The 93,495-nt window shown below is 50.0% G+C and carries 77 protein-coding genes, 2 tRNA genes and 2 rRNA genes; 36 read left to right on the top strand and 45 right to left on the bottom strand.

The window, feature by feature from the left end; all coding sequences use genetic code 11:
• Positions 1-793: 793 nt before the first annotated feature.
• Positions 794-1,321 (bottom strand): GNAT family N-acetyltransferase, encoded by a 528-nt coding sequence (locus EOE67_RS16000; RefSeq protein WP_127700339.1) that lies wholly within the window; start codon positions 1,319-1,321, stop codon positions 794-796.
• A 110-nt stretch (positions 1,322-1,431) separates the two neighbouring features.
• Complete coding sequence (locus EOE67_RS15995) at positions 1,432-3,516, bottom strand: TonB-dependent receptor family protein (protein WP_127700338.1); 2,085 nt, start codon at positions 3,514-3,516, stop codon at positions 1,432-1,434.
• Positions 3,517-3,854: 338 nt separating this feature from the next.
• Between EOE67_RS15995 and EOE67_RS15990 the strand changes: the two genes are divergently transcribed.
• Positions 3,855-4,658, top strand: coding sequence for a hypothetical protein (locus EOE67_RS15990; RefSeq protein WP_127700337.1), 804 nt, complete (start codon positions 3,855-3,857; stop codon positions 4,656-4,658).
• Between the two features lie 100 nt (positions 4,659-4,758).
• On the opposite strand, the gene EOE67_RS15985 is transcribed toward EOE67_RS15990, so the two are convergent.
• The 3 genes from EOE67_RS15985 to EOE67_RS15975 all read right to left on the bottom strand — a co-directional run bounded on the left by EOE67_RS15985 (position 4,759) and on the right by EOE67_RS15975 (position 7,528).
• Positions 4,759-6,144, bottom strand: a complete 1,386-nt coding sequence (locus EOE67_RS15985) for a class II fumarate hydratase (protein WP_127700336.1) — start codon at positions 6,142-6,144, stop codon at positions 4,759-4,761.
• Positions 6,145-6,240: 96 nt separating this feature from the next.
• Complete coding sequence (locus EOE67_RS15980) at positions 6,241-6,873, bottom strand: superoxide dismutase (RefSeq protein ID WP_127700335.1); 633 nt, start codon at positions 6,871-6,873, stop codon at positions 6,241-6,243.
• Between the two features lie 121 nt (positions 6,874-6,994).
• A complete protein-coding gene (locus EOE67_RS15975) occupies positions 6,995-7,528 on the bottom strand; it encodes a hypothetical protein (RefSeq protein ID WP_127700334.1) in 534 nt (177 codons plus the stop codon).
• 245 nt (positions 7,529-7,773) lie between these two features.
• Between EOE67_RS15975 and EOE67_RS15970 the strand changes: the two genes are divergently transcribed.
• The 4 genes from EOE67_RS15970 to EOE67_RS15955 all read left to right on the top strand — a co-directional run bounded on the left by EOE67_RS15970 (position 7,774) and on the right by EOE67_RS15955 (position 12,443).
• Positions 7,774-9,996 (top strand): TonB-dependent siderophore receptor, encoded by a 2,223-nt coding sequence (locus EOE67_RS15970; RefSeq protein ID WP_206099627.1) that lies wholly within the window; start codon positions 7,774-7,776, stop codon positions 9,994-9,996.
• A gap of 148 nt (positions 9,997-10,144) precedes the next feature.
• On the top strand, positions 10,145-11,776 hold the full coding sequence (locus EOE67_RS15965; protein ID WP_164852389.1) for a PepSY-associated TM helix domain-containing protein: 1,632 nt from the start codon (positions 10,145-10,147) through the stop codon (positions 11,774-11,776).
• Positions 11,773-12,153 carry a hypothetical protein gene (locus EOE67_RS15960; RefSeq protein ID WP_127700332.1) on the top strand — a complete coding sequence of 127 codons (381 nt, stop codon included), beginning with the start codon at positions 11,773-11,775 and terminating at the stop codon, positions 12,151-12,153. Before EOE67_RS15965 ends, EOE67_RS15960 begins: the two co-directional genes overlap by 4 nt.
• Positions 12,153-12,443, top strand: a complete 291-nt coding sequence (locus EOE67_RS15955; protein WP_127700331.1) for a DUF3325 family protein — start codon at positions 12,153-12,155, stop codon at positions 12,441-12,443. The genes EOE67_RS15960 and EOE67_RS15955 overlap by 1 nt, the downstream gene beginning before the upstream one ends.
• 18 nt (positions 12,444-12,461) lie before the next feature.
• Here EOE67_RS15955 and EOE67_RS15950 read toward each other — a convergent pair whose 3' ends face one another.
• The 11 genes from EOE67_RS15950 to EOE67_RS15900 all read right to left on the bottom strand — a co-directional run bounded on the left by EOE67_RS15950 (position 12,462) and on the right by EOE67_RS15900 (position 28,784).
• The gene (locus EOE67_RS15950) at positions 12,462-13,271 is read right to left on the bottom strand and encodes a 3-keto-disaccharide hydrolase (RefSeq protein ID WP_127700330.1); all 810 of its coding nucleotides are present in this window, start codon (positions 13,269-13,271) and stop codon (positions 12,462-12,464) included.
• 28 nt (positions 13,272-13,299) lie between these two features.
• Positions 13,300-14,307, bottom strand: coding sequence for a LacI family DNA-binding transcriptional regulator (locus EOE67_RS15945; protein ID WP_127700329.1), 1,008 nt, complete (start codon positions 14,305-14,307; stop codon positions 13,300-13,302).
• 52 nt (positions 14,308-14,359) lie between these two features.
• Positions 14,360-15,691, bottom strand: coding sequence for a glycoside-pentoside-hexuronide (GPH):cation symporter (locus EOE67_RS15940; RefSeq protein ID WP_240652844.1), 1,332 nt, complete (start codon positions 15,689-15,691; stop codon positions 14,360-14,362).
• 74 nt (positions 15,692-15,765) lie between these two features.
• Positions 15,766-17,097, bottom strand: a complete 1,332-nt coding sequence (locus tag EOE67_RS15935; RefSeq protein ID WP_127700328.1) for a GH1 family beta-glucosidase — start codon at positions 17,095-17,097, stop codon at positions 15,766-15,768.
• A 160-nt stretch (positions 17,098-17,257) separates the two neighbouring features.
• Positions 17,258-17,989 carry a DUF6445 family protein gene (locus EOE67_RS15930; RefSeq protein ID WP_127700327.1) on the bottom strand — a complete coding sequence of 244 codons (732 nt, stop codon included), beginning with the start codon at positions 17,987-17,989 and terminating at the stop codon, positions 17,258-17,260.
• A 3-nt stretch (positions 17,990-17,992) separates the two neighbouring features.
• Entirely contained in the window at positions 17,993-19,528 is a 1,536-nt protein-coding gene (locus EOE67_RS15925) for a tryptophan halogenase family protein (protein WP_127700326.1), read from the bottom strand.
• Positions 19,529-19,578: 50 nt separating this feature from the next.
• Complete coding sequence (locus EOE67_RS15920) at positions 19,579-20,637, bottom strand: cupin-like domain-containing protein (protein ID WP_127700325.1); 1,059 nt, start codon at positions 20,635-20,637, stop codon at positions 19,579-19,581.
• 3 nt (positions 20,638-20,640) lie between these two features.
• The gene (locus EOE67_RS15915) at positions 20,641-21,378 is read right to left on the bottom strand and encodes a SapC family protein (RefSeq protein ID WP_127700324.1); all 738 of its coding nucleotides are present in this window, start codon (positions 21,376-21,378) and stop codon (positions 20,641-20,643) included.
• A gap of 56 nt (positions 21,379-21,434) precedes the next feature.
• Entirely contained in the window at positions 21,435-23,021 is a 1,587-nt protein-coding gene (locus EOE67_RS15910; RefSeq protein WP_127700323.1) for a tryptophan halogenase family protein, read from the bottom strand.
• 202 nt (positions 23,022-23,223) lie between these two features.
• Complete coding sequence (locus EOE67_RS15905) at positions 23,224-26,202, bottom strand: TonB-dependent receptor (RefSeq protein ID WP_127700322.1); 2,979 nt, start codon at positions 26,200-26,202, stop codon at positions 23,224-23,226.
• Positions 26,203-26,546: 344 nt separating this feature from the next.
• Positions 26,547-28,784: a putative bifunctional diguanylate cyclase/phosphodiesterase gene (locus EOE67_RS15900; RefSeq protein ID WP_127700321.1), complete on the bottom strand. Its 2,238-nt coding sequence runs from the start codon at positions 28,782-28,784 to the stop codon at positions 26,547-26,549.
• Positions 28,785-28,977: 193 nt separating this feature from the next.
• Here EOE67_RS15900 and EOE67_RS15895 point away from each other — a divergent pair, with 193 nt between their 5' ends.
• The 5 genes from EOE67_RS15895 to EOE67_RS15875 all read left to right on the top strand — a co-directional run bounded on the left by EOE67_RS15895 (position 28,978) and on the right by EOE67_RS15875 (position 34,420).
• Positions 28,978-30,432 carry a protein adenylyltransferase SelO gene (locus EOE67_RS15895; protein ID WP_127700320.1) on the top strand — a complete coding sequence of 485 codons (1,455 nt, stop codon included), beginning with the start codon at positions 28,978-28,980 and terminating at the stop codon, positions 30,430-30,432.
• 122 nt (positions 30,433-30,554) lie between these two features.
• Positions 30,555-31,490, top strand: a complete 936-nt coding sequence (locus EOE67_RS15890; protein WP_127700319.1) for a GGDEF domain-containing protein — start codon at positions 30,555-30,557, stop codon at positions 31,488-31,490.
• A 283-nt stretch (positions 31,491-31,773) separates the two neighbouring features.
• Entirely contained in the window at positions 31,774-32,190 is a 417-nt protein-coding gene (locus tag EOE67_RS15885; RefSeq protein ID WP_127700318.1) for an organic hydroperoxide resistance protein, read from the top strand.
• A 135-nt stretch (positions 32,191-32,325) separates the two neighbouring features.
• On the top strand, positions 32,326-33,378 hold the full coding sequence (locus tag EOE67_RS15880; protein WP_127700317.1) for an alpha/beta hydrolase: 1,053 nt from the start codon (positions 32,326-32,328) through the stop codon (positions 33,376-33,378).
• A 187-nt stretch (positions 33,379-33,565) separates the two neighbouring features.
• Complete coding sequence (locus EOE67_RS15875) at positions 33,566-34,420, top strand: SMP-30/gluconolactonase/LRE family protein (RefSeq protein WP_127700316.1); 855 nt, start codon at positions 33,566-33,568, stop codon at positions 34,418-34,420.
• A 79-nt stretch (positions 34,421-34,499) separates the two neighbouring features.
• Here the strand turns inward: EOE67_RS15875 and ahr are convergent, their stop codons facing one another.
• The 3 genes from ahr to EOE67_RS15860 form a co-directional block, all read right to left on the bottom strand.
• Positions 34,500-35,501: an NADPH-dependent aldehyde reductase Ahr gene (ahr, locus tag EOE67_RS15870; protein WP_127700315.1), complete on the bottom strand. Its 1,002-nt coding sequence runs from the start codon at positions 35,499-35,501 to the stop codon at positions 34,500-34,502.
• An 83-nt stretch (positions 35,502-35,584) separates the two neighbouring features.
• Positions 35,585-37,789, bottom strand: coding sequence for a plasmid pRiA4b ORF-3 family protein (locus EOE67_RS15865; RefSeq protein WP_127700314.1), 2,205 nt, complete (start codon positions 37,787-37,789; stop codon positions 35,585-35,587).
• Positions 37,790-37,899: 110 nt separating this feature from the next.
• Entirely contained in the window at positions 37,900-38,817 is a 918-nt protein-coding gene (locus tag EOE67_RS15860) for a DUF1186 domain-containing protein (RefSeq protein ID WP_127700313.1), read from the bottom strand.
• On the opposite strand from EOE67_RS15860, the gene EOE67_RS20545 reads away from it, so the two are divergent.
• The 9 genes from EOE67_RS20545 (at position 38,728) to EOE67_RS15820 (ending at position 48,791) form a co-directional block, all read left to right on the top strand.
• Positions 38,728-38,916, top strand: a complete 189-nt coding sequence (locus tag EOE67_RS20545; protein WP_164852378.1) for a hypothetical protein — start codon at positions 38,728-38,730, stop codon at positions 38,914-38,916. The two genes, EOE67_RS15860 and EOE67_RS20545, sit on opposite strands and share 90 nt — an antisense overlap.
• A 107-nt stretch (positions 38,917-39,023) precedes the next feature.
• Complete coding sequence (locus EOE67_RS15855; RefSeq protein WP_127700312.1) at positions 39,024-39,926, top strand: WYL domain-containing protein; 903 nt, start codon at positions 39,024-39,026, stop codon at positions 39,924-39,926.
• Positions 39,923-41,476, top strand: a complete 1,554-nt coding sequence (locus EOE67_RS15850; RefSeq protein WP_127700311.1) for a DUF3375 domain-containing protein — start codon at positions 39,923-39,925, stop codon at positions 41,474-41,476. Before EOE67_RS15855 ends, EOE67_RS15850 begins: the two co-directional genes overlap by 4 nt.
• The gene (locus EOE67_RS15845; RefSeq protein ID WP_127700310.1) at positions 41,476-42,156 is read left to right on the top strand and encodes a DUF4194 domain-containing protein; all 681 of its coding nucleotides are present in this window, start codon (positions 41,476-41,478) and stop codon (positions 42,154-42,156) included. Before EOE67_RS15850 ends, EOE67_RS15845 begins: the two co-directional genes overlap by 1 nt.
• Positions 42,149-45,577 (top strand): ATP-binding protein, encoded by a 3,429-nt coding sequence (locus EOE67_RS15840; RefSeq protein ID WP_127700309.1) that lies wholly within the window; start codon positions 42,149-42,151, stop codon positions 45,575-45,577. Before EOE67_RS15845 ends, EOE67_RS15840 begins: the two co-directional genes overlap by 8 nt.
• A gap of 85 nt (positions 45,578-45,662) precedes the next feature.
• The gene (locus EOE67_RS15835; RefSeq protein WP_127700308.1) at positions 45,663-46,886 is read left to right on the top strand and encodes a Wadjet anti-phage system protein JetD domain-containing protein; all 1,224 of its coding nucleotides are present in this window, start codon (positions 45,663-45,665) and stop codon (positions 46,884-46,886) included.
• Between the two features lie 165 nt (positions 46,887-47,051).
• Positions 47,052-47,993, top strand: a complete 942-nt coding sequence (locus EOE67_RS21015; RefSeq protein WP_164852386.1) for a HipA domain-containing protein — start codon at positions 47,052-47,054, stop codon at positions 47,991-47,993.
• Complete coding sequence (locus EOE67_RS21010; RefSeq protein ID WP_164852384.1) at positions 47,969-48,436, top strand: HipA domain-containing protein; 468 nt, start codon at positions 47,969-47,971, stop codon at positions 48,434-48,436. Before EOE67_RS21015 ends, EOE67_RS21010 begins: the two co-directional genes overlap by 25 nt.
• A 22-nt stretch (positions 48,437-48,458) precedes the next feature.
• Positions 48,459-48,791, top strand: a complete 333-nt coding sequence (locus EOE67_RS15820; protein ID WP_127700305.1) for a helix-turn-helix transcriptional regulator — start codon at positions 48,459-48,461, stop codon at positions 48,789-48,791.
• A 105-nt stretch (positions 48,792-48,896) separates the two neighbouring features.
• Here EOE67_RS15820 and EOE67_RS15815 read toward each other — a convergent pair.
• From EOE67_RS15815 to dnaQ, 4 genes are all read right to left on the bottom strand, one after another.
• Positions 48,897-48,973, bottom strand: a tRNA-Asp gene (locus EOE67_RS15815).
• 69 nt (positions 48,974-49,042) lie between these two features.
• A tRNA-Asp gene (locus tag EOE67_RS15810) sits at positions 49,043-49,119 on the bottom strand.
• A gap of 107 nt (positions 49,120-49,226) precedes the next feature.
• Positions 49,227-50,753: a TIGR03503 family protein gene (locus EOE67_RS15805; protein WP_164852383.1), complete on the bottom strand. Its 1,527-nt coding sequence runs from the start codon at positions 50,751-50,753 to the stop codon at positions 49,227-49,229.
• Positions 50,741-51,448 carry a DNA polymerase III subunit epsilon gene (dnaQ, locus tag EOE67_RS15800; protein ID WP_127700303.1) on the bottom strand — a complete coding sequence of 236 codons (708 nt, stop codon included), beginning with the start codon at positions 51,446-51,448 and terminating at the stop codon, positions 50,741-50,743. Before dnaQ ends, EOE67_RS15805 begins: the two co-directional genes overlap by 13 nt.
• 77 nt (positions 51,449-51,525) lie before the next feature.
• On the opposite strand from dnaQ, the gene rnhA reads away from it, so the two are divergent.
• Positions 51,526-51,993, top strand: coding sequence for a ribonuclease HI (gene rnhA / locus EOE67_RS15795; protein WP_127700302.1), 468 nt, complete (start codon positions 51,526-51,528; stop codon positions 51,991-51,993).
• A gap of 76 nt (positions 51,994-52,069) precedes the next feature.
• Here the strand turns inward: rnhA and EOE67_RS15790 are convergent, their stop codons facing one another.
• On the bottom strand, positions 52,070-52,819 hold the full coding sequence (locus EOE67_RS15790; protein WP_127700301.1) for a sulfite exporter TauE/SafE family protein: 750 nt from the start codon (positions 52,817-52,819) through the stop codon (positions 52,070-52,072).
• Between the two features lie 246 nt (positions 52,820-53,065).
• Between EOE67_RS15790 and EOE67_RS15785 the strand changes: the two genes are divergently transcribed.
• A complete protein-coding gene (locus EOE67_RS15785; RefSeq protein WP_127700300.1) occupies positions 53,066-54,223 on the top strand; it encodes a glycosyltransferase family 4 protein in 1,158 nt (385 codons plus the stop codon).
• Between the two features lie 55 nt (positions 54,224-54,278).
• Here the strand turns inward: EOE67_RS15785 and EOE67_RS15780 are convergent, their stop codons facing one another.
• The 3 genes from EOE67_RS15780 to EOE67_RS15770 form a co-directional block, all read right to left on the bottom strand.
• Positions 54,279-55,292 carry a glycosyltransferase family 9 protein gene (locus tag EOE67_RS15780; RefSeq protein WP_127700299.1) on the bottom strand — a complete coding sequence of 338 codons (1,014 nt, stop codon included), beginning with the start codon at positions 55,290-55,292 and terminating at the stop codon, positions 54,279-54,281.
• Between the two features lie 263 nt (positions 55,293-55,555).
• A complete protein-coding gene (locus EOE67_RS15775; protein ID WP_127700298.1) occupies positions 55,556-56,131 on the bottom strand; it encodes a hypothetical protein in 576 nt (191 codons plus the stop codon).
• A 138-nt stretch (positions 56,132-56,269) separates the two neighbouring features.
• Positions 56,270-56,818, bottom strand: coding sequence for a glutathione peroxidase (locus tag EOE67_RS15770; RefSeq protein WP_127700297.1), 549 nt, complete (start codon positions 56,816-56,818; stop codon positions 56,270-56,272).
• Positions 56,819-57,245: 427 nt separating this feature from the next.
• On the opposite strand from EOE67_RS15770, the gene EOE67_RS15765 reads away from it, so the two are divergent.
• Positions 57,246-57,443 (top strand): PA3496 family putative envelope integrity protein, encoded by a 198-nt coding sequence (locus EOE67_RS15765; RefSeq protein ID WP_127700296.1) that lies wholly within the window; start codon positions 57,246-57,248, stop codon positions 57,441-57,443.
• Positions 57,444-57,739: 296 nt separating this feature from the next.
• Here the strand turns inward: EOE67_RS15765 and EOE67_RS15760 are convergent, their stop codons facing one another.
• The 4 genes from EOE67_RS15760 to EOE67_RS15745 form a co-directional block, all read right to left on the bottom strand.
• On the bottom strand, positions 57,740-58,564 hold the full coding sequence (locus tag EOE67_RS15760) for a DUF4198 domain-containing protein (RefSeq protein ID WP_127700295.1): 825 nt from the start codon (positions 58,562-58,564) through the stop codon (positions 57,740-57,742).
• Between the two features lies 1 nt (position 58,565).
• The gene (locus tag EOE67_RS15755; RefSeq protein ID WP_240652843.1) at positions 58,566-59,072 is read right to left on the bottom strand and encodes a DUF2271 domain-containing protein; all 507 of its coding nucleotides are present in this window, start codon (positions 59,070-59,072) and stop codon (positions 58,566-58,568) included.
• A 91-nt stretch (positions 59,073-59,163) separates the two neighbouring features.
• Complete coding sequence (locus EOE67_RS15750; RefSeq protein ID WP_240652842.1) at positions 59,164-59,796, bottom strand: PepSY-associated TM helix domain-containing protein; 633 nt, start codon at positions 59,794-59,796, stop codon at positions 59,164-59,166.
• A gap of 393 nt (positions 59,797-60,189) precedes the next feature.
• On the bottom strand, positions 60,190-60,543 hold the full coding sequence (locus EOE67_RS15745) for a DUF2750 domain-containing protein (protein ID WP_068064624.1): 354 nt from the start codon (positions 60,541-60,543) through the stop codon (positions 60,190-60,192).
• Positions 60,544-60,745: 202 nt separating this feature from the next.
• On the opposite strand from EOE67_RS15745, the gene ettA reads away from it, so the two are divergent.
• The 3 genes from ettA to EOE67_RS15730 all read left to right on the top strand — a co-directional run bounded on the left by ettA (position 60,746) and on the right by EOE67_RS15730 (position 63,137).
• Complete coding sequence (gene ettA, locus EOE67_RS15740; protein WP_127700294.1) at positions 60,746-62,407, top strand: energy-dependent translational throttle protein EttA; 1,662 nt, start codon at positions 60,746-60,748, stop codon at positions 62,405-62,407.
• A gap of 167 nt (positions 62,408-62,574) precedes the next feature.
• Positions 62,575-62,820, top strand: a complete 246-nt coding sequence (locus EOE67_RS15735; protein WP_127700293.1) for a type II toxin-antitoxin system CcdA family antitoxin — start codon at positions 62,575-62,577, stop codon at positions 62,818-62,820.
• Positions 62,820-63,137 (top strand): CcdB family protein, encoded by a 318-nt coding sequence (locus EOE67_RS15730; protein ID WP_127700292.1) that lies wholly within the window; start codon positions 62,820-62,822, stop codon positions 63,135-63,137. Before EOE67_RS15735 ends, EOE67_RS15730 begins: the two co-directional genes overlap by 1 nt.
• A 75-nt stretch (positions 63,138-63,212) precedes the next feature.
• Here EOE67_RS15730 and EOE67_RS15725 read toward each other — a convergent pair whose 3' ends face one another.
• The 3 genes from EOE67_RS15725 to EOE67_RS15715 all read right to left on the bottom strand — a co-directional run bounded on the left by EOE67_RS15725 (position 63,213) and on the right by EOE67_RS15715 (position 66,164).
• Complete coding sequence (locus EOE67_RS15725; RefSeq protein ID WP_127700291.1) at positions 63,213-63,995, bottom strand: substrate-binding periplasmic protein; 783 nt, start codon at positions 63,993-63,995, stop codon at positions 63,213-63,215.
• Positions 63,996-64,146: 151 nt separating this feature from the next.
• Positions 64,147-65,337, bottom strand: coding sequence for an amino acid aminotransferase (locus EOE67_RS15720; RefSeq protein WP_127700290.1), 1,191 nt, complete (start codon positions 65,335-65,337; stop codon positions 64,147-64,149).
• Positions 65,338-65,402: 65 nt separating this feature from the next.
• Entirely contained in the window at positions 65,403-66,164 is a 762-nt protein-coding gene (locus tag EOE67_RS15715; RefSeq protein ID WP_127700289.1) for a GAF domain-containing protein, read from the bottom strand.
• Positions 66,165-66,359: 195 nt separating this feature from the next.
• Here EOE67_RS15715 and EOE67_RS15710 point away from each other — a divergent pair, with 195 nt between their 5' ends.
• Positions 66,360-66,722, top strand: coding sequence for a translation initiation factor (locus EOE67_RS15710; RefSeq protein WP_127700288.1), 363 nt, complete (start codon positions 66,360-66,362; stop codon positions 66,720-66,722).
• 233 nt (positions 66,723-66,955) lie between these two features.
• On the opposite strand, the gene EOE67_RS15705 is transcribed toward EOE67_RS15710, so the two are convergent.
• The 3 genes from EOE67_RS15705 to EOE67_RS15695 all read right to left on the bottom strand — a co-directional run bounded on the left by EOE67_RS15705 (position 66,956) and on the right by EOE67_RS15695 (position 74,463).
• Positions 66,956-68,251: an amidohydrolase family protein gene (locus EOE67_RS15705; RefSeq protein WP_127700287.1), complete on the bottom strand. Its 1,296-nt coding sequence runs from the start codon at positions 68,249-68,251 to the stop codon at positions 66,956-66,958.
• Positions 68,252-68,261: 10 nt separating this feature from the next.
• Positions 68,262-71,381 carry an amidohydrolase family protein gene (locus tag EOE67_RS15700; protein WP_127700286.1) on the bottom strand — a complete coding sequence of 1,040 codons (3,120 nt, stop codon included), beginning with the start codon at positions 71,379-71,381 and terminating at the stop codon, positions 68,262-68,264.
• A gap of 115 nt (positions 71,382-71,496) precedes the next feature.
• A complete protein-coding gene (locus EOE67_RS15695) occupies positions 71,497-74,463 on the bottom strand; it encodes a bifunctional diguanylate cyclase/phosphodiesterase (protein WP_206099626.1) in 2,967 nt (988 codons plus the stop codon).
• 190 nt (positions 74,464-74,653) lie between these two features.
• Here EOE67_RS15695 and EOE67_RS15690 point away from each other — a divergent pair, with 190 nt between their 5' ends.
• The gene (locus tag EOE67_RS15690) at positions 74,654-75,109 is read left to right on the top strand and encodes a c-type cytochrome (RefSeq protein ID WP_127700285.1); all 456 of its coding nucleotides are present in this window, start codon (positions 74,654-74,656) and stop codon (positions 75,107-75,109) included.
• 95 nt (positions 75,110-75,204) lie between these two features.
• Here the strand turns inward: EOE67_RS15690 and EOE67_RS15685 are convergent, their stop codons facing one another.
• Positions 75,205-75,870: a cytochrome b/b6 domain-containing protein gene (locus tag EOE67_RS15685; RefSeq protein WP_127700284.1), complete on the bottom strand. Its 666-nt coding sequence runs from the start codon at positions 75,868-75,870 to the stop codon at positions 75,205-75,207.
• Positions 75,871-75,945: 75 nt separating this feature from the next.
• Here EOE67_RS15685 and EOE67_RS15680 point away from each other — a divergent pair, with 75 nt between their 5' ends.
• The 4 genes from EOE67_RS15680 to EOE67_RS15665 all read left to right on the top strand — a co-directional run bounded on the left by EOE67_RS15680 (position 75,946) and on the right by EOE67_RS15665 (position 81,107).
• Positions 75,946-78,297: a penicillin acylase family protein gene (locus EOE67_RS15680; protein ID WP_127700283.1), complete on the top strand. Its 2,352-nt coding sequence runs from the start codon at positions 75,946-75,948 to the stop codon at positions 78,295-78,297.
• A 167-nt stretch (positions 78,298-78,464) separates the two neighbouring features.
• Positions 78,465-79,634 carry a chorismate mutase gene (locus EOE67_RS15675; RefSeq protein WP_240652841.1) on the top strand — a complete coding sequence of 390 codons (1,170 nt, stop codon included), beginning with the start codon at positions 78,465-78,467 and terminating at the stop codon, positions 79,632-79,634.
• A gap of 297 nt (positions 79,635-79,931) precedes the next feature.
• A complete protein-coding gene (locus EOE67_RS15670; RefSeq protein ID WP_127700282.1) occupies positions 79,932-80,816 on the top strand; it encodes an LOG family protein in 885 nt (294 codons plus the stop codon).
• A gap of 78 nt (positions 80,817-80,894) precedes the next feature.
• Positions 80,895-81,107, top strand: a complete 213-nt coding sequence (locus tag EOE67_RS15665) for a hypothetical protein (protein ID WP_127700281.1) — start codon at positions 80,895-80,897, stop codon at positions 81,105-81,107.
• Positions 81,108-81,123: 16 nt separating this feature from the next.
• Here EOE67_RS15665 and EOE67_RS15660 read toward each other — a convergent pair whose 3' ends face one another.
• From EOE67_RS15660 to EOE67_RS15645, 4 genes are all read right to left on the bottom strand, one after another.
• Positions 81,124-81,681, bottom strand: coding sequence for a cytochrome b (locus tag EOE67_RS15660; RefSeq protein WP_127700280.1), 558 nt, complete (start codon positions 81,679-81,681; stop codon positions 81,124-81,126).
• 175 nt (positions 81,682-81,856) lie between these two features.
• Positions 81,857-82,690 carry a LytR/AlgR family response regulator transcription factor gene (locus tag EOE67_RS15655; RefSeq protein ID WP_164852381.1) on the bottom strand — a complete coding sequence of 278 codons (834 nt, stop codon included), beginning with the start codon at positions 82,688-82,690 and terminating at the stop codon, positions 81,857-81,859.
• A gap of 80 nt (positions 82,691-82,770) precedes the next feature.
• Positions 82,771-84,081: an erythromycin esterase family protein gene (locus tag EOE67_RS15650; RefSeq protein ID WP_164852380.1), complete on the bottom strand. Its 1,311-nt coding sequence runs from the start codon at positions 84,079-84,081 to the stop codon at positions 82,771-82,773.
• A gap of 367 nt (positions 84,082-84,448) precedes the next feature.
• On the bottom strand, positions 84,449-86,044 hold the full coding sequence (locus EOE67_RS15645) for an isocitrate lyase (protein WP_127700277.1): 1,596 nt from the start codon (positions 86,042-86,044) through the stop codon (positions 84,449-84,451).
• A 175-nt stretch (positions 86,045-86,219) separates the two neighbouring features.
• On the opposite strand from EOE67_RS15645, the gene EOE67_RS15640 reads away from it, so the two are divergent.
• On the top strand, positions 86,220-87,161 hold the full coding sequence (locus tag EOE67_RS15640; RefSeq protein ID WP_127700276.1) for a LysR family transcriptional regulator: 942 nt from the start codon (positions 86,220-86,222) through the stop codon (positions 87,159-87,161).
• 67 nt (positions 87,162-87,228) lie between these two features.
• Here EOE67_RS15640 and aceB read toward each other — a convergent pair whose 3' ends face one another.
• Positions 87,229-88,824 carry a malate synthase A gene (aceB, locus tag EOE67_RS15635; RefSeq protein ID WP_127700275.1) on the bottom strand — a complete coding sequence of 532 codons (1,596 nt, stop codon included), beginning with the start codon at positions 88,822-88,824 and terminating at the stop codon, positions 87,229-87,231.
• Between the two features lie 290 nt (positions 88,825-89,114).
• Between aceB and EOE67_RS15630 the strand changes: the two genes are divergently transcribed.
• From EOE67_RS15630 to EOE67_RS15615, 4 genes are all read left to right on the top strand, one after another.
• Complete coding sequence (locus tag EOE67_RS15630; protein ID WP_127700274.1) at positions 89,115-89,735, top strand: DUF2726 domain-containing protein; 621 nt, start codon at positions 89,115-89,117, stop codon at positions 89,733-89,735.
• A gap of 548 nt (positions 89,736-90,283) precedes the next feature.
• A complete protein-coding gene (gene ltrA, locus EOE67_RS15625; protein ID WP_127700273.1) occupies positions 90,284-91,672 on the top strand; it encodes a group II intron reverse transcriptase/maturase in 1,389 nt (462 codons plus the stop codon).
• Between the two features lie 179 nt (positions 91,673-91,851).
• Positions 91,852-92,037, top strand: a complete 186-nt coding sequence (locus tag EOE67_RS15620) for a hypothetical protein (protein ID WP_068064695.1) — start codon at positions 91,852-91,854, stop codon at positions 92,035-92,037.
• A gap of 212 nt (positions 92,038-92,249) precedes the next feature.
• Positions 92,250-92,960, top strand: coding sequence for an SIMPL domain-containing protein (locus EOE67_RS15615; RefSeq protein WP_127700272.1), 711 nt, complete (start codon positions 92,250-92,252; stop codon positions 92,958-92,960).
• Between the two features lie 200 nt (positions 92,961-93,160).
• Here EOE67_RS15615 and rrf read toward each other — a convergent pair.
• A 5S ribosomal RNA gene (gene rrf, locus EOE67_RS15610) occupies positions 93,161-93,275 on the bottom strand.
• 114 nt (positions 93,276-93,389) lie between these two features.
• Positions 93,390-93,495, bottom strand: a 23S ribosomal RNA gene (locus EOE67_RS15605); the annotation flags it as partial.

The following is a 93,495-nucleotide window of genomic DNA, read 5'->3' as shown; positions in this document are numbered from 1 at the left end:
ACCGTAGGGCGCTACTCGCCGCGGCAGCGGCAGTACGCCGGATGGTGATTTGATCCGGGTCGGCTTCATGGCGGACTAGCCTGCGGCTGAGTCGCGCCCTACGCTTGGTATAGGTTTCATTTATTGTGTTAAAAACAAAAAAAACCGTAGGGCGCTACTCGCCGCGGCAGCGGCAGTACGCCGGATGGTGATTTGATACGGGTCGGCTTCATGGCGGACTAGCCTGCGGCTGAGTCGCGCCCTACGCTTGGTATAGGTTTCATTTATTGTTTTAAAAACAAAAAAAACCGTAGGGCGCTACTCGACGCGGCAGCGGCAGTACGCCGGATGGTGATTTGATACGGGTCGGCTTTACGGCGGACTAGCCTGCGGCTGAGTCGCGCCCTACGCTTGGTATAGGTTTCATTTATTGTGTTAAAAACAAAAAAAACCGTAGGGCGCTACTCGCCGCGGCAGCGGCAGTACGCCGGATGGTGATTTGATACGGGTCGGCTTCATGGCGGACTAGCCTGCGGCTGAGTCGCGCCCTACGCTTGGTATAGGTTTCATTTATTGCGTTAAAAACAAAAAAACAAGGGCGCTACTCGCCGCGGCAGCGGCAGTACGCCGGATGGTGATTTGATACGGGTCAGCTTTACGGCGGACTAGCCTGCGGCTGAGTCGCGCCCTACGCTTGGTATAGGTTTCATTTATTGTGTTAAAAACAAAAAAAACCGTAGGGCGCTACTCGCCGCGGCAGCGGCAGTACGCCATTTGCCACAAACTCAAATGCTAAAACCAACCAAGCCAGCAATCAAAGCAACTTCTTACTCATCAACACCACATCCCGCACGCCGTGCGATTCCAAGCGCTCCATCACATACCAGCCCAATCGCAAGTAAAAACCTTCGGCGGTGTCGGCCGACAAGTACAAAGCGCTAACACCAAGCTCGCGGGCTTTATCTTCAAGTGCAGTGACAATGAGCGCGCCGAGCCCGAGGCCGCGTTGCTGTTCTTTGATGTAAATACCACCAAGCCAAGGCGATAATCCTGGTTTAGTGCCGGGTTCGTCCAGTTTGATGCTGCCAGCACCGAGCAATTGGCCGCCTACGTCGACGGCGACCAGCGTGAGCGGTAATTGGTTGGTGGCACAGCGCAGCTCTAATGCCGTCGTCAAATCTTGTTTGGTCAGACCTGCCGCCTGATATAAATCAGCCCATTCGTTGTATAACAAGGTGCTGAGTTCGGGGATCAGCTTGCTGTGATTGGCCAGATAATCGATGCGGATGCCATTGCTGTTGTCAGGTGAGATGGTTGTATTCGCGCCGCGGTGTTGAGTCATACCAATATCCTTATCCAATAAAAAAAAGCCGGAACTCAGTAGGTTAACCCTGAGTTCCAGCCTTATCTTAGCCAGATATTTCGTGAAAAAGCTATTCGCTTCTAAGGCAATCAGAACCGGTAACGGGCACCAATCTCAAAAGAACGCTCTGGGCCGACATAAATCCCTTCACGCAGACCGCTGATATAACGTTTGTCAGCCAGGTTTTTCACTGAACCCGACACACTGAAGTTTTCCGTCACCTGATACTGACTCAGCAAATCAACCACGGTATAAGCTGGGATCAAGCCACCCCAAATACCGCTGGCGGCATTGGTTGGGATCGCAACGATGTTGGTCGGGTCGCCAAACTGCTCGCCACGATGGTGCAGATTCAGCGACAGATCCAGTTTTTCCAACTGATAACTGAAACCAAGGTTCGCCAATATTTTTGGTGCATAGGACAAACGTTTACCGGCATTGGTACCAGTTTCAAATTCCGACTCTGGCACCCAGGTCGCATTGGTATCTAAGCGCAGTCCTGGCGTCAGGGGCTGGCTGAAACTAAATTCCATCCCATGATGACTGGTGGCACCGGCATTGGACAAAGACAAGGCCGGGTTACTATTGCCGGTCACCACCTGATTGCTGAAATCCATCACAAAGGCGGCCACTTCATAATTGGCAGTACCGGCCACGCCACGCACGCCAATTTCGTAGTTCACTGAACGCTCACCGTCCAGTTGCTGATCGGTGAGGCCCGTCAGCGCCACAGCGTTGGTGGCCGGTGAAAATGCCCGGTACACACCGCCGTAAAGCTGGGCAGTGTCGGTCAGGTCATAAGTCAGACCCACACCTGGCAACACTTCGGTATTTGAGGTTTTGGCCAGCGCATTGGTTTGCAGATTTAACCGCTCTTGTTCGTAAGATTCAATCCGCAGACCTGGCGTCACGGCCAGCTTGTCATTCAGTTCCAACCGGCTTTGCACATAACCAGCCACGCTGTCGGCGCTGTCTTGTAAATGACCCGCAATAGTGCCGGTGCGATCCGCAGCGCGGGTGGCCGTGATGCGTAAATCATTCGATTTTTCATGCATCAGGCGCAGGCCAAATTCGGTGCTGGCATCCAATCCAAATAATGGTTGCTCCAGCGTTAAGCGGCTTTCCGCGCCCGCCCGTTCAAAAGAACGGTTGTTGCCGGTCAGACTGTTGGTATAAACCCAACGGCCAGCAGCATTCGACGCTGCAGTGTTGACCGCATAACGCCAATAATCACGGGTCACATCGCTCCAGTACAGCAGCGTTTTTAAGGTGGTGCTATCACTTAATAACCATTCATGGTTGAGATCAAAAGCCACCCGATCGGTCAGGTAATCGTCATCCGGTGCCGGGTTGTAGTCAGCTCCGGCCTGATAATCACCCAGCAGTAATCCACGGTACGACATATTGACGTCGTTTTCATGCCACGACAGTTTGACGCCTACTTTCTGATTGTTGCCAAATTCGACACCAGCTTTGGCCATCACGTCGTTCATGGTATAGCCTTTGTCCATAAAACCATCGCTGGTGGCATGGGTGGCAACGATCCCGGCAAAAGCATCACCGGCGGCGTTTTTATTACCGGCTTCGATGCCCACTTCTTTCATATTAAATGAACCTGCACGGGCGGACAGCTCCACGCCATCATCCGGCGTTTTGGTCTGATAGTTCACCACACCGCCGATCGTTGACGGGCCGTAACGTAATGAAGATGAACCTTTTAAAACTTCAACCCGCTCCACCCGCTGAATACGTGGGTTGTAATAACGGTCATTACCGATAAACAAACCAGGCGCGACCGGCACGCCGTCTTCCAGCATCAATGATTTTGACTCGCTCGCCGACAGGCCACGGATGCCGAAGTTGGCGACTACGGACGTCTCTTCTTCGCTTTTAATATTGATCCCGGGAATACGGCGCAACACGTCTTCGGTTGATAACGGCTGTACCCGTTGAATGTCTTTCAGCTCGACCAGATTGACTGACCCCGTCGCTTCGAAGCGATGATCTTCTTTTTGTCCAACGACTTTCACCACTTCCATACCGGTATAACGTGACTTTTTGTCGGCGGCCGCTTCCTCTGCTACGGCATGGCTGACCAGGGAACTGGCGGCAAGAGCCACTGCCAGTGCTAACGGTGACGGGCGAAAGTTGCGATTGATTGGGTTCGGAGTCATCTCAAAGTCCTTAACTAAAGTTGTTTTCACAGCGAATTTCAGGTCGCGAATGACCGGCCGCCAATTTTCGCGCGAGTCTAACGGTGAATAGCAATCATAGTCAATTCGCATTGCTATCAGCAATCATTCTTATTTTTATCACGATACGTGTTAATTGCGGATTCGGATTAGACAACTGCCTGGTTGTTTTTTGTACCCCGGCAGCAGTTCAGGCTTTATTTACGACTATGCTTGCTCAGGTCTGGCAACTGATATAGCTGGCAACATCACCGATCGATAACGGAGGTACGATCGACACATACTGCAACTCATTCCGCGCAAAGCAACAGGAAACGACCATGCCAAAGATTGTGCTCACAGCCGCACTTCGGGCGGACTATCAAAGATTGTTTGATCAATGCCAAATTAACGCCGCCAAAGCCCCCTTTGTTGAACAGACCATCCTGAAAATAATGAACAACAAACCGCGCTACCAGGCCGTCAGTGCGCTCAGCGGCGCCCCTTGGTACGTGATTGCGGTGATCCATCTGCTGGAAGCATCCCTGAATTTTAAGAGCCATCTGCATAACGGCGATCCGCTGACCGCCCGCACCGTGCAAGTACCGGCCGGTCACCCGAAAAAAGGCAATCCACCCTTTACCTGGGAAGAAAGTGCGTTGGATGCACTGAGTCTAAAAGGGGCAAACAAGGTAAAAGACTGGAGCTTGCCAGCACTGCTGTATACGCTGGAAACCTACAATGGCATGGGTTATCGGATGTACCACCCGCATGTGCCCTCACCTTATTTGTGGGGGTTCAGCAATCATTATGTCAGCGGTAAATATACCCACGACGGCCGTTGGTCTGATACTGCAGTGTCACAACAATGTGGTTGTGCGGTGATTTTGCGCCGGATGGCCGAGCTGGATTTAATCGAATTTGCCGACCAACCATTAGCAGAAGCCAGTCAATGGCAGGTGCATTATAATGAACGCGCTTTTGCCGATCCGGCGCAGCATGCCAAAGCGGTCGCCTTACAGGAATGGCTGAACACCCATCCGGGGATTTTTGTCAAACCTGATGGTATTCCCGGCAGACGCACCTCGGATGCAAATTTTCGGATCAGCGGGCATTATTTGCCGGCTGATCCATTACATCCTTGAGCTGGCAGCGGCATCGGCATCGGCATCGGCATCGGCATCGGCATCGTGCGGTGTAGTACAACGCACGGCTTGGCACAACGGGCGGCTTTGTATCAAATATTTAGCTGCCCGGATCCGCCAGCCTGGCCGGATCCAGCAGTACCCGCAGTTCCGCTTCCGACAAACTGGTTTGCTCCAGTGCCACATCCAGCACCGGTCGTTGCTGGCTGTACGCCATTTTGGCGATTTTCGCCGCCTGTTCGTAGCCGATAATTGGGTTCAGCGCAGTCACCAAAATCGGATTGCGTGCCAGCGCAGCAGCGGCGGTATCCTGGCGAATTTTCAGACCGGTGATGGCCTGCATCGCCAAAGACGAACAACTACCGGCCAGCAAACTGATGCTATCCAGCAGATTATTCGCCACCAGCGGCAACATTACATTAAGCTCAAAATTACCGGACTGCCCGGCAATGGTGATGGCGGTATCGTGGCCAATCACCTGGGCGCAGGCCATCGCCACTGCTTCCGGGATCACCGGATTAACTTTGCCCGGCATAATCGACGAGCCTGGCTGCAATGCCGGCAGCTCAATTTCGGCAAGGCCAGCCAATGGGCCGGAATTCATCCAGCGCAAATCGTTGGCGATTTTCAATAGCGCCACCGCCAAAGTTTTTAACGCCCCCGAGCAAGCTACCGCCACATCCTGGCTGCTCAAGCTGAAAAAGAAATTGTCTGACGGCGTGAAACTAAGGCCAGTGGTTTTACTGAGTTCAGCGCAGCACAAAGCGGCAAATTGTGGATGAGCATTGACGCCGGTTCCCACAGCGGTGCCGCCTTGCGCCAACTGTTGTAAACCCGTTAACTGCTGGCGAAGATGGTTTTCAGCATGCGATAGCTGCGCAAGCCAACCGCCAAATACCTGGCTAAACCGTACCGGCATCGCATCCATCAAATGGGTGCGGCCGGTTTTCAAAATAGCACCCTGCTCAGCACTTAACCGGGCAATGGCATGTTGGAGTTGGGTCAGCGCGGGCAGCAACTCGAGCACAATTGCCAGGCTGGCACTAACATGGATGGCAGTTGGAATGGTGTCATTGCTGCTTTGGCCAAGATTCACATGATCGTTGGGGTGGATTTTCTCGTTGCTGTTTTGGCTGAGGATATGCGTGGCCAGCGTCGCCAACACTTCGTTGGCATTCATATTGGAACTGGTGCCAGAGCCGGTCTGATACAGACTGACCGGAAATTGTTTTAAATCAAGGTTCTGCAATTGCTGATCGACAGCTGTGGCAATCGCGTTGGCCTGGGGTGCGCTTAATAAACCCAGCTGCTGATTGGCACGGGCGGCCGCTTGTTTAATCAACAATAACGCGCGGATAAATGGCGCGGGCATGGTGGCCGGATGCAGCTGAAAATTCTGTACCGCACGTTGTGTTTGCGCCTGATACAGCGCATCGGCCGGTACTTGCAACGGGCCCATCGAGTCTTGTTCAATCCGGGAATTCATCTTGGCTTCCTTTAAATGTGAACTGATAAAAACTATCGGCAATGGCATATCAAGCGACTTCCTGCAACAGGACGTCGGCCTACCAATACCCGGTGTCTACGACTCGGAAGCCGGCAGACAGGCCAACGCCTGCTGATAACGCCGGCTCACTTCCGGCCAGTTAAATACTTGATACACCGCTGCAATATAGTCCGCTCTTTTGTTCTGGTACTGTAGGTAATACGCATGCTCCCACACATCCAGCCCTAAAATCGGCGTATGTCCGTGCATCAGCGGGCTATCCTGATTGGCGGAACTTTCTACCACTAATTGCCCTTGTGGAGTCACGCAAAGCCAGGCCCAGCCACTGCCAAACCGCGACAATGCCGCTTTGGTAAAGGCCTGTTGAAATTCAACAAGGCTACCAAAGCATAGCTGGATTGCCGCAGCAAGCGCGCCGGATGGCTCTCCACCGCCGGTTGGCGATAACACAGTCCAGAACAGGCTGTGATTGGCATGGCCGCCGCCATGATCACGTACCGCTGGCTGTAACTTTTCCGGCAGTTGATTGATTTCAAGCAATAACCGCTCGACCGGCCAATCCTGATATGGGCTGTCAGCCACCGCCAGATTCAGATTGTTGATATAAGTCTGATGATGCCGACCATGGTGAATTTGCATCGTCAGGCTGTCGAGATAAGGTTCCAGTGCATCAAAGGCATAGGGCAAGGCGGGTAGTGAAAATGGCATGGTCAATCTCCGGGTTCGGTCAAGGTTAATGCAGCGCCGCTGCTGTAACAGCTACTTAAAAAATCTTCCAAAATGCTTAAAAACTGCCGGCAACAATCAGCACTCACTTGCGCCTGCACCATTAGTGCGACGCCTCTGGCCATGGCAATTGCAACAATTTGGTACTGACCGCATCCGGGCCAAAATGGTGACAAAACAACGCCAGCTCACGGCGGCACAATTGCAGGTGCGGCAGAATGATTTGTAGTACTGCAGGCGCGCGCATCGCAGTAGAAATTGCACTGCACAGCTCCCACAACTCACGATAAGCGCGCCCCAGCAAAGAGCGGGCTTCTGCCGGTTTTTCTTCCAGCATCGCCAGATCGGCTAAATTGTGCAGACTGATCACAAAGGCCGCCAGATGCGGATCTTGCAGCGGGGGTTGTGCCTGCAATTGAATGGCCGCCTGCAAAGCCTGCTGATAACCAACACGGGCTGCCGGTAGCTGTTGTTGCAATAACGCCAGATTGGCCTGACGGGTCAGCTGCTGCCAGTGGCCAAATAAAGTTGTCACTGCAGACCTGTCGTCTGCAAAAAAGTCGGAGGACATTGCCGATCCGTTGTCATCATCGGCTGGAACTAACGGGGTTTTAACCTTGATCGGAATTGTATTCACATCGCCCTCCTGTAGCTTGTATCAATACATTAATGATAATAATTCTCATTTGCAAGAATTTAATTACCTTGCTGAACGACCTGCCTGGCTCGATCCTTCTGCCTGCTTTCATCTCCTTTCGTTCCCCTTCGCTACCGGAAAACGACAAGCCTGTTGCATCAAGTTACCTTTTCATTTAACATTAATGCGAATCATTATCATTTAAATCTAATGTAAATCCAGGCTCAGGAGTCGTCAGTTCAGTTATGGGTACTTTTCAAATTCGTCAGTGTCACCACCAATCAGCATCAGCCTTTGCTCACACCAACTCAGCAGCAAAATTCCGCCAACTACCGTTAGCGCTCGCGATGAGCCTGGTTTTAGGAAGTCCACAGCTGCTGGCAGAAACGCTGGATGATGCTTCAACGCAGCGTAAAAACAGTGAAACGACCATCGAAAAAATCACCGTCAACGGCAAAAAAATGACCGCCAGCACCCCGACCCGGCTGCCACTAACGGCCCGTGAAATTCCGCAATCGATTAGCGAAGTCTCGGCTGAACTGATGAGCGCCACCAACATGCTGGATATCAACGATGTGATGATGCATGTGCCTGGTGTGAATGTGACTTTGTACGATACGCAGCGGCCGCTGTATTTTGCCCGCGGTTTTCAGATCACCGATTTTCAGGTCGACAGCATTCCAACATATAGCGGCAGTACCAATCAGGAATACGACACCGCGCTCTATAAACGGGTTGAAGTGATCCGCGGTGCCAATGGTTTGTTTTCCGGGGTCGGCTCGCCTTCGGCCACGGTGAACCTCATTCGGAAAAGACCGGGTAACGAATTTGCGGCATCGGTGTCGGCCACGGTCGGCTCCTGGCAAATGCGCCGTGGTGTGCTGGATGTCTCCAGTCCGTTTGACAACGAAGGCGCAGTGCGCGGCCGGGTGGTCGTGGCGACATTGGACTCCGACAGTTTTCGTGATCGCTACCATGAAAAGAAACTGGCTGGCCTTGCGATCATTGAAGCTGACTTAACCGACCAAACCACAGTTGCATTTGGGTTGCAGGATCAGGATAACCAACCGGAAGGCACCATTTGGGGCACGGTACCGATTTATGCTGCTGACGGCAGCTTAGCAAAATTGCCGGTCAACAGCAGTTTCGCGCCCCAATGGACCCACTGGCAGCGCAAATCCGGCACTTTGTTTGCCGATGTGACCCATCAATTTAATGCAACATGGCAGCTCAAAGCTGCGGTCAATCAAACCGAAGGCGAGGTGTCCAGCTTACGGGTTTACGCCACTGGTTTTCCGGATAAAACCACCGGCAAAGGCTTAAAACTGCTGGCCGGTGTCGGTGCTGGTGAAGATACCCGCAGCAGCTTCGATCTGTACTTAACCGGCAGTTATCAGGCCTTTGGTCTGGAGCATGACGTCATCGCCGGTGCCAGTGTGTCAAAGCTGGAGTCCACCACCGATCTATTCAGTTCAGTCGCCGGTTGGTCGTACACCGTACCGGATGCCTGGAATTATGATGGCAAAGCGCCGATGCCGGTGTATAACCAAACCGGCGCTTACCGCATTGCCAGCACCGATCAGCAGGGCATTTATCTGGCCAATCGCTTCCGGCTGAGTCAGGACTGGTCGCTGGTCGGCGGCGCGCGTTTCAGTAACTGGGAAACCGCCACCGCTAATTTCAACACCACCGGCAAATACACCACCACCACCGGCGCTTATAAAGTTAACGATGAAGTCACGCCTTATGTCGGTCTGGTGTGGGATCTGACCGAGCAGCATGCGTTGTATCTGAGTTACACCGATATTTTTACCCCGCAAAACTACAAGGACAAAGACAATAATCTGTTGGCGCCGGTGCTTGGCAACAACTTGGAACTGGGTCTGAAAAGCAGTCTGCTGGATGGCGCGCTGGCGCTGAACGCGGCCATTTTCAAAACCGCCCAGGACAATTACGCCGTACGTGATCTGACCCAGCCGGAAAACTCGTTACCGGACGGCAGCTCGGCTTACAAAGGTATTGATGGCACTGAAAGTCAGGGTTTTGAAATCAGCGCCAGCGGTCAACTGACAGACGGCTGGCTGGTCAACGCCGGGTACAGTTATGTCGATACCAAACGTCACACTAACGACAAGATCTGGACCAACTTGCCGGAGCATTCGGCGCAGTTATCCAGCCACTATGATCTTAGTGGCGCCCTGGCTGGCCTGACGCTGGGTGGTGGTTTTAACTGGCAAAGCGAAACCATTGGTTATGGCATTGTCCATCCGCTGGAAAAAGCTGGCGCTACTTATACCCAAAAAGCCTACGTACTGGCGAACCTTTACGCCAGCTGGCATTTCGCCGAAAACCTCAGCAGCACGGTCAGTGTCACCAATCTGTTTGATGAGCTGTATTGGGCCAATATCGACTACGCCAACTACGGGAAACCACGTCAAGTGACACTGAGCGTGAAATGGCAATATTGATTACCCTTCATCCTTGAAGGTGCAGGGGTGTTGGCCGCCTTCACCCACCCCAGTCACATAGGACAACTATGCTCCTGGGAATGGGTTCAGTTGCCGCCTACCTGCACCTCCAATGCTTTTGGGTATAAAAAAAGACAGGAGAGTCAAGGTGAAAGCCAGATTCAGAGACAGTATGAACTGGCTGCACACCTGGGCCGGGTTGGTGGTTGGTTGGGTGTTGTTTGCAGTTTTCCTGACCGGCACCCTGGCTTATTTTCAGCATGAGATCAGCCGCTGGATGCAGCCTGAACTGCCCGCCGCCGCCTCACCAGAGCAGGCAGTCGCGCAGGCGCAGCAGTATTTACAGCAACATGCGGCGGGATCCGATCGCTGGACCATTGTGCTGCCAGGCGATCGTGGTTTCACCACCGATTTGTTCTGGCGGCCGGCGCCGGTGGCTGAAACCGCATCTGCAACTTCGGTAACGCAACCTGAAAAACGGCCAACTGAAAAGCGTCCAGCCAATCGGCGGTTTGAGCGGGCAAGTTTAGCTGGCGATGGCACTGCCGCAACGGCGCGCGAGACGCGTGGCGGGCAGTTTTTCTATCGTTTTCATTTTGATTTGTACCATCTGCCGGTGGTGTGGGCGCGCTGGATTGTTGGTGTCTGCAGCATGCTGATGCTGCTGGCACTCTTCACCGGCATTGTGATCCACAAAAAAATCTTCAAAGATTTCTTCACGCTGCAGTGGCGCAAAGGCCATAAAAGCTGGCTGGACGGCCATACCCTGACCTCGGTGCTGGCGGTGCCGTTCCATCTGATGATTACCTATACCGGTTTGATTACCTTGATGTTTATGTATATGGCGCTGGCGGTGTCGGCCAACTTTCCGAGCAGCCAGCAATTTTTTGCGCAGCTGCAAGGTGACGCGCCTCCCGTCGTCGCCAGCGGCCAGCCTGTTGCATTGGTGCCGCTGGAGCAGATTTTTCGGCAGGCCCAAACCGAGTTGCAGGGCGCGGATATTAGCCTGATCACCGTGCATCAGCCGGGTGATGCGGCCGCGGTGATTGAACTGCGCGAAGCATCCACCAATAGCCTGGGATCCGGTGGCCGCGAGCTGCGTTATGCTGGCAGTAGCGGGTTATTACTGAACGCCGCGACCGCCGCGCCTTACCCTGAGCAGATCCGGCATCTGCTGATCAACCTGCACTCGGGCCGGTTTGCCGATCCACTGCTGCGTTGGTTGTACTTTTTATCCGGTTTGGCCGGGACTGCGATGATTGGTAGCGGGCTGATTTTATGGTCGGCGCGCCGTGCCAGCCAGCCGGGTGCGGCGCATATTGGTCATAAATTGGTGCACTGTTTAAACGGCGGCACTGTGCTTGGTTTACCGCTGGCGGTGGCCTGCTTTTTTTGGGCGAACCGGTTGTTACCGCTGCAATGGCCAAACCGGCCGGAATGGGAAATCCATGGCTTTTTTGCTGGCTGGTTGTTGATGTTGCTATTTAGTCTGCTGCGAAACCCCAAACTGCTGTGGCGTGATGGGCTGCGGTTATTGGCGGCGGTGTATCTGTGCTTGCCACTGTTGAATTTTTTCAGCAGCGACCGTCATCTCGGTTATAGCCTGTGGCACGCCGATTGGGTGTTTGCCGGTATTGATCTGGTATTTTTAGTCACCGGACTGTGCTGCCTGCAAACGGCCAGAGTATTACAACGACGCCTTGCAAGCGGCAGCCAAAGCGCAATTGGCGGTGCTGCAACGGCAAATTTAGCCGAAACCGCAGGAGCATCCAACCGATGAAACTGGATCTATCACCGATGGCCAGCGCGCCACCTGCTACCGCCAAACGACCTTGGTGGCAAGTGGCGAGCTTAGTGTGGCGGATTTTGCTGGCGACTGTTGGCGGTTATGTTTGTACCGTTGCACTCACTAGCCTGAGCGCCCGCTTGTGCGCGGTCGTCTTTGGCCTACCGCTGGCCAGTAGTTTGCTCAGCATGATGCTGCTGAGTTTTCTGCTGTACAGCATCACCATTATGGCGGTGTTTGCCAGCCAGCGACTTGGCCGCACCAGCCTTTGGTTACTGGGAACTACTGCGGCGGCGATGCTGCTTTGTCAGTTGCCAGCACTCTCCGGTGTGGCTGAGACACTGATGACAACAGGAGCGAAAGTAAGCTGATGGGCTATGTCATTTGTTTTTTCAGCATGCTGTGGGCATTGGTCTGGCTGGCGCAAAGCATGGCCAGACACGGCAAACAAATTTGGGGCAAAGCACTGCCGGACTCAGCAGAGCGAAAGCGCAGAAGCTGCGGCTGGCTCCTGCTGGGGCTTAATTTTTTACTGCTGTGGTATCTGCTTGGCCTCGCCTTGGCGCTGCTGATCTGGCTGGGATATGCAACTATCGCCAGCCTGATCATCGCGTTAGTATTGAGCTACCAGCCACGCTGGTTAAGATTGCCCGGGCTATAATCCCGCAGCCAAACAAAGCTAATACTCGGCCGCCGGTTTCGTTAAACTACGCACCCGGATATTGCGGAAAAAGGTTTCGGCACCTTCGGACTGAATTTGCAATTTTCCGCGCGTGAGTGGCGCAAAACCTCCGGCAACCGGCTGGCGGGAATTAAACCCCCTGAACACTTCGTGGCCATTCACTTTATGGATCAAGGTTTTACCATCGGTGATCACTTCCAGCAGATCCCATTCGCCGACCGGTTTTTCATGTAGACCCAGCTTCAAAACCCGGTCGGCGATGTTGGTGCGAAGCGGCGCTTTGGGATCGTATTTATAAAATTTCCAATCGCCGATATGGGTGTCCGTGGCATGCACATCAATGATCACGCCATCCAGACTATGGTAATCACCATGATCGCCTTGCTGAATTTGAAATTCGTGGCTGCGCATCCAGTGGCCACTTTGCGCGCCTTGTGGCCCCACCGCAAAATACAACAAGCCGCTGTCCATCGGCGCTTCCAGCCGTGGATACCATTTTTGCTTGCCCCACTTCACTTCCAGCTGCAGGTGGAAATTTTCAAATTCGTCGATGCTGGTCAGGCCGCCCCACTCGGCACCCGATACGCGCAGCAAGCCATCGACCACCGAAAAAATCCGGTTTGGATCGTTATTCAGGCCTTGTGGTTGCTGTTTTGAAATTAAATTGTGGACGTTGGTTTCAGGTTGATAACTGACATAAGGCTGCCAGCCTGTGAGGTCTTTGCCGTTAAATAATGACCGCCATTCGCTGGCGAGTAACGGCTGACTGAGGATAAGACATAACGATACAAGCGTAACAGCTTTCATCTGAACTCCGTTTGGTATCTCTGCTGGATTATTTATTACCCGGTCGGCGCGCCGATCCACGCACTACCAGCTCTGGTACAAAGACGTTGGTCACTTCCAACTGGTCGTTTTTATAAATATTTTTCAGTAGCCACAGCGCCGCCATTTTGCCCATTTCGTGGATGGGGTTGTTAACTGTGGTGAGTTTTGGCGAAATGTAACGGGCAAACGGAATATTATCGTACCCAACAAACGACAAATCACCCGGCACTTTCAGCCCCCGTTCCAGACAGACCGAAATCGCGCCTGACACCATCTGGTCGTTGGCGCAAACCACGGCAGTGAAACGCTGCGCGCTATCCAGCAGTTGCTCCATCGCAACCACACCGCCGTCTTCTTTATAATCACCTTCCACACACAACGAAGCTTTGTATGGCACATCAAACTCAGCCAGCGCTTTTTTGTGGCCTTCCAACCGTTCAACGGCGTCGTGTTTACGTTTTGGGCCTGAAACATAAGCAATATCGCGATGCCCCAGCTCCAGCACATGGCGGGTTGCCAGATAACCACCGAGTTCGTTATCCAGATAAATACAGCGGTCGCTGATGTCGCTGATATAACGGTTAATCAGCACAATAGGTGTCGCGCCCTGGCTCAGTTCAATCAGATATTCGTCAGAAACTGCTTCGACGTCGAGGATCAGCGCGTCACAGCCACGGCCAAGCAGAAACTCGACACTGTCAATTTCTTGCTCGGCGACACTATGGCCGACCGCAATAATCACGTGTTTGTTGGTGGCGCGTAGTGCCGATTCAATTTCCGCCATCATCGGACCGTAATAGGGACCATCCAGTTGTGATACCAACACACCAATGCTGTTCGAGCTATTCGACGCCAGCGACTGGGCAAAGGTATTAGGGCGATAATCCAGCTCGGCCATCGCCGCCAACACTTTTTGTTTGGTCTTTTCACCGACATTGGTGTTTTTATTCATCACCCGCGACACCGTCGCCAATGAAACACCTGCCCGCTCTGCAACGTCGTAAATGGTAGCCATAAGTCCTTGATCACATAATCGTCACGAAAAGTTGGCGTTAGCTTATCAGCTTTTAAACGGCCACTCTTCTCAAATCCAGACTGATCTGGTCAATTTTTTCGTTGGTCAGAATGTACCAGCGCATCACAAAGGCCACGACAATGGAACCAATGGCCGGATACAGGCTAAACGAAATTAAAATGCCTTGTTTCGCTTCGTCAGTTTGAGTGACATCAGCCTGATAACCGTAACCCGCCAGTAACCAACCCGCCGACGCGCCGCCAATGGCGAGGCCAAGTTTGATAAAAAATACAATCGACGAATACACCATACCGGTACTGCGCACGCCGGTTTTCCATTGACCGTAGTCCACAGTGTCGGCCATTTTTGCCCACAACAGCGGCGTGCCAGCGTTAAAAAACAGGTTCCACAAAATAAACAGCGCAAACGCCAGTTCCACTTGATCGGCTGCCACAAAATAACTGGCAATACAAAGCGCTGCGGCAACAAGCTGAATACCAATGTACAGCTTCACTTTGCAGAATTTTTTCGAAAGCGGCTGCGCCACAATACAACCGACAATACTACCGACCATGCCAAGGGTAATAAACAAACTGATGCTGTCCGGTAATTCCAGGTAGTACTTCACATAATAAATCGCCAAGGTGTTACGCAGCACCGAGCCGGACAGTAAAAACAGCGCGGCAACCGACAGCACCCGCCATTGGTCGTTTTGCCACAACATCTTAAAATCATTTTTCATACTGCCTTGCGCTGCAGCAGGCGGTTGTACCCGTTCTTTCGTGCCGTAAAAACACGCCAGAAACATCCCAACGCCTAAAATACTCATCGCCAAAATCGTCAGCTGATAACCTTTGGCTTTATCACCGGCACCAAAATATTCCACCAACGGCAAGGTACAGGCCGACACCAATACTCCACCCAACATCGCAAACACAAAGCGATACGACTGTACCGATACCCGTTCTTTTGGATCGGCAGTCAATACCCCACCCAACGCACAATAAGGGATGTTTATTGCGGTATAGACCAGCATCAACAGGGTATACGTGATAAAGGCATACCACATTTTACCGGTTTCAGAAAAATCCGGGGTGGTAAACGCCAGCACACTCATCAGGCCAAAGGGTAAGGCAAACCACAGCAAATAAGGCCGGAATTTGCCGTGTTTACTGGTGGTGCGATCGGCAATCGCGCCCATCAGCGGATCGGTAATCGCATCAATCACCCGCACCGCTAAAAACATGGTGCCGACAAAAGCCGGCGAAATGCCGAAGATATCAGTGTAAAAAAATGTCAGAAACAACATCACGGTTTGAAACACTATATTGCTGGCAGTATCACCCAGCCCATAAGCAATTTTTTCTTTTACACTGACCATCATCTTCCCCTGCTTTAACGCCATTTATCATTGTTGTTTTTAGTTTTTTAAGTATTTTTTATTATTATTTTCGCCGCTTAGGTACGCCTGTTAATCAAATCCCGATACGCCAGACCACTTTGTTTAATCAAGCGTTGCTGACTTTGGTAATCAACATACACGATGCCAAAACGTTTTAAATACCCTTCGGCCCATTCAAAGTTGTCCATCAGACTCCAGGCGAAATAGCCATCAACCTTCACCCCCTGACGGATGGCCGAATCCAGTGCTACCAGATGTTGCTGGTAATAGCTGACCCGGTCACCATCTTGTACCTGACCTTGCAGCAGTTTGTCATCCATTGCCGCACCATTTTCGGTGATATAAAGCGGTGGCAAGGTATACAGCTGGTGCAATGAGACCAGTAAATCAGTGAACGCCTGCGGATAAATTTCCCAGCCAATATCGGTTTTTGGCACATCAACCATGTCGACCGGGGCAAAACCGTTTTCAGCACAAGCCTGATAGACGGTACGGGTATAAAAATTCACCCCCATAAAATCCATCGGTGTGCTGATAATGTCAAAATCGCCCGCATGAATAGTCGGTTTATCACTGTCCGCCAGCAAGGCAAAACTATCCGGGTAACATCCGTCCATCACCGGTTTGATATACCACTGATTAAAATAGTCATCGGCCAGCTGCGCTGCGGCAACATCGGCCGGATCATCAGATTGCGCGTAACAAGGGGTGAAGTTCAGCACCAGCCCATTCATGGTGTGCGGGCTATTTTGCTGCAGTACACGTAGCGCCAGGCCGTGCGCTAATAACAAATGATGGGCTGATTGGCGACCACCAGCTTTGCTGCGCAGGCCAGGTGCATGAATACCGGCTTCGTAACCTAAATACGAGCTACAAAATGGCTCGTTTAAGGTGGCGTAGGAATAGACCCGATCGCCAAAAGCACGGCTGATTTTGTCAGCATAATCGGCAAACAAATAAGCCGTTTCGCGATTGAGCCAACCGCCGTTATCTTCCAGATGCTGTGGTAAATCCCAATGATACAAAGTGACAAAAGCCTTGATTTGATTGGCTTTGAGCTCATCCAATAATTGAATATAAAAAGCCACCCCTTCAGGGTTTAAGCTGCCGTCCTTTCGCATCACCCGCGGCCAGGAAATCGATAACCGGTAAGCGTCGACACCGAGTGATTTAATCAGCTGCACATCTTCGCGCCATAAGCGCAGATGATCGCAGGCCACCAGGCCATCTGAACCATCGCGGATCTTGCCGGGCGTGGCGCAAAAAGTATCCCAGATACAAGGCAAACGACTGTCCGCGCCGCCTTCAATCTGAAAGGACGCTGTCGCCACTCCAAACAAAAACTGGCGGGTGTTTAGCTTTGAATCTATTGGTAATTCAATTTTCATATGTTCACTTCGGCTCGTTTAAAAATCTGCACTGATCAATTATTTGTATTGAAATTGACACTTAAACTTGTTCTTTTTTAACACAACTGTAAGCGCTTTCAAAGCGTTTCAGCAGTGTAGTTTGCATGCAGTTGATGTTCAATCATCTGCTACCCCTGATTCAGGCTAAAAAGTTGATAAAGATATTGGCGGTCAACCGACCTTCGCTGATGGAAGCTGCAATATCGGTCGCCGGATTGACCAAACTGGAATGCAGTAAATTTCCGGGATAAATCACCAACCGGTTTTGCCGGTATTCGAGCTTTTGGTACAACTCAAAATGATCGTTGGTTTCGACACAATAACGCTGTGGCGGCGCACCAAAGTGCGCTAAATGCTGCTCGGCCGCCTGGAAATATCTTGCTTGCGTGGCAGCAGATATTTTCTCCAGGCCAGTCGGCCGATGCCGGAACAAGCCGGTGCCGCCGTGAGGCTCCGGGCTTAAATAATGCAGCAGCGCAAAATAATAGCGATCGGTGCTGTCAAAATGCGGCAAACACTGCAGCGGTTTTAAATCTTGTTCGGCGCTGGTGATCAACGAATAATAAATGTCCTGCGGCTTGAGTCGTCGCTCAGATGGCACCTGATAGACCTGATAAATCAGCTGATAGACCGCATCCAGTACCGCAATGACATAAGGCCGCGGCAACAACGCCCGCACGCCGGGGTAATAAGAATACGCATCGGCCTGAAAATCGGCGCTTGCCGCATCCGCCAGCAATGCCGGCAGATCCAAGGCCAGATCGTCAATGATCAATACCGGCGTTTGCTGCGTGCCGACATAAATCAGCTGCGGTTTTAGTATGGTATTGATCACAAAAGCGCTCGCTGCATCACTCGCAACATCAGTCATCGCTCAGACAATCGCCGACTTGCAGTAGTACTGCAAAAAGTCTTGATGCGTCGGGAAATTCTGCACGGTTTTTTGCACATTAGCGGCAATGGTGCCAAGGAAATCAGTCAGTTCACCATCGCTCATCGCATCGACAATCGGGTGATATTGCGCCGGCAAAATCCCCTGTCCCATCATCACCTGGATCCAGGAGCTTTCACCAAACAGCTCTTGCGCGAACTTATACACCTTGCCCGATTGCGCGAATAACTCCATCCGGTGCGTCAACGATTCAGGCACTGCCATATCGCGGCAATAGCGCCAGAATTTGCTGTCATCGCGCTGGGTGGCTTTGTAATGCAGGATGATAAAGTCGCGGATATTGTGCATTTCAATCTGCGTTTGTTTATTAAATTCATCGACTTCGGCAGTTTGAATGCCGTTGGATGGGAACATCTGCAGCAAACGCACAATACTGCGTTGAATCAGGTGAATACTGGTCGATTCCAGCGGTTCTAAAAAGCCACTGGATAAACCAATGGCGATACAGTTTTTATTCCAGTGCTGGTGGCGGGTGCCGGTGCGAAACTTAATCACTCGCGGTTCAATCAGCCGCTCGCCTTCAATGTTGGCCAGCAACAAAGCTTTGGCTTCATCGTCGGACATAAACTTGCTGCAAAACACCATGCCGTTACCAACGCGGCTTTGCAGCGGAATTTTCCACTGCCAGCCCGACGGATGGGCGATTGCGCGGGTATAAGCGACTGGCGATTCAGTGGTTTTAGTTTGCACGGCAATGGCGCTGTCGCAGGGTAAAAAGTGGCTCCAGTCTTCATAACCAGTATTGAGCGTTTGTTCGATCAATAAGGCCCGAAAGCCGGTGCAATCGATAAATAAATCGCCTTCAATCAGCTCGCCTGACATCAGCCTCAGCGCACTGATGTGGCCGTCAGCATGTTGTTGTACTTCGGCAATTTTACCTTCAACCCGCTTCAGACCATGTTGCTCGGCTAACTTGCGCAGATATTTGGCGTAAATGGTCGCATCCATATGGTAAGCATGATTCAGATCCTGATTCGGCAACACCGCAAAACGGCCTTGGCGCGCCGCCAGATGTTCGACGCAATAATCTCCGATTTCACGGGCGATACCACGCTGCTGTGCTTTGCTCCAAAAATGCTGAAAACCACAGGCCCAACAATCTTTCCCCAGAAAACCAAAGGAGTGCAGATACTTTTGGTCTTGCTGCAGCCAGTTTTCGAACATGATGCCCAGCTTAAAAGTCGCGTTGGTGGCGGCCATAAATTCCTGCTCGTTGATGCCGAGCAAACGATGGAAAATATGTAAAGTCGGAATGGTCGCTTCGCCCACACCGACAGTGCCAATTTCATCCGATTCCACCAACACCACGTCCAGGTTTTTTCCCAGTAATTTGCTGATGGCCGCGCCTGTCATCCAGCCTGCCGTGCCGCCGCCAGCGATCACTACTTTTTTAATCGGTCGGTTTTTGATCGAGCTGTAGGCGTCGCTTGCTGCGGCGCCAAATTGTACCTGTTGCATCGTTATCCCCTTGTGCTATCGCTGGCGCTCGAGTGGCGCGGCTATTTCGGCTAGCGCTTTAATTTATTCTGTAAATCGGCCCGCAGTTGCCGGGCATTTAGCTCATCCAGTGGCTTTTGCAGCATGCCTTTGGCGGCAGCTGGCATGTCAGGCTCTGGTGCATTATCGTGTTCGAAAATGTAATAGTTAAACAGTGCTTGCCAGGCTTGGCGCTGTGCTTTAGGTAAACTGCGCAGGCTTAACATACTGTGCAACAAGGCATTGGTTGGCCGCCCCAAATAAGCCGGACTATCGCGCCACCAATGACTCACCAGAATATTCAGCGCGTCGTGCCCCTGCACGTGGTGCCACCACATACTCGGGATAAACAGCACATCGCCCGGTTCTAATGCAGCAATCGACGCCGCTTGTTGCGCCTTGGCAAAGCGTGGAAATTGGTCTAAATCAGGGTTCAAAAAATCGACCAGACTGATGTCCTGGCCACCAGGCGCAAATTCCATCGGCCCTGGGTATAAATTCTCAATTTGTTCTGGCGGCAATAAAGTAAAAGTGCGATGTCCGACGGCGTTACAAGCCAGGTTTTGTGGAAAATCAAAATGCGCAGGGATCCGCGCCTGATTGCCAAGCCAGACGCTGGTCAGCGGCTGCAACAACAAGTGCGCCAAACTATTGTGCGCGGCGAGCCCGCTAAACCAGCGCTCAATTTCGGTCGAGCCCATATACCAGATAGACGCAGGCTTCCCGGCCGCTTGCAGCGCTGCGCTTTGCTGTAACTGCTTGAGCAACAGCGGCAACGGCATCTTGCCGGCCTGATAGTTAAAGCTGGAAAAATCAGCGTTATAGAACACCCGCCCCTGCGTTTCCGGCGCCAGTTGGCAGACGCTGACCGGCTCGCCCTGCTCAAATTGCAACAAATAATCGGCAGCAGCGGCGTCAGAAACCAGCCCGGCTTGCACCAGCGGCCAGTTCAGACATAAACCTTTTAAAATCAGTGGTGTAGTGCGGTTTTGCAGCAGGTTTTGCAATTCAGGTAACAGCGCCGCACTATCGGTTGCATCAATAGTTTCAACTGCAAGCGCCTGCTGTTGCCATAAAGCCAGTCCTTGCATGGTTTAACCCGCAGCTTGTTGCAGCAGCTGATTTTTCAGCTTGAGTAAGTTGCGGATATTCGACTGCGACGCCAGCGCCATATAAATCGCCTGCAAGTAACCGCGCTGATGTAAAGCGGTCAAAGCTTCAGCGGACAGCGCCTTTAACTTGTCTTCGTTGATGGTATAAAACCCAATCATCTGATGTTTGGTACCATCGTCCAGCTGCACATCCAGCGCAAAAGCTTCCAGCAACTCTAGCGCCAACAACTGTTCAACAAATTGCTGACTGTCCTGCAAGCCAAAATGCAACGTTTCCAACATCCCGGCCACTTGTTCCAGATATGGACTGTTGCCACCAAAGGGCAAAAACAACGCTTCGCCTTGCGCTTTGCTCACGCGCGGATGCTCGACATCAATATGAATCACTCTTTGCTGATGCTCGACACCATCTTCGCGCACTGTTTGCTGGCCAATCAAAAATGGCAACCGCAATACCGATAACGGGATATAACTGTGTTGCCAGTTGTTGCTTTGTAAAAACAGATTTTCCTGATGACTAAAGCCAAACAACGCCACTGGATACAATTTGCCGGTCTGTTGATCTTTATGGAAAAAAATCGGGTACTGCGCCTGCACGCTGCGAAACTCCAGCGGAAAAGTGGGCGTAAACCATAAATTGTCACCATAAGCCGCACCACGCTCGGTGATCACTTTGAGTGGCTGATGTTCAACACTGTTTAGTAAGGCAATTTTTGTCATTTCAGATCCCTATCACTGTCATTTTTAGTTGTAGTTATGTCGTCACAATTTGATTGTTAAATCGTCGGTAAGCCATGTTGGCGGATCTTCTGCAACAAGCTGCGATTGTCGTCCAACACTTGTTTTAACGTCTGAATTCGTTGAATATTTTCATTAAACAGCTGTTGTGCTTTGCGCTGTAACGACGGTTTCTGGCTGCCGGATAACTGCGTCTGAAACCCCATACCATACAATACATACTGATAACTGGCTGCCGGAAATAACACATCACTGTGGCTAATGTCCATGGCTGAAGGTACCTGATATCGCCACAGTTGCAAGGCGTCTTGCAGCGACGTGGGTATCGACGACGATTCGCGATGCTCATACCAATAATCATCATCTGCGCGCTGACTCAGCACATAATGTAATTTTAAAAATTCAACAATCTGCTGCCAATGCTGCAGAAATACTTTATTGACCCGCGCCGCAACTATGTCCATCACCGCGCGATTAGCCGGTAACTGGCTGCTCAGCGCTTTGGCGGTCCATTCCACTAATGCCAGCGCCGACGCTTCTAAGGGTTCAATAAAGCCCGCCGCCATGCCAATCGCGATACAGTTATTTTTCCAGCACAAAGCGCGATGACCTGGCGCGAAACTGAGTTTTCGAAATTCGGCGCTACTGGCTGCGGACGCGCCAAAATCGGCGGTTAAATAACGACGAAGTTGTTGCTCGGCCGCATCATCGGACAGATGTGCAGACGAATAAACATGGCCAATGCCGCGACGTGTCGGCAAGCCGATATCCCAAATCCAGCCACAAGATTGCGCAGTAGCATGGGTGCAGGAGGCTATGGCGGCATCGGCTGTTGGATAAGGCATTTGCACCGCCAACGCACTGTCGTTAAACAGCACCTGCTGTTGGCTAATCATTGGCACCTGCAGATGTTCGCCTAATAACATCGAACGGGAACCAGAACAATCGATAAACAAATCACCACTGATCTCGCCGTGCGACTTGGTCGAGAGACTGGCAATATCACCATTTTGCTGACTATGAATGGCCGTCACATGATCGGCAATATAACGAACGCCTAATTTTTCAGTGACATGTTTTTGCAGTAACTGACTGAATTTACCGGCATTTAGGTGGTAGCCATAATTATTGATAAAGCTGTATTCAGCGGTGGAAATTTGTTTGGGGGCTAAACCCAGCTCAGCGAGCTGAAATTGCTGACACACCGCATCGGCGAATGCCACGTCCTGCTGATGGGGTAACCAGAACGGACAGAGGTTTAATTCCTGCTGGCCAATCGGCAAACTAAAAGGATGTATGTAGCTGTCGGGGAAAGAACGATTGGCCGCAGTCTGGCCACGCCAATGGATAAATTTTGAACCTTGTTTAAAGCTGGCATCACAACAGAGCAAAAATTCAGTTTCGCCGATACCGATTTTTTGTAACGTCAGCCGCATTGACGGCCAGGTGCCTTCACCAACGCCGATAATAGGCACATCGGGTGACTCGATCAAACTAATGGTTAGCTTGGGAATGGCCGCCAATACCCCCTGATCAGCATTATGTTCCGCGGCCAATAAACCAGCGGTAATCCAGCCGGCAGCGCCACCGCCGACAATCACGAGACTACGGATTGGGTTGTCCATCGGATGACCTGCTGTCATTGATAAAATGCATCAAAATAATCTACCGCATCTGTGTGCAAAGCAACATCCGGGCTGCAGATTAAAGTCATGGCCAGCACCGGCTGACCATGGGCTTTTGCAGTAAGTCAGGTCTGAACAGAGCCGCACAATCAACGGCTAAAGCATTGATTATCCGATCCATTCAGACCTTGCACGCTAATGCTTAGAAGCTGTAGCGAGCACCGATACTATAACGGGCACCCGTTTCGACCAGGCTTAACACCTGTTCTTTGGCGCGCCCATGCACCCGGACATACTCGTCCGTCACGTTCAGACCTTCCAGGTAAATGGTCAGGCCTTCCACTTGTGGCAAGTCGTAGCTGACCGACACGTCAATCTGCGAATAGGCTTCGGTGTATTTCGGGTTCGCGCCGGTATCCTGACCGCGGGAGTTTAAGAACTCGTCACGCCAGTTGTAAGCAATCCGCGCCTGGAAGCCATAGTTTTCATAAAACACAATGGCGTTGGCGGTATCACTTAAACCGATGAGGGCTGGTTGGTCTTTGAGTAGGAAGTTGTCATACGTCTGACCACTATCCACGATGGTGTAGTTACCGATCACGCCAAAACCACTTTCACCAAAGGCATGCTGGACTGCCAATTCCCAACCGGTGATCGCTTCAGAGGTATCGCCATTTGAAGGCGTATTGATCTTGAAGTTCATCAGGTTGTCTTCACCGGATTTACCGCTGATTTTCTTGCCGGTGACATCCACTGTTGGATCGTTTGGATAGTTGGCGAAAATCCAGTTGCGGATTGCCGCGGCATCAGCGCCGACTGCAGCTAAAGCTTCACGGTATTTCTTACCATCAGCTGGATTGAAAATACCGGCAATAGTCGTGTCTACCACAATGTTACTAATGAAGTTACTGGTGTCTTTACGGAAATAACCAACCGACGCATAACTGGTGGGTGAATAGTACCATTCCACCGACAAATCGATGTTTTCCGATTCCAGCGGCAACAGATTCGGGTTACCGGCAGAACCACCGCCACCCGCACGGTTGGCCAATGTACCTAAAATTGTACCACCTTGAATGGAGGTATAATCCGGCCGGCCAATCGTTTCACTGTAAGCCGCCCGCACCATCACATCGTCAATCACTTCGATGTTAAAGTTCAGATTTGGCAATACATAATCATAATCGCCTTGTTGATTCTGATACTCACGCTGGCCGCTGGCGACCAGAGCAATTTCGGTATCCGCAATCCAGTTGGCGCCGTTGTAACCAGCAACCGCAGCGGTGGAAGATACGTCAGTACTTTCAACCCGCACACCCACATGCACATCATAAGGACGGCCTTTGAATTCAGACGCAAAGTTATACTGCACGTACGCCGCTTGGGACTCTTCTAAGGTGTAACGGTCGGTATCACGTGCGTAATCCGTCGATGGGCAGAAGTCAGTACCACAATCGCCAAAACCTTGGTAACCCGCCGGGGTATACAGTTGTTCGGCACGGTCACGCACGGCATGGAAATCCCAGAAGAAGATCCGGTTTAACAGCTCGTAAGTTTTACCTGGCGCTGCTGAGAAATCGCCTTTGTTGGCAGAGAATTTGTCGTGAATAGTACCAGCCGGGAACCAGCTGTCATCAAAGTCACCGGCTTTACCAACGCCACCCCAGTCATTGCGCTGCACGTTCACCGATTTTGAGTGGTTGTCGACATCGGTCAACGAAATACCAAAATCGATACTTCCGGCTTCTTCTAAATCGTAACTTGCTTTGACCTGATACTGGTCGATTTCCGAGCGATTGGTAGAGTTACCAAACACACTACCGGTGACCCGCATATCGGAAGGCTTGACGGCGTTGCCACCGCCCACCGCCAGTGCCGGTAAATCACCGCTGAAATCAGTCGCAGCATAAGTCCGGACAAAACCGGCAGTACTTAAGGTGTTGTTAGAACCAAAGATATTGTTTGGTTTAATTTCGGCGTCCGATTGATGCGCGTCAAAATTAACTTTTAACCGATCAGTTGGCTGCCATTCCAGATTTAAGCCTAAAGAGCCACTTTCATTGCGCACGCCAAAATCACCTGCCCCCATCGATAAGTCGGCAGGCGTAGCGTAATTTTCAGCGTAAATCAGCGGTGACGAAATTGGACCATCAGTCCAAACGTTTTGCGAAGGCGCAAAAGTAAACCAGGCCGAAACGTCGTTATATTGGGTGTCCACGTCGTTACGCATATAAGTGTAATCAAGCGTGGCCTTGATGGAATCGTTTGGACTGTATTGCAACACCAACTGACCGTTGGTCCGAACCCGCTGCTGTTCTTCAAATTTATAGATGGTGGTTTGTGGTACTGAATAAATATCCGCTGGGCCTGGACGATTGACCTGGCCAGTTTGTGGCACACCGCCCCACTCGCCGGTACCTGCGCCATAGTTGTCATCAGCTTTGCCTAAAAAGCTGCGCCAGCCGGTACCAACGTTCGCCTGTTGGTTACCACTTTCACGCTCCTGATAACTACCGGAAACCATCACACCGAATTTATTGTCATCAAAAGTGTTTGAATATAAACCAGAAAATTCCGGTGTCGCCGAACCGGTTTCAGTTGATTTATCGTCAACCATCGCCACGTTGGCAATTGCTTTCATGCCTGGCGAATTTAACGGCCGTAAGGTTTCAACATTGATAGTAGAACCGATACCACCGGTTGGATTGGCGGCGTAAGCTGTTTTGTGAACCTGGACACCGCTGATCGAATCAGAAGCGATGTTGGCAAAATCAAAAGAACGCGAGCCTGTCGTGACCGGCATCTGGCGACCATTTAACGTAACCAGGTTAAAATCCGGGCCAAAACCCCGCACCGACACTTTACTACCTTCACCGTTGACCCGGTCAATCGACACACCGGCAATCCGCTGCAACGATTCGGCTAAGTTAGTATCCGGGAATTTACCAATATCTTCGGCGGAAATCGCATCGACCACACCATCGGATGAACGTTTGATATCCATGGCTTTAATTAAACTGCCACGAATACCGGTGACGGCAATCACTTCAATTTTGTCGGACTTTTTCGCTGGCTCCGCGGCTACAGCATCCTGCGCCTGTGCTGGCAACATCGTTCCCACACCCAACACCAAGGACAAACTGGTGGCGAGTCTGGTCTTTCTAAATGTTATCGGTTTCATTCTGTAATCCCTGTCGACTGTGTTATGGCTACTATTTTTATAAGTGCGTTTTTTTGAGCGCCGACCAGGTTGTAAACAGACTACAAACAACTAACTGTAAGCGCTTACACAACTTAGGTGATTTTGTTTCAGCCGTCAATACACCATCAGGGGAAAGTTCCATTTGCACCGAAAAAAAGCAGGGTTACGAATGAGGGAAAATCATAATTCAGGGGATAGGACTGTTATTTATGTATATGATTTATATAAATTTAATATAAGTTAAAAAATTTCATCAACGCTGATGAAAAATCTGTCATTTGCCACAAAAAGCAGCAACACCACAAGAGATGCGCCAGAATGGTTCAACGGTTGCGCTGCCAACTGGCAGGCGGTTGCCACTGTTGCACCCAGTCAAACACCGCTGCAGCGGGCATTGGTTTTGCGATTGCGTACCCTTGTGCAAGCTGATAACCAAGCTGCAGTAATTTCACCCCGTGATGCTCGGTTTCGACACCTTCAGCGATGATTTCCAGCGCAAAAGCCTGGGCCAAAGCCAGAATGCCTTGCAGGATCGGCAGATCGTCATCGTCGATGGTGATATCACGAACAAAACTCTGATCGACCTTCAACAAATGCAGCGGCAGTTTTTTCAGATAGGACAACGACGAATAACCGGTCCCAAAATCATCCAGCGCAAAGGTCACGCCCAGTTCACTGCACTGCTGCATGATGGTGCTCACCAGGCTGATATCTTCCAGCGCGCTGGATTCGAGAATTTCCAGCTCCACCAGCCCGCGAATGTGTGGCTGTGGCAGTAATAACGCCGACAACTGCTCAACAAAACCAATACTTTGTAAGTGGTTGGCGGCAATATTGATACTCAGCGGTAAGGTTAAACCTTGTTGCTGCCAGAGCACCAACTGCGAAATGGCGTTGGTCACGACCCACTGCCCCAGTAAAATGCCAACCGGATGTTGTTCCAGCTGCGGTAAAAACAATGCCGGCGGCAATAACCCACGCTGCGGATGTTGCCAGCGCACCAGTGCTTCATAGCCAATCACCTGGCCGGTGTACATATTGACTTTCGGCTGGTAATACAGCACAAACTGTTGCAACGAAATGCCAAGCCGGATTTCTTCAATTTGCTGATGATGACCACGCAACAACTCTTCCTGCGCCGCATCAAAACACTGATAGCGGTTTTTACCACCTTGTTTGGCCAGATACATCGCCTGATCGGCTTGTCGTAGCAACTGATCCGCTTCCAGCGGTTGTCGTTGTGGGTAAAAAGTAACGCCGATACTGCCGGATAATTGCAGTGTATATTCATCGAGTTGCAGCGGCTGTTGTAGCTGTTGTAGCAGCTGCGACAATAACCCGGTGCCTTCATCCTGACTTTTCAAACCGTTTAGCAGCACCACAAATTCATCACCACCAAACCTCGCCAGCATGTCTTGCGGCCGCATCAATTGTTGCAACCGCGTCGCCAGCAACTGCAACACCTGATCGCCAAGCGCATGGCCATACCGGTCGTTAATCACTTTAAAACCATCCAGATCCAGATAGGCCAAACCTATTAACGCCGCCGGTTTGCGCTGGATCGCCTGTTCCAGTGTTTGCAACAATAACAAGCGATTGGCCAGACCGGTGAGTGCATCATAATGCGCCAGATGTTCCAACCGGTGCTGCACTAACGCCCGTTTTTCATCCATCTGCATCAATCGCTGTTCGGTTTTTGCCAGCCAGCCCAACACGGTATCTTGGCGGCTGCTGTCAACTGCAATCGGTTTGCCTTGCAAATCTGAACCTAAAGCACTGATATATTGATATAAAACCGGCAGTGAAGTACCTAGCACCGCGCTGAAATAGCGGCGGATTTGCCACAATAAATACAGCAGCCAACAACCAATGGCGACAAACAAATAGCGAGCGGCATCGGCCACAATCATGGCTTGCTGCAAGTCATTGGTGCTTCGAATATCAATCATCTGATAAAACTGATCGATGGGCTGCATAATACCGGCTTTGGCCTGGTGATAACGTTGGTCAAACAACATCGCCACCGCTTGGCGATTCAGCTCCAACGCTTGTGGCGCGGGCATCCTGCGGGCTTGCTCGTGCAACTGCATGGCTTTAAATTCAATTTGGGTTAAATCGTCCGAATAACCTTTGGCTTCCGCCAATTTTGCAAACTCAGCAGCGGTAAAACCGGCTTGCTGCATCAACACCAATAATGGCATCGCCGGTTCGGAAGGCCGTGGCCGCATCGCATCTTCAGTGACTAAATCCCAATACACCCGCTGATAAAACCGCGGCCGTGGCGCTTTGCCATCGCGAATGGCCATAATTTCCTGAAAATGTGCTTTATACCGTGGCTCGCCTGTGACCACGTAACTGCGAACCATCCGGGTTAAATCGTCAGAGGATTGGCGCAAAATATCCGCCAGTACAAAGGAGTTCAGTCGTTGCTGATTTGCCGCATCAATGGCGCGCTCGGTGCTGACATACCAGAAAAAACTGGTGACAAAACCGGCTAGTACCACCAGCGTCAGTCGAAACAAAAATTGCAAACGCGACAACTGTTGACTGGCAGCAGACAAAGCAGGTTCTCCAACTCAATGTCAAAAAATGGTTCAGTTTCCAGTGTAGCCGTTTCAGGCAAAAACTACATGGCTGGATAATTTGAAAACTGCGGGTCGGCAAGCGGCGTCAGGCAAGGTACAATCCGGCTAGCTTCAGTTTTCTGAGTTTTTCCAGATGTCCAACGCCAACAGCCCACAACCAGCAGCAACCATGCAAATTGAGCATAGCTATGCAGGTTTACCCGAAACTTTATTTGAACTCTGTGCGCCGACGCCGGTTGCTGCACCACGCTGGCTGGCATTTAACCATAAGTTAGCCGCCGAACTTGGTTTTGATCCGGCTTTGGCCGAAACCGCCGCCGGTTTGCAACTGCTCGCTGGTAACCAACTGCCGGATTGGACCAAACCACTGGCGCAAGCCTATAGCGGCCACCAGTTTGGCCATTTATCGCCGAGACTCGGTGACGGCCGGGCCTTGTTACTGGCTGAAATCATTGATAAAAAACAACAGCGGCGCGATATTCAGCTCAAAGGCGCGGGTCCGACACCTTATTCCCGCCGTGGCGATGGCCGCTCCGCGCTCGGTCCGGTGATCCGCGAATATCTGGTCAGCGAAGCAATGCACGCACTCGGTGTGCCAACCAGTCGCGCTTTGGCGGCGGTGATCACCGGTGAAACTGTGTACCGCGACCAACCGAAGCCGGGCGGCATTCTGACCCGCGTTGCTGCCAGCCATATCCGGATCGGCACTTTTCAGTTTGCCAGTATGTTACAGGACGGCAGTTCCCTCAAAAGCCTGGCCGACTATGTGATCAATCGCCATTATCCGGCATGTACAGATACGCCACAGCCATATCTGGCCTTGTTGAACCAGGTGATCCGCGCTCAAGCCGTACTGGTCGCACAGTGGATGAGCCTTGGTTTTATTCACGGAGTGATGAACACCGACAATATGTCGGTCAGCGGTGAAACCATTGATTACGGCCCTTGCGCTTTTATCGACCAGTTTGACCCTAATACGGTGTTTAGCTCGATTGATCAGCAAGGCCGCTACGCCTATCGCAATCAACCGATGATTGCGCAGTGGAACCTGGCACGGCTGGCGGAAGCCCTGTTGCCGTTGCTGGCGGAGTCCGAAGCCAAGGCGGTAGAAGTTGCGACCGCGGCACTTAATGATTTCCCTGATTTATATCACCAAGCCTGGCAAGACCGGATGAGCGCCAAGTTGGGTTTAGCATCCACCGCAGCGGCGAAAACGCTGGCTGAACAATTGCTGCAGCTGATGGCCGCCAATAAGGTCGACTTTACGATATGTTTCAGAACCTTAGCTTTTGCCGTCAGCGATGCTGCTGCAGCACAAGGGCCTGCGTCATTGTTTGCGGATCAACAAGGCTGGCTGGTTTGGGCGGCGCAATGGCAACAGCAATTGCAAGGTGAACCGGCGGCAATGCAACAGGCAATGAACGCAGTGAATCCATTTTTTATTCCACGAAATCATCAGATTGAACTCATGATTAGTCAGGTAACTGAGCAGAACGATTTCACTTTATTTCAACAATTTGCCCGCGATTTAAGCATGCCTTTTACTGAAACTGCCAACAATCAACGCTGGGCGGCAGCGGCGCCGGAATCAGACATGCCGTACCGGACTTTTTGCGGCACTTAATGGTCGATCCATAAAGATTTAACCAAGTTTAACTTTTGCCAGCCGCGAACTGGCCGATCGGTGTTTTCATCTGCTAACTTTGATCCAATCAATGGATCAAAGCCGGCATGGCTGAGCACTTCATGAGCACAAATCACACGGCATTTTCGCAAAAACTGCTTGAGTTTATTGATGTTTGCAATGATGGTTATGCCATTTTAACCGCCGATGACAAACTGCTTGGTTGCAATCAGGCGTTTGCTGATATTTTTTATCAGGAACACCGCACGATGCAGGGCATTCATTTTGATGAGCTGATGCGCCGCTCCTTTGTCGAGCGCAAAGGCATTCGGATTGAAGCGGAAAATATCGACCTTTGGTTACATGCAGCGCATCAACGGCGTCGGCAAAATCCATTTCGGTTGTTCGAAGTCGACCTGGTGGATGGCCGCTGGTTTTTAATGTCCGAACAACTATTGCCAACCGGCGAAATGTTGCTGCAAGCCAAAGAAATTACCAAACAAAAAGTCCTTGAAGATCAACTGCATTCCCGGGTAGCAACCCTGAGCGAACTGGCGTTGACCGATGAACTGACCAAAGTTGCCAACCGGCGCTGTTTTGTCGAATCCACCAATACTGAACTCGGGCGTTGCCAGCGGCAGGATCTGCCTTCAGCGCTGTTATTACTGGATTTGGATTTTTTTAAATCAGTCAACGACTTATACGGCCATCAGGCGGGCGATGAAGTGTTAAAAGCCGCCGCCAACCGCATCAAAAAAGCGCTGCGGGAATACGATATCTTTGGTCGGATCGGCGGTGAAGAATTTGCCGTTTTTTTGTCGGAAACCAGTCCACAAACCGCACTGCAAGTCGCAGAACGGGTGCGATCTTTATTAGCCAGTTTCCCAATTAAAGCCGGACAGGTCGAGCTCTGCATTACCGTGTCGATTGGTATTGCTTTGTGCAAAGGCGATAGCACTTTTGAAGACCTGTATACCCAGGCGGATTCAGCTTTATACGCCGCCAAACGCAACGGTCGTAATCGCGCTGAATTATACAAATTACTGGGTGAGGATTAATACATCGGGCACGACGCTCGTGACATCAACGGCTTAACTTGAAAAGTTGAAACTTTAATTTCTTTAAATTCAAAATCTTACCTATAAGTTCGAAAAAACATCAAAATAAAACTTGCACAATAACAGTTATCGCAATAATATTATCGCACAACCTGATGACAGCGACAGTAAGCAACCAGCCGCACTGTGCTGAAATAGGGTGAACGAAGCAGGATGTAGCAATTTTTTTAACCACTAAATTATCGCGATAACAGTTATCGCTAATAAATTCAGGAGATTTACCATGCAAGTTATTTATAAAGCAACCGTAACCAGTACTTCAGGCCGTGATGGTCGCGCTGTTTCTAGCGACAACTTTTTAGATGTCAAACTGTCGACGCCACGTGAATTAGGCGGTGCCGGTGGTGAAGCAACCAACCCAGAGCAGTTGTTTGCCGCAGGTTATTCAGCTTGTTTTTTAAGTGCGATTAAATATGTCGCTGGCCAAAGCAAAATTGCCCTGACCGCCGACAGCAGCGTCCGGGCAGAAGTCGGCATCGGCCAAATTCCTGGTGGTTTTGGTTTAGATGTTGAACTCTTTATCAATTTACCGGGCATCGCTGACGAAGTGGCCGATGACTTAATCGCTAAAGCCCATCAGGTGTGTCCTTACTCAAACGCCACCCGCAACTCGTTACAAGTTCGGCTGACGCTGGTGTAAGCACCTTTTGACCTAAATTTTTTAACCATTAACTTATCGCGATAATAGTAACTGCAAATGTGATTCAGGCACTGTGTTTTGACAGCTGCCCGGCACAAATTCGCGACAGCAACCATTTTCACCGAGGAGCATAGAATGAAACTTTTAAACCGTACTTTCCGCCGCAGCATGTTGGCTTTCACTCTGGTGTCAGCTGTCGCCAGCCAGGTCATATTTGCCGCAGAAACAGTCACTTCCGCTGCAGAATTTCCAAGAGTTGAACAAACCACCGCCACTTTTTTAAATGCCTTGGCACAAGGCGGTGGCACGCCACTGGAACAACTGAGTCCAAAAGACGCCCGCGCTGTATTAAGCGGTGCCCAAGCTGGCGCAAAATTACCGGCAGCCGATGTCAGTGAAAAATGGCTTACGCTCAATGGCGAAAAGCTGAAGCTGGTGATAGTCCGGCCTGCCGGTAGCACAGGTACCCTGCCCGCTTTTATGTTTTTCCACGGCGGTGGCTGGGTGTTAGGTGATTTTCCAACCCACGAACGCTTAATCCGCGATTTAGTCAGCCGCTCCGGCGCTGCCGCTGTGTATGTGGATTACACACCTTCGCCGGAAGCCAAATACCCAACGGCGATTAACCAGGCCTATGCCGCAACCAAATGGGTGGCAGAACATGGCGCCGAAATTCAGGTTGATGGTCAGCGCCTGGCGGTGGCCGGTAACAGCGTCGGCGGTAATATGGCGGCAGTGGTTGCACTGAAAGCCAAAGCTGCTGGCACACCAAACCTGAAATTCCAGCTGTTATTATGGCCGGTGACCGACGCCAACTTTGACAATGCGTCGTACCAACATTTTCAACAAGGTTATTTCTTAAGCCGTAACATGATGCGTTGGTTCTGGGATAGTTACACCACCAATCCAGCCGAGCGTGCCGAGATTTACGCTTCACCACTGCGTGCCAGTGTCGAGCAACTGAAAGGGTTACCGCCTGCATTAGTGCAAACCGCCGAACTGGATGTGCTGCGTGATGAAGGTGAAGCTTACGCGGTGAAACTGAATCAGGCTGGCGTAAAAGTGACGTCGGTACGCTACAACGGCATGATCCATGACTTTGGCTTGCTCAATGTGCTGAGCGAAGTCCCGGCGGTACAAATGCAGCTGGATCAAGCTGGCCAGGCATTAAAGGTGCATTTGCAATAACTGTTGCAATAACTGTTGCAATCACTTTGTTGCCAGGCAATCAGTTCCCTTCTTAACCACCGCAGCCGCCGATTTTCAGCGGCTGCTTTTCCATTTTTGATACACATCGCTTTTTTCAGCATTATTGGTTACCTTGGTTATTTCGGGGTTCACTCCATCAAGCAGCTACATCACAAGAAGGTCGACGATGTCAATCAAGTCAATGTCACTCACATCATTCGTTTTACTAAGCTGCGCTTTGGCGCTGCCAGTTACCGCAACACCTCAACTTGAACCGCTTTGGCATACCAAAGATTTGCGGATCCCGGAATCGGTATTGCTGGGCACTGCCGCAAAATCACCAACGCTGTTTGTGTCAGAAATTGACGGCCAGGGCAATGCGGCGGATGGTCAGGGCGGCATTGCTTTACTCAATGTCGATGGCAGTATCCGCCAGCACGACTGGCTGCGTGGTCTTAATGCACCCAAAGGCTTAGCCAGTTTTCAGGGCAAATTGTATGTCGCCGATCTCACCGAACTGGTGGTGATCGATATCGAAACTGCCAAAGTGCTGGAAAAAATCAGCGCGCCGGACTCGGTATTTCTGAACGATGTGGCCGTTGATCCACAGGGGACGGTTTATGTGTCCGATACCCGCAAAAACCGGCTGTACCGGTTGCAGCAGAACAAACTCAGTCCCTGGCTGGAAAACGTTGAAGCGGCCAATGGCCTGACTTTTGTTGGTGAGCAGCTTTTTATCGGGGCTGGCGATAAGCTGTTTAAAGCTGACGCTCAAGGCAATTTAACTATTGTTGCCCAAGGATTTGCTGAGCGTGCCGATGGTGTAGAACATGTCGGCAATGGTGATTTTATTGTCAGTTGCTGGGCAGGCTTAATCTACTATGTGCATGCCGACGGCAAGCTCGACTTATTGCTGGATAACCGGCCGCACAAACTCAATACCGCCGATATTGGCTGGGATAGCGCCAAACAAATTCTGTATGTACCGACTTTCCTGGGGAATTCGGTGCAGGCTTATCAGCTGAAACAGCCAAAAGGCTAAGTCGTTTTGCTGGCTGTTCTAGACGTTTTTACTATTTAGGCTGACAACGCAAATTCCAAAGCGTTGTCAGCCGTAAATGTTACCTTTCTAAGACTATCCGATATCTTGCCTTACCACTTTTTAAATGCGCCATTGCTTCGTTAATTTGCGCAAATTTAAAAGTCTCAACCACCGGTTTAATCTCGTGTTGCAGCGCAAAATCCAGCATTTTCTTGATGGTTGCCGGGCTACCAACCGGCGATCCCGATACCGATCGCTGCGCCATAATCAGGCTGAACACGTTGAGATCCAAAGGCTCCAGCGTTGCCCCGACAAAATGCAAACGGCCTTTGGGTTTTAACGTCGAAAGATACAGGTTCCAATCAAGCTTCACGTTGACCGTGGTCAGGATAAAATCAAAACGTCCGGCGGCGGCGGCAATTTCTTCGGCATTTCTGGAATTGATGCAGTGATGCGCACCCAACTCTTTTGCCTCCAAAGTTTTGCTATCGCTGGAGCTAAAGGCTGTCACTTCACAGCCCCAGGCTCGTAAAAATTGCAAAGCAAGATGACCCAACCCACCGATGCCAATCACTGCGACTTTGTCGGTCGCTTTCACCTCAAACTGCACCATTGGATTAAACACCGTGATGCCACCACAAAATAATGGCCCGGCGGTTTTAGCATCCATCCCGGCCGGTAACGGCACCACACTTGATGCGTGAGCGCGGACTTTGTCAGCAAAACCACCATGGCGCCCGACAATAGTGCCTTGTGCCCCGGCGCATAAATTCTGATCACCACTGCCGCAACTGGCACAGACCTGACAATAACCACTATGCCAGCCAAGCCCAACCACTTGCCCAAGTGTCAGATGGCTGACATCCGCCCCCACGGCAGCAATACGCCCAACCACTTCATGCCCGGCAACCAAAGGATAACTCGACATGCCCCATTCGTTATCGATCATCGACAAGTCTGAATGACAAATACCGCAATAATCGACATCAATTTCAACATCTTGCCGACCCAGCGGACCAGGATCGTACTCTATCAGCGTCAAGTCCGCTGCCGGCGCCAATGCGGCATAAGCTTTAATCATCATTCCTCCAAAATTCCATTGTTTTGCGACCACGACAGCAACAGTATTGTTGAGAATTCAGCAAGTGCCGCCTTGCGCCAAATTTATTCCGACTGCAACCACTGATTAATTTCTTCGATATCAACAAAATCGGCATCCCAGGTGCCGGATTTAATCTTATATTTGCGGCAGAATTTTTTATGGTCCTGATGGGTTGGATCGGTTAACACAGCCCGAATATGATTGTAAAAAGCGATGCCACCAATATCTTCCGGCGGACATTCACCTTTGGCTTTTAATAGCTGTGTCGGCGTATTGCTACGCCCGGCCGGCAGTACTTTTTCCAAAGTGATCTGATGTTCCCACCAATCGCCAAAATCATAGACATAAGTCATCTTATCGCCCTGATTTTTCAGCAAATCGCGTAGTTGACCATAGCTACTGTAAAAAGACCCATCGGCGAATTCGAACCAGGGCGGCACAAAACTGAGCTCGGCATTTTTGAATTCATAACTGTGCTCCATCTCCCAGCCCAGCGCAATTTGCAGAATTTCGTGCAAAGATTCCAGACTCACCGTATTCATCACCTGCAAAGTTCGGCTGATCACCGGTTTACTGCCTTTGAGCTGAATTTTCAGCTGATATACCGCGCGTTTTATCCGCTTGGTCGGATCAAGCTCCGGTAAACCCAGGTCAAAAATATCTGAAAGGTCGTCCAATTCGGCAGCCATATCCTGCTTCAAATCGTCAATATCCAAGCCGTTTATAGCCAACAATTGTTGCAACAGGTCATCGGCTTGATGTAACTGACCAAGGCTATGGATGGCAATCTCTTTGATGGCGTCGATGCCAATCAATGGCAGTCCAACGGCGATATCCATCGCGGCCTGAAACAGTTGCTGCATATCATTGGCTGTTTTTGCAAACACTAACGCAGTCACTAAAAAACGTTCACGCCAGACTTCCCGCATCGGCTCCATCTGGGTATTGATAAAGGTGGCAAGGTCCTGTTTGGACTGGTTTGATGGTTTTGCCCAGCCAGCCAGAAACTCGATCAGCGCCAATTTGTTTTTGCGGTTTTTCTGGCCGATCAAGGCACTTCTGACTTGTGCTTCAGTGATGGCATGTGGAACACCCCAGACGTCTGCGGTTAATTCTCTGAATAAAAACAGCGCCAGCGGCAACCGATGTTGTTCGCGACTGGTCAGCAGGAAATGCTCAAGCAACGCCACCATCACCTCGTGATCAATGGCCACCACCGGCATTTCACCTTGGATATTCGACTTCATCTCATTCAGGTTTTTGCGGGTTAAAGGTGGTGTAATAAACGCATCTTTGATGCCATCACCTTGTTTAAGCATAAATGAAAACAGCAAAAAATGACGGTCTTGCTTCAACTCGACAATCAGCATCATGGCACCGCTGTTATCCATTGGCGTCGCTGTAACTGCAGTAATTGTCACTTTTTCGGCAACTGGCGCCGCGGGCAACTGTTGGCGCTGCAACAACTTGATACAACGGTCGAGTGTTGGATGGGCATCTTGTTGCAGCCAGTTTCGTAACCAAACCAGCCGCTGTAAATCTGTCGAGCGCAGTAATTTTTTTTGCGCCAATGACGGTAATGCATCCAACATCGCTTTTCGGAACAACGGATGGGGGTGGAGTAAAAATAAGGTGGCGCTGCTACGCAGTTTTTCATCGGTGGCTTGCAACATCATCATCGCAATCATCGGTGCCACTTCGGGTGGTAACTGACTGAATTGTTCAAATAAAAAATCTGTCAGCTCATACAGACTGGCATCCTGGCATTCAGCGGCAATATCGGCCAAAAGGTGGTGTAGCACCTCTTCGCTAAACTCGGCCGAATCACCAGGTTGTGGGTATTCCGCCTGATTAATCTGCGCCAGCAGCGCGTCACTGATCAAAATTTCTGCCCGGAACAGAATGTTTATCAGCGCCCGCAGTACCGGAAAGTCTGGTTTTAGCTGCGTGTGAAGGTACTGACGAAGCTGCTGCTCAATCATCTGCTGAAATTCAGCAATAGCTGCCGCACTAAGTTCATCATTCGTCAGGCACATCTTTAAACTGTACTGCAACAACATGCCGCGATGTTCCTGTTGCTGCTCATTCAACAGACCACTGCTGGTGAGCAACACTGCAATCAAATGCAACGCCACAGCGGGCTGTTCCAAGAACGACTCATGCCCCGTTGGGCTAAACTTATCCGCCTTATTCGCCTTGGCTGACTTATCAAGCTGGGTCAATAAAGTTGTTAATGCCTGCTGGTCTTTTGGTTGTAGTTCGTTCATTTCAGATTTTACCCGTAATTTTTGTCGCCGACCGATATTCGCAGTGGATGGTGTTGAAGCGAGCGACAACACACTGGCAGCTCGCGGCCGCTACATCACAGTAAACAATATCACTGCAAACAACATTTTTTGTATTTTTTGCCACTACCACATGGGCAGGGATCATTGCGACCGACCAGCGCCTTCGTGACAAGTTTTGCTGGTGGGAACATAGCAGCAGTAGCCTCCCGTAAGCGTAACCTCCTTTGTTCCAGCTCCTCCGGAGTTTGAAACCCAGCCCATTTTTTTAACACCATCAGATCAAAGGATGTTGTTACTTGTTCTGATGCCAGCGGTTTCCTGATCGTGCTCAATTCCCACCGACTCACTTCACGACTGGTCGAGCCAAATAAGTCCAGTTTATTCTGCATCAGTAACTGCTGAAATTGAGTTTTGAACTGATCCAAGCCAAAGGCAATGCAAAAATATGCCAACCGACCCAAAGCAAAATATTGTTTCTGCTTTTCCATCTGCTGGATCATCAACGGAATGGCGTCAGCAATGATGGCTTGTAATGGTTGAGCCGTTTCTGCATCTGCCGTTGATTGCAACATTCCAAGTTGCGCAAACAATGCCTGCATTGCTCCAGTTTTGACATACAAGCCCGCTTTATCGCTGTGCAGCAACTGGATCAGCGGTTGCGACGCACCTTTGGCCATGACATAAAAAAATGTCGGTAAATATTCAGTAAGCGCATCGCCCAGTAATAAATCCAAGTCTGAATCGTCGTCATCATCCACATCACATAGCTGAAAAAACTTATCGGCGGCCGGATAAAAAGGCAGATCAGCCATCAGCATCAGCCCAAAAAACAGCTGTTGGGACTGGGCCTCACGCAGCCCGTTCCCTGCTATAAATTGGTCCATCAGCGCGTCAATAGCGGGCCAGAATTGCGGCCATTGCGCTTTCGCTTCTTGTATCGCAGCTTCTGGAAAAAAAGATTGTTCGGCGGTATCAGCGAATTGTTGCAGGATGTCATTGATATTCATGGTGGTCCGATGATTGTCAAAAAGAGGATTGCAAAACTACAGCTGAGTTTATCAACCTTGCAGGTCATTCGCAGCCGAAAAAGCCGCCAACAGCCGTAGAAACAGCACAACAGTAAAAGTGAGCTGATATGCAATCAAATTGATTGCATCATTATGATTTCATGTTATGCTGATTTTCGTCTTCTCATGGGTAAGGCTCCTCGATAATGCAAAGCGCAACGACAACTCTGGAACTGCTAACACAAGCACAGCTCACACAAGCTCAACAGCAAAGGCTACTTTTTATTGATTTTTGTCTGAATTATTTTGGCGAAATTGCCCGCGCCGATTTAATTGCCCAGTTTCAGACTGGCCTGGCTTCCTGCACCAGAGATCTTGCACTTTACAAAGAACTGGCCCCCGCTAACCTCGAACTCAAACACCACACCAAGCTGTACTACCGCACGGCAGCATTTAGCCCCTTATTCAGCCACAATGATGCAGTGCTGCTGAGTCGCCTGAGCGACAGCGCCAGCGACTGCCTGCCCGCACGTTTACAACACCACAGCTACAGTCTGGACGCGATCCGGCTGCTACGGCCACGCTGTGGATTAGTGCCGGTGGTGCTGCAAGCTATTTATCTGCAACAAGCCGTGCATTGCCGGTATGTTTCTTTAAGCTCGGGTGAGCAGGAGCGCGAACTGGTGCCGCATACGCTGGTGAATAACGGTCATCGCTGGCACTTGCGGGCTTTTGACCGCAAACATGGCGAATTTCGCGATTTTGTGCTGAACCGGCTGCTGCAAGTGCGTCGCATCGAAAGTGAAATTCTGCCGCAACAACAACGCGGCGCCGATGCCGTCTGGCAACAAATTTGTCAGATCACACTGCAACCCCACCCAGGCCACCAATACCCGCAAGCGATTGCCTTGGATTACAACATGCAGCAAGGCCGCTTGGTGCTCGAAGTGCGCGCCGCAGTGCTAGGTTATCTGCTGCAACAATGGCAGGTCGATTGTTCGCCGGACGCCAGTCTTGATTGCCGACAATATCCACTGGCGTTGGCAGATCACCAGATACTTACACAAGTAGCTGATTTGACTTTGTTTCCGGGAGCAAACTTGCGATGACCGCGCTCAATTACGACTATTTCGACCAGTTTAAAGAGCAAAGTCTGGCGCTCAAGCTGCTACGCTCGCCGCATTTTTCGTTGCTGGCCAGTTTTTTCCACCGGGCTTTTATTCAGTCCAATCAGCGCAGTGTGCCCTACCAGCAGCTCGTCGCTTTACTTGATCAGCACCTGTTTGAAATCGCCGAACTGCATGGCGACGAGCGCTACCCCAAAAGTGCCAAAGCTTATCTGGATGACTGGGTCAACAGCCGTGGCGGCTATTTACGCAAATATCTGCCACAACACAATGATGAACCTGAATGCGATTTATTGCCGGACGTCGAAAAAGCCCTGCGCTATCTGGAAGAGATGCAAGGCCGCCAGTTTGTCGGCACTGAATCACGGTTAAAACTGCTGCTTGAGATGATCAACAGCCTGGTGGAAGGCAGCAGTACCGATCAAAGCAGTCGATTACTGGCATTACAGCAACGCAAAACAGAACTGGAGCAGCAAATTATTGCGGTCGAACTGGGGCAAGATGCCGGTTTTAGTAACACGCAAATCCGCGAACGGCTGTTTTTACTGGCCGATGTATCACGGCAGTTATTGGGCGATTTCCGGCAGGTGGAAGCAAACTTTCGTAGTCTGGACAAACAAACCCGTAAAACCATCAGCTTAAATGGCGGCCACAAAGGAGAAGTGCTTGACCAGGTGTTCAGCCACCAGGATGTGATTGAAGCTTCAGATGAAGGCCAATCATTCAGCAGCTTTTTTGAACTGCTGATGACACCACAACTACGGGATGGTATGCGTAAAAACCTGCAGGCGTTGCTGACGCAAGATCAGGCCAAAGAGTTGTTACAGCGCGATAGCTTGCTCAGCCATCTGTATAAATATTTACTCGAGGCTGGCAACAAAGTGAATCAAACCCGCCAGCAAATTACGGATCAACTGCGCCGGTACATTCAGGAACAATCACAGGACAACCGGCGTATTCTGGAGCTGATTCGTGAGTTCGAAGCCAAGGCGCACGCTTATCAAGCGCGGGTACACCAGAGCAACATCAAAACAGCACAGACGCCTTTTTGCAGTATTGCTGGTTGGCATGCCGACATCGAACCGGTGTTCAGCAGGCAACTGTATCAACCTAATCAAAGCGAAAGTTTTAGTCAGACCGATGTGAACCCGAATGGAGCGGCAGATGTGGATTTAACCGCGCTGTTTGCGTTAAGTCATATTGACGAGCGGCAGCTGGAACGCAACATCTTGACCTGCCTGCAACAGAGCTGCGGACAAGTCACCTTGGCCGAAATCGTCGGGCAGTATCCACTGCAATATGGGTTGGAGGAGTTGGTTACCTACCTGAAAATTGCTTGTGAGGGTGACGTCCATGCCGATATTAACGAGCAACAATTGCAAACGATTGCCTGGCTGGCAGCAAGCGAGTCTGGAGATGAAATAGGTGCGGTGGGCGACGAGACAACACCAACACGAACCATAAAAACAACAACTGCATTGTGGCGGCGGGTGCAACTGCCAACAGTGACCTTTTTACGGAGCAACAACTGATGCAACAGCCAACAACAACCACTGCGCGGTTCCCGGCAGAACATGCAGCCAGCCCAAACATCACGAATCCAAACATCACGAACCAGAGCCCCGAAGCCCTGCGCTCAGAGGTGCTGATCCGGTTATTAAAAGGCCCGCTGTATCGGTCGCGTCATCGCCCTTGCTGGGAGTTTTTGCAAAAGGAGCAACACACAGTCCGCGATTACCTGGCAACGATTGGCCTGAGCCTGCTGCTCGATGACAGCGAAGGTTATGCTTTTTTACGCCAGCAACAAAACGACGAGGACGACCAAGACAAACAGGACAAACCAAAGTTACTAAGCCGCCGGCAACTAACGTTTTCCCAATCGCTGTTGTTAGTGGCACTGCGTAAACGTCTGGCCGAACACGACAGCGAAGAAAGTGCGCCCCGACTGATAGTGCAACGTCAAGAGATGCAGCAGTGGCTGAGCAGTTACGCTGAAGAAGTCAGCAACGAAGTCAAACAACTGCGTGACTTTGATGCATTAATCAAAAAAATCGCTGAAATGGGATTTATCACCGCCCTGCCCAACCACCCGGATGAATTTGAAGTACAACGAATTTTAAAAGCCTTTATCAGCGCCGAACAAATCATTACTTTTCAGCAACTGTTAACTTCAAAACAACAGCTTATCGACCAGGAGAGTCAGGATGAATAATCCGTTCCCGCAAGCCGCCAACATTGCCACAACATTTCCGCCAACTGCTGAACACACAGCGCTCGCCGGTTTTCGCCTACAGCGGCTGGAAGTACTGAACTGGGGCACTTTTGATCAGCAAATCTGGCAGATTAGCCCAGGCGGCGACAACTGCTTGCTCACCGGCAATATTGGCAGTGGCAAATCGACGTTAATTGACGGCCTGACCACCTTATTGGTGCCAACCCGCAAACTGGCCTTTAACAAAGCAGCTGGTGCTGAAGATAAAGAACGGTCGCTGGAATCTTATTTCCACGGTTTTTATACCTCGCAACAAGATGAAACCTCAGGCCGCGCCCGCTCGGTTGGCCTGCGTAAAGATCAGCATTATTCGGTGTTGCTCGGGGTCTTTTATGCCAAAGGCATTCAACAATGGGTCAGTCTGGCGCAGGTGCTTTGGCTCAAACCCGGCGAGCGCAAAGTGCGGCGGTTGTTTATTGTCACCGAACGCGCTTTGACCATTAGCGGCGATTTTTCTGGTTTTGGCAGCAAAGTCGCCGATCTTCGAAAATCCCTGAAGAAAAAGGCTGTGGAAACTTTTGAAGGTTTTGGTGCTTACCAACAAGCTTTTAGTAAATTGCTTGGTCTTGGCAGTGACGGCCGTGCCCTGGAGCTATTTAACCAGACTATTTCGATGAAATCGGTCGGTTCTGTCACCGATTTTGTGCGGCAAAACATGCTGGAAACGCCTGATTTGGAGAGCCATATTGTCGAACTGGAACGCAATTACGACGATTTAAAACGCCTGCATGATGCAGTGGTCGATGCCCGAAAAAAGGTAGATTTACTGACACCCATAGATAAATTTGGTGAAGAAGCCTTACAAGCCGCCCGCGAGAAACAACATTTTAATGACTGCCGCGAACTGGCCGAGCCTTATATCGCCAGTTTAGCCGTGCCGTTGTATCAGACTCGTTTGGCACAACGACAGCAGGATGCTGTAAAACTGGCACAAGAACTGGAAAAACTTAGCAGTCTGCAACAACAACAAGACAGCAAAGCCGGCGAGTTACAACAAGCATTGCAGCAACAAGGCGGCGGCCGTTTACAACAACTGCAACAGGACATTGACCGCGCCGGTAAAGAGCGGGATTTAAAACAAACCCAGTATCAGCGGTATCAGCAGTTGGCGCAGGCGCTGGGTCTTGCCGATACCTTGTCGGCCACCATCTTTTCCCAGAATATAGCCGCCGCCAAGCTGCAGGTTGATAACTTCAGCGCCGGTCTCACCGCTTTGGAAACGCAAACTGACGAGCTGAAGCAGCAGTTGCGAACGCAGCAACTCGAGCAGCAACAGCTGGCAACGGAGCTTAGCGCGTTAAACAAACGTCAATCCAACATTCCGTCCAGACAACTGCAAATTCGCGAACAACTGTGTCAGGCGCTGGATATTGCCGAAAGTACCTTGCCATTTGTTGGCGAATTGCTGCAGGTCAAACCGAACGAAGTTCGCTGGCAAGGTGCAGTCGAGCGGGTGCTGCATAATTTTGCGCTGAGTTTGTTGGTGCCGGATGAGCTTTACAGCAAAGTATCTGAATTTATTGAGCAAACCCACTTAGGCGCCCGCTTGGTCTATTACCGGATCCGCCCGCAAAAATTGGCGTTACCGGCCCAGGCGGCCGCGGGCTTGTTGCCGGCGAAACTGGAAATCAAAGCCGACAGCCATTTTTACCCTTGGTTGAGTCAGGAATTAACTCAGCGTTTTTTGTATCAGTGTTGTGATGATTTAGCCAGTTTTCGCCGAGCGGATAAAGCCATCACGCTGGCCGGCCAACTGAAATCTGGCCCGGAGCGGCATGAAAAAGACGACCGCCATCAGCTACAGGATAAAAGCCGTTATGTACTCGGCTGGAGCAATAAAGAAAAAATTCAACTGCTGGCCAGTCAGTACAGCCATAACCAGCAGCAAGCTAGCCGCTGGCAACAGGCGCTGGATAAGTTAACAGCCAAAAAACAGCAGCAGGAACAACTGCGCTATCAGGCGCTGACGTTGTCCAATTTTGAACTGAGCTTTGAGCAAATCAACTATCCGGCACAAATTCAGCGCATTGCTGAACTACAACAGGAAAAACAACAATTTGCCGAAAGTTCGACCCAGTTAACATTGCTGCAAAGTGCGATCACTGAACTTGCAGCGCAGCAGCGCGACACCCGGGTGCAGCGTGACGATACAATGCTCGCCACAGGCAAGCTGCAGGAAGAAATCAGCACAGTGCAAAGTTTACTGGTCGCTCAGCAACAGTTGCTGGGCGACATCAGCGCAGCAGCACCACAGCTGTACTTCCCGACCTTAGCAGAGATGTTTCAGCAGTATGGTGCCGCCGATAAACTACAGATCACTATGTTGGCCAATCAGTTGTCACTACTTCGCACCAAGCTGAATGAGAAAATTCAGCATTTGGAAGAAAAGCGCAATAAAAAACAACAACAAATGATCAGAGCTATGGCTGAATTTGGCCACCAGTTCCCAAATGACGTCACTGAACTGGATCAGTCCATTCAAGCTTTACCTGAATACCAGGCGATGCTGCATAGCCTCAGACAAGAAGATTTACCGCGGCACGAAGCGCGTTTTAAAGAAATGCTGAATCGTGACACCATCCAGGCGATGGCGCTGTTTCGCAGTAAACTGGATACCGCTGAAGAAGAAATCAACGCGCGGATCCGGCTGATTAATCAGTCGCTTCATGGCCTCGATTATCAGCCCGGCACTTTTATCGAAGTCGATAACGTGCCGTCAACCGATGTCGAAATTCGCGAGTTTAAACTGCGGTTAAAACAATGTGTTGAAAACAGCACCGACGACAGCCTGTACTCCGAACAAAAGTTTGAGCAGGTAAAATCGTTGATTGAACAAATGCGGCAGGAGCCGAAATGGACGCAAAAAGTGATGGATGTGCGCTTTTGGCATTTGTTTAACGTCAACGAGCGGTATCGCGAAGATGGCAGCGTCAAAGAATGTTATTCCGATTCCGGTGGCAAATCTGGCGGGCAAAAGGAAAAACTGGCCTATTCGATCCTGGCGGCAGCAATTTTACTGCAATACCGGCTGGTGGGTGATGACGGTGGCCAACATCCGCAACAACGCCGGTTTAATCTGGTGGTGATTGACGAAGCCTTTGCCCGCGGCTCAAAAGACAGTACCCGCTTTGGCCTGGAGCTGTTTAAAAAACTCGGTCTGCAATTGTTATTGGTGACACCGCTGCAAAAGCTCGATGTGATTGAACATTATGTGCAGCACGTGCATTTTGTCGATCAGAAAAATAACCGGTCGATGGTGCTGAATATGACTATCGATGAATACCGCAGTCAGTTAGCCGCGCAGCAGCAACGGCAAAGCTACGCCGCGATGTTAAAACCTGTCGCCGAGCCAATGCAGTGAACGATACCGTTCAAGTGAGCAGCATCGTTACAGTGAAAGGCGTCTTTAATATGCGCGCGGTCATGATCAGCAGCAAGGAACGAGGATGTTTTCGCTAAAAGCACTGCAACAAAAAGTGCAGAAAAAATGGCAAAGTGGCTGGTTTCATCAAGCCTGGCTATTGCAGCTACTGGCCGATCCAAACCCAGTTCAACCTGCGGCACTGCCGTTTCGGCTGCCCTTTGGCCGCCTAAGCGATAAGCAATTGCTGCATGATTTTGCAATGTTACAGGACGAGTTGCGTCAATTGCGCGCGGCTATCAGTGCGATGAATGACGTGCAGCTTGAAGAGCAGGACTTTCAGTTTGCCAAAATGGGCAGCCAACGGTTACCGGTGGCGCTGGTGTTTGCAAGCTATGACAGCATTGCCCGCTTTGTGGCTGAACTTCGTCCCTGGCGGCAGTTTATGCAGGATTGTCAGCTTATTCATCACGAACTGCCACAACTACAGCCCTGGCTTGAACAATCACCAAATGTTGCCGCAGTGCTACGTTATCCGGGCAAGTGGCCGCAGTTGTTAGCCGTATGCCGCTATTTTCTGGCGCGGCCAAGGCCGGATTTATATCTGCGTCAACTGGATATTCCGGCGGTCGACACCAAATTTATTGAACAGCATCAATCGCTTATTGCCTGCCTGCTGGACGTTTGCCTGCCACATGATGCGATAGATGATACCGTTGCTCTTCGGGATGAACGAGGCTTTGAACGCCGTTTTGGCTTACGATATCCAGAGCCGATGATCCGTTTTCGGCTGCTGGATCCGATGCTCAGCCACGACCTGGCCGGTTTGACTGATTTGGCTCTGCCGCTGAGCGACTTTAGCAAGCTAGATTTGCTGCTCGACAGGGTGTTTATTACCGAAAACAAAATCAATGGCCTGGCATTTCCGGCGCAAAATAACGCCATGGTCATTTTTGGCCTCGGTTATGGCATTCAAAGTCTGAAACAAGTTGCCTGGCTCGCTACCTGTCAGATCTGGTATTGGGGGGATATCGACAGTCATGGTTTTGCCATGCTGTCACAACTGCGAAGTTATTTTCCAAAGACCCAATCGCTACTGATGGACGAAACAACATTGCTGGAATGCCGATTATTATGGGGCACAGAACCTGCTTCCGGCCGGCATAAAGCCAAAGAACTGCCCTGTTTAACTGTTGCCGAACAACAACTGTTCGGCCAACTACAAACCGACTATTGGGCGCAGGCGCTTCGCCTTGAACAAGAACGGGTACCGTTTTCGTTATTGCTGGAGAAACTGGCGGGCATCTGAGTGATTGGACAGAACAATCAGCTGCATCTGTCTCATACCTGGTTTGTCTAACGCCAATTTTTATAGGCGTAAACTCGAAAAAAAATAGAGTATTGCCTAAATAATTTGACATTAAAAAGCACTATTCCATAATAATGCATATAAAAACATACATTAGAGATGACGATGCAGCAACTTTGTCTACAGATTTATCTGGACGGTGTCTGGCAGGATGCTATGCAGCTTGAGTTTGCTAAACCTGATGCAGGCCGGTTTGGCCCAGTCAAAGCTGCATACAACCGCGCTTTCACCGCACGCTATTTCCAACAAACTGCAGCTCACCAGGTGTGTTGTGAGTGGCCGATAGAATTACTCGCAGTATATCGGCATCCGCAATGGCCGGCATTTTTAGATGATATTATGCCGGCAGGTGCTGGCCGTCGTTTGTGGGTAAAAGAGTTGGCGCTCGAACATTTATCCGGACCTGAACAAGATTTTCAGCTGCTGCGTCACGGCACAATAGCCCCGATAGGTCATTTGCGGATCAAAGAATCGGTGCAGTTTGCAGAGCAACAACTGAATACGTCTTTGCAGCAACTCAGATTTTCTGCACAACATATTATCGAACGAGACGCTGATTTTTTGCATTATGCCCGCCAAATGGGGGCAATCTCTGGTGGAGCAACCGGCGCGGGCGGTGAAGCCCCGAAATTGCTGATCCGCCAAAATCTCTCTGGTGAGGTTTGGTTAGATCCTTTACAGCATAATCAACAAAATCCCGATCAGCACTTTTTAGTGAAATACGCTCGGGGGCAGCGAACTGAGATTGATAAAGAAATCCTTCGTGCAGAATATCATTACTATCAGGAACTGCATGCCCTAGGCATTCATACTATCGATGTACAGCAGATGAAACTCGAAGAAGGCACTCATACACCTTCGTTGTGGTTGCCACGTTTTGACCGGCCACGTTTTGAATCGCCTCACAGTGCACAGACAATGGATACAGCAACACCTTGCGGTACCATGCAGCAACGACTGGCAATGGAGTCGGTTTATTCCTTGCACAATAAAACACCGGCAGCTATCTGGATCATCACCAAGTGTTGCAAACTTTACTGCGCGTAATAAAGCAAAGCGGCCAGCCTGTTGATCAGACCGCTTTCATCGCCGACTACCTGCAGCGAGACCTATTGAATCTATGTTTTGGTAACAGCGACAACCATGGCAGAAATACTGCAATCATCAAAACACCACATAATATTAGCCTGGCGCCGGTGTTTGATTTTGCGCCGATGAAAGCTGATCCTGAAGGCATAGTCCGGGCGACCAACTGGAGCAAAGATTATCAATTAGCCAGCACTGTCAACTGGCCCAAACTGTGTGAGTCATTCCAGGATCAAGCCGAAAGCGAAGCTATCTTTGAAGCGCTCATCGCCTTGGCTAAAAAGCTGGTTGGTCTGCGTGAGCGCTTGGCTGCACGCGGTATTTCAGCTTTGATTCTGGATATGCCGGCTATGGGCTTCAAATCACTCGACCAAAACCTGAAACGTTGGCAACTGTTGCCATGACCAACTTAACGTGGTGGAAACGATGACAGACCCAAAAAACACCATTCAGCCACCGCAACGTGTCAGACGATCGGTGCTTGCGGAATTCAGCCCAAGTGAATTAGAGCAGCGCAAAGCAGCACTTTGTCAGGCACTATCGGAAAATCGGCTATCCATGGGTAAAGGTGCCAAACAGATCAGAATTGAGCTTTTGGGAATGAGCCAGCAAGAATTCAGTGCATTTGTAAAACTGAGCCGACAAACCATCAGCGATATTGAAAATGACCGCGCAGACCTTACTATGCGCTCGGTCAATAAACTGTTTGCGATCATCGGTATGACATTAAAACTTGCTCCGGCAAACTCCGGCAACTGAAATCGATGTGTACCCGCAGGAATTTCTGTATGGGTGTAAAAACAAAAAAACCAGCACAAGGCTGGTTGATGTTTTACTGAAATTTTTTACTTATTCCAGTAAAAGTGGCGGAGCGGACGGGACTCGAACCCGCGACCCCCGGCGTGACAGGCCGGTATTCTAACCGACTGAACTACCGCTCCGCGCTGGAGTGAGCTTGCGCTCTTTGGCTTAAACCCTGAAAAGTAAACTTAACAGGAAACTTTCTGAAGTGGCGGAGCGGACGGGACTCGAACCCGCGACCCCCGGCGTGACAGGCCGGTATTCTAACCGACTGAACTACCGCTCCGCGCCAAGCACAGCAGCATTTTCAATTGGGTATGCTGCGTTGCGGCGGGAATAATACGGATTCGCCGATAGGCCGTCAACCTCTTTTTTGGCGCATTTGGCTAATCCTTAATCATCCGGTAATGAAAGATCTAAAATATCATCACCGCCGTTGTTTTTTTGAGCTTTTTTAGCCGGAGTCTCGGTAGCCGCAGCCTGTGACGACGACACGGCCCCCACAGTTGCATCAGCAGCGCCCCCGGATTTCTTACGTTTGATTAGCGCCGCCGGATTTAATTTTGCCAGTAACATGCTGATCATCTGCCGTGCTTTGTCATTCATCATCCATAACACCGAGCCCCCACCCAGCAGCAAGATTAATACATTGGCGGCGATCACCCAGCCAACAGGGAAGGGTTTTTCCGGCGCTACTGCGGGTTCTGATATTGGGGCTTTGGTGGCGGCAGCTGCCGGAGGGACATCTTTTGCAGCAACGGCCGGCTCTTTTGCGGTTGCAGCAGGGTCTGGAACCTCAACCTTAGGCCCCACCACCTCGAAGGTATATTCAGGCAAGCTCATCACAAATTCACGGCCACCTTTGGTGCGGCCAAACATCATATTGTCGACGCGGTAAGTACCAGCACCTGTGTTCGCAATTGCCAATGTCCGGCTATTGCCAGGCATTTCACCCACAGTGAAACTCTGGACTTCACTGTTTGGAAAATGGATCCGGCCTTGAAAAGCCACAGTATTGCCATCGGCCGGACCATCCTTGATGGTGTAAGTTAACTGATGACGACCTGCATCATCCGCCGCCTCAGCCACCTTGTACGCAAGAGGCGTCCGCTGTACCAGGATCGGCGCCTGCATCAGTTCACGGGTATAAAGTGGTGTTTTTACGATGTACTTCGGGATCCACTCACCCGCGGGAAAATCCAGTTTAAACTCACCGGTAAAAATGGCATCGCGCGGTCTTTCATCAAAGTTTTTGCCATCATCCTGAAACGAGGTGAATTCCAGCACGGTCTGACTGTTATTGTCGTATTCGGCTTTTTGGGTACTGATCAACAACACTTCGAGTTTGAGTACATCCCGAAAATCTTTGGCATTGATCGGCTTGCCACCGTTGGTCAACCGGGCTGTCACTTTCAGCGTCTCACCGACCATCATATCGGTGGGTAATGGATCGACCTTTAAATCAATATCGGTCAACACCATAATCCGGCTTTCCGGCAAAATAGTACCAATGGCCTGCCAGGGACCCGGTGTCGGTTGTTTAATTCTGATTAAGTCGTAGGTTTTATCGTCGTGCCACTCCATCTGGTGCTCAGTGGCGGTGCGTGAATACACTTTACTGCCATCAGGTTTGACCAGCACCACCGAAGGCGTGCCCTTTTTTCGGAAAAACACCAAGGTAATTTCGTCAACTTCATAATCAATCCGAAAGCGGTTATCCAGTAGCGGTATTTGATTCGATGCTGATAAATCAGGTAGTTCGGTAAGCCCCTGACTGGATCCTGTGGTAGGAGCATTGTGATCGGCGGCCGTTGTGGTTGGGTTTGCAACTGTTGTGGTGGCCGACTCTTGCGGATTGGTCGTCTGAGCCGATACGGCTGCAACACAACACAACAATAATGCCGTAATTAACTTCGCCACAGGCAGCTGCCTCCTTTTTTCTGCACTAAGTCGAGACGTTTTTCATGCGCCGCTAATTCGTCACTGCTGGCGTTGATCACATTGAGCACGCCACGGCGAATTAACCCCTGATTGGTTTGCTGCAACTGCTGCGCTGCATTATCCTGATGCGCTGCCAGGTTCAGACTGACCTGGCCGCCGGTCATCGCCAAATAGACATCGGCCAGAATTTCCGCATCCAACAAAGCGCCGTGGAAAGTCCGGTGGCTGTTAATCACATCGTAACGACGGCAAAGCGCATCTAAGTTGTTTTTCTGGCCCGGATGTAAATCGCGCGCCATCGCCAGCGTATCCAGCACCGCGCAAATGGTCGCGACTTTCGGCAGTGGTGGATTGAGTAGATTAAATTCGTGATTAATAAAGCCGACGTCAAACGCGGCATTATGGATCACCAGCTCAGCGCCCTGAATGTAGTCAAAGAAGTCTTTGGCAATATCCCGAAACCGCGGTTTATCAGCGACAAATTCGTTGGTGATACCGTGAATATTAATAACTTCCTGATCCATAAAGCGATCTGGGTTCAGATACACATGGAAGTTATTGCCGGTCAGTCGGCGGTTAAACATCTCGACACAACCAATTTCAACGATGCGGTGGCCTTCGAGTGGGTTGATGCCAGTAGTTTCGGTATCGAGAATAATCTGTCGTTTTGCCATCTTAGGTTCGTTTTTTAGCGCTTTTGCGTTAGATTATACGCCGTTTAAACAGCTGGGAAGCGTTAAGGCTTAAATTGATGCGTAAAACTGTGGCAATCTTCACTGATGGATCCTGTCTGGGTAACCCCGGCCCGGGCGGTTATGGCGTGGTGTTAAAATACAATCAGCATTTAAAAGAGCTGGCAGGTGGCTTTAAGTTAACCACCAATAACCGGATGGAGCTGATGGCGGCCATTATCGGCCTGGAAAGTTTAAAAGAAGATTGCAGCGTAGTGCTGACCACCGACAGCCAATATGTCCGGTTGGGAATTACCCAATGGCTAAAAAACTGGAAACGCAATAATTGGCGCACCAGTCAAAAAGAGCCAGTTAAAAACAAAGACTTATGGCAGCGTCTGGACGCCGCCAGCAGCCGTCATCACATCGACTGGCAATGGGTGAAAGGTCATGCCGGTCATCCGGAAAACGAACGGTGCGACGAGCTGGCGCGGGTTGCCGCCACTGAACAGGCCACTGACATTGATACTGGTTTTAGTGCGGGCTAACTTCGTTGTGGATACAGAGTGAACGAGTGAAATCGCGGCAATACCATCGAAACCAACAACATCCTGAACTGAAAGCCTAGCCGACAGTCAGTTGCCGCACAATCAGACTCACACCTAACACCAACAACAACACCGCAAATGCCCGGCGCAATAGCGGCTGTGGCAAGCGTTGACTGAGCGGCATCGCCAGCAGACTACCCAATGCGCCTAAGGCACCGATGCTGGCAATTAATTTCAGGTCTAGCAGCACACCTTGTTGCTGCAACTGTAGATAATGACTGATAAAACCGCTGCTAGTTTGCAGGAAAATCAGCAGCAGGCTGGTGGCAATGGTTGCCGCCATCGTCAGCGAAGTCACCGCCAGCAATAACGGCACTATTAAAAAGCCGCCGCCAACCCCAACAAAACCGGTCACCGCCCCTAACAAAGTTCCCAGAGCCAACAATTGCCAGCTGCGTGATAGTGGCCAACGCCACAGCTGCTGCCGCCACATATTGACTGCACTAAAACTCATCAATAGCGCCAGCAGTAGAATTTGCCAGAAAGCCGCCACCTGATGACTGAGCAAACTGCCAAGCCAAGCACCAAAAATTCCAGGCAGAGCGAGCTTGGCCACCAAGGCCCACTGTAGGTGCTTGCGATAAAGATAGGGTAACAACGCCACCAGGCTAATCAGCGCTACAATGCCGAGCGCCGAAGCAATCGCAATTTTTTCCGGCAACTGTAGTAAATACAACAATACCGGCACCGTCATAATAGAACCACCCGATCCAAACAGGCCCAGGCATAAACCAATAAACAGCGCAGCAAGCATCGTCAGCAACAATTGAGCTTTAATCCTATATTCTAAAATAGAATAACGTAATAACCAGAACTAGTAGTAGCGCTGATAGTAGTGCTTGTCTGCCTGGTGATCAAGTTGTTAGTTCTCACCTGCTACAGCATTAGCACAAACGGAAACATTTTTTAACGGCTTTGCCATGCACAATGCCTGGCAGAAGTTGGTTCTTGGCAAAAGACCGTGACTTCAGCGTTCGAAATACCCTCACTCCTTCAGCCATGGTTACCTTTAATGCAATATGATGCTCCCGCGACCACCTATTTAGTCTACCGCCACTTTTATGATCCAAAAACCCAACAACTGATGCTTGGCGGCATTGAAAATTATCTGCTGCAACTGGCCAGGCTATTACAAAGTGAAGGCCAACGTTGCGTGGTGGTACAAACTGCAGACCATGATTTCAGCGCTCGTTTCCAAGGTATTGAAGTGATTGGCGTTCACTGTGGGGCGCATCGTGGCAATCGCAAAAAATTGGCGTTGTTTCAATACATCCGCAGCAGATTTAACGACCACAGCGACAGCATCATTTTTGGCACCGACAGTTATTATGTAAAAAACAACTATCGCCGCAGTATCGCCATCCAGCATGGTGTGTCCTGGGACAAACCCGCGTCCCGCAGCATTTTTGGTTTTATCAAAAGCTTGCTCAATCATCAGAAGTATTTAAATTACATTCGGGACTGCCGCAATCTGGTCTGTGTCGACCACAATTTTGTCAATTGGTACCGCACTTATCGCAATTTCCCGGCCCAAACTTTGGTGCGGGTGATTATGAATTTCAGCGCTGGCGCTATTAGCCAGCACCAGTTGGAACAAAAATGGCAACAGCCACTGGCCAGCCCACGTTTACTGATCGCCCGCCGCTTTGTCGATTACCGCGGCATTGGTCTGGCGATTGCGGTGGTGCAGAAACTACTGTTGCAGTATCCAACCCTGCAAGTGACCTTTGCTGGCGAAGGCCCGCTTGAAGCCGATATCCAGGCCGCTTTTGCCAGTCAGCCGCAAGTGAAGATCTGTCGCTATGGCCCAGAAGACGCTTTGCACATCCATTATCAGCATGATTTGGTGTTGTTGCCTTCGATTGGTTCAGAAGGCTCGTCATTAAGTCTGGCCGAAGCGATGGCCGCAGGCTGCGCCGTGGTGAGCACCAATGTTGGTGGCCTTAGCAACATGATTATTGACCAGTTTAATGGCCTGATGGGGATGCCAGACGCCGATACGCTCTCTGCACAGCTGGCCTACTTTCTACAGCGCCCAGATGATGCGAAGCGGATGGCATTGCAGGCACATGCTACCGCCATCAGTAGCTTATCGCTGGGGCGCTGGCAGCAAGATTGGCGGCAGTATTTTATGCAGTTGGGGTTTGATTTGCGGCGGGTGGCAATATAGTTACGCCCTAACCGGCTGTAGTGGCTGCAGCGGATGATGAATCCGCCTCACCCCATCAAGCCTCTTTTGGCGCCAACAAACGTTTTGCGGCATCAGCAACCAGTTGTGGGCTGATTTCACAAATTTGTTTATCCAGATCAAGAGCCTGGCTATTACAAGTCAGGTGAATACCATGGGTTACTTTGGGCTCGACACAACTCCACGGACTGGTGCCAAAACCGATGACGGCGACATATGGAATTTTTAACGCCGCCGCTATATGCATCTGACCGGAGTCGATAGAGAACACCAGATCCGACCCATTGATAATATCGGCCAGTTCTGCCACCGTTGTTTTTGCTGTTACATCGGTCACAGCAATGCCTTCTGCGCGCAAATAGTCGGCAAGTGCCGCATTTTCAACGACTTCCTGATGGTCGCCAAGTAGTACAAAGTGACAGTTGTGGTGGGCAGCCAACAAGGACAGCGCCTGACTGGCGAGTTCAAACGGATAGTGCCGGCTCAGTTTGTAACGACCACCGAAGTACACCACCACTTGTTTGGCACTATCGGTAAAAGATATTTTCCCAGCATTCAGGCTAATCTGTGGCATCTCAGTAAAAGGCTGACCATGCGCCAGATTTACCAAATTACCGTAGCGGTATTGGTAGTGAAAATTCGGATCAAGTTTAAATGCCTGAGATAACAATGGTGTACGACCATTTTTCGCATAACCAATCTGATCGCGGATTCCGGCCAACGTACACAACAGCGCGTCACTAAATGAGTTGCGTAAATGATAAACCCGACTGAAGTTATAGCGGGCTAACTGCCTTGCCACACGCCACAAGGACTGTTTTGGTTTGGCGTATCGACCATCCACAATCACCTGACAGCCGGCAAAATCATGATTGGCAAATAATTGCGCCACATGCGGCCAGGTAAGCAGAAAAATTGGGTTTTGCGGATACAGCATGCGAATCATCTGCACCGCCGAAGTCGCCGTGACTGCATCTCCCAGAAAACGAGGCATCACAATCAAAATAGCAGCAGTTGGATCTGTTGGTGGCACAGCAGGTTTTAGCATCATGTGGCGAATTCAGAACTTAGAAAAATAGCAGGACAAGGAAGTGTTATTGAATCAAAACGATTTCGGAAACACAAGGCGTTTGAGTCATCATCAATACAACTTCTACTACAAATTAAAACTTAAATCCGACAATGCATAATTTAGCTGGCTTGGACCATCGATGTTTTTGTCATTCCTTATACTGCCGTTCAGGACGAGATAAATAAAGGCAGCCAGGCAACCCTAGCCGCTGATTAAATTTATCTACGAATACCTAACCAAAATTAAGGTGCAGATACATAGCTTAATACAGCAAATCCCGTCTTGATGACTTTGTGTTCAACCCCGCCCATCGGAACATAACAAGTACCGTAGGTGCCTTGCGCTGTTTGGGTATAGAGTAATTTACCTAAAGTTCCGGTCCGTCCATCGTGGCATCCGTAAATAGGCCTGACGTGACTTGGTCCAAAAGAATATGAGTCCAAATGAATACTGGTGGAGATATTTCCGGTACTCCATTTAAACGGAACGTTAATTTTCAACAAATCGAAATTTTCAGTTCTTTTATATTCCTTACCATCCCAAGGAATGAAGCAAGCCGCAGTCGAAAGTGGTTGGCCTTTAAAAACGATTGCTTTGCCAACATTCGTCAGTCCATCACTTCTATCGTTCTCACGGCAATAATATGAATTTCTGTTTGTATCTCCATATTCATGATTGAAAATCATCGTTACATGATTAGGTTTAGAGCTGTCTGTGCTTTGTGCTAGGTTTTTGTTAACCCAATATACATCCGCTGCAGCTGTTGAATAGACTGCAGAGCAAGACATTATTAATAAAGCAATTTGTAACTTTTTCATCAAAATTCCTTGTTGTGTTTAAGTCTGACGTAAACCACTTGTCGCCAAAGCAGATACTAATGATGCTTAGCTACTGCTCACAACATGGAAAACCATATATCACTTATTTATCAAATTTTCGTTACTTTATTACAATAGCTACTGCGCCAATATCTTCTCAACCGCAGCAACAAAATCAGCATCGCCAGGGCTTACCTTGCTACCAAAATGCTGCACTGTTTTTTCGTCTTTGCTGACCAGATATTTATTAAAATTCCAGGAAGGTTTTTCACCGCTTTTCGCAATCAAAGCTTTGAACACCGGATTCACATCATCACCGCGTACAGCACTCGTTGAAAACATCGGGAATTTCACGCCGTAATTGATATAACAAACTTCCGCCGTTTTGGCTTCGTCGTCATGTTCCTGCATAAAATCATCAGATGGGAAACCCAGTACCACTAAGCCTTTGTCGGCATACTTTTCCGATAACGCCTGCAATTCTTTAAATTGCGGGGTAAAACCACACTTACTGGCGGTGTTGACGATAAGCAGCGTTTTATCTTTATATGCTTCACATAAATCAATGGTTTCTTTGCTGCGTAATTGCTGCATTGAATGGCCAAGAATATCGCCACACTGATTGGCCTGTACTAGAGCTGATTGCCCCAGACAGAGGGCTCCGAAACCGATAATCCAATTGCGCATGTTTTTCTCCTGGTGAATGCTGGTTTGTGATGCTGGTTTGTGATGCAGTGTAAGCTTATCTACGTTCCAGTATACCGAATAGATCGCTGCGGGATCCGTAAAGGATCCAATTGACCACCGAAGATTGTTCAGTAAAGCAGCAAAGTCGCCGGTGCTAAAACCGGCAGTTCCGGCGAAGTGATAAAGAACTGCGATAAAAGGCAACGACTTAGCGCTAAGTGTAGTAATATTTATCGTCACGATAAAAATAAATTGCTTTTGTGGCGAAAACTTTAACGCTAAAACGCTAGGGTCAGCCGATAGTGAAACCTGTTGCGCCAGGGCAGCTATAGACTCTAAATCTTTGCAGATGCAGGCAAAAAACCTGCAACTTCAGAGAAATAGGGCATCGGTAAAAACAAAAATAAAACCATGGAAGTAACGATAAATGGCAGAAATGATCGTTGGGGACTATGACGCCGTCGATATTGCGGCAGAACTGAAGCTGAGTAAAACAAGCGGCAAAGAAAGTAAAAATAAACACAAGCTCGAAGCCAGACGCAAAATTGATGATCTGCTGGAGCAAAAAAGATTACGCCGGTTGTTAGACTTAGAAGAAGATGACGAACTGAGTCTGGAGTATTAATCTCCGATCCGTTCAAAATACAAAGGGCCTACGGGCCCTTTGTATTTTCTGGTATTTCCAAGTGGGAAGCACCATCCGGCGGACTAGCCTGCGGCTGAGTCGCGACCTACTGTTGGTTCCTCAACACAAAGCTAATCACCCCGCAGTAGGGCGTCACTCACCGCGTAAGGTGCGCCGAGCCTGTTGTTATCAATATACACCCGTCATCGTTGAAAATTCGGGCTTGTTAACTTCAATCGCTCGCCTACCCGAATCTTCAAGGATCACGGGTATAGATCGATGACGTGTACATCAACTTAAGGCAATGCGGCTTCAAAGCTTAAAGTAAAACCTTCCCGCACTTTATCAGCCAGCTCGTTATTCACATCCGCCTGATACGAAGCTTCTAATAAATAACGACCCGCCACCGGAGCGGTGAAACTGAATTTGCCACTGGCGTCCGTTTTATGGTGCATCCGCTCTGGCTCGTTGCGGTACAGTTCACCATCGCGCGATAAATCTAGTTCAACCCCTGCAGCTGGTTTGCCGTTCATCAGCAACGTCACCGTCACTTCTTCGGTAGCGACTATATCTGCCGGATGGCGATCAAATTGGAATTCCAGACCTTTGTTGGTCAGCACCAGCACGGCATCAGATGGTTTATTCACGGTAATAAAGGCCATCGAACGGCTGTTACCCTGGGTGGTCACCACTTTTTCAGCGCCGGCCGGCAATTGCGCTGCACGGTCTTTTTTATTGGCCATCAGACGCTTACGCTCACCTTTCAGTTCATAACTGGTGAAAAAGCGGCTGCCGTTGCCCAGTTCTAAACGGTACGTACCTTCAGTCGCGAGCTCGACATCAGCCTGCGATTTACGTTTGCCCTGATACACCGAACCGACTTTGCCCTGCTGGCCATCCGGGGTAAAAACTTTAAAGTTGTCTAGCGGAATACCTTTGTCCCATTGGAACGTCATATTGGTTGCTGATACATCAACACTGACCCAACCACCGGTTTTGGACTGTACATAATGGCTTGGTACCACGGTCATGGTATGTGCCGACAGTTGCAGGCTGAACATTGCTGCAAGCAGACCCACTGCGGTAGTTGTGGCCGACAGCCATTGTTTATTGGACACCATATTATTTCGCTCCCTTTGATAATTGAATGGCACCGATTTCGCTGCCGGCTTTGACTTGAATCTCGACGGCAGAGCCATCCCAGTTAAATGCTTGTTTCACCAGATTACGGCCGCCATGTTCACGCGCAGCTTCGACCACTAACAGGTATTGACCCGCAGCAACGGCTTTGCCTGCATTGTCGTCGCCGCTCCAGCTCAGTTGATACTTGCCTGGGCCTTTGGTTGCGCCAGTGCGGGCGTCTACCAAGGCTTGATCACTGCGGCCGGTTTTGCGCCAGAAACGGCGTAAATCTTTGATCCAATCTGGTTTTTCGCGCCACAACTCGATGAGTTTAACCGGTTGCTCTTTGGCATCTTCAATCCACACCGCGACATAAGGCCGGTGATAAGGGCCATGTTCAGGTTTTGGCAGTTCCAGTGCGATATTGAGCTTGTCGGCAGCTTGCGCCGGTACCAGAAACGTACTTAAAGCCAGTGCAGTGGCCAAAGCCATCGAATGTAATTTCATTTGTCCCTCATTTTCCAGTGCAACTTTTGCTGCGGTTGTATTCAGGTAAAACATTGAAAATAGTGGCTATTAGTTCAAGGCTCGCGCAGTTTTAATGCAGCGCTGCCAGATAAGCCAGTAACATCACAATCACCCCAAATATGGCGGTATTGATGCCACTGCGACGCCTTGACGGTTGGCGCCACAACAAATAAAAACCGGTCAGGCCAAACAACAAACAAGCAACGCCGGTGATATCAATCAGCCATTTCCAACTGCTCCCCGCGTAACGGCCTTTGTGTAAATCGTTGAGCAGCGCCAGCGTGCCGGCATATTCAGTGCTGAGTTCTACCTGCCCAGCGGCTAGTTCAATCACGACCGTGCTGTAACCAGCCGGGCGTTTGAAATCTAGTTCCAGCAGTTGCTCATCGGGGTCATAACTGAAGTTAAATACCGCGCCTTGCACCTGATGTTGTGCTCGTAACCAATCGGCAATTTTGTTGGCTTGTACGGCTTGCTCGAGTTCGTCATCGCTCCACGGCAAGGTTTTCAGTTCATCCGGCAATTGCAGTTGTTGGCTGTTGGAACTCGCACCAACAGCGCTTTGCCACTCCGGGTGATTTAGGGTAATGCCGGTCACGGCAAAAAATAACAGCAACACCAGCACCAGCATCGAGCTGTAGATATGCACCAGCCGCATGGTTTTGCTCAGCCAGACACTGGGTTTTGGAACTGCAGACGACACCTTGCACCACAACAGATGAAAAATAATGCGCCGATCTTACTGAGAATCCTTCTCATTTGCAATGCAATTGAATTGAGTCGCCGCACTCTTTACCTGATCTTTACGCAGCGCGGTTTTTGCCTAATAAGCAGGCGCTGATTTGTGGCGAAGACAAGCTTTAAATCTGGTGATATAGAAGCGCAATTTCCAGGGGGATTTTATCGACCACAAAGCAAAACTCGCCGACCTACCGCAGCAACTGGCGTTATTACAGCCAGCAATGAGCCGACAGCAACCAAGGCAATTTAAGGATCTTTTTGGATAGAAAATAAAACGGGGGTCGAATAAAAAAAGGGGTCGGAGAACATTGTTTGCACCACAAACAATGTTCTCCGACCCCTTTTTCTGTTTTAGTTACTGTACCTGAGCTAACGCTTCCAGGATTTCACGTGGTTCTACTTCAGGACCATTCAGGGACTCGTCCCAGTTGGTGCCGATCAGCACACCATCGTCGTACATTTCTTTTAACCAACCATCACAAAACACATCCAGTGCAATCGCTTCTGGTTTGTACTCGGCCCACTCTTCGCTGCAATGCAGTTTGGCGGCATCTTCGCTCGACCAGAATGGCATCACGTCGGTATCTTCAAAATCAACTGATTCGACGACTAATAAATCTTCGCCATGTGCCAATACCCAAACCTGACCATGGGTGCGAGCTTCAGCGATAAATTCTTGAAATACCGGATCATTTGCATACTCGGACATGACTGTTTCCTTTTGTTGGCATAAGTTGGCATAAAAAAGACGCTGCCAGATAGCAGCCGATGCGCTATTAAAACAGAATCCAGCCCAGAAAGCGCCCCGTGCGGGCGAATTTAATTACGCGGGCCCGCTGCATCACTTTCCGTTGCCTTGAAAAATAACGTACAATTTCGCCACTTGTTTCACAGCTGGAAGAGTCAACTTTATGGCGCAATTTATTTATTCAATGTACCGGGTGTCCAAAGTAGTCCCGCCCAAACGAACCATCTTAAAAGATATTTCCTTGTCATTTTTCCCTGGCGCCAAAATCGGCGTGTTGGGTTTAAACGGTTCTGGTAAATCCACCTTATTACGCATTATGGCTGGCATCGACAAAGAATTTGAAGGTGAAGCCAAGCCATTGGCCGGCACCAAAATTGGCTATCTGCCACAAGAGCCGGTGCTTGATATGAGCAAAACGGTGCGTGAAGTGGTGGAAGAAGCCGTTGCCGACGTCGCGTACGCCCTATCCCGCCTTGACGCCGTATACGCCGCTTATGCCGACGAGAACGCCGATTTTGACGCCCTCGCCCGCGAGCAAGGTGAACTGGAAGCCATTATTCAGGCCAAAGATGGCCACAACCTCGACAATACTTTAGAACGCGCCGCTGATGCCCTGCGCTTGCCGCCATGGGATGCGCGTATTGACGTGCTGTCTGGTGGTGAACGCCGCCGGGTTGCCATTTGCCGTTTGTTGCTGGAAAAACCAGACATGCTGCTGCTGGACGAACCGACTAACCACTTGGACGCCGAATCGGTTGCCTGGTTAGAACGTTTCCTGCACGATTATCCAGGTACTGTGGTCGCCATTACCCACGACCGCTATTTCCTCGATAACGTTGCTGGCTGGATTTTAGAACTGGACCGCGGTGAAGGTATTCCGTGGGAAGGCAACTACTCGTCATGGTTAGAGCAAAAAGACGCCCGCCTGCAAATTGAAGAAAAAACTGAAAACGCCCGCCAGCGCTCAATTAAACAAGAGCTGGAATGGGTACGCACCAATCCAAAAGGCCGTCATGCTAAATCCAAAGCGCGGATGGCGCGTTTTGAAGAATTGCAAAGCCAGGATTACCAAAAACGGAATGAAACTAACGAGCTGTTTATTCCGCCTGGACCACGCTTAGGCGATAAAGTGCTGGAAGTGACCAACTTACGTAAATCCTACGGCGATCGCGTACTGATTGACGATTTAAGCTTTGCCATTCCCAAAGGTGCCATCGTCGGCATTATCGGTGCCAACGGCGCTGGTAAATCGACCTTGTTCCGGATGATTTCCGGCACTGAGCAGGCCGATAGCGGCACCATTTCGTTAGGTGATACCGTGCAATTGGCGAGTGTCGATCAGTTCCGCGACAACATGAATCCAAAAAATACCGTGTGGCAGGAAATCTCCAACGGTCAGGACATGCTGCAAATCGGCAACTTCACTATTCCAAGCCGCGCTTATGTTGGTCGTTTTAACTTTAAAGGCAACGATCAGCAGAAGTTTATCGGCGAGTTATCCGGTGGTGAGCGTAACCGCGTGCACTTAGCGGCGCTGTTAAAAGCCGGCGGCAACATGCTGCTACTCGATGAACCGACCAACGATTTGGACGTCGAAACGCTGCGCGCGCTGGAAAACGCCATCCTCGATTTCCCGGGCTGCGCCATGGTGATCTCGCACGATCGCTGGTTCCTCGACCGCATCGCCACCCACATTCTGGATTACCGCGACGAAGGCAAAGTGAATTTCTTCGAAGGTAACTATTCAGATTACGAAGCCTGGGTGAAGGCGACTTACGGCGCTGCAGCGCTGGAGCCGCATCGTATTCGGTATAAAAAAATTTAGTTATATTGATGTTGAAGTTGGGCGCTGTTGGCGCCCTTTTTTAACACCTTTATCAGCTGGATTTTCCACTCGCTACAACCTTGCCGCTGGTACCATGTGCGCATATGATATATCTACCCAAACAATGTGACGATGCATGCAGACCTGACAAGCTTGGAGAATTCACCATGAACCATGTTTACGATCTCAACGCTGCTAAAAAGCCTACTAATCTGAGTATCAATAGTGACTTGCTGGCAAAAGCGCGCGGGTTGAATATCAACCTTTCAGCGACATTAGAAAAAGCGCTGGCTGAGCAAGTGCAAAATGCGAAGAGGGCGCAATGGGCGCTGGACAATGCCGATGCTATCAAAGCGTACAACGAATTTGTTGAAGCAAATGGCACTTTTAGTGACAGTGTGAGAAAGTTCTGATGAGTCAGTTTGTTGCATACCGCAACGACAATCCTGCCACAAACCACCGCTATCCCTACCTGCTAGATATTCAAAGCGATTTACTCAGCGAATTGAAAACGACTGTCGTTATACCACTGTCTCCAACGGGAGTAGCCTTAGCAAAACATTTTAGTCGGCTAAACCCGTTTTTCACCATCGAAGGTGCGAACGTTATCGCACTGACCCAGGATATTGCCGGTATTTCCCGAACTATGCTCGGTGCACAGGTCTGTGATTTGTCTGAATATCGTTCTGAAATTATCGATGCCGTTGACTTTGTTTTATCTGGCATCTGAGCAATAACATCGATGACAATTCGCTATTTTGAGCTATAAATGCGCATAAATCTGGATCATTATAAAAGGTAGGAATTATTCAACCTGCGGCAAGCCCAATTCCATCACTTTCTTCAGTTCTACCGAACCTTCAACTTGTTGATACGCATCCCGTAAACGCTGTACCAGCTTGGGATCTGAGCCTTTTTTCAGCGCAATCCAGGTCTGTTGTTCCAGTTCGGGGATAAACAATACAAATTTGATATCGGTGGGCTGCAGTTGATGTTTATTGAGCATATCGTCAATGGCGCTGGGATCGTCGATCATCAGGTCCAGTTTCCCCTTCACCAATAGCCGCCAGGTTTCGACTACGTCTGGTTGCAGCTGCAACTGGGGCGCTGGCTGCCGCGCGACATTTTTCAGCCATTCAGCGGAGAAATCATCACGTTGGGCGCCGACCACATACTGCTGCACATCATTGAGTTGTTGCACCTGAATATCGTGCCGCGCCGCCAGCTTCAGAAAACCAAATTTATAACTGCCAACTTTGCCAATCCATTCAAATTGCTGTTCGCGCTCTGGAGTTCGGGCCATGTTGTAAATCAGCACATTGGGAGTCGAAGCTGCGAGGCGAAAGGCGCGCGCCCAGGGGTAGACTTCATAGTGTGGGGTAAGCTTGGCTTGTTGCAGCATTTGCTCAACCACTGCTGTGGAAAGCCCTGCTACTTTGCCATTTTCATAGGTTTGATGCGGCGGTGACACTTCCAGCACCACCCGCAAATTTTCGGCGGCAACTGGTATGGCGCAGCCAAATGCAACACTAAAAAATAACCTGAGCGACCATGCCCGACATCTTGGTGGATCCCATGTACCTGTCAACTGCGACGACTCCGGCTATTGCATTAGCTTTACCTTAAACAGTGGCAAAAACAAAGGCAACCTGAAGTTGCCTTTGTTGGGAAATAAATCACGGGGTTTGCCAGCAATCTATCTTGCTATACCAAAAATCATCACCGATGACAGGTGCACATTATTTCAGAACTGCTGCCACCGACTTGGCGAAATAATCGATATTGCTGTGATTTAACCCAGCAATACTGACGCGGCTTGAACCCACCATATAAATGCTGAATTCACTGCGTAAGCGGTCAATTTGCGCCTTGTTAATGCCAAGGAAACTGAACATACCGTGTTGTTTGGTAATGAAGCTGAAATCCTGCTGCACGCCTTCAGCGGCCAATTTGTCGATAATCAACTGGCGGTAGTCATTGATGCGGTTACGCATTGTCGCCAGTTCCTGATGCCACAAAGCGGTCAGTTCTGCACTATCGAGGATATGACTGACGATAATTGCCCCATGCGCCGGTGGCATGGAATAAATGCTGCGCACCACACTTAACAGCACTGAACGGGCAATTTCCACGGTTTTTTTATCAGCGGCAACCACTGAAACCGCACCAATCCGCTCACGGTATAAACCGAAGTTTTTCGAGCACGAAGTACACAGGATTAGTTCAGCCACTTCATTGGCCAAATGGCGTAAACCGGCGGTGTCTTCATCCAGACCCAGACCAAAACCCTGATAAGCCATATCGACCAGCGGCGTAAAACCTTTTTCTTTGGCGAGCGCGGTAAAACGTTGCCATTGGGCGAAGTTTAAATCCATACCACTTGGGTTATGACAACAAGCATGCACCAATACCACGTCACCGGCCGGAACCTGTGCCAGCTCAGCAAACATCTGCTCTTCCTGCAGACCTTTGGTGCTGTAGTCGTAATAGGCGTACTCTTTGACTTTCAGGCCAGCAGCCTGAAACATCGAAATATGGTTGGCCCAGGTTGGATTGGTAACCCAAATGGTGGCATCAGGATTCGCGCGTTTAATAAATTCAGCGGCGACCCGCAGTGCCCCAGTACCACCAGGCGTGTGCGCCGTCGTGGTGCGGCCTTCTAATAAAACTTTGTGCGGGCCAAACGCCAGTTTTTCGATATGGGCGTTAAAGCTTAAATCACCGGCCATACCGATGTAGGTTTTGCTATCTTCATGATCCAGCCGCAGTTTTTCCGCTTTTTTCACACATTCCAGTACTGCAGTGTGGCCTTGCTCGTCTTTGTAGACGCCAACACCAAGATCGACTTTCAGTGGATTCGGATCTTCTTTGTACGTCGCCATTAAACCTAAAATCGGATCCGTAGCGACTGGCTGTAAATGAGAGAACATGACAAATTACCTGTTTTGTTGCTGCAAATGGACAGCGCTGAGTTTGATCAACGCTGCGAAATTTATTAACTATCTATCGAATTTAAATCAGTATTTTCAAGTGTTCCTTCAGCACTGGACTGAGCTGCCCACAACGTCGGCACCAAAATCGCTGTTGCAATCAACAACGCCAGCTCATCAGCTTCGAACAACTGTTTCTGAAAGGCTTCGGAATCAATAATACCAACCACCTGCCCGGCTTCGTCATACAGCGGAATACAGGCTTCGGCTAAAACTTTGGGGTCGCAGGTGTAGTACTCGCCACCTTGCTGCAAATACGCCGGAACATCGTTGATGATCCGCGCCTTGCCAGTTAAGCCGACAGTGCTGTTGTTGCTGATGGCAGCAAATTCGGCGGTGAGTGGAAATTCAGCCCGCGATGGTGCACCAAAATAACTCAGTTTCACCAGCACGGTGTCGCCCTGGAGATTCACCCGGCGCTGATAAATGCCGAACCAGTCACTTTTGCTATGCGATTGATAAAAGTCAGTGACGCTGGCCATCTGTTGCAGTAGTTGCTGATTGGCGGCTGTTTGGCCACCTAAAATGGCAGTTAAATCATAAGGCTGCTCGGCAAGTTGCCCGAACAATGAACAAGCGCCACCTTCACCGAGTTCCGGCACCTGATATTGCCATTGCATAGCAGGAGCCGCGCCTGAGGCTTGAACTTGTTCAAGTTGCTGCTGATATTGCTGTAAATAATGCGCAACAGCCTGCTGTAAAGCTTGCTGCTGAGATTCAGTTGCTGGGAATAAACCGCTTAGCTTGAGATAACGAACAATTGACATTAGCCGTCCAGATTTCCAAAAAACCGCGATAGTCTAGCAGAAGTCACTAAAAAGCCAACGGCTTTTGGCTGACTTTTCACCGTTTCTGCCAAAGAGCCTGCAAAGCACCCGACAAAGCCGCTGCGATACTTGCCGGACCTCGTAAAGATGCATTATCTTGCCACTATTCCCCCGCCCACAACAGGTGCAACGGTCATGACTTCGAAAAAAATCTCCCTTGCCGACTGGCAACAACAATCGTCCAGTTTGGTTTACAGCACTGCCAGCGGCACTATCGAACCAGAAAAAGCCGAAAAAACCGGCGGCACTGCCTTTAGCGATGGCCATTTACGCCTCAAACGCGAAACCAAAGGCCGCAACGGTAAAGCGGTGATCACTATTGCTGGTCTAGCAGAGTCACACGATAAACTGACGGAAGTGGCGGCACTGTTAAAGAAAAAGTGTGGTTGTGGTGGTTCGGTTAAAGACGGCATTATTGAAATTCAGGGCGACCAACGGGAAGTTATTTCGCAGGAATTGACCAAGCTTGGTTACAAGTTGAAGTGGGCCGGTGGTTGAATAGCGGTTGTTAAATTTTCGCGTTATTTGGCGTACTACCGCTGTCGCGGTGAGTACACCCTACGGAATTTGTATCTTTAAAACAACACGTTAATCTCACTTTGAACGTAGGGCGGACTCACCGAAGGTAGTCCGCCATAATGCAGATCAACGTCAAATTATCATCCGGCGTACTACCGCTGTCGCGGTGAGTACGCCCTACCCATCGTCTTAAATTAAACGATAAGTGTAGGTTAACCCGCTGGGCGTTGCTTGTACTTATCATGCAGCTGCTGGTTGCGGTTGTTTAAATCCACCGCCCGACCGTCAATCCACATGTACCGTACTTTGTGCGTCAGGTAATCGAAAATATCACCATCCGACACCACCACTGAAGCCGCTTTACCGACATCCAGCGAACCAATCTGGCCTTCGACACCGGCAATAGTGGCTGCATTGATCGTCACCGACGCCAGCGCCTGCTCCGGTGTTAAGCCATAGCTGATCGCCTGGCCTGCGCCAAACACCACGTTACGGGTATCCCAATAGCCATCAAGTGATAACGCAAACTGCACGCCGGCTTTTTGCAATAAGGCCGGGGTTTTAAACGCAGTATTATTCGCTTCGTCGTCACGCTCCGGAATGCCATAAGGCGCCGTGAAAATCACCGCCACTTTGGCCGCCGCCAGTTCATCGGCCATCCGCCAGCTGTCCCGACCACCGACGATCACCAGCTTCAGCTGATATTCTTTGGCCAATAACACTGCTTGTTTAATCTGACGGATATCATCAGCATGCACAAACAATGGCCGCTCGCCTTTAAACACCGGGATCATTGCCTGCCAGCGTGAATCCACGCCTTTGTTCAGACCCGCCGCTTCAGCATCAACATAAGATTTGGCCTGCACAAAATAGTCTTTCACCTGTTGCAGTCGTTTGGCATTTTCTTTGGCCAGTTCTTCCGGCTTTTTCTTGTCCCACCAGTTGGTCGCGACGCTGGCGCTAGGCCAGTTAATGTGCAAACCAACACCATCGGCCACGGTCGCGTCTTGCCAGTTCCAGGCATCCAGCTGCATCAGGCTTGATTGCCCCATCAGCGCTGAGCCTTTTGGATAGACCAGACTGTAACTAAAACCGTTGGCACGCACCGTCGGGATCACTTCAGAGTCCGCGTTGTAAGCGATCCGCGCCCGTAAATCCGGGTTGGTATCAGTCACTTCATTGGTATCGTCGGTGGCGCGCACCGCTTCGATTTCAATCAGACCCAGTTGATTCGCGAGCGCAATTAAACCCGGATATAAATGTTTACCCGTGACATCAATCACTTTGGCATCGGCTGGCACGGTTAAATGAGTGCCAATGGCGGCAATTTTGCCATCGACCATCAGCAAGTCGCTGTTTTCCAGCACGCCCTGGCTCACGGTATGCAGCGTGCCGCCCTTGAGTAAAATAGGCGTACTTTGTTTAGCGCCTGGAACGATGTCATTGGCCAGCGCCGGTAACGCTGCCGCCGCCAGCAACAGTGCAAATACAGATTTTTGAAATTTCATCGGATGCTCCTTAGTGTGCACTGTGTAGATGTTGGATTTGGCCCTGACTGAACTTGGCATGTAGCCAGTCGCCGTTGTCTTCACAATGCCAGATCGGATCATCTTTTTTCACTGCGCCGCCACTGCCTTGTTTGGCTTTGTCAGAAGCACCTAACACTTTTTGCATCAGTTGTTGTTTTTCTGCAGCCACCTGAGCCGCAACTTGTGCATCACGCTCTTGATCATAATAGCGAATGCCGTCAATCCAGGTTTGTTTCGCCTGGGCGTACACCGACAAAGGGTGATGGGTCCAAAGCACAAAATCAGCCTGTTTACCTTCGGTGATTGAACCGACTTTATCCTGAATATTCAGCTGTTTAGCCGGGTTAATCGTCACCATATTTAAGGCGTCAATTTCTGACATGCCACAATATTTCACCGATTTTGCCGCTTCCTGATTCAGACGACGTTGTAAGTCCGGGCTATCCGAGTTAATCGACACCATCACGCCGCGGTCGGCCATCAAACAGGTATTGGTTGGAATGGCATCCTGCACTTCCATTTTATAGGCCCACCAATCGGCAAATGACGAGGCGCTGGCACCATGTTTGGCCATTTCGTCGGCCACTTTGTAACCTTCCAGAATGTGGGTAAAGGTATGAATTTTAAAGCCCACTTCATCGGCTAAATGGATCAGCATCAGAATTTCCGAAGCAACATAAGAGTGCGTGTGCACAAAGCGTTGTTTATCCAGAATTTCAACCAGCGCTTGCAGGCGGAAATCACGGCGTGGTGGCGCTACTTTGTCTTTATTGCCACGGGATAACTCGTCATAGGCGGCAAAAGCTGCTTTGTACTCTTTTGCGGCCTGGAACGCATCGCGAATGGTGGTTTCAACACCAATCCGGCTTTGCGGGTAACGGCTGGTAAAGTCTTCGCCCCAATTCGCTTGTTTAACGTTTTCACCCAGCGCAAATTTGATGCTCGGTGGCGCGTCTTTAAACTTCAGTTGTTCTGGCGTCACACCCCAGCGCAGCTGAATAATTTGGGCCTGACCACCAATCGGGTTGGCGCTACCGTGCAACAATTGTGCTGTGGTGGTACCGCCCGCTAAACCACGGTAAATGTTGATATCTTCCGGGTTTAACACATCACCAATCTGCACTTCAGAAGTCACAGCATCGGTGCCTTCGTTAACACCGGCTTCGATGGCGATATGCGAATGTTCATCGATAATACCGGCAGTCAGGTGCATGCCGGTGGCATCAATCACCTGATAACCAGATGGGGTCGACAAGTTTTCGCCGATGTTGCTGAATTTACCGTCTTTGATAATAACGTCGGTATTTTCCAGTTTGCCGGCCTTGTCTGAGGTCCAGACCGTGGCATTTTTGATATGGGCATTCTGGCGGCCTTGCGTCAGCTGCGTGCCAAAAGCGCGGTTTGGGAAGGTCAGCATCGACACCAGTTTGGTATCCACCACATCGGCTTTTTTGTCGCCATTTTTGCTGTCTTCGGCTTTGGCGGTGGTCGCTTGTTTGCTCAGCATCACTTTTTGGGTTTGACCACTTGGCAATAACCATTGGCCACTTAACAGATTGCCATCGAGCGCGCCCTGGAATTGCAACACGCCAGTACCGGCTTCGGCAGCTGCCAAATCAACGGTGAATTGCAGTTGCTGCTGTTTTTGCTGCACATGTTTAAGTTCGCTGTGTTTATCGGCCTGTTTCAATTTGCCGGATAACTTGTCACCAGAGCCTGAAAGCTCCAGGCTCAGCGTTTTACCAGCTAAATCAACGGCATAAGTACCGGCAAATTCAACTGGTTTTAACGGTTTAAACTGCTGTTCCTGACCGCGCGTCCAGGTTGACACAATTTCACCGTCAGCGAATAAATCACCTTTGGCGATCACCAAATCGGCCTGATAACCGACAGCAATTTTACCCAGTTGTTCCGGCAAGCCAACTAGCTTCGCTGGCACTGTGGTTAAGCCCGCTAAGGCCTGCTCTGCGGTTAAACCATGTTTCATTGCCTGGCGCAGATTGGGCCAGAACTGATCTTTTTTCTCCAGCGCATGAGTCGTCAGTGCAAAAGGTACACCCGCTTTAGCCATCACTGCTAAGTTGGTTGGTGCACGTTCCCAATGCCGTAAATCAGCCAGACTGACGTCCAGTTGATCGTCAATATTGGCAACAGCAGGAGCTGCCGGATACGCCACCGGCACAATCACGGTGCGACCGGTATTTTTAATGTCGGCCACCCGGCTGTACTCATAACCAGAGCCCAGCAGCACGGCATTTTTGAGATTAAATTCTTTCAGTAAACTATCGACCCGCAGCAAAGCGCGATCGTCCGTGGTTTCGAACACCAGGCCACTTTGCTCAAGGTTAGTCAGCGCCGAAAGCGCGGCATTAAACTCAACCGGTTGGCGGCTTTGTAGTTGATCCTGCTTGCCGACAGCATCGCGATACCAGTTGGCATCCGATAACGTCTGACGAATAAGCGCAATACTGCCCATCAAGGATGAAGGATAACTTTGTTTTGAACTGCCTTTACCAAAGGCCATAAACTGCGGGCCATTCGCTTTGAGAATAAGCTCACCCGGTAAGCCATTGGCCAAGGAAGCCACAAAGGACTGACCACGGAAAATACCGTCTAAACGGGCGGATTGCACAGCGGTAAAGCCTTGTTGTAAATAAGTTTTGGCGTCATCTGCGACCGGCACAAAGGTATTGACCCACTGCTGCTCAGCGTGAATAGCGCCATTGCTGGCGTTGCCGCCTTTGCGGCTATTCTGATAAACCGGTTTGCCGCCAAATTCAAAGACTTGTTCAGCAGCCGCTTTTTCCACACCGTAGTTACTGTAAGCGTCAATAAAACCGGCATACAAATGATGGCCGGTGGCGTCGATTTTCCGATAACCAGCGGGGACGGCACTGCTGCCAACGGCGCTGATTTTACCGTCAACCACCAACACTATGGCATTTTCCAGGGTTTTGCCGGGTTCGGTATGGACTGTAGCATTGGTAAAAGCGAGCAAATTAGGAGTTTTGTCGCGGATGCCATAAACCGGACTGGTTTGATCGGCAAAAGACGGCGCTATTGAACAAACGATAGCAGCGCTTAGCAACGATAAGCGAAATGGGGTCATATTGGGTTCCTGGTGGTGTTTTTTACCCTAACTCCTTGCAGGTGCAGCGGTGTTGGCTGTATCAGCAATGAGGTTGGGTATTTATTGTGCCGATCAGCTTGGGTGATCAGATTTTTTAAATAGTCTCAAAATTTAACCGGGCTAATTCCTGCTCTGCCAAAGGCATGCTGTAGTAATAACCCTGCACCAGGTAGCAAGCGTTGTTCTTTAAAAATTCAACCTGTTCAATGGTTTCCACCCCTTCGGCCACCACACGTAAATCCATTTTCTGCGCCATCGCAATAATAGCGGCAGTAATGTCCATGTCGTTTTTATCTTCGGGGATATCTTTGACAAATGAACGGTCTATTTTCAGCTCGTCTACCGGGAATCGCTTCAAATAACTCAGCGACGAATAGCCTGTACCAAAGTCGTCGATAGATAAAGCCAATCCGAGCCGCTTTAACTCATTTAACTGGACAATAGCCGCATCGATATCACCCATTAACATACTTTCAGTGATTTCAAAGATTAAATGCGCCGGTGAAGCGCCAGTGCGTTTCACAATACGCTCCACCAGTGCCGGTAAATCCTGATCGGTAAACTGACGCGCCGACAAGTTAATCGACACCGTAATCATATGGCCACGGGCATGTTGCCGGGTTAAAAAGCGGCAAGCCTCCCAGATAATCCATTCACCAATTTGCACAATCAGGCCGGTGGATTCAGCCACCGGAATAAAGCGCAGTGGTGGCACCATGGTATTGTCCGGGCGCAACCAGCGCAGCAGTGTTTCGTAGCCAATAATTTTTTCGGTGCGGATATCAATTTTTGGTTGGTAATAAAGCAGGAATTGCTGCTCACGAATGGCTTCACGCAGCTGATTTTCAATTTGCAGCCGTTCATTGGCCGCTTCGTTTAAATCCTGGCTGAAAAAGTGGAAGGTGTTTTTGCCACGCGCTTTGGCTTCATACATAGCAAGGTCTGCATGTTTAAGCAGTAATTCTTCTTCATCAGCATCTTCCGGCGCAATGGTGATGCCGATACTGGCGCTGATCGATACATCATGCCCAGCCAGTTTCACCGGCAGCGCAAAGGCTTGTTGCAAATTGGTGGCGATGGAGGCTGCTTGTTTACGGTCGGAAATACCACTTAAAATCACCGCAAACTCGTCGCCGCCGAGGCGTGCAATGGTGTCTTCTTCGCGTAAGCGGCTGATTAAACGTCGAGCGACTTCTTTGAGAAGTTCATCGCCAGCGTCATGCCCAAGGGTATCGTTGATCCGTTTAAATTCATCTAAATCAAAATACAACAAAGCAAAGTGGTAATAACCGCGGCTCGACATGGCGATGGCTTTACGCAGTTGATCACGGAAATAACTGCGGTTGGCGAGGCCGGTCAGTACGTCATAATAGGCCAGCTGCTCCATTTTGCGCTGACTTTCCTTGATAAAAGAAATGTCCTGCATCGCACAAACATAGTTGCCGACTTCGCCTTTATCGTCGCGGATCGGCGCTATTGCGAGGCTGGCCCAGAATTGTTTGTTGCCTTGCTGCAACAACATGTCACCACGCCAGTGTTGCCGTTCCTGCAAACTTTGCAGAATATCGGCCCCCACAAACTTCATTTCCTGGGCAAATAATATATGCAGCGGCTGACCAATCACCGCCGTGGCCGTGGCATCAATCATTTCCAGCAAAAACGGATTGACGTATTCAATCACCAACTGATGGTCGGTGATGACAATGCCGGAGCTGGAAAACGCCACCGCTTTACTGAGTTTACGGGTGGCCCGCTCGGCTTCTTCTTTTTCCAGAATTCGGGTATTGAGGCCAGAAATCAGCTGATGAATTTCATCCGACATCCGGACAAAAGCCCGGTTCAGCAGACCAATTTCATCGGGTCTTTGGTCCAGTTCCAGCTGCGCCGGTTCGCCATAAGACAAGCGCTGCACGGCACCGGCTAACCGGGTTAAGCGCTTTAACACAAACTTGTAGATAAAAAACTGCAGCGCCAGCGCGACAATCAACGCCACCATCAAAAACAGCAGCACCACATTGTCACGATAATCATCCAGGCTTTGGATGACGTTGTCTTTGCGATGATATAAAGCGACAAACCAGTCCAGCCGCTCAATTTTTGCCGCCGAAACGACATAATCGTCCAGCATGTTACTGCTGTTTTGCTGCTTGGCTGGCGTACTCACCACCTGCGTGATAAAGGCCGCCAGCTGCGGGTTTGACGACTGCACCCCAACCGCCAGCTGATTCATCACCGGATTGCCAATGGCTTGTTGCAGGCTGTTCTGACTGTCGTGCAGCAAGTTACCCTGGCCGTCGAATAACATCGCTTCACGGCCACTTTCCCACTGCGAAATTTGCCCTAAATTGCTGAAAATCTCATCCAGCACCACGTCGGTGCCGGTAATGCCAACAAATTCATCATTGATGTACACCGGGATCACCAGGCTGGTCATCCACTTTTGCCAGATGGCATCAAAGTACAGCGGTGTCCACCGGGGCAGCCGGGCCGGATTGTTGGCTGGGGTGGCAATTTCAAAAAAGATATCGTTTGAGAATTGATGGTCGGCCGGAATTTCTAGTGCCCAATCCGAGGGTGAAATCCGGATAAAACCTTCTTTGGAGATAAAATAGAAATTAAAGAAATCTTCCAGCAAAACCGGCGCTAATTGCTGCCATAACAGTTCGGTTTGTTCAAAATAGCGATGTTTATTCGCGACATAAGTGCTGTGTTTTTGAAAGGCCGCCGACAAATCGTCTTTGCTGCGAATACTACCATCAGCAAATTTTTCCAACTGCAGTGGTGGTAATTTGGATTGTTGTGCCAGAAAACGGCTAACCACCTGATTGGCGCTGATGGCTTTTTTTTCTTTTTGCCAGAATTCACTGTCGAGTTGCTTGGCATATCGGTTGGTGGTTTGCAGCAACTCAAGTCGTTCCTGCTCAATCAACACATCTTGCTGCAGCGCCAGCATAGCAAAGGCAATCACCGTACTGGCGACAACCGTCAGCAAAAACACCAAAGCTGAAAACTTGATGCTGAGCGAATTTAAACCGGTCGTTTGATAATTTGCTTCCTTCACTCGCTACGCCTGATAGTTGCAATCTTGTGATCGGGTTACAGCAGGAGCCGCCAACCCTCAATAAGGTACGGGGCTTATATTCGCCCATCGATTTGGGTATACCAAAAATCATTGAAGATGCAGGTATATACCAAAGCGCTGAAAAGCTTTAACATTATTGCATGCTATTCAAACAAATGAGAATCTGCTAATGAAAAAACTCTTCATCACCTCCACCATACTCGCTAGCCTTAGCTTGCCTTTGTTTGCTGGCAGTGCTTTTACTGACAGCGAAGATGCCATCGAATACCGCAAAGCCAGCTTTCAACTGATCCGTCATAACATGATGGACTTAGGCGATATGATCCGTGGCAATGTGCCTTATGATGCCGCCCGGGTGCAAAAACGCGCCAACGCCTTAGCGGCGGTAACGACTTTACCTTGGGAAGCTTTTACTGTGCCGGGCGCGGATAAAGCATCGGGCGATGCCAAAGCCGACATTTGGGCTAATCTGCAGGACTTTAACAGCCGCGCCGACAAGTTCCAGCAAGATGCACTACAGCTGCAAACCGCGGCCAAAGGCACGGATCAGGCTGCGGTTAAAGCTGCTTTTGCGGCTTTTGCTAAAAACTGCAAAGCTTGCCACGACAAATATAAAGCGGATTAATCTCGCGCGCTCCTGGTAAACCGGTCGTGATGACCGGTTTTTTTTACTTAAAAATCAGCACTGTCCGGTTAGAAACTGACACCTTCGTCAGACATTTACGCCCATTCTGAGCGCAACATCTCTAGCACGACATCACCTTGCCAAAGATAAAATGCGCCCCCGATGATCAACACCAAAAGCAGATACAGGCCCACAGCACGAAATTTAAATTCGCCTTTCTCAGCGGTTAGTTTGTTGCCTGTCACCATCGCAGTAATCACTTTATCACCGCGCCATTGATGCCAGATTGCCGCCACAATATGCACCGCCACCAGCGCCAGAATGACATTGATATTCCACTGATGGATCGTACTTGCGATACCAACCCAGGCGGACGGCACCAGCGCCACCAACGGACCTTCGGTCAGGATGTCATCGCTGGTCATTAAACCGGTAACAAACTGCAATAAAATCAGCGTCAACATCAGTAACACCATATAACCGGACAACGGGTTATGGCCGTTCACCGTTCGTTTGGGCGAATGGCGCAGCCACAACCAAGCCTGGCGCGGCGACGTGACAAAATGATTGAAGCGGGCATTTTCACTACCAACAACCCCCCAGACCAAGCGACTCAGCAACAGAGCCGCCAGGGTATAGGCCAACGTCATATGCAAGCCATACCATTCCTGATCGGCGCTGTACCATAACCCCGCCAGCAGGAGCACCTGACTCCAGTGAAAAATACGGACCGCGCCGTCCCAGATTTTGCTTTTTTGCATGTTACCCTTGTTCACCCTTCTTTAAAATTTCTGTGCTAACCTGCAGATTGTACCGGAAAAAAGGCTAAAAAATCGATGAAATGGCTCAAACCGATCTTCTATGTCGTCATCACTTTAGTGGCGATTATTGCAATCACCTTGTATAGCGCTCTGCACAGCAGTTTACCCTTATACGAAGGGGCGACCAGCGCCGAAGTCACTGCCAAAGTGCAGCTCAGCCGCGACGCGCAGGGTTATCTGACGGTGCGGGCGCAGAACCGGCTGGATGCAGCTTATGGCCTGGGTTTTGCGCATGCCCAAGACCGCTATTTTCAGATGGATTTACTCAGACGCAATTCAGCCGGTGAGCTATCCGAACTCTTTGGCGAACGGGCGCTGCCGACGGATATCAGCCGCCGGATGCACCGTTTTCGCGATCGGGCCGCTGCTATTTTGCCAACCTTACCAGCACCACAACGCGCATTGCTGCAGCATTACACCCAAGGGGTGAATGAAGGTTTGGCGCAGTTGCCGATGCGGCCATTTGAATACTGGCTGCTGCAACAAAAACCGGCGGCATGGCAGGATACCGATTCATTATTGGTGGTTTACAGCATGTACCTGGATTTACAAGGTGCCGCCGGTGAAGATGAACTGGCGCAAGGTGTGTTAAAACAAGCAATCCCGGATGACTGGTACCAGTTTTTAAATCAGCACAGCAGTGACTGGCAAGCTGCTATTGATGACAGCAAAGTCGCTGCAGTACCGCTGCCTGCTTCAGACTACCCAAGAGTGTTATCTGATCAAAAAGTTGCCTGTACCGATTGTCGTCTGCGCGATAGCCGCGATATTGGCAGCAATAATTTCTCCGTTTCCGGCAAGCTGACCAGCCATGGTGCTGCTCTGCTGGCCGACGATATGCACTTAGGGATCCGCGTCCCGGGCACCTGGTTTAAAGCCCAGCTGATTTGGGGCGAAGGCGAAGATCAACACAGTGTCGCTGGCGTCAGTTTACCTGGTGCACCAAGCATCGTAGCCGGCAGTAACGGCCATGTCGCCTGGGGGTTCACCAACAGCACCGCAGACTGGCACGATGTGATTCAGCTGCAAGCTGATGAAAACCCGCAGCGCTACATCACGCCAGCCGGGCCAAAAGAATACAGTTACAACAATGAAGTGATTAAGGTCAAAGGTTTGGCCGATGTCGTCATGCTGGTGAAAGAAACCGAATGGGGCCCGGTGATGCCGGCGCCGTTTGAGCAATTTGCCTTAAGGTGGGTCGCTTATGATCCCCAAGCGCTGAATCTGGAACTGCAGCAACTGGAGCAAGCCCGCTCGGTTGACGAAGCGTTTACGATTGCTGCTAAAGTCGGCATGCCTGCACAAAATTTGCTGGTTACCGACAAACAAGGCAATCATGGCTGGACCATTATTGGCCCTATCCCAAAACGGACGTTACTGGACATGGACACCCCCCAAGACTGGAGCACCGGCGCTAATTATTGGGACGGTTATTTAGCCGCTAGTGATTATCCAACCGTTAAAAACCCGGACTCACAGCGGTTATGGACCGCCAATTCGCGGGTGGTGGGCGGTGACGCATTAAAACTGCTGGGCGATGGCGGTTATGATTTAGGCGCCCGTGGCATGCAAATTCGTGATGGTTTGCTTGCTACCGAGCAACATTCCGAACAAAGTCTGCATCAAATTCAGCTGGATCACCGGGCGTTATTTTTAAAACGCTGGCAGCAATTGTTACTCGAAGTGCTGAGTGAAGACTTTGTCGCCCGCCATCAGTTGGGTCAATATCGCAGTTATGTTGAACTGGATAGCGCAGCCGCCAGCCCAACTTCTGTTGGTTACAGTCTGGTTCGCGCCTTTCGTGACCAAAGTCTGCAGCAAATTTTTGCGCCAATTGCCAGTTTAATGGAGCAGCAAAAACTCAAAATGTCCGACTTAAAACTGGTACCGGAAACGCCAGGTTGGGCACTTATTCAGGCCAAACGCCCTGCTACCGTGCCGGCGCCTTTTATTTCATGGCAACAACTGTTGGAACAAGCGGTACTTAAAAGCCGTGACGAACTGCTGGCGAAAACCGAAGGCGATTTAGCCAACGCACGCTGGGGATTACTCAACCAGGCGAAAATTGAGCATCCGCTGAGTAGCGCTATTCCTTGGTTCGGACAGTTTTTAAATATGCCGGCCAGCGAAATGGCCGGTGATCGGCATATGCCACGGGTGCAGCTGCCGATCCATGGCCAGTCAGAGCGGATGGTGGTGGCACCGGGCCAGGAAAGCAAAGGCATCCTGACCATTCCGGCCGGTCAGTCCGGGCATCCGTTATCGCCATTTTATCGGGCGGATCATGCGTTTTGGCTCGACGAAACGGAACTTGGCTTTTTACCGGGTGAGCAAAAATATCTGCTCGAATTACAACCCCGTGGTTGACTTTAGCCATCCAGACTGATTATTGTAGGAGCATGAAACAAATTAAGCTTGCAGCTCGCTTCTTTTTTAGCTTTACCACCCAACCCGGGAGGTAGCTGGCTGCACGCGTTAAATACCAGTCAAAAACCTCCCAAACGGGAGGTTTTTTCATTTAAGGAATTGAGAAAATGCCAACAAAGATGCCGATTGAACTGGACCAAATTCGCATAGAAATCAGCGACACCGACCAGCAATTACTCGGGTTATTGTCCAAACGCCGGGCATTGGCACTGGCGGTGGCCGAAGCTAAACTGGCGCAGAATAAGCCAATCCGCGACCAAAAGCGCGAACAGGAATTGCTGGTATCTCTGATTGAAAAAGGCAAACCGCTGGGTCTGGACGCCGGTTATGTCACCAAGTTGTACCATGTGATTATTGAAGACTCAGTGCTACAGCAGCAGGCTAAAGTGCAAGGCCAGCTCAACGGTGAAAATGGCCCGGTCTGCCGCGTCGCTTTCTTGGGACGGCAAGGTTCTTACAGCTACTGGGCCACCCAAAAGTACTTCACCCGCCGCGCTGAAAAACTGATTGAAATTGGCTGTGACAGCTTTAACGAAATCGTGCAGGCAGTCGAAACCGGCCACGCCGATTACGCGGTGCTGCCGATTGAAAATACTTCCAGTGGCAGTATCAACGAAGTGTTTGATTTATTGCAGCACACCAGGTTATCGATTGTTGGCGAACTCACCCACCCGATTAAACATTGCCTGATGGGTTTACCTGGTACCAACCTTGCCAATATCCGGCAAATTTGCGCCCATCCACAGGTGATTGCACAGTGCAGCAACTATCTGCAAAGCTTGTCGCAAGTGAAAATTGAATACTGCGAAGCGTCCAGCGATGCCTTTGAGCGGGTTCGTCAGGCCAAAGATTTATCGGTAGTTGCCATTGGTGGTGAAGAAGGTGGTGCACTGTATGGGCTTGAGGTGCTGGGCCGTGATTTAGCCAACCAGAAAGACAACGTCAGCCGCTTTATTGTGGTCGCGCGTAAAGCCATTGCAGTAGCCAAAGCCATTCCAGCCAAAACTACCTTTATCATGTACACCGGCCAGCAGCCTGGCGCTTTAGTTGATGCGTTGTTGGTGCTGAAACAACATGGCATCAGCATGGGCAAGCTGGAATCGCGGCCTATTCCGGGCAACCCGTGGGAAGAGATGTTTTATGTCGATGTGCTAGCGAATCTGGAAGATTACGCCATGACACGGGCGCTGGATGAATTGAACCGGATCACCCGCTTTGTCAAAGTGCTGGGCTGCTATCCAAGCGAAGATGTCAGCCCAACTCAGGTGCAGAGTTGATCCTTTTTAACTTAGATCCCTTTTAACTTAGATCCATTTTAACTTAGATCCATTTTAACTTAGGTCCATTTTAACTAAGAGCCCTTCTAAGACCATTTCAGCATCACATCGCAGAGCCGACACTCGACTCTGCGACTTTGGGCTTGTGGTCCAGTTTCAGAATGTTCCGCAACAGGATAATCCACCAGTCAACTGGCTTAGCAGCATCAGGAGCTGCTACATTTACGCTAAATCAAACAATTGCTTAGAGCGTGTTGTCAGGGAACTAAAAGCTGCCTCCGACTATGGGAAATCATCATGACCGACACCAATAATTTGTACGAACGCCATCTGGCTTCCGCCCGTGAAGCGACCAACCAAACCACTGAGCTGCAAGCACATCCTTCTTACAGACTGGCGTTTACCGACGACGATTTTATGATGCAGGACGAGCTGCGCCATGTCCGGTTGCAGCTGGAATATCTCAAAGCGCAAACCATCCTGGAACAACACAAAATCAAAGCGACGATAGTGGTGTTTGGCAGCGCCAGATTTGTCTCACCGGAATATGCGGCGATGTTGCTGGCGCAGGCGCAACAGCAGCTGACAAAAGAGCCGGCCGATCCTGATGCGCAACGGGCACTGTCAGTTGCTAAGCGGCAGGTGAAAAACAGCAGGTATTATCAGCAGGCGCAGCAATTTGCCCATTTAGTCACCGAACATAGCCTCGACAACCCAAAGTCGGCGGTGACTATTATCAGCGGCGGTGGGCCTGGTGTGATGGAAGCGGCCAATCGGGGCGCCTTTGATGCGGGCGGCAAAAGTATCGGCCTGAATATTGTGCTGCCGCATGAACAACAACCTAACCCCTATATCACCCCGGAATTTTGTTTTCGCTTTCATTATTTTGCCATTCGAAAAATGCACTTTTTACAACGCGCGCGGGCATTAGTGGCTTTCCCTGGCGGCTTTGGCACGCTGGATGAACTGTTTGAAACCCTGACCCTGCTGCAAACCGGTAAAGCACGTAAAGTGCCGGTGATTTTATTCGATGAACAGTTCTGGCGGCGGTTGATTAATTTTGAACTTTTAGCCGAAGAAGGGCTAATTCATCCGGATGATTTAAACCTGATCCAGTTTGTCGACAGCGCCGAAGCAGCCTGGCAGGCGATTTGTGAGAGTTACCAGTTACACGATGAATAAAATCGTCGTCATTTAGTCAACTTATTGTCATCTGTGGCCGATACACTGCCCGCGCAGTATCAGCCATCGGTGAACAACATGGACAAAAATGCAGTAAAAACAGTGTTATGTGAACGTTTAGCTTTGGCCAATATTCCTTATCAACGCCAAGGCAATCAAGTTTTAACCGCCAGTGCCAGCCTGATGTTTCAACCACAGGCAGTGATCCTGCGAAAACCCGGCAAAGCTGAACGAGCCTTGCCTTATCACAAAGTGCGGATCAGCCAGCTGCTACTAAATTTACAAGGCTGAATGACAAGATGCCGCTTCAGCATGAACCACGGTTGTTGACCTGACGCAGCCGGGTCTGCTTCGCTATCCACTGATGCTTGAGTGCAGCTGCGATATGTAACAGCACCGCGGCCACCAGCAGATAACCTGCAATTTCATGTACTTGCTCACCCAATGCCGACCAAAAATCATCATAGGCTAAGACCTGACCGGGCCTTTGTGGATCCGGATTTTCCGCGACCAGTTGCCAGCCAAACAGACCAAAACCATGACCACTGGCCCCGGAATAGAACATGCCGGAAACAGGCATCAACACAGTCCCCACCAGCAACAAGCGATGCACTATTTTGGCAAGCATGCGCTCAATCCGGCTTTGCGGTACCGCAGACTCCGGCCAGCCTCGCCACAACCGCCAACACACTCTGAGCAGGATCGCCGACAGCAGCAAAATCCCCATTGATTTATGCACCGGGTATAAGGCCCAGGCTTCGACATTGGCCATATAGATCCCCACCAAACTTAGCGCAATAAAACCGATAGCGACCAGCCAGTGCAAGCTGCGGCCGATCCTGTTGAAAATATCTTTGTGACTCATGGCTGTCCCCTGTTTAACTGGTATATGAAATGGCATTTGAATTGGCATTCAAATCAACAGTTGTCATTTAACCTTTTAATTCAGAGGATTGCAGCGACGCAGGGGTGGATGTCTGTTGGGAGGGAGCAATGGCTGTGTTAGACGTTTTGGCTGTGTTGACAAGCGCAGAAATTCGTCAGGCCGCGATAAATTTATGCAGCCGTAGCCGTTGTTTATAAGCCTTACTGATTGGCAGAACTTGCCCACACTGTAAACGGACCGAGCCATTACCGGCCGGTAAAGTTTCAATCCGTTGGATCACGCTGATGTTGACGATATGGCAACGGTGGATCCTGATAAAATCCGTGGCGGGCAGCCGCAGCTCCACTTGCTTCATCGTCGCCCGCAACAAGTAAGTTTCGTGGTTACAAAACAACTCAACGTAATTGCCGGCAGCGCTGATAAAATCAATGGCGTGCCAACGGATCAGGCACTCACTCTGGCCTTTACTGACTAAGACGGTTTCTTCTGCAGCAGGCTGCGCTGGTGTATCTGGTAACTGCACTGCAGTTTCCGCCGGCGGCGTTGGCAAAGAACGGGCGGCATACCGATGTTGCTGTAATACCCGAAGCAGCAACACCAGCGTCAGGATCAACACTTGTTCCGGCAGTTCATTGACAACAACAGCCGTCCAGCGGAGATCCGCAGCATGTTGCTGTTCAAATACCAACCGAAAGCATAAAGCGATGCTTAGCGCGGCGGTGCAGTAAAGGCCAGTCCAAAGCATTTGCTGCGAACGGCCAGGCCATTTTATTTTTGCGAACCCCATCAGCAACAGCGGCGTCAACACCAGCCAACCGGCATAATGTTTGAGACTCCATAATAAGGAATTCAGATAACTTTCCGGGCTTAACAACACCAGCTGATTAAACAAAATACAATAAAGTGCCGCAGCGCAGATAAACACTGACCAGCCCACTAACGACCAGGTGATATTTTTATCCCACTGCAGCACAGCTGATTTCGTCACTGAAAAAATCACCATCAAAGCCCTATTCTCACTAGCATGGCCACCTTTCTAAGTCTGACTGACTGTAGCCGATTTGCTATTCACTGGGCAACCGGCTTTGCGCGATCACCCGATGAGGGCAATAGCTTGGCTGGCGTGATCTGTTGCAATAAAATCATGCCATCAAAACGTTGTTGCGCCTGTTGCCAGCTTAACTTGCTCTTATATTCGTGTCCCCATAACGGCTGTAACGACGCTGAATTTTGTGGTAAAGGCACAAAAACGTCAGCCCCCGCCTGCCTGGTCAGCGTAGACTCCAGCATAGGTTCACTACTTTTGACGTCAACTTCCTGCAAATCGCGAAAATCGATATAACTGCCCTCGGCACCCGAAAAATGCAGCACATAGCTATTTTTCAGGGTCTGTTCCGCCAGCGCTGATGTCATATTTGCCACGGTCAAACGCTGCGCCACTGGCGTTTGCGGTGCATGCAATGCATTTTGAAACCCGCCTAGCCGGTTCAGATGAATATAATGTCCCCACACGATGACCTTGCGTCCAGCATACTGCTGATCAAGCAACCACTGTAAATTGGCGGCCATCGCCAAGTCATGCTCGTCAAAGCGCCGTTGCTGCCAGCTGACTAACGCCATTTGCCGCAGACTGGCATTGATCCGAAACCAAAAACCAGCTTCGAGTGCTGTCCCCGGCAGTTTTCCTGGTTGCAACATAGCTGCAATAGATTGATTTATATTCAAAAATTTCTGCTGAATCGCGGGTGTCGCAGCACTCAATTTACCATCGAGCAATTGCTGGATCTGCTGTAAATAGGCTTCTGACTGCGATTGGGGGACAAATATTTGCTGTGGTTGTTTTTGAAGTAGTTGCTTTTGAAGCAGTTGTTTTTGAAGGAATAGGCGAAATTCCGGCACCAGCTGCGACGTCGACAGCGTACCGCTGAATCGACCATCAAATCCAGCCAGCGCCAGTGGCCGGGTACTGGTTCTGCTATGACTAAGGTATTGAAAAAGTGGCTGCATCTGTGCACTGCGGGCATACATATAAAATAGGTTGCCAGGCGCCTGATCAGCAATTGGCTGAGGCGATTGCCTGATTTTATCCAGATCAAACAAACCACTTTCCAGCACCAGCACATCAAAGCCTTTGTGCTGATGCAGATAACGCACAATCCGGCTTTTATAGGCAAACACATTGCCTTCACCATGTGTCAGCTCATCCAGCAGCACCAGGGATTTATCACCAATGGCTTCGCCAAGCACGGCAAGATCGGCGAAATCATCCGGTGTATCGAACACCGGTGCAGCCGCAGTTAAACTACGTATTGGATAGGTGGTGATGTCTGCCATGCTCGGCGCAGCCGCCACCATCGACAACAAGATCAGGGCGAGCACGTGGCTGCAGTGCTTTGAATTCTGGGTATTCGCGGGATCCGCTGTATTTGAATGTTTGTTGATGTTCATTGGCTTGATTTTTGGCTACACAGGTAAAAGCCATCCTGCAGCATAAACGCAGCTTACTAGCAGTAATGTGGGATGAACGTCTGGCCGGAGTGACCAATGACTGCGGTATGCAACCCCGCTAGATTGCAGGTTCGATAAAAAAGGCAGCCTTGCGGCTGCCAAAGTCGTTCAGACACTTAAGTCCAACCCTCGACCACGTAAAAAATCAGCAATGTCTTACATTTATTAGAAAAGCACCAAGTCCCTCAACTTCAGCGCTTTTTTTACATCAATCCATCAATCCCTCTATCAATAGCCCTCAGAACTGATTCATGGTGTTGTCTTTACCGCCAGCTTTGAGTGCTGCTTCGCCGGCAAAGTACTCTTTGTGGTCATCGCCAATGTCAGAGCCTGACATATTCTGGTGTTTGACACAGGCGATGCCTTGACGAATTTCCTGCCGTTGTACCCCTTTGACATAACCCAACATGCCGGCAGCCCCGAAGTACTCTTTCGCCAGATTGTCGGTCGACAAAGCTGCTGTGTGATAAGTCGGCAACGTGATCAGGTGGTGGAAAATACCGGCCCGTTTGGCACCATCCGCCTGGAAGGTACGGATCCGCTCGTCCGCTTCCAAGGCTAAATCGGTGCTGTCGTAATCAACGCTCATCAGCTTGGCTCTGTCATAAGCCGCCACATCTTTGCCATCCGCTTGCCAGGCATCAAACACTTGCTGGCGGAAATTCAATGTCCAGTTAAACGACGGGCTGTTGTTGTAAACCAGCTTGGCGTTTGGCACCACGGCCCGGATCCGATCCACCATTTCAGCAATTTGGCCGACATGCGGTTTTTCGGTTTCGATCCACAATAAATCCGCGCCATGTTGCAGTGACGTAATGCAATCGAGCACCACCCGGTCAACGCCTGAGCCTTGTTTAAACTGGAACAAGCCACTTTGCAGACGTTTTGGTTTCAGTAACTTGCCATTAGCCTTCACCACCACATCACCGTTTTGAATATCGGCGGCTGATTCGATGTAGTCACCATCGAGGAAAGCATTGTATAAATCGCCCAAATCTCCCGGCTCGTTCGTTACCGCAATTTGTTTGGTCAGGCCGGCGCCGAGTGAATCGGTGCGGGCGACGATAATGCCGTTTTCGATGCCTAATTCTAAAAAGGCGTAACGCACGGCGTTAATCTTGGCCAGGAAATCGGCATGTGGCACTGTCACTTTGCCGTCCTGGTGACCACATTGTTTTTCATCCGACACCTGGTTTTCAATCTGAATAGCGCAGGCACCGGCTTCAATCATTTTTTTCGCCAGCAAATAGGTGGCTTCTGCGTTACCAAAACCGGCGTCGATATCGGCGATAATCGGCACTACATGGGTTTCGAAGTTGTCGATTTTGCTTTGTACCGCAGCCACTTTGGCTTGGTCGTCGGCAGCTCGTGCGGCATCTAACTCATTAAATAAGCCGCCTAATTCACGGGCATCGGCCTGACGTAAGAAGGTATACAACTCTTCAATCAAGGCTGGTACCGCAGTTTTTTCATGCATCGATTGATCAGGCTGCGGCCCAAACTCTGAGCGCAGCGCAGCAATCATCCAACCGGATAAATACAGGTAACGGCGTTTGGTGCTGCCAAAATGCTTTTTAATCGCGATCAGTTTTTGCTGACCGATAAAACCGTGCCAGCAACCGAGCGACTGGGTGTATTGGCTGCTATCGGCATCATAAGCGGTCATATCAGCACGCATAATGTCGGCAGTGTACTGGGCGATTTGCAGGCCAGTCTTGAAGCGGTTTTGTAACTGCATCCGGGCGGCATATTCTGCGCTGATGGCATTCCAGGCACTGCCCTGTGCTTGCAGGGTCTGCTCAAGTGTTTTGATATTCTGTTGATAAGCTGACATAGCGGCATCCTCTGGTTTTGCATCACGCTGCATTTAAGTTCTGACAGCTGACTGATGTTGTGTGTCGTGCTGTTGCTAAACACTATAGGGATCAATTTCTCAATTCATGAAGCTGATTTTTTTGATTCTCGCCATTCATTGTGTGAATATATAGGGGAGTAAAGCGGAGGTTGGCATGAACATCAGTAAAATCGATTTAAACCTGTTGGTGTACCTGGATGTGTTACTACGGGAAAAGAACGTCACCCGCGCCGCCAACCAGCTTAGTATCACGCAACCGGCGATGAGTAATGGCTTAAAACGGCTGCGCGATTTACTGAATGACCCTATTCTGGTACGCACCAGCGACGGTATGGTGCCGACTGAGCGCGCCAAAGAACTGGCACCGGTGGTCCGGGGAATTTTGCTGACGCTGGAAGAAACCTTACAACCAAATAAAGATTTTGAGCCCGAGCACAGCCATCGGGTGTTTCGGATCATGGCCAGCGATTACGCGGCGTCTACGTTGATCCCTGCATTGCTGAAACGCCTGCGGGCGCAGGCTCCAGGCACTTCACTTGATATTATGACGCCGTCCGATGTGACCTTTCACGATGTCGAAAATGGCCGCGTTGATATGGCGATTAACCGCTTTGATCAGCTACCACAATCCTTTCACCAGAAGACGATTTGGCGTGATAGTTTTGCCTGCCTGGTACACAAACAAAACCCCATTCTGGCGAATTTTAATCTCGACAGTTATTTAAAAGGTCAGCATATCTGGGTCAGTAAAACCGGTTTTGGTGTCGGTGTCGGGATGGATCCGGCGGACGTGCAAAAGCTGGGTTGGGTTGATGAAGCCTTAGCGAAATTTGGTAAACAACGTAATATCAGCGTGTTTACCCGCAACTATCATGTGGCGATGCACTTGGCGGTGGAAACCGATTTGATTGCGACTTTGCCCTCACGTGCAGCCGGTCTTTATAAAAACGACTGCACCATGCAGGTGTTAGATCCACCTTTCCCGATCCCTTCAATTGAGCTGAAAATGATCTGGAGCCCGTTATTGCATCAGGATGCTAGTCATATTTGGCTGCGCCGGCTTATTGTTGAAATAGCGGATGAATTAACGCACTAACGACATTTCTGCCGCGTGTTGACAGGCATTTCTGCGACGAAAAAGCGGGGCCGAAGCCCCGCTCTGTTTACCCTAATAACTCATAAGCTGGCAGGGTTAGGAAGTCCACCAACTCATCAGCCGTGGTGATACTTAAAAGCAAACCGGCGGCTTTGTCAAAACTTTGTTGTTGCCATAACTCATCACCAACTTCAGCTTTCACCACCTGCGATTCCTCTGTCAGCATCTGGCTAAACAAGGCTTTGTCGATTAATTTGCCGTTCGACAATGACTTACCGTGTTTGATCCATTGCCAGATTGAAGTTCTGGATATCTCAGCCGTGGCTGCATCTTCCATCAAACCATAAATCGGCACACAACCTTTACCGCTGATCCAGGCGGCAATATATTGCAGCGCCACCCGGATATTGGTACGCATGCCAGCTTCGGTACGCTCACCGTCGGACGGCTGTAATAAATCGGCGGCAGTAATTGGCGCATCATCATCTCGCGAAATATGCAGCTGGTTTGGTTTGTCACCGAGTTTAGCGTTGAACACTGCATTGGCGGTGGCGGCAAGCCCTGGATGCGCTACCCAAGTGCCGTCATGGCCGTTGTTGGCTTCCAGGCTTTTATCGGCGGTGACTTTGGCCAGAATCGCTTCATTTTGCTGCGGATCCTTGGCCGGAATAAAGGCCGCCATGCCACCCATCGCCAGCGCACCGCGCTTGTGACAGGTTTTAATTAATAACCTTGAATAGGCACTTAAAAATGGCTGATTCATGGTAACGACTTGACGGTCCGGCAGCACCCGATCCGAATGATTTTTTAACGTCTTGATATAACTAAAAATATAATCCCAGCGACCACAATTAAGTGCCACGATGTGATCTTTGAGGCTATACAGAATTTCGTCCATTTCAAATACAGCAGGCAAAGTTTCAATTAGCACTGTCGCACGAATGGTGCCGACTGGCTGGCTGAAATAACTTTGGGTAAAGCGGAAAACATCATCCCACCATTTGGCTTCATGATGGCTTTGCAGTTTTGGCAGGTAATAATACACACCGGAGCCGGTTGCCAGGCGATGTTGGTAATTATGGAAAAAGTACAAAGCAAAATCAGTGAGTGAACCTGGAATTTGTTCGCCGTCCACCGTTAAATGCCGCTCCCACAAGTGCAGCCCCCGCACCCGCGCAATCAACAGCGCCGGGTTATCGCGCAGCGCATATTGTTTACCTGACGCCGGATCTTCATAGCTAATCGTCCCTAAGTTGGCATCTCTGAGATTAATTTGACCTTCAATCACCCCGCTCCAGCTTGGCGCTTGTGAGTCTTCAAAATCCGCCATAAACACTTTTACATCAGCATTGAGCGCATTAATGATCATCTTGCGATCGACCGGGCCAGTAATTTCGACTCTGCGGTCCTGTAAATCGGTCGGGATGGCAGCGACTTGCCAGTCTGCGGCACGAATAGCGGCAGTTTCTGGCAGGAAATCAGGTAAAGCACCTGCGTCATATCGCGCCTGCACCAGTTGCCGGGTTGCCAGCAAGCTTTTCAGTTGCGGTCTGAAGGCTCTGACCAGCGCTACCAGAAAGGTGCAGGCTTCATCCGTCAGGATGTCATCATAAGCCGGTTGCATCGCTCCGTGGATGGTTAATTGCGCGCGTTCTATTGTCATGATCCGGTCCTTTTTTTGCTTTGCCTGATAACAGCAGGCGATTTCGATACTCAATAGCTATTCACTAGTTTTCGGGACTTATAAAACCCGCTGTCGATGACTATAAGCGCAAACCTGCTTTGCACCATTATCATCGCCATTAATATCAACAATGGCAGGCATCAATTTAAAAAATGATCCATTCGATTCATTCATCGGTGTTCTGGCACAACTTCTGCAAAGTCATTGCTGGAAACTGATGTCAAATGGCAATAGTTGCCTTGAGAGTCAAAATTTTGTCAGAGGTCGATATGGAATTTATTATTATTTTACTGGTACTGCTGGCAGCTGTTGCTGCTTTCATTGTGAGCCGCTTTATCCATCATGGAAATCCATTCCCTTTTACGAAACGTGGTCAATTGTTTACTCAAATTGAGCGGTCATTTTTATCACTGCTGGAAAAAGCGGTTGGCGATAAATACAAAATTATCAACCGGGTGAAACTGGCTGACATCCTGGAATTAAAAGACAACGCCGACGCCAAAACCCGTCGCACTGCTTTACTAAAATTAAATGCCAAGTATCTGGACTACGTGCTGGTTGATAGCACCGACATGAGCATTGTCGCGGTGGTTGATTTGGTCAACAACAGCAACAAAGCCGGTCATAAAGCCATTCCGGACTGGTTTGTCAGCGGTGCGTTAGAAGCGTCTGGTATTCCGTATATACGAATGAAAATTAAAGCCGGTTACAGCGTGGCCGATATACAACAAGGTCTCGCTGCAAAACTCGGTAAATTGCCTGCAGTACCGGAGCCGATGATCAAAGGCACGATGAAAAAAGGCCCAACCCGGCCAGTACGCCCTTTGACCCCGGTGTTATCACCGTCACAGTTAAAAACCAGTTCGACTGCCTTAGTGCAAATCTCGTAAAACTGGCAACACAGAATCTTAACGCTTTGGAAGAATGAGTCACTCCGAGCGAAAAGCCCCGGCCCCGTTTGCTGCAACAAACGGGGCTTTTTTATGGTGCGCCGGGCACGGCGCGTTGCGCGCAAGCGCAACCAGATTGACTGTGGTGGTCAAACTGGTGACTTGGAGGTGTAAGTCCTCTACACACCCGGCAAGGGGAAGTGTTAGCTGAACGGCAAGGGTGTTCACCGTGAGGTGAAATCTGCAGGAAGCTGAAAGCAAAATGCTGGCCTGACGAACAGGAAGCGATTTAGGCGTTGTAGTTGGGTGAGGTGGCCATTATCACTAAAGCCCAATACTTGCACGGAATGCTACAACGTAGAGTCGACAGGTATAAGCAGGAAGGTCGCGCGAATTACCCCGGGAGATCTGAGCATCTGCCACAGTGCTACCAACATCGGGAGGTGTTGGGATGGATGTTCAGAAGTCAGCCGAGGCCGTAGTAGTGCTTCTAACCGACAGCACGAAGGGCTGAACATAGTTAACCGTGATTAGGACTCTGAACCTCGATGCTGATTGATGATGCACAAACGCAGCAAGCTGCGGCCATGAACAGAGGAAGCGAACAGAATTCGCCGGTGCTGATTGATGGTGTTGAAATTAACACGGCGGCCAGTGGGCGAACGAAAGCGGAAATGTCGTTGACGATGGACGCAGTGATAAGTCGCGAGAATCTGATGCTGGCGTATCAGCGTGTGGTTGAAAATAAAGGTGCGGCTGGGGTGGATAACCTCAGTGTGCTGGAGTTAAAACCCTGGCTGAAACAGCACTGGCCGAGCGTCAAAAGTACACTGATAGCAGGCAGCTATCTGCCACGGGCAATCCGCAAAGTGGATATCCCAAAGCCAAATGGTGATGTGAGAACACTGGGCATTCCAACCGTGGTAGACCGGCTTATTCAGCAAGCGATAGCCCAGACATTAACACCTTCTGTGGAACCAACGTTCTCAAACTCCAGCTACGGCTTCAGACCAAACCGCAATGCATGGCAAGCGGTGCGACAAGCACAGCAGTTCATTCAGATCGGCAAACGTTGGGTTGTAGACATGGATTTAGAGAAATTCTTTGACCGGGTCGACCACGACATTCTGATGTCGAGACTGGCCAGAACTATCAAAGATGAGCGGTTACTGAAACTCATCCGCCGGTATCTGGAAGCAGAGATGGTGGATGGGAAAGAGGTGATAAAGCGCGATAAAGGCATGCCGCAAGGCGGACCATTGTCGCCGCTGCTGTCGAATATCCTGCTGGATGAACTGGATAAAGAGTTGGAGCGACGAGGGCACAGCTTCTGCCGCTACGCCGATGACTGCAACATTTATGTCAGCAGTCAAAAGGCGGGCGAACATTTACTGAAAGACCTCAGTGAGTTCCTAAGAACAACACTGAAACTGCAGGTGAATGCGCAGAAAAGTGCAGTGGCAAGGCCTTGGGAACGCAAGTTCCTTGGCTATAGCTTCACAAGGCACAAGGTCGCCCGACTGAAAATAGCACCGAGTAGCGTGGCGAGGCTGAAAGATAAAATCAGAAGCTTGACTACGGGAAATGGTTCAAAATCAGTCGCTAAGGCAATCAGTGAACTAACACCGGTACTGCGTGGTTGGATAAGCTACTTCCGACTGACTGAAGTCAAAAGCGTGCTCGAAGAGCTGGATGGTTGGATAAGGCGCAAACTGCGTTGCCTGTACTGGCGACAATGGAAGCGACCTTTTAGCCGAGCCAAACAGCTAACGAAAGCAGGACTTGAGGAAGTCAGGGCATGGGCGTCAGCCTGTAACCAGCGTGGTGCTTGGTGGAACTCCGGAGCCAGTCATATGAATCAAGCTTTAAAGAAGAGCTGGTTCGACAGGTTGGGACTGGTAGCACTGCTGGAATGTCATCGACAGTTCCAGTGTTAACATGAACCGCCGTATGCGGAACCGCACGTACGGTGGTGTGAGAGGACGGCGGGAGTGATCCCGCCTCCTACTCGATCCTTTTTTTTCCCCGATTTTGCTGAACGACCAGCAAAATCTATATTAAAGTTACTTAATATAAGGCCGATAAGCGTTGTGATGTATTAGCATGGGGAGGTTCTATGACTGAAGGCATCGGTGGCGCGGCAGTAAGCCAAGGCTACGAAATGTTGAGCCTGGCACTTGCCAAAACTCAGCAAAAACAAGAAGGTAAAATGACGATGCAGTTATTGGAGAGTGCGACTACCGCGTCTCCTGCGTCATCACCTGTCGGAAATCTCGGGCAGAATATTGACCTTCGGGTATGAAACTCAGGGCTTTACCAATATTGGTAAAGCCCTTTTCGTTGCCACTTAAGATATTTACTAGTCAGTTTTATCTGATGGTTCAGCGATTGGCCTCCTGCTCGGACACTCACCCCACATCACCCCCAACATCCGCTCACATCACAAAATTCATAACACATTCAGCCTGCGGCTTCAAAATAGAAACGAATTCTCAGTATTATTTGGAGTTTAAGATGACCACCCGCCACACTGCCTGGATTTTAGGCGCTAGCTTTAGTTTTGGTTTAGTTGCTGCCAGTTTCACCTTGGGGCAGCAACTGATGTCGATCAAATCACTGGAACGTACCGTCCAAGTCAAAGGCCTTTCAGAACGGGATATTGCCGCCGACACCGTCATTTGGCCGATTAAATTTAATGATGTAGGTAACGATTTGCCAACCCTGGTCAGCAGCATCGAACGTAAGAACGAACAGGTGATCGCCTTTTTGAAGCTGCATGGGTTTAGCCCTGAAGAAATCTCAGTGTCTGTACCCGCTATTGTCGACAGGCAAGCTGGCTATCATGACGGCAATCCAAATCAGCCGCGTTTTACTGCAAGTTCCATCGTCACGGTCTACAGCACCCATGTGGATATGGCGCACGGCGCGATGCAAAAACTGATTGAGCTGAGTAAAAATGGCATCGCCATCACCGGTCAGGATTACGATAGCCGCGCGGAATTTCTGTTTACCGGGCTTAATAGTATTAAACCGGCGATGATTGAAGAAGCGACCCGCAATGCCAGAGAAGTGGCGGAAAAGTTTGCTGCCGACTCGAACAGCCGGGTTGGTAAAATTAAACAAGCCAATCAAGGGCAATTCACCATTGGTGACCGCGACAGCAGCACGCCACACATCAAAAAGATCCGAGTAGTTGCGACTGTTGATTATTACCTGGCTGACTGACGTCTGACGTTAAAACCTGAGCCACGACTGCGGCAGCATCAATAAAAAAGCCCAAGTCTTTCGACTGGGCATTTTTATTCGGAGCCTTGATATCCCTCGCAGAGCTCGCATGGGAATGGATTGCTCGGGCAATAGAGCACCAAATTCCAAAATGCAAAAAGGCCCAGTCGTTAGACTGGGCCTTTTTGGCTTTATTGGGAGCCTGGCGGTGTACTACTCTCGCATGGCATCTGCAACACTACCATCGTCGCAGCTGCGTTTCACTTCTGAGTTCGGAATGGATTCAGGTGGTTCCACAGCGCTATTGCCACCAGGCAAAAACTGTTTAGCTTCTTTAACTTAAGCAAGCGTGACTTCTAACTTTAATATTAGGTCGTGATAGTAGTTATCGCACGTCTTACAACTTCTTCAAAACAACTTGGGCGTTGTATGGTTAAGCCTCTCGGGCAATTAGTATGAGTTAGCTTAACGTATCACTACGCTTCCACACCTCACCTATCAACGTTGTGGTCTCCAACAACCCTTATGTGTACTC

The organism is Rheinheimera riviphila (genome assembly GCF_004005945.1).
GTDB lineage: Bacteria > Pseudomonadota > Gammaproteobacteria > Enterobacterales > Alteromonadaceae > Pararheinheimera > Pararheinheimera riviphila.
Note: the sequence above shows the minus strand (reverse complement) of the source record. Positions and strands in the feature narration are given on the sequence as shown.

What these genes read in the sequence shown, in the direction of transcription:
- EOE67_RS15690 (WP_127700285.1), top strand. Translation starts at nt 74,654, where the DNA reads ATGAAAAAACTCTTCATCACCTCCACCATACTCGCTAGCCTTAGCTTG.
- EOE67_RS15860 (WP_127700313.1), bottom strand. Translation starts at nt 38,817, where the DNA reads ATGAATATCAATGACATCCTGCAACAATTCGCTGATACCGCCGAACAA.
- EOE67_RS15895 (WP_127700320.1), top strand. Translation starts at nt 28,978, where the DNA reads ATGCAAATTGAGCATAGCTATGCAGGTTTACCCGAAACTTTATTTGAA.
- EOE67_RS15620 (WP_068064695.1), top strand. Translation starts at nt 91,852, where the DNA reads ATGACTGAAGGCATCGGTGGCGCGGCAGTAAGCCAAGGCTACGAAATG.
- ahr (WP_127700315.1), bottom strand. Translation starts at nt 35,501, where the DNA reads ATGATTAAAGCTTATGCCGCATTGGCGCCGGCAGCGGACTTGACGCTG.
- EOE67_RS15735 (WP_127700293.1), top strand. Translation starts at nt 62,575, where the DNA reads ATGAACCATGTTTACGATCTCAACGCTGCTAAAAAGCCTACTAATCTG.
- EOE67_RS15675 (WP_240652841.1), top strand. Translation starts at nt 78,465, where the DNA reads ATGCCAACAAAGATGCCGATTGAACTGGACCAAATTCGCATAGAAATC.
- EOE67_RS15955 (WP_127700331.1), top strand. Translation starts at nt 12,153, where the DNA reads ATGGGCTATGTCATTTGTTTTTTCAGCATGCTGTGGGCATTGGTCTGG.
- EOE67_RS15730 (WP_127700292.1), top strand. Translation starts at nt 62,820, where the DNA reads ATGAGTCAGTTTGTTGCATACCGCAACGACAATCCTGCCACAAACCAC.
- EOE67_RS15660 (WP_127700280.1), bottom strand. Translation starts at nt 81,681, where the DNA reads ATGAGTCACAAAGATATTTTCAACAGGATCGGCCGCAGCTTGCACTGG.
- EOE67_RS15925 (WP_127700326.1), bottom strand. Translation starts at nt 19,528, where the DNA reads ATGCAACAGGTACAATTTGGCGCCGCAGCAAGCGACGCCTACAGCTCG.
- EOE67_RS15880 (WP_127700317.1), top strand. Translation starts at nt 32,326, where the DNA reads ATGAAACTTTTAAACCGTACTTTCCGCCGCAGCATGTTGGCTTTCACT.
- rnhA (WP_127700302.1), top strand. Translation starts at nt 51,526, where the DNA reads ATGCGTAAAACTGTGGCAATCTTCACTGATGGATCCTGTCTGGGTAAC.
- EOE67_RS15865 (WP_127700314.1), bottom strand. Translation starts at nt 37,789, where the DNA reads ATGAACGAACTACAACCAAAAGACCAGCAGGCATTAACAACTTTATTG.
- EOE67_RS15970 (WP_206099627.1), top strand. Translation starts at nt 7,774, where the DNA reads ATGGGTACTTTTCAAATTCGTCAGTGTCACCACCAATCAGCATCAGCC.
- ettA (WP_127700294.1), top strand. Translation starts at nt 60,746, where the DNA reads ATGGCGCAATTTATTTATTCAATGTACCGGGTGTCCAAAGTAGTCCCG.
- ltrA (WP_127700273.1), top strand. Translation starts at nt 90,284, where the DNA reads ATGCTGATTGATGATGCACAAACGCAGCAAGCTGCGGCCATGAACAGA.
- EOE67_RS15710 (WP_127700288.1), top strand. Translation starts at nt 66,360, where the DNA reads ATGACTTCGAAAAAAATCTCCCTTGCCGACTGGCAACAACAATCGTCC.
- EOE67_RS15785 (WP_127700300.1), top strand. Translation starts at nt 53,066, where the DNA reads ATGCAATATGATGCTCCCGCGACCACCTATTTAGTCTACCGCCACTTT.
- EOE67_RS15930 (WP_127700327.1), bottom strand. Translation starts at nt 17,989, where the DNA reads ATGACTGATGTTGCGAGTGATGCAGCGAGCGCTTTTGTGATCAATACC.
- EOE67_RS15720 (WP_127700290.1), bottom strand. Translation starts at nt 65,337, where the DNA reads ATGTTCTCTCATTTACAGCCAGTCGCTACGGATCCGATTTTAGGTTTA.
- EOE67_RS16000 (WP_127700339.1), bottom strand. Translation starts at nt 1,321, where the DNA reads ATGACTCAACACCGCGGCGCGAATACAACCATCTCACCTGACAACAGC.
- EOE67_RS15670 (WP_127700282.1), top strand. Translation starts at nt 79,932, where the DNA reads ATGACCGACACCAATAATTTGTACGAACGCCATCTGGCTTCCGCCCGT.
- EOE67_RS15780 (WP_127700299.1), bottom strand. Translation starts at nt 55,292, where the DNA reads ATGATGCTAAAACCTGCTGTGCCACCAACAGATCCAACTGCTGCTATT.
- EOE67_RS15995 (WP_127700338.1), bottom strand. Translation starts at nt 3,516, where the DNA reads ATGACTCCGAACCCAATCAATCGCAACTTTCGCCCGTCACCGTTAGCA.
- EOE67_RS15680 (WP_127700283.1), top strand. Translation starts at nt 75,946, where the DNA reads ATGAAATGGCTCAAACCGATCTTCTATGTCGTCATCACTTTAGTGGCG.
- EOE67_RS15985 (WP_127700336.1), bottom strand. Translation starts at nt 6,144, where the DNA reads ATGAATTCCCGGATTGAACAAGACTCGATGGGCCCGTTGCAAGTACCG.
- EOE67_RS15980 (WP_127700335.1), bottom strand. Translation starts at nt 6,873, where the DNA reads ATGCCATTTTCACTACCCGCCTTGCCCTATGCCTTTGATGCACTGGAA.
- EOE67_RS15890 (WP_127700319.1), top strand. Translation starts at nt 30,555, where the DNA reads ATGAGCACAAATCACACGGCATTTTCGCAAAAACTGCTTGAGTTTATT.
- EOE67_RS15960 (WP_127700332.1), top strand. Translation starts at nt 11,773, where the DNA reads ATGAAACTGGATCTATCACCGATGGCCAGCGCGCCACCTGCTACCGCC.
- dnaQ (WP_127700303.1), bottom strand. Translation starts at nt 51,448, where the DNA reads ATGGCAAAACGACAGATTATTCTCGATACCGAAACTACTGGCATCAAC.
- EOE67_RS15715 (WP_127700289.1), bottom strand. Translation starts at nt 66,164, where the DNA reads ATGTCAATTGTTCGTTATCTCAAGCTAAGCGGTTTATTCCCAGCAACT.
- EOE67_RS15920 (WP_127700325.1), bottom strand. Translation starts at nt 20,637, where the DNA reads ATGCAAGGACTGGCTTTATGGCAACAGCAGGCGCTTGCAGTTGAAACT.
- EOE67_RS15820 (WP_127700305.1), top strand. Translation starts at nt 48,459, where the DNA reads ATGACAGACCCAAAAAACACCATTCAGCCACCGCAACGTGTCAGACGA.
- EOE67_RS15935 (WP_127700328.1), bottom strand. Translation starts at nt 17,097, where the DNA reads ATGAAAATTGAATTACCAATAGATTCAAAGCTAAACACCCGCCAGTTT.
- EOE67_RS15640 (WP_127700276.1), top strand. Translation starts at nt 86,220, where the DNA reads ATGAACATCAGTAAAATCGATTTAAACCTGTTGGTGTACCTGGATGTG.
- EOE67_RS15775 (WP_127700298.1), bottom strand. Translation starts at nt 56,131, where the DNA reads ATGAAAAAGTTACAAATTGCTTTATTAATAATGTCTTGCTCTGCAGTC.
- EOE67_RS15875 (WP_127700316.1), top strand. Translation starts at nt 33,566, where the DNA reads ATGTCAATCAAGTCAATGTCACTCACATCATTCGTTTTACTAAGCTGC.
- EOE67_RS15615 (WP_127700272.1), top strand. Translation starts at nt 92,250, where the DNA reads ATGACCACCCGCCACACTGCCTGGATTTTAGGCGCTAGCTTTAGTTTT.
- EOE67_RS15885 (WP_127700318.1), top strand. Translation starts at nt 31,774, where the DNA reads ATGCAAGTTATTTATAAAGCAACCGTAACCAGTACTTCAGGCCGTGAT.
- EOE67_RS15765 (WP_127700296.1), top strand. Translation starts at nt 57,246, where the DNA reads ATGGCAGAAATGATCGTTGGGGACTATGACGCCGTCGATATTGCGGCA.
- EOE67_RS15645 (WP_127700277.1), bottom strand. Translation starts at nt 86,044, where the DNA reads ATGTCAGCTTATCAACAGAATATCAAAACACTTGAGCAGACCCTGCAA.
- EOE67_RS15665 (WP_127700281.1), top strand. Translation starts at nt 80,895, where the DNA reads ATGGACAAAAATGCAGTAAAAACAGTGTTATGTGAACGTTTAGCTTTG.
- EOE67_RS15940 (WP_240652844.1), bottom strand. Translation starts at nt 15,691, where the DNA reads ATGATGGTCAGTGTAAAAGAAAAAATTGCTTATGGGCTGGGTGATACT.
- EOE67_RS15755 (WP_240652843.1), bottom strand. Translation starts at nt 59,072, where the DNA reads ATGAAATTACATTCGATGGCTTTGGCCACTGCACTGGCTTTAAGTACG.
- aceB (WP_127700275.1), bottom strand. Translation starts at nt 88,824, where the DNA reads ATGACAATAGAACGCGCGCAATTAACCATCCACGGAGCGATGCAACCG.
- EOE67_RS15770 (WP_127700297.1), bottom strand. Translation starts at nt 56,818, where the DNA reads ATGCGCAATTGGATTATCGGTTTCGGAGCCCTCTGTCTGGGGCAATCA.
- EOE67_RS15700 (WP_127700286.1), bottom strand. Translation starts at nt 71,381, where the DNA reads ATGACCCCATTTCGCTTATCGTTGCTAAGCGCTGCTATCGTTTGTTCA.
- EOE67_RS15990 (WP_127700337.1), top strand. Translation starts at nt 3,855, where the DNA reads ATGCCAAAGATTGTGCTCACAGCCGCACTTCGGGCGGACTATCAAAGA.
- EOE67_RS15910 (WP_127700323.1), bottom strand. Translation starts at nt 23,021, where the DNA reads ATGGACAACCCAATCCGTAGTCTCGTGATTGTCGGCGGTGGCGCTGCC.
- EOE67_RS15850 (WP_127700311.1), top strand. Translation starts at nt 39,923, where the DNA reads ATGACCGCGCTCAATTACGACTATTTCGACCAGTTTAAAGAGCAAAGT.
- EOE67_RS15915 (WP_127700324.1), bottom strand. Translation starts at nt 21,378, where the DNA reads ATGACAAAAATTGCCTTACTAAACAGTGTTGAACATCAGCCACTCAAA.
- EOE67_RS15760 (WP_127700295.1), bottom strand. Translation starts at nt 58,564, where the DNA reads ATGGTGTCCAATAAACAATGGCTGTCGGCCACAACTACCGCAGTGGGT.
- EOE67_RS15840 (WP_127700309.1), top strand. Translation starts at nt 42,149, where the DNA reads ATGAATAATCCGTTCCCGCAAGCCGCCAACATTGCCACAACATTTCCG.
- EOE67_RS15705 (WP_127700287.1), bottom strand. Translation starts at nt 68,251, where the DNA reads ATGAAATTTCAAAAATCTGTATTTGCACTGTTGCTGGCGGCGGCAGCG.
- EOE67_RS15835 (WP_127700308.1), top strand. Translation starts at nt 45,663, where the DNA reads ATGTTTTCGCTAAAAGCACTGCAACAAAAAGTGCAGAAAAAATGGCAA.
- EOE67_RS15855 (WP_127700312.1), top strand. Translation starts at nt 39,024, where the DNA reads ATGCAAAGCGCAACGACAACTCTGGAACTGCTAACACAAGCACAGCTC.
- EOE67_RS15630 (WP_127700274.1), top strand. Translation starts at nt 89,115, where the DNA reads ATGGAATTTATTATTATTTTACTGGTACTGCTGGCAGCTGTTGCTGCT.
- EOE67_RS15745 (WP_068064624.1), bottom strand. Translation starts at nt 60,543, where the DNA reads ATGTCCGAGTATGCAAATGATCCGGTATTTCAAGAATTTATCGCTGAA.
- EOE67_RS15685 (WP_127700284.1), bottom strand. Translation starts at nt 75,870, where the DNA reads ATGCAAAAAAGCAAAATCTGGGACGGCGCGGTCCGTATTTTTCACTGG.
- EOE67_RS21015 (WP_164852386.1), top strand. Translation starts at nt 47,052, where the DNA reads ATGCAGCAACTTTGTCTACAGATTTATCTGGACGGTGTCTGGCAGGAT.
- EOE67_RS15905 (WP_127700322.1), bottom strand. Translation starts at nt 26,202, where the DNA reads ATGAAACCGATAACATTTAGAAAGACCAGACTCGCCACCAGTTTGTCC.
- EOE67_RS15945 (WP_127700329.1), bottom strand. Translation starts at nt 14,307, where the DNA reads ATGGCTACCATTTACGACGTTGCAGAGCGGGCAGGTGTTTCATTGGCG.
- EOE67_RS15845 (WP_127700310.1), top strand. Translation starts at nt 41,476, where the DNA reads ATGCAACAGCCAACAACAACCACTGCGCGGTTCCCGGCAGAACATGCA.
- EOE67_RS15950 (WP_127700330.1), bottom strand. Translation starts at nt 13,271, where the DNA reads ATGAAAGCTGTTACGCTTGTATCGTTATGTCTTATCCTCAGTCAGCCG.